Raw genomic sequence first — 102,749 nt, forward strand, 5'->3', positions numbered from 1 at the left:
AGGAGGGGGAGCGGGTCGGAGGCGGTGACCAGGTCCCGCAGCGGGTGGCGGGCCAGGACCTCGTCCACCTCCACCGCCAGCGCCGCCCCCAGCCGCCAGGCGTCGGGACGGTCCGTGTCCCGCAGGGCCGCCACCGCGGCGAGGACGGTGTCCCGCGCCCCGTCCGCCTCGGGGACCCGGGCCGCCGCCCGCTCGTACAGCCGCGCGCCCTCCTCCAGGACCAGTCCGGTGTCCATTCCGGCCGGGATCTTGATCCGTGCGTGCCGCCGCCAAGTGGTGACGGGATCGCTCCAGCCCTCCACGTGGTAGGTCCAGTGGCCCGTCGCGTCCGGGGTGACGTCCGCGCCCCAGCGGTCCGTACCGGGGGCGAGTTCGCGCATCGGCGTCCATGGACCGGGGCGGCCCTGCGGGTCGGTGAGCACCACGTTGGCAGCCACCGCGTCGTGGCCCTCGCGGAACACGGTGGCGGAGACCTCGAAGGTCTCCCCGGTGACCGCCTTGGCGGGCCGCCGTCCGCGCTGGACCACGGGGCGGACGTCGAGGACGGGTATGCGGCCGACGGCGGTGGCCCGGTCCGGGGCGGTCCGCTCCGGTGCGGCCGGCCGGGCGCCGCCGCCGGCGTCGGGGTCGGGGTCCGCGGCGCCGGCCGCACGCTCCGGCGGACCGGCTGCCGTACCGTTTCTGCTGTTGGTCGGTGGTAATGACGAGTCGCGCGTGGTGGGCATGACCGCTCCTGTCCGCGTCAACGAGGGTGTGGGCGGATCGGGTGTGGGAGGTGGGTCGTGCGGGTGTGTCTGTGGTGCGCCGGAGGGGCGTACCGGAGGAGCCTTCCCACCCTATTCGGGTGAGCAATCCGGCACTTTGTTAACTACTCGCGCGTATGTCTGCCTCCATCACCGGCCATTTCCGGCGGGGTGGCTGCGCCCGGTGCCGTGCCGCCGCCACCTGCCGGTACCTGCGGAAGTCCGTCCGGCGGGCCGGCCCGGAGGACGTACGGACCGCTCGCACCGCTGCATGGATATGGCTGATTCTGTCCGGTGCGGGGCCCGGGCGGACTCGGATCTGGACCCGGGCGGCGCGTCGGGAGGACTCGGACGGGCCGTAGGCAGGACCCGGGGCGGGCCCGGGCGGGACTCGGGGTGGGCGCGTTCCGGGGCGGGAACGGGCGCGGTCCGGATTCGTCCGGGGGCCGCACGGCGATGCCTCGGCGGGGCGCGGGCCGACACCGGTACCGTCGTGAGGGACGACGAGCCGCACAGCGATGCGCGGCTCCCGAGCAACCGCGCCGAGGTGGAATGTGAAGGCGATCCGTCGGTTCACCGTCCGTCCCGTTCTCCCCGAGCCCCTCCGCCCGCTGAGCGAACTGGCGCGCAATCTGCGCTGGTCCTGGCACGCCGAAACGCGTGACCTGTTCCAGTCCGTCGACCCCGGCCGCTGGGCCTTTGGCGGCGGTGACCCGGTACGGCTGCTCGGCAGCGTGCACCCCGCGCGCCTCGCCGAGCTGGCCCGGGACCGCCGCTTCCTGCGCCGGCTCGGCGCGGCCGCCGACGACCTCGACGACTACCTCGGCGGGGAGCGCTGGTACCAGGCGCAGCCCGCCGGGCTGCCGTCCGCCGTCGCCTACTTCTCGCCCGAGTTCGGCGTCACCGCCGCCCTGCCCCAGTACTCCGGCGGCCTCGGCATCCTCGCCGGGGACCATCTGAAGGCGGCCAGCGACCTCGGTGTCCCGCTCATCGGGGTCGGCCTGCTCTACCGGCACGGCTACTTCCGGCAGACCCTGTCCCGGGACGGCTGGCAGCAGGAGCACTACCCCGTCCTCGACCCCGACGAGCTGCCGGTGCACCTGCTCAAGGAGGCGGACGGCACCCCCGCCCGGCTCACGCTCGCCCTGCCCGGCGGCCGGCGGCTGCACGCCCGCATCTGGCTGGCGCAGGTAGGCCGGGTGCCGCTGCTGATGCTGGACTCGGACGTCGAGGAGAACGACCTCGGCGAACGCGGCGTCACCGACCGGCTGTACGGCGGCGGCAGCGAACACCGGCTGCTCCAGGAAATGCTCCTCGGCATAGGAGGGGTGCGGGCCGTGCGGACGTACTGCCGGCTGACCGGCCACCCGGAGCCCGAGGTCTTCCACACCAACGAGGGGCACGCGGGCTTCCTCGGCCTGGAACGGATCGCCGAACTCGGCGCGCGGGGAGTCGACTTCGACGCGGCGCTTGAGGCGGTGCGCGCCGGGACCGTCTTCACCACCCACACCCCGGTCCCGGCCGGCATCGACCGCTTCGACCGGGAACTGGTCGCCCGCCACTTCGGCCCCGGCGCCGAACTCCCCGGCATCGACGCCGGACGCATCCTGCACCTGGGCACGGAGACCTATCCCGGCGGTGAGCCCGGCCTGTTCAACATGGCCGTGATGGGCCTGCGGCTGGCCCAGCGCGCCAACGGGGTCTCCCTGCTGCACGGCCGGGTCAGCCGCGAGATGTTCTCCGGGCTGTGGCCGGGATTCGACCCCGACGAGGTGCCCATCACCTCCGTCACCAACGGGGTGCACGCCCCCACCTGGGTCGCCCCCGAGGTGCTGCGGCTCGGCGCCCGGGAGATCGGGGCGCAGCGCGCCGAGGACGCGCTCACCGTCGGCGACGCGGAGCGCTGGGACCGGTTCACGAGTATCCCGGACGAGGACATCTGGGAGCTGCGCCGGGAACTGCGCGAGCACCTGGTGGCGGAGGTGCGCGAGCGGCTGCGCGCCTCCTGGCGGCAGCGCGGGGCCGGCACGGCCGAGCTGGGCTGGATCGACGGCGTGCTGGATCCCGGCGTCCTCACCATCGGGTTCGCGCGGCGCGTCCCGTCGTACAAGCGCCTCACCCTGATGCTGCGCGACCGCGACCGGCTGACGGATCTTCTGCTGCACCCCGAGCGTCCGGTCCAGATCGTGGTCGCGGGCAAGGCGCACCCCGCGGACGACAGCGGCAAACGCCTGGTGCAGGAGCTGGTCCGGTTCGCCGACGACCCGCGCGTGCGCCACCGCATCGTCTTCCTGCCGGACTACGGCATGGCGATGGCGCAGAAGCTCTATCCGGGCTGCGACATCTGGCTGAACAACCCGCTGCGTCCGCTGGAGGCGTGCGGTACGTCCGGGATGAAGGCGGCCCTCAACGGCTGCCTCAATCTCTCCGTGCTCGACGGCTGGTGGGACGAGTGGTTCCAGCCCGACTTCGGCTGGGCCGTCCCGACCGCGGACGGCGTGGGCACGGACCTGGAACGCCGCGACGACATCGAGGCCGCCGCCCTCTACGACCTGCTCGAACAACGGGTGACCCCGCGCTTCTACGAACGGGGCCGCAGCGGGCTGCCCGACCGGTGGATCGAGATGGTCCGCCAGACCCTGGCCCTGCTCGGACCGAAGGTGCTGGCCGGCCGCATGGTCCGGGAGTACGTCGAGCGGCTCTACACCCCCGCCGCCCACGCACACCGCGCCCTGACCCCGCAGGCGGCCCGTGAACTGGCCGCCTGGAAGGCCCGGGTGCGCGCGGCCTGGCACGGCGTGAGCGTCGACCACGTCGACCACGTGGCGACGACCGCCGCGACCGGCACCGCCGAACTAGGTGGCACTCTGGGGCTGCGGGTGCTGGTCACCCTCGGCGAACTGCGTCCCGACGACGTCGAGGTGCAGGCCGTCTCCGGCCGGGTCGACCCGGAGGACCGCATCGGCGACGCGACGGCGGTGCCGTTGAAGCCGACCGGCGGCGCGGATCTGGAGGGCCGCTGGGTGTACGAGGGGCCGCTGGCCCTGGACCGCACCGGTCCCTACGGTTACACGGTCCGGGTCCTGCCCGCGCACCCGTTGCTCGCCTCCGGCGCGGAGCTGGGGCTGGTGACGGTGCCGGCGGGGGATGCCGCGGTGGGGACGGAGGGGGTTTTGCTGCGCTGAGCGGCGGGTGGGGAAAGGTGCGGGGGCGGGAGCGTCGGTTGTTCGCCGGCTGCGGGCCGGCTGTGGTCGATCGCGCAGTTCCCCGCGCCCCTTTCGGGGGTCGGGGTCAGGTGTTCCGGCCGCAGAGCTTGCGCAGGGTGGTGCCGCAGCGGTGGGCGTATGCCTGTTGGACGGCGCGGGCGGCCGGGCCGCCGGCTCGGGTGTACCACTTCTGGGGGCGGCTGAAGGCCGCGACCGTCAGCCAGACGGTGCCGTCGCCGGTGCGGTCGACCACGAAGGCTTCCTCGCCGCTCTCGGGATGGCCCTCCAGGGTGCCGTAGGCCCAGCCGGTCCTGCGGGGCTCGGACAGGGTCCACACGACGCGGCAGGGGGCCTTGAGCAGACCGGCCAGGGTGACCGTGACGTCGACGCCGGTGGCCGCGCGGTCGGCGTCCGTCTCGATGCCCACGCCCATCGCGCGGTGCATCCGCCAGGTGAAGAGGGTCTCGACGGCACTTTGGAACACCTCCTCGCCCTCTCCGATGCGCGAACGCACATGCAGGGAGTGGAAGCCGGGCGGGCACGCGGTGAGGTTCTCGCGGGTCGCACCGACCGGCTCGTAGGTGAAGTGCGGCGAAGACATGGCACCCAAGAGTAGGGCGGCCCCCCGGAATGTCTTCCTCCCGGGGGGCCGCCCTGTCACCTGTCCGAGATCAGGAGACGCTGGGATCAGATGGTGCCGGGGTCAGGAGACGTTGACCGCGGACCAGGCGGCGGCCACCGTGTTGTACTCGGTGGAGCCGGAGCCGTACAGGGCGGTCGCCGCGTTCAGGGTCGCCGTGCGGGCGGCCTTGTAGTTGGTCGTGGACGTCATGTACGTCGTCAGCGCCTTGTACCAGATCTGCAGGGCCTTGGCCCGGCCGATGCCGGTGACGGTGGAGCCGTTGGACGTCGGGGAGTTGTAGGACACCCCGTTGATCGTCTTCGCGCCGCTGCCCTCCGACAGCAGGTAGAAGAAGTGGTTGGCGACGCCGGACGAGTAGTGCACGTCCTTGTTGCCGACGGTGGAGGACCAGTTGTCGGCGGAGGCGCCGTCCTTGCTGGGCTTGTCCATGTAGCGCAGCGGGCTGCCGTCGCCGTTGATGTCGATTTCCTCGCCGATGAGGTAGTCGCCGACGTCGTTCGCGTTGTTGGAGTAGAACTCCACGCCCGTGCCGAAGATGTCGGAGGTGGCCTCGTTCAGGCCGCCGGACTCACCGGAGTAGATGAGGCCCGCGGTGTTGGAGGTGACGCCGTGGCTCATCTCGTGCCCGGCCACGTCCAGCGCGGTCAGCGGGTGGGTGTTGCCGGAGCCGTCGCCGTAGGTCATGCAGAAGCAGCTGTCGTCCCAGAAGGCGTTGACGTAGTTGGAGCTGTAGTGGACGCGGGAGTAGGCGCCCACACCGTCGTTCCTGATGCCGTTGCGGCCGAAGGTGCTCTTGTAGAAGTCCCAGGTCTCCTGGGCGCCGTAGGCGGCGTCGGCGGCGGCCGTCTGGTCCGTGGAGGAGCTGGAGGCGGTGCCGGTGCCCCAGACGTCGTCGGCGTCGGTGAACAGGGTGCCGGTGCCGGAGGTGCCGCGCGCCAGGTTGTTCGTCTTGTGGCCGCCGCGCGTGGGGTCGGTCAGCTGGTACGTCGTGCCCGACTTCGTGGTGCCCAGGGTGACCGTGCCTGAGTAGAGGGTCTTGCCGGTGCCGGTCTCGATGCCCTGGTACTCGTAGAGCTTCTTGCCGGTGGCCGCGTCGGTGATGACGTGCAGCTCGTTGGGGGTGCCGTCCTCCTGGAAGCCGCCGACGACCGTCTCGAAGGCGAGGACGGGCTTGCCGGAGCCGGCCCAGATCACCTTGCGGGCGCCGTCGGCCTCGGTCTTGGCGGAGCCGTCGGCCCTGGCCGCGTTCAGCGCCTGCGTCTCGGCCTTCGCCGCGTCGATCCTGGGCGTGAGCGAGGACACCTTGATGGTGGCGGCGTTGGCCTTGGTGACGCCCTCGGTCTTTCCGGCCTCGGAGGTGTGCACGAGCAGGTCGCCGCCGAGCACCGGGAGGCCCGCGTAGGTGCGCTCGTAGCGGGTGTGGACGGTGCCGTCGACGTCCTTCACGACGTCCTTGACGACCAGCTTCTCCTGGGCGCCGAGACCTATGGTCCGGGCGGTGTCGGCGGCGTCGCTCTGCGCCTGCTTGATCAGCTCGGTGCGGGCCGCGGCCGACAGCACGGTCGGGGCGGCGGCGAGCGGCTTCGCGGCAGCGGCGTCGGCCGGGCTCTGCGCGGAGGCGTTGGTGGTCAGGCCGGTGGCGAGCAGGGCGCCTGCGGCGACAGCGGTGGCGATGGCCAGCGTGGTGCTCTTACGACGCGCGTAGCGGGGGCTCACTCAAGCTCCTTCATGTGGGGGAGTCCGGGCGGCGATGGAGCCACCGGCCCGGATGAATAGGTGAAGTTGCTTTGCTGCGGCGGGTGAAGGAAGGGTGACACCAAGGGCGCGTACATGTCAGGGCCCTTGGGTGACGTTGGCTGAATCACGGTCGTCCGGGGCATGTTGCCGGGATGTGAACTCGCGCCGTACCGGGCGCCGGACCCCTGGTGCCGCGTGCCGTTCCCGTCGTCGCCGGGTGCCGTTTGCGCGAACGCCGGGCGGCTGCCGCCGGGCCCGCGGGTGCGGCCGGGGTGGCAGGCCCGGCCCCCGGCCGCCGGGTTCGGCCGGCCGGCTCGGGCGGGGTGCCTCCGTACCGGAACTGCTTCGCAACGCTGACTGCGTGGCCGCGGCCGGGGGCGGCCAGGGGGCCCGGCGGCCGGGGCGGGCTCTCCGGGCGGAACGGGGTGTGACGCGGAACCGGGCGCGGTTGCGAGTGCGTCGGCCGGCCCGGGGTGTCCCCGGTGCCGCTGCGGGGTGTGGTGGGCCGGTCGTGGGGAAAGGTGGCAGGGGATCGGGCTGACCTGTCAGGGTCGCGTCAATAGTTTGGCCGGAATGGGTTCGTTGACCGGATGTTCATGCCCGGTATGCGGATTATTCGCCAAAGGGTCGGACCTCCCGGACGGGGCTGGCCCGCCCCCCGGACGCGTCCCGCCCGCCCGGCTGTCCGGCTCGCCCTGTTCTCCTGCCCGCCCTGCTCCGCCGCTCGCCCTGTTCTCCCGCTCGCCGTTGTCCCGCTCGCCGTGCGGCTCGGCGCCTCAGGTCGCCGTGTCGTCCCCGTGCCAGGTCCGCCACAGCGCGGCGTACGCGCCGTCGGCGCGCACCAGTTCGTCGTGCGTGCCCAGCTCGGTCAGCCGGCCGTCCTCCATCACGGCCACCCGGTCGGCGTCGTGGGCGGTGTGCAGGCGGTGCGCGACGGCGATGACCGTACGGCCCGACAGGACCGCGGCCAGCGCCCGCTCGGCGTGCCGTGCGGTCGCCGGGTCCAGCAGGGCCGTCGCCTCGTCCAGGATCAGCGTGTGCGGGTCGGCCAGCACCACCCGGGCCAGCGCGAGCTGCTGGGCCTGGGAGCCGTCGGTGGGCTGCCCGCCCGGGCCGAGCCGCGCGTCGAGGCCGCCGGGCAGCTCCCGCACCCAGGTGTCGGCGCCGACCGCGGCCAGCGCCGTCCACAACTCCTCCTGGGTGGCGCCCGGTTCGGCGATCAGCAGATTGTCGCGGACGGTGCCCAGGAAGACATGGTGCTCCTGGGTGACCAGCACCACCTGACGGCGCAGCCGCTCCGGCTCCAGACCCGCGATCGGCACCCCGCCGACCGTCACCGCGCCCGTGCCCGGTGCGTCGACGCCCGCGAGCAGCCTGCTCAGCGTCGTCTTGCCCGCGCCGGACGGCCCGACCAACGCCAGCCGTTCCCCGGGGCGCACCGTCAGATCGACCCCGCGCAGCACCTCGCCGCCCCGCTCGTAGGCGTACCGCACCCCGCTCACGTCGATCCGGTCGTCCGCCGGGGCCGGCGAGCCGCCGGCCGGCACGGACCGCGGCGCCCCGGCCAGCCCCTCCACCCGGGCGAACGAGGCGCCGCTGCTCTGCAACTGCTCGATCCGCGTCAGGATCTGGTCCAGCGGCTCGGTGAGCTGCCGCAGATACAACGCGGCCGAGACCACCGCGCCGAGCCCCACCGCTCCCTGCGCGTGCAGCACCCCGCCGACCAGCAGGACCCCCGCCACCGGGATCATGTACGACACCTCGACGGCCGGGAAGAACACCGTGCGCAGGAACAGCGTGTGCAGCCGGGCCCGCCGCAGCGCATCCAGCGCGTGCCGGCTCGCCGTGATCCGCCGCTCCTGGAGCCGGAACGCCTCCACCGTCCGGGCCCCGGCCGCGGTCGACGCGACGATCTCGGCGACCTGCGAGGTGGCCGAACCCTCGGCGAGATAGCCGTCCCGGGCCCGGCGCAGATACCAGCGCAGCGCGAACCAGATCGGGGTCAGCCCGAGCACCGCGAACGCGCCCAGCAGCGGGTCGAGCGCGAAGACCGCGCCGAGCACGAACAGCGCCTGGACGGAGCCGATCAGCAGTTCGGGACCGACGTCCCTCAGCGTGGCGCCGACCGCGGTCACGTCCGCGGTGCCGCGCGCCGTGAGGTCACCGGTGCCGGCCCGCTCCACCACGGAGGCGGGCAGCGCCAGGGCCCGGTCGACGAACTCCTCGCGGACCCGGGCGAGCGTGCGCTCCCCGAACCGGTACCCCACGTACCGGGCCGACCGCGCCAGCAGCAGCTGGACCAGCGCGCACACCAGGATGACGAACGCCAGCCGGTCCACCGTCCGCACCCCGGCCCCGGCCCGCACCTCGTCCACGATCCGGCCGACCAGCCACGGCCCGGCCAGGCCCGCCGTCGCGGCCAGCGCGTTCAGCAGCAGCACGGCGCCGAAGGCCCGCCGGTCGGCCCGCACCAGCCGTACGGTCGCCCGGCGTACCTCGGCCCGCCCGGCGACCGGCAGCTGCCCCGCGGCCGACGTCATCGCACGACCTCCTCGGTGTCTTCAGTGTCTTCGGTGTCTTTGCCGTCTCTGGTGTCCTTGGCGTCCTCGACAGCCTCGGCATCGTTGTCGCGTGCCACCAGGGCCCGGTAGCCGGGCTCGTACGCCAGCAGCCCGCGATGGCTGCCGCCGGCCGCGACCTTGCCGTCCACCAGGTAGTACACGGTGTCGGCGCGATCCAGCACCAGCGGCGAGGTCGTGGTCACCACGGTCGTACGGCCGGCCCGCGCCGCCCGCAGCCGGTGCGCCACCGTGGCTTCCGTGTGCGCGTCCAGCGCCGAGGTCGGCTCCACCGCGAGCAGCACCTCCGGGTCCGCCAGCAACGCCCGGACCAGCCGCACCCGCTGGCGCTGGCCGCCGGAGAGGCTGCGGCCCTGCGCGGACACCGCCGAGTCCGGGCCGTCCGGCAGGCCCTGCACGATGTCCTCGGCGGCGGCCGCGCGTACCGCCCTCCGGAGTGCGGCGTCGTCGCGCTCCTGGTGCCCGGCCACCGTCTCCCGCAGGGTGCCGGCGAACAGATCCGCCTCGTTGTCGCAGACCAGGATCCGGGCCCGCACCTCGGCCGACGGGACCGCGTCGAGCCGTACCCCGCCCCAGGTGGCGGCGGACGGCGTGAAACGGCCTAGCCGGTCGATCACGGCCGCGGCGTCCGCGGGCAGGGCTCCGGCCAGCGCGGTCAGCCGCCCCGGCGCCACCCGCACCCCCGAGTCGGGGTCGACCAGCGCGGACGGCTGCGCCGGCGCGGGACGGGTGCCCGTGTCCGGCTCCGGTTCCAGGCGCAGCAGCGCCACCACCCGCCGCGCGGCCACCACGCCCCGGCTGAGCTGGTAGCCCATCTCCAGGAAGAAGGCCACCGGGCCGACCAGGACGGCGACATAGCCGTACACCGCCACCAGCTCGCCGACGGTCAGTTCCCCCTGGGCGGCCATCCGGGCCGCGAGCCAGGTCACCACCGCCAAAAACAGCGTCGGCAGGCCGATGCCGAGCGCCTGCACCCAGCTGGCCACCGCGCCCACCCGGTAGCCCTGCGCCCGCAGCCGCTGCGAGTCCTGCCGGAAGGCATCCGCGAACAGGCCCTTGCCGCCGAGGCCGTTGAGGACCCGCAGCCCGCCCGCCAGATCGCCGATGCGCGCGGTCAGCACGCCCTGCCGCTCCCGGTACTCGGTCTCCTCCTTCTGCAGCCGCACCGTCAGCGGACCGGCGACCAGCGCGATCACCGGCATCCCGAGCAGCACCACCGCGGCCAGCAGCGGCGAGATCGACAGCAGCACCACGGCCACCACGACGTACACCACCACCGCACCCACCCCGGGCCCCACCACGGTCAGCGCGTAGGCGATCGTCTGCACGTCGCCCACGCCGACCGTGACGATCTCCCCGGCCCCGGCCCGCCGCTCCAGCGCGGCCCCCAGCCGCACCGCGTGCCCGACGACCACCTTGACGGTGCGGAAGTTGGCGTCCATCCGCACCCGGGTCATGGTGCGGTGACGCATGATGCTCACCCACGCGCCCGCCGCGCCGACCAGGAACAGCACCGCCGTCCACCAGGCCAGCCGGCCCGGATCACCGGCCACCAGACCGTCGTCGACCGCCCGGGCCAGCAGATACGGTGCCGCCGCCATCAGCACCATCCAGGCGCTGCCGAGCAGCGCCCCGGCCAGCGACCGGCCCGGCTGGCGGGCCACCAGCCACCACAGGAACCGCCAGCCGCCCCGGCGGTCGGGCGTCCCGGGATCCTCGTACGCGTCGATCATGGCTGCTCCCGTCCCGTTGCCCAGTACTACGCGAGGCTGTCCCGCCAGGCCCGGTGCAGATCCGCGAACCGGCCCGTCCCGGCGATCAGTTCGCCGGGCTCGCCGTCCTCGACGATCCGGCCGTGCTCCATGACCAGCACCCGGTCGGCGATCTCCACGGTGGACAGCCGGTGCGCGATCACCACGGCGGTACGGCCGCGGAGCACCGTCGACATGGCCCGTTGCACGGCTCGCTCCCCGGGCACGTCCAGCGAACTGGTCGCCTCGTCGAGGATCAGCACCGCCGGGTCGGCGAGCAACGCCCGTGCGAAGCCGACCAGTTGGCGCTGACCGGCCGAGATGCGACCGCCCCGCTTGCGTACGTCCGTGTCGTAGCCGTCCGGCAGCGCCTCGATGAACTCGTGCGCCCCGATCGCCTTCGCCGCCCGCTCGATCTCCTCGCGCGTGGCGTCGCTCCGGCCGATGGCGATGTTCTCGGCCACCGTCCCGGAGAACAGGAACGCCTCCTGGGTCACCATCACCACCCCGCGGCGCAGCTCGTGCGACGGCAGCTCGCGCAGGTCCACGCCGTCGAGCAGGACCCGGCCCTCGGTGGGGTCGTAGAACCGGGCGAGCAGCTTGGCCAGGGTCGACTTGCCCGCGCCCGTCGAACCGACGACCGCGACCGTCTGCCCGGCCGGCAGGGTGAGGTCGAAGCGGGGGAGCACCTCACCGCCGGTGCGGTAGGCGAACCGGACGCCGTCGAAGACGACCGTACGGCCGGGCCGGCCCGCCGACGCGGGCGTCGGCAGCTCCCGCGGCGCGGTCGGCTCCGGCACCGAGGGGGTCTGCGCCAGCAGACCCGCGATCTTCTCCAGCGAGGCACCGGCCGACTGGTAGGAGTTGAGGAACATGCCGAGCCGGTCGATCGGGTCGTACAGCCGGCGCAGATAGAGCACCGCCGCGGCCAGCACACCGAGGGCCAGCGAGCCGGACGCCACCCGGTAGGCGCCCCACAGCACGATCACCGCGACCGCCGTGTTGGCGACCAGCCGCGAACCGACCACATAGCGGGCCATCTCCAGCAGGGCGTCGCCGTTGGTCCGCTCGTGCCGCCGGTTCAGGACGCGGAACTCGCCCTCGTTCGCGCTCTCCCGGCGGAAGGCGCGCACCGGCCGGATGCCGTTCATCGTCTCCACGAACTTCACGATCACCGCGGCGATGGCCGTGGACCGCAGCCGGAACATCCGTCCCGCGCGCCGCTGGTAGAGCCGTACGAGCAGGTAGAGCGGTACGAAGGAGGCCACCGCGACCGCGCCGAGTCCCAGGTCGAGCCAGAGCAGCAGCGCGCAGATGTAGACGAAGGACAGGATGACGGTGACCAGTTCCTGGAGCCCCTCGCTGAGCAGTTCGCGCAGTGACTCCACGTCCGTGGTGGAGCGCGAGATGAGCCGGCCCGAGGTGTAGCGCTCGTGGAAGTCGACGCTCAGCGCCTGTGCGTGTCGGAAGATCCGGCCGCGCAGGTCGAGCAGCACGCCCTGGTTGACCCGCGCGGACGCCTCGATGAACGCGAACTGGAGGACGCCCGAGGCCAGCGCGCACAGCAGACAGCCGACCGCGACCGCGATCAGTGGTCCGTGGTCGGCCCGGCGGAACGCCGGTACGGCGCTGTCGATGGCGTACGCCACCAGCAGCGGGCTGGCCTGCACGGCGGCCTGCTGGAACAGCAGCAGGAGGGTGGTGACGGCGACGCGGGCCTTCATCGGGGCGAGCAGCGAACGCAGCAGGGCGGCCGTGGCCCCGGGCGGTGAGGGCAGCACGTCCCGGTCGAAGTCGTCCTCAAAGTCCTGCGGACGGGGCAGCGGATCGTCCTCGTCCGGCACGGGCACGGAACCGGAGGCGGCGGGCAGGGGCGCCGACGCGGCGGGGGCGGTCATCGTGCGTCCTCCACTTCTTGGGCCGGCACAGCGGTGGGCCGCGGCTCGTCGGCGTGGTGGTCGTCGGCTTCGCCGCCGTGTTCGCCGGTGGTCTTGCCGTCGTGTTCGCCGGACATCAGATGGGCGTACTCCGGATGGGTGCGGAGCAGTTCGTGATGGGTGCCGACCGCGGCGATCCGCCCCTGGGAGAGCAGGGCGACCCGGTCGGCGAGCAGCACCGTGGAGGGGCGGTGGGCCACGATGAGCGCGGTGGTGTCCACGAGGACCCGGCGCAGCGCGGCCTCCACGGCGGCCTCGGTGTGCACGTCCAAGGCGGACAGCGGGTCGTCCAGCACGAGGAAGCGCGGCCGGCCCACCACCGCCCGGGCGAGCGCGAGCCGCTGCCGCTGCCCGCCGGACAGGCTCAGTCCCTGCTCGCCGACCTGGGTGTCCGTGCCCTGCGGCAGCTCCCGCGCGAACTCGGCCTGGGCGACGGCCAGCGCCCGCCCCAGCTCCGCGGGGCCGGCGGCCGCGTCGGCCCCCATGAGGACGTTCTCGGCGACGGACGCGGAGAACAGCGTCGGTTCCTCGAACGCGACGGCCACCTGGGTGCGCAGGTCCTCGCGGGAGATCGAGGCGATGTCCTGGCCGTCCAGCGTGATCCGCCCGGAGGTCACCTCGTGCAGCCGGGGGACGAGCGCGGTGAGCGTGGTCTTCCCGCTGCCGGTCGACCCGACCAGGGCCATGGACTCGCCGGGGCGGATGTGCAGGTCGATGCCGTCGAGGGTGGGCGGGGAGCCGGGCGGGGCGTCGGGATACCGGAACCGCACGCCGTGGAAGCGCAGTCCCCCCTCGGCCGCCGTCGACGGCGACTGCGGCCCGTCGGCACCCCCCGCGTCCTCCACCTCGGCGTCCCGCACCTCGAAGTATCGTTCCGTCGCGGTCGCCGCCTCCTGCGTCATCGCGAGCATGAAGCCGATCGAGTCCACCGGCCAGCGCAGCGCCAGCGCCGTGCTCAGGAAGGCGACCAGCGTCCCCGCGGACAGCTCCCCGTCCGCCACCCGGATGGCCCCCAGCACCAGCGCCGCCCCGATCGCGACCTCAGGCAGCGTCACGATGACGGCCCAGATCGTCGCCAGCAGCCGCGCCTTGCGCAGCTCCGTGCCGCGCAGGGTCCCCGACAGCTCCCCGAACGCCCGGGCCTGGCTGCGGTGTCGGCCGAACCCCTTGATGATGCGGATGCCGAGCACGCTCTCCTCGACGACCGTCGTCAGGTCGCCGACCTGGTCCTGGGCGAGCCGCGCCACTTCGGCGTACCGCTTCTCGAAGAGGACACAGGTCCACATCACCGGCACCGCGGGCCCGAGGACGACCAGCCCGAGAAGCCAGTCCTGGGACAGCATGATCGCCACGCCGACCAGGATGGTGACCCCGTTGACCAGCAAGAACGTCAACGGGAAGGCGAGGAACAGACGCAGCAGCATCAGGTCGGTGGTGCCCCGGGAGAGCAGCTGGCCCGAGGGCCAGCGGTCGTGGAAGGCCACCGGCAGCCGCTGCAGATGCCGGTACAGCTCCGCCCGCATCTCGGCCTCGACGCGCGACAGCGGCCGGGCCACCAGCCAGCGCCGCAGCCCGAACAGCGCCGCCTCCGCGATCCCGAGCAGCAGCAGGTACAGCGCGCCCAGCCACACGCCCGCCGGATCCCGGTCGGCCACCGGGCCGTCCACCATCCACTTCAGGACGAGCGGGATCACCAGCCCCACGCAGGAGGCGACGATCGCGATGAACGCGGCGGTGAACAGCCGTGCCCGCACGGGGCGTACATAGGGCCACAGCCGCAGCAGGGTGCGTATGGCGGAGCGGTCGGGGCGGTCCTTGGTGGGTGCATGTGTCGTGGGCATCACAGGGAGCCTACGGTTCGGCACCGACAACGCCCAGTGGGTTTCGACCGGACCCGGATCCGCCGCAGGTCCTACGACCAGCGCATTCACGGTCCGCGCCGCCGGTCGCACGCGAGGTCGCACGGAGGCGTCCCGAGGTCGTACGCCCGCGCCCGAGCGGGGGCGGCGCCGCCTCGGCCACCGGCCGAGCTGTCGGCCAGGCGGTCCCGGCGGAAATGAGGTCGGGTGTTTCCGGCGGCAGTGGCCCAGGGTGGAGCCGGGTGAACCGTGGGGCTCTTGGAGCCGTTTCTGACAAGCGCGGTCGCCAGTTCGAGGAGGGATTTTTATGCCGAATAATAGTGAAATTGCCAAGCATGCAGCCATATTACTGCGCATGGAAAAGCTGCCTGTGAGGAATAATGGCGGGCCGGGGGCGGAGAATCCCACCGCGCTTTTCCTGCATCAAATGCGGCATCATGGGATCGAGGTGTCTCAACTCGCGACGCCCGCAGGCAAGAACCTGATTACGGCGCTGAAAAAACATGGCCAGGAGCTGATCACCGATCACACCGGACAGCGAAAGATTCTGCCGCCCGCTGGCCCCCAGCCGAGTAGAAAGGATGCCCATTATGCAGAAAAACTGAATGCCGAAGAACCAGGTGACGTGCTTCGAGGGGCGGGCAGGCGGAGGAGGGCTGACCGGAAAAAGAAACATGCCGATCCTCGCCTCGTGGAATACCTGAGTCGTCTGAAGTGCCGGGGCCGCACGACTGCTCCCGAACCGGTATTGGCTGCTGCGTTGGCACGGCACGATCTGAAACTGGAGGAACGACTCCTGGAAGGCTCCAAGGGCAATGTGAGAAAGTGGTTTCTAGTGGAGGCGCCGGGTGAGGCGGATAAGTGGGCCGCCGGTGTTGGTGCTGGTGTTGAGGAGGGGTTGGGCCATGGGCGGAATGTGGTTCCTGCCGGGAGGGTCGGGGCGGGTGCCGGACTTTCGTCGGGGTCTGCGGGCGAGAGCGAGGTTTTCCGTGCCATGCAGGACGGGGGACAGACGGTGGCCGAAATGTCGATGCCCCACGCCGTAAAGCCGTTCGGCGGCGTGGGCTTGGACGTGGGTCCGCCCTCCGGGGACAACGGCTGGTTCGGCGGCGTGAACTTGGACGATCTTGTGGACTATGCGGTCGACAACGGCTTGCTCGACCACGTGGACTTTGGCGAGTTGGGCGAGGCCGCCGACAATGGCGGCGTGGGCTTGGACGAGCGCTCTGTGGCCATGCAGGGGGAGCTGAGTTCAGGGCCTGTTGCACCGGGATGGCCTGGCACCTGGTCTGCTGCTCCGGTCAATCCCGTCGCGTCCTACTTGGGCGAGTTCTCGAATTCAGGGGTGGACGCACAGCCGTGGGGGACGGGCGGGTCGGGAGGGGTGGCTTCCGGGTTTCCCCTGGTGGGGCCTTCGGGCGATTTCCCGGCGGGGCCTTTGGTTGCGCAGTACGCGGTGGCGGGTGTGGACGCACGGTCGTGCGGGACGGGCGGGTCGGAGGGTGTGGTTTCCGCGTATCCCCCGGTGGCGCCCTCAAGCTCTCCCCCGCCGGGGCGTTCGGCTGGGCATACCCGGTAGGGGTGAGGTCGGTCAAGCGCATTCGCTGTTCGCGGCGCCGGTCGCACGCGAGGTCGCACGGAGGCGTCCCGAGGTCGTACGCCCGCGCCCGAGCCGGGGCGCCGCCACCCCGGCCACCGGCCGAGCAGGCAGCGAGGCGGTCCCGGTGGAAATGAGGTCGGGTGTTTCCGGCGGCAGTGGCCCAGAGCGGAGCCGGGTGAACCGCGGGGCCCTGGGAACCGTTTCTGACAAGCGTGGTCACCAGTTCGAGGAGGCATTTTTGTGCAGACATTAGCTGAAATCGCCAAGCAGGTAGCCGTATTGAATAGCATGGAACATTCGCCCAGGAGGAAAGATGGCTCTAAGAATGTGGAGCCGGGGCGGGAGGATGAGCAGTCCGCCGCCGTTTTCCTGAGCGGTCTGCAGAAGTACGGGATCTTGACAACTCTACTCGACACGCCTACCGGGCAGAATCTTGTTTGGGCGCTGAGGCGGCATCGCCTGGAGCTGATTCCCAAGGGAGACAATGATACGCGGATGGTTCTCGCTCCGCGTGGCAAGCCGAGTGACGAGGATGCCAAATATGCGGAAGCGTTGAATGCACTACAAAGAGGTGATCTGTTTCGAAAGCCGGGCAAGAGGCTGACGGAGGGCCAGAACCCTGTCCCACGCATTCTTGGCGCGGCCGTGAGTCGATGGACGCGCCATGGGCGCACGACTGCTCCCGAAAGGGCACTGGAGGCTGCGCTGGCGCGGCACGGTCTGAAACTGACTGAACGCGCGGAGGAACGCCCGAAGGAGGGCCGCCTGGAAAAAGGCTCGAAGGAAAAAGGCTCTAAGGGAAAGAGTTCGAACGTAAAAAAGAGAAAGTGGTATCTGGTGGAGGCGTCGGGTAAGGAGGAGAAGCGGGCCGCCGGTGTTGGTGTTGGTGTTGAGGAGGGGCGGGGGCATGGTCAGGATGTGGTTCCTGTCCGGGCATTCGGGGCGGATGCCGGACCTTCGTCGTGGTCTGCGGGCGAGGGCCCGAATGTCCATGCCATGCAGGCCGGAGAGCACGCGGCGGCCGTGATGTTGATGCACCATGCCGAGGAGCAGTTCGGCGGCGCGGACTTGGAAGAGCTTGCGAGCTCTGCGGCCTACACAGGCTGGTCGGACGAGGCTCTGCACTCTGCGGTCATGCGGGGGGAGCTGAGTTCAGGGACTGATGCGTCGGAATGGTATGACTCCTGGTCTGCTGCTCCGGTCAATTCCGTCGCGCCCCACTTGAGCGGGTTCCCGGAGTCCGGGGTGGGCGCGCTGCCGTGGGGGGCGGGCGGGTCGGGGGGTGAAGCTTTCGGGTTTCCCGCGGTGGGGGTTTCGGGGGATTACTCGGCGGGGTCTTTGGTTGCGCAGTACGCGGGGGCGGGCATGGCCGCGCTGCCGTGGGGGCCGGGCGGGTCGGCGGGGGAGGCTTCCGTGTATCCCCGGGTGGCGCCCTCAAGCTTTCCCCCGCCGGGGCGTTCGGCCGGGCATTCCCGGTAGTGGTGAGGCCGGGCAGGGGTTCCCTGGTCCGGGGCCCCCGCACGCGGGGTTCACGGGAGCGGTGGCACCCCTGCGGGACGACCTCACCTTGTGCGAAGCCGTACGGGTCAGCGGCGGGAGACGTCCCACTCGTCGAGTCGTTCCGCGATCCAGGCGTGGCCGGCCTGGACGGCGTGGGCGAGGGACGCGGTGGACTCGCCGTCCTGGTAGCGGGTGATCACGTCGGTACGGCTGTGGATGAACTCGGCCTGTGCCGCCTGTGCTTCGACCCGCGTCCGGTGGGTCATGCGCCCGCGGAAGACACGTGGGGTGGGACGGCGGTGCGGGTGCGCCTCGTAGCGCTGGCGGCGCGGCACCCCCCATTCGTCGAACCGGAGGGCCAGCCGCTCGGGGTCACGCCGTACGCCTCGGGATCGGGGCCACCGGCTCACCGGCCCGGTAGCGCTCGGTGACCGTGTCCTTGCCGGCTCGCGCCGCGGCGTCACCGCACCCGCAGCAGCAGCACCGCCCGTTCCGGCACCGTGATCGCCGTGCCCGCCCGGTGCACCGTGCCCGGTGCCGTCGCCTGGTCCTCCCGGGTGGTGTCGACGACCACCTCGTACCGCTCCGCCCACGGCGGGCCGGGCAGGACGAACCGTGCCGGGCGGTCCCCGGCGTGCAGCACGGTGAGGAAACTGTCGTCGAGGACCGGCGCCCCCCGCTCGTCACGGTCAGGTATGCCCCGTCCTGAGAGGTACATGCCGAGCGCGGAAGCGGGCGCGTACCAGTCGGCCTCGGTCATCTCCTCGCCCCGCGCGGTGAACCAGGCCAGATCGCGCAGCCCGTCCGCCGAGTGCGCCTGCCCGGAGAAGAACGCGCGGCGGCGCAGCACCGGATGGCGCCGGCGCAGGGCGATGAGCCGGGACGTCAGCTCGGACAGCGCCCGCCAGCCGGGCTCCGCCGGCAGCGACCAGTCCAGCCAGCCGACCTCGTTGTCCTGGCAGTAGGCGTTGTTGTTGCCGCGCTGGGTGCGGCCCAGTTCGTCACCGGCGACCAGCATCGGCACGCCCGTGGACAACAGCAGGGTGCTCAGCAGGTTGCGCAACTGGCGGCGCCGCAGCGCCCGGATCCGTTCGTCGTCGGTCTCGCCCTCGGCGCCGCAGTTCCACGAACGGTTGTCGTCGGAGCCGTCCCGGCCCTGCTCGCCGTTCGCCTCGTTGTGCTTGCGTTCGTAGGACACCAGGTCGCGGAGGGTGAAGCCGTCGTGCGCGGTGACGAAGTTGACGGAGGCGTAGGGGCGGCGGCCGCTTCGGTCGTACAGGTCGCTGGAGCCGGACAGCCGGTAGCCGAGGTCGCGCAGGTCGGGCAGCGCACCGCGCCAGAAGTCGCGCACCGCGTCCCGGTAGCGGTCGTTCCACTCCGTCCACTGCGGCGGGAAGGCGCCCACCTGGTAGCCGCCCGGGCCGACGTCCCACGGCTCGGCGACGAGCTTCACCCGGCGCAGCACCGGGTCCTGGGCGAGCACCGCGAGGAACGGCGCGAGCATGTCGACGTCGTGCGCGGAGCGGGCCAGCGCCGCCGCCAGGTCGAACCGGAAGCCGTCCACGCCCATCTCGGTCACCCAGTACCGCAGCGAGTCGGTGATCAGCCGCAGCACCTGCGGCTGGACGACGTGCAGGGTGTTGCCGCAGCCCGTGTAGTCGGCGTACCGGCGGGCGTCGTCCTGGAGGCGGTAGTAGCCCCGGTTGTCGATGCCTTTCAGGGAGAGCGTCGGACCCAGTTCGCCCGCCTCCGCGGTGTGGTTGTAGACCACGTCGAGGATGACCTCGATGCCGGCCGCGTGCAGGGCGCGGACCATCCGCTTGAACTCGCCGACCTGGCTGCCCGCCGGGCCGGCGGCGGCGTAGGCCGCGTGCGGGGCGAAGTAGCCGATCGAGTTGTAGCCCCAGTAGTTGCGCAGGCCGCGGCCGAGCAGGTGGTCCTCGTGCGCGAACTGGTGCACGGGCAGCAGTTCCACGGCCGTCACGCCCAGCGTCACCAGGTGCTCGACGGCCGCCGGATGGGCCAGCCCCGCATAGGTGCCGCGCAACTCCTCGGGGACGCCGGGGTGCCGCTTGGTGAAGCCCCGCACGTGCAGCTCGTAGACGACCGAGTCCGCCCACGGCGTCCGGGGCGGGCGGTCGTCGGCCCAGTCGTCGTCATCGTGGACGACGACGCCCTTGGGCACGAACGGCGCCGAGTCCCGGTCGTCCCGCACGGTGTCGGCGACATGCTGCTCCGGCCAGTCCCGGACGTGCCCGTAGACCTCGGCCGGCAGGGTGAATTCGCCGTCGACCGCGCGGGCGTACGGGTCCAGCAGCAGCTTGGCCGGGTTCCAGCGGGCGCCGGTCCACGGGTCCCAGCGGCCCGCCACCCGGTAGCCGTAGCGCAGGCCGGGCCGCACGCCGGGGACGAAGCCGTGCCAGATCTCCTGCGTCAGCTCGGTCAGCGGTACCCGGGTCTCCCGGCCGTCGTCGTCGAACAGGCACAGCGTGACCGCCTCCGCCCCGGCCGCCCAGAGCGCGAAGTTGGTCCCGGCCGTCCCGTCGGGTCCGGGCCCGAAGCACGCGCCGAGCGGCGCGGGCGCACCCGGCAGGGCGGTCGCGGTGAGCGGCGCGGGCCGCCGGACACCGCTTCTCGCAGCGGCCGGCCGGGTGTCGCGCCCGCCCCCTTCCCCGGCCGCTGCCCGCTGCTCGGCTGCGCTCGTCACTCTGTCGGCCCCTTAGCGTCGGCTCGTTCGCTGCGGGGCGCACCCGGCCCGCGCCACCCGGCCGGGCACCGCCCCAAACCGCAGGTCCGCGGCGTGCCGGACCACATGACGCGGCACGCCCACGACGGCCCGCGTGGGCGCGGCGGCCCCCATATCGTCGTCCTCCCCACAGTTCTGCCCACCGCTTGGCTCGCACTCACGTTTCCCCGGGGCGGGGACGTCGTTGAGTCACCCGTGAGGCATGCACAAGGGCGCGCACGGCGCGCGACGGCCGCGCTGGTCGCGGTGTTGACATGGGCGGGCCTGCTGGCGGGCGCCGCGGGCTGTTCGGGCGGTGGCCTGGGCATCGACCGGGTGCTCGGCAAGCCGCAGACCCCCGAGGACGGCATCCGGGTCTCCCCGGACGACGGCGTCAAGGACGTGCGGACCGACGAGCCGCTGCGGGTGAGGGTGGCGAGCGGACGCCTGGAGTCGGTGCGCGTGGTCAGGCACCAGGACGCCCAGGAGACGCCCGTCGCCGGACACATCACCGGCGACGGCCTGGCCTGGGAACCGGACCGGCCGGAGCTGGCGCGAGCCGCCGAGTACACGGTGGACGCGGTGGCCCTGGACGGGCACGGGCGCCGGTCGGCCCGGCACACCACGTTCACGACCCAGGTCCCGGCACAGCGGTTCATCGCGTACGTCACTCCGGAGAACCGCTCCACCGTGGGCACCGGCATGATCGTCTCGCTGGCCTTCAACCGGGAGATCACGAACCGCGCGGCCGTCGAACGGGCCGTCCGGGTCACGGCGAAGCCCGCCGTCGAGATCCGCCCGCACTGGTTCGGCAAGGACCGGCTCGACTTCCGTCCCGAGCGCTACTGGACGCCCGGCACCAAGGTCACCGTCGACATCGGGCTGCGTGACGTCGAGGGCGTGCGCGGCGTGTACGGGATGCAGCACAAGACCGTCGAGTTCACCGTGGGCCGCAGTCAGGTCTCGCTGGTCGACGCGGAGGCGCACACCATGGAGGTGCGGCGCGACGGCAGGCTGCTGTCCACCGTGCCCATCACGGCCGGGGCCCCGGAGACCACCACGTACAACGGGAAGATGGTGGTCATGGAGATGTACGAGGTCACCCGCATGAACGGCCAGACGGTCGGGTTCGGCGGCGAGTACGACATCCCCGACGTGCCGCACGCCATGAGGCTGACCGACTCCGGCACCTATCTGCACGGCAACTACTGGTCGCCCAACTCGCCCGGGGTGGAGAACGTCAGCCACGGCTGCGTGGGCCTGCGGGACGTGCAGGGCGGTAGTTCGAGCACCCCCGCGGGCTGGTTCTTCGACCGCAGCCTCATCGGTGACGTCGTCGAGGTCGTCAACAGCAACGACAAGACGGTCTCCCCCGACAACGGCCTGAGCGGCTGGAACATGGGCTGGAAGGAATGGAAGGCGGGCGGCGCGGTCAAATAACAAAGAGGGGAGCTTCGTCGGCGACGCGGCTCGCCGCCGGAAGTTGCGACAAAACGGTGACATGGTGATCGGCACGGAGGGTGAAATTCTGCGGTTAATATGCGCCAGTGTGCGCGCGGGACGCACCGGGGCGGGGGCCTGACCAGGCCCGCGGAGGGGAGAAGAGTTGAACGTGCGGCCGATATCGGGGGCCTCGGTTGACGCGCGGCGACGGGGCACCAGACCCGTCGGGCGCAGGGGACTGCCGGTGCTCATAGCCGGCGCCCTGCTCATGGCCGTCACCGCGTGCGGCGGGTCGGGGTCGGAGCCGGGGTCCGGCTCCGCCGACGGCAAGGGCGGGAGTTCCTCGGCACAGCCGAGCAAGCAGTCGGAAGCCGTCGTCACCATCGCGCCCGAGGACGGCGCCAAGGCGGTCGGCACGAGCGGGGCGCTCAAGATCGGTGCGACCAAGGGCAAACTGACCGAGGTCGTGGTCAAGGACGTCAAGGGCGCGAAGGTCGACGGGAAGATCACCGGCGGGGGCACCGGCTGGACGCCCTCGACCCACCTGGCCCTCGCCACCAAGTACACGGTGCACGCGGTCGCCAAGGACTCCGCGGGCCGTGAGGCCGCCGAGACGTCCAGTTTCACCACACTGACGCCGAAGAACACGTTCACCGGCTACTTCACCCCCGAGGACGGCTCCACGGTCGGCGTCGGAATGCCGTTCTCCCTCCGCTTCACCCGGGGCATCACGCACCCCGAGGACGTGGAGAAGGCCATCGGCATCACGACCGAACCGGCCGTCGACGTCCAGGGCCACTGGTTCGGCAACGACCGCCTGGACTTCCGGCCGGAGAAGTACTGGAAGGCCGGCACGAAGGTCACCGTCCGCCTCGCCCTCGACGGCGTCGAGGGCCGGCCCGGTGTCTACGGCAAGCAGACCAGGACGGTGAAGTTCACCATCGGCCGCAACCAGGTCTCCGTCGTGGACGCCAAGAAGCACACGATGAAGGTCACCCAGGACGGCAAGGTCATCAGGACCGTCCCGGTCACCACCGGCAAGCCCGGCTACGACACCTGGAACGGTCAGATGGTCATGAGCGAGAAGCTCACGGTGACCCGGATGAACGGCGAGACCGTCGGCTACGGCGGCGAGTACGACATCAAGGACGTCCCGCACGCCATCCGGCTGACCACCTCGGGCACCTTCATCCACGGCAACTACTGGGGCGGCGGCGCCTTCGGCAACTACAACGCCAGCCACGGCTGCGTGGGCCTGCGTGACGTGCGCGGCGGCCACGACACGAGCACCCCGGCCTCCTGGTTCTTCAACCATTCGCTGATCGGCGACGTGGTGGTGGTCAAGAACTCCGACGACCGCACGGTGGCTCCGGACAACGGGCTCAACGGCTGGAACATGTCCTGGGAGCAGTGGACGGCGTAGCCCGCGGGCGGCGGCCGGGCCCGGTGCTGTGACACACGGCACCGGGCCCGGCGGCGTTAGTGGCCGTTAACCTGCTCTGCATGACCGTACATCTCGAAGTCGCCGACGGCGTCGGCACGCTGCGCCTGGACCGCCCGCCGATGAACGCGCTGGACGTCGCTCTGCAGGACCGGCTCAAGGAACTCGCCGCTGAGGTCACGCGCCGCGACGACGTACGCGCCGTGGTGCTCTACGGCGGCGAGAAGGTGTTCGCCGCGGGCGCGGACATCAAGGAGATGCGGGCGATGGACCACGCCGCGATGGTCCCGCGCGCCCGCGACCTCCAGGAAGCCTTCACCGCCGTGGCCCGCATCCCCAAGCCGGTGGTCGCCGCCGTCACGGGGTACGCGCTCGGCGGGGGCTGCGAGTTGGCGCTGTGCGCGGACTTCCGGATCGCCGCCGACAACGCCAAGCTGGGCCAGCCGGAGATCCTGCTCGGCCTGATCCCGGGCGCCGGCGGCACCCAGCGGCTGCCCCGGCTGGTCGGCCCCGCCAAGGCCAAGGACCTCATCTTCACGGGCCGTCAGGTGCGGGCCGACGAGGCGCTGGCCATCGGCCTGGTGGACCGGGTCGTCCCGGCCGCCGACGTGTACACCGAGGCGCACGCCTGGGCCGCGAAGCTCGCGAAGGGACCGGCGATCGCGCTGCGTGCGGCGAAGGAGGCCGTCGACACCGGTCTGGAGGCGGACATCGACACCGGGCTGACCGTCGAACGGACCTGGTTCGCCGGGCTGTTCGCCACCGAGGACCGCGAGCGGGGCATGCGGAGCTTCGTGGAGGACGGCCCCGGCAAGGCCACGTTCCGCTGAGGATCTGCCGCCGGAAAACGCGTGTAATTGACGCGATGTCTCATTCCGGGTCCCTCGTTGGGGCGAGTTGTGGCAGCCTGGAGGCAGCCTTGCGCCTGCCTGGTCGAGGAGGTCTGTCTCTTGCCCCGGAGTGAACCGTCTCCGCAGGTCAACCGGGATGTCTCCAGCTCTGAAGTGCCTTTGACATATGCCAGAAAGGCGTCGCTCAGGGCCGTTTCCGCGGGAAAGCCTTCCCTCGGAACGGCCGCGGACGGCGACGCGGACGGCCATGATGGGGGCATGGCGGGGCTGGAGGGCATCGAACAGCCGCGGGGACCGGGCCGTGCGACCACGGCGCGCTGGTCGCCTGCGGCCGAGGACGAACAGGCGCTCAGGGCACTGGACTTGTTCGGCAATCCCGCCGAGGCCGAGGTCCCCCTGCCCTCCCGCCCCGAGTCGGCGGCCACCGCCCGCCGGCTCGTCCAGGTCGTGGTCCTGCGCCAGTGGGCGCTCACCCCGAAGCTGACCGAGGACACCGTCCTGCTCGTCTCCGAACTCGTCGGCAACGCGGTGCGCCACACCGGCGCCCGCGTCTTCGGCCTCCGCATGCGCCGCCGCCGCGGCTGGATCCGGGTCGAGATCCGCGATCCGTCCCGCGGACTGCCCTGCCTGATGCCGGTTCAGGAGCTGGACATCAGCGGCCGGGGGCTGTTCCTCGTGGACCGGCTCTCCGACCGGTGGGGCGTGGACCTGCTGCCACGGGGCAAGACGACGTGGTTCGAGATGCGGGTCGCCGACCGCTGACGGCCCGCCCGGCGCCCCTGGGCGTACGGAAGATGTCGCTGACGGTCATCCTGGTCCCGGCCGGTGCGTAGGTGAGGCTGCCGGCGGCCCGGCGCCCCTGGGTGTACGGAAGAAGACGCCGCTGACGGAGTGTCCGCCGCCCTCGGCCCTACGGACGCTACCGCTGACGGGACGTCCGCGCCCCGGGTGTACGGACTGTTTCCGGCGCGACCCGAAAACTGTCCCTCAATGAGCGCAATCGGCGTTTTTCCTACCCTTCGCCTCTTAAATGGTGCGGTGACCACGACCGATCGTCGCGGGGCGCTGCGCGCGGGAGCCGGACTCGTCGCCGGCGGCGCCCTCGCCGCCGGGTGCGCGTCCGCGTCGGGCTCGACCGAGCGGCCCACCCCCACGCACCCCACCGCGACAGCCGCCACCCCCGGCACCGCGCAGGGCACGCCCCGCGCCGCGCCCGCCCCACGCGCCTTCCCCCGGCAGCCCGCCCAGATCAGCCACGGCCCGCGCGACCGCCCCCGCGTCGCCCTCACCTTCCACGGCCAGGGCGATCCCGCGCTCGCCCGTGCCCTGCTCACCGAGGCCGAACGGCACGGCGCCCGCGTCACCGTGCTCGCCGTCGGCAGCTGGCTGGACGAGCACCCGGAGATGGCCCGCCGCGTCCTCGACGGCGGCCACGACCTCGGCAACCACACCCAGCACCACATCGCGGTCAACACCCTGTCCGAGGCCGCGGCCCGCGCCGAGATCACCGACTGCGCGGACCGGCTGGCCCGGCTCACCGGCTCGATCGGCAGCTGGTTCCGACCCTCCCGGGCGCAGACCGCCGCCCCGCTGGTCGAACGGCTGGCCCGGGCCGCGGGCTACCCGCACGTGCTGTCGTACGACGTCGACTCCCTCGACTACACCCGGCCCGGCGCCCCCGCCGTCACCCGCAAGGTCCTCGCCGAGATCACCGGCGGATCGGTGGTCAGCCTGCACTTCGGCTACCCGGACACGGTGGCCGCCCTCCCCGACGTACTCCAAGAACTCGGCCGCCGCGGACTGCGCGCGGTCACCACCACGGAGCTGCTGAGCTGATGCACCTCACCCCTGCCGCCCGCGCCCTGGCCGCCGGCGCCGCCCTGTGCGCCCTGACCCTGCTGTCCGCCTGCGGCGGCGGGTCCGGGCCCCGTACCGACACGGCGGCCAGCAAGGCGCCTGTGCCCGCCCGCTCGGTGCTGAGCGCCGCCCTGCCCGGCATGCCGCCCCTGCTCGACCCGAAGGACGCCTACGCCGCCGACCGCCCCGGCCGGCTCTCGCCGGTGGTCAAGGACTTCCCGTCCCGCGTCTACGTCCCCAACACCAACTCCAACACCGTCACGGTGATCGACCCGGCGACGTACAAGGTCATCGAGACGATCCCGGTCGGTGCCCAGCCCCAGCACGTCGTCCCCTCCTGGGACCTGAAGACGCTGTGGGTCAACAACGACCGGGGCCACTCCCTCACCCCCATCGACCCGCGCACCGGCAAGGCGGGCAAGCCGGTCGCCGTGCACGACCCGTACAACCTCTACTTCACCCCCGACGGCAAGTACGCGATCGTCATGGCCTCCCTCGACCGCCAGCTGGTCTTCCGGGACGCGCACACCATGAAGATCGCCAAAGCCGTTCCGGTCAGCTGCTACGGCGTCAACCACGCCGACTTCTCGCTCGACGGCCGCTACTTCATCGTCTCCTGCGAGTTCAGCGGCGAACTGCTGAAGGTCGACACCGCGCGGATGGAGGTCGTCGCGCAGCAGAGGCTGCCGCTCAAGGGCGCCATGCCGCAGGACGTCAAGATGTCGCCCGACGGCAAGCTGTTCTACGTCGCCGACATGCAGGCCAGCGGTCTGTGGATCCTGGACGGCGACACCTTCGGCAAGCCCCGGTTCCTGGCCACCGGCCGGGGCTGCCACGGCCTCTACGTCAGCCGCGACTCCCGCGTGATGTACATCACCAACCGGGGCGAGGGCACCGTCTCCCTCTTCGACTTCGGGCAGAACCGGCTCACCGGGAAGTGGCGGCTGCCCGGCGGCGGCAGCCCCGACATGGGCGGCGTCTCCGCCGACGGCAAGGTGCTGTGGCTCTCCGGCCGCTACAACTCCGAGGTGTACGCCATCGACACCCGCACCGGCGCCCAGCTCGCCCGGATCAAGGTCGGCAGCGGCCCGCACGGTCTCGCCGTCTATCCGCAGCCGGGCCGCTACTCGCTCGGCCACACCGGCATCTTCCGTTGAAACAAGGCCAGTTGAAACGGCGGACACGCCCCCGATGGAGTGACGGTCCCGGCTCCACGACCGCGGAGGCGGGATCGTGCTCCCCATGACCACTACTCGCCCGCGGCGCCGCGCCACCGCCGCCGCGCTCTCCCTCGCGGCCGTCCTCGCCACGACGGCCGCCGCCCCCGCCGCCCCCACGACGAAGGCGCCCGCCACGGCCGCGGCCAAGGCCGCCCCGGCCTGCCCCCAGTTCGAGGACCGCGTCAAGGCCGCCGCCGACCGCCGCGTCGACATCGACCGGATCACTCCGCGGCCGGTGTGGCGCACCACCTGCGGCACCTTGTACCGCAGCGACAGCCGGGGGCCGTCCGTCGTCTTCGAGGAAGGCTTCTGGCCCAAGGACGTGGTGAACGGGCAGTACGACGTGGAGAAGTACGTCCTCGTCAACCAGCCCTCGCCGTACGTCTCGACCACCTACGACCACGACCTGTACAAGACCTGGTACAAGTCCGGCTACAACTACTACATCGACGCCCCCGGCGGCGTCGACGTCAACAGGACCATCGGCGACACCCACAAGTGGGCCGACCAGGTGGAGGTCGCCTTCCCCGGCGGTATCCAGCGGCAGTACGTCATCGGCGTCTGCCCGGTCGACAAGTCGACCAAGACCGAGATCATGAGCGACTGCCAGAGCAACCCGCACTACGTGCCGTGGCACTGAGCAGCGCCTCCGCGCCCACCGGGCGGTAGCCGGCCGCCAGGAACGCCCGCAGACTGCGGGCGTTCCCCGGCGACACCTGCGCCCACACCGGCTCGCCCGCCAACTGCCTGGCCGCCGTCACGAGGTCCCGGCCGAGCCCCCGGTGCCGGGCCGTCTCGTCCACCTCCACCGACACCTCCAGCCGCCCGGCCACCCCGTGGCCCAGCGTCACCACCCCGCCGTCCGCCGCCCAGGCGCGCACCGCGTCGCGGCGCCCGCGGGCGTAGGCGATCCGGGGATGGCCGGGATCCGTGATCTCCCGGAGCGCGGGCGGCGGACCGCCCGGCAGGGGCGTGCCGACCAGCAGCGCGTCGACGGTGTCGTGGGTCCGCCCCGTGCGCGCCATGAAGGCCGCGAGGAACCGCGGGTGCAGGGCGGCGGCCAGCGGATCGCAGTCGACCGTGCCGAGCGCCCCGCGCACCCACCGCGGGTCCTGGTCGGTGAAGACCACGGCGTGCGCGGTGAAGGCGATCACCCCGGCGTCCCGGTGCTGCTGCTGCGGAACCACGGTGGTACCGCCGTCGTCCGGTGGGAAGCCCCCCCGGGCCGCCGCGTCGAGGATGTCCCGCAAGGACTCCATATCCGTGCCCGCTCCTTGACTCTCCACCCACTGGAGGGGTGAAAGCTGCTACAGATTTTCTAGTCATTCATAGTCACTTATAGTCGTGTATCTCGAATATCTTGGTCTGGTGAAGCTTTCGGAGTGGGCGCGGCAGCAGGGCGTGAGCTACCAGACGGCCTGGCGGTGGGTGAAGGACGGGAAGATGCCCGTCCCTGTTCGTCAGGCGCCGTCCGGGACGTGGCTGGTCGACGAGGTCGCCGTCCAGCCGTCCGGGCGGGTGGTGGCGTACTGCCGCGTGTCGTCCGCCGATCAGAAGACCGACCTCGATCGGCAGGCGGCCCGGGTGGTGGCCGGCGCGAACGGGCTGGGCCTGGCCGTCGCCGAGGTCGTCACCGAGGTCGGCTCGGGACTGGACGGGCGGCGCCGCAAGCTGCACCGCCTGCTGTGCGACCCGGACGCCACGGTGGTCGTGGTCGAGCATCGTGACCGGCTGGCCCGGTTCGGCGTCGAGCACCTCGAAGCCGTCCTGTCCGCTTCCGGGCGGCGCCTGGTCGTCCTCGACCCCACCGAGACCACCGATGACCTGGTGCGGGACATCACCGAGGTACTGACGTCGATGTCCGCCCGCCTGTACGGGCCTCGTGCGGCGAAGAACCGTGCCGCCCGCGCGCTGGCCGTGGCGACCGGCGAGGACGCCGAGTGAAGAAGTTCCGGCCGCAGCCCGGTTTCGTGGTCCAGGCTTACCGGTTCGCCCTGGACCCGAACACCGCCCAGGAGCACGCGCTGCGCTCACACTGCGGCGCCGCGCGTGCCGCGTACAACTGGGCTGTCGGCTGGGTGACCGCCTCCTGGTGGCAGCGCCGCGCGGAGGACAGCTACGGCATCCCTGAGGAGCAGCTGACCCAGTGGCGGCCGTGGTCGCTGCCGTCGCTGCGGAAGGCGTTCAACCAGGCCAAACACACCGACCTGAGGTTCGCCTCCTGGTGGGGAGAGAACTCCAAGGAGGCATACAGCACCGGCCTGGCGAACGCTGCTGCCGCGTTCGACAACTACGCGAAGTCCAGACAGGGCAAGCGGCGCGGCCGTGCGATGGGCATGCCGTGTTTCAAGTCGAAGCGGAAGGCACGCCTGTCCTGCCGGTTCACGACCGGCACGATCCGCCCGGACGCCGACGGCCGGCACGTGACGCTGCCGAGGCTGGGCACGATCCGTACGCACGAGCCCACGGTGAAACTCCTCGCGCGCGTCCAGGCCGGGACGGCCCGGATCCTGTCCGCGACCGTGCGGCACGAGCGGGGGCGCTGGTTCGTGTCGTTGCAGACCGAGGTGAAGCGCGACCTCGAACACGTGGCGCGACCAGACGTGGCGGTCGGCATCGACCTGGGGGTGAAGACCCTCGCGGTGATGGCCGACAGCACCGGCGAGATCCGCACCGTGCCCCATCCCGGGCACTACGACCGGGCGCGTCAGCAGCTGCGCCGCGCGTCCCGCGTTGTCTCCCGCCGCCAGGGCCCCGACCAGCGCACCGGACAGAAGCCCTCGAAGCGGTGGGAGAAGGCCAACGCGACCCGCAACCGGGTTCACCACCGGGTGGCGAACCTCCGCGAAGACGCCCTGCACAAACTCACCACCGCCGTGACCGCCGACTACGGCACCGTTGTGGTCGAGGACCTCAACGTCGCCGGGATACTCCGCAACCGGCGCCTCGCCTGCAGGATCGCCGACGCCGGATTCGGTGAGATCCGCCGCCAGCTCACCTACAAGACCCGCCAGCGCCACGCCACCCGCATCATGGTCGCCGACCGCTGGTACCCCTCCTCCAAGACCTGTTCCGGGTGCGGCGCGGTGAAAGCCAAGCTGCCGCTGCACATCCGGACATACAAATGCGACGCCTGCGGCCTGGTCGCCGACCGGGACGACAACGCCGCGCTCAACCTCGCCGCCCTCGCAGCAGCCGCAGCAGCCGCAGCAGCCGCAGTAACTGGTACCGGAGTGGCCGGAGACCAGGACACCGCCCCGGCGGTGTCGAAGCCTCGTGGAGCCGACCACAAGACCCGCACCACCCGTCCCCGCCGCAAGGCGGAGGCGGGGCGGGCAGGTGGCGCAACCCTGCCGCACCAGCGGCAGACGGAAACGAGAGACCGTACTCAAGCCGAAGCCCTCACGTTTTGGTGATGTGACGGACCTTCCGGGCAGAAACGCCCGGAATACTGAGACCCGACTACGGTCTCGGCAACGGCCCAGACTTCCAGACATGACCAACGACGGCACCGGCCTTTTCAGCATCGGCGAGCTGGCCCGGTCCACCGGACTGACCGTGCGGACGATCCGCTTCTGGTCCGACGAGGGTGTGCTGCCCCCGGCGGGCCGCTCCACCGGCGGCTACCGGCTCTACGACACGGCGTCCGTGACCCGGCTGGAGCTGATCCGCACCCTGCGCGGGCTGGGCCTCGGCCTGGCGCAGGTGCGCGAGGTGCTGTCCGGCGAGCGGACGGTGACGGAGGTCGCGGCCGAGCACGTGGCGGCCCTGGACGCCCGGATCAGGTCTCTGGAGGTGAGCCGCGCGGTGCTGTCGACCGTGGCGCGACGCGGTTCGAGGGCGCAGGACATGGCCCTGGTGCACCAACTGGCGCGGCTGTCGGCGGCGGAGCGGCGCCACAGCCCCGCGCCGCGTACGCGGGGGGCTGCGCCCGGGTGGCCCCGGCTCTCGGGTCTCGCGCGGGCCGTTAATCTGACCTGCGGCACTACGCCGGCACGGTACGAGAGACACGAGCAAGAGGGGCGGATCGGTGGCGGACATCGACGAGGCACGCAAGGACTTCGAGCGGATAGACGCGGACGGCGACGGGTTCATCACCGCCGCCGAGTTCAGGTCCGCCCTGGCCCAGGGGGGCGACTGGAACGTCACCGAGGCGGTGGCCGAGGCCATCATCAGGACCCGCGACCTCAACGGCGACAAGGTGCTGTCGTTCGACGAGTTCTGGGCCTACCTCAACAAGTGAGCTGAGCGGCCGAGCGGGGGCGCCCGGCGGGCGCCCCCGTTCTCATGCCGGGCGGTCCACGCGCACGCTCCAGCGCCCGCCGTGGCGTTCCAGCACCAGCGGCAGGTCGAAGCACTTGCCGACCTGGTCGCCGGTGAGTACGTCCGCCGCCGGCCCCTGGGCCAGGCTGCGGCCGTCGCGCAGCAGCAGGGCGTGCGTGGTGCCGGCCGGCAGCTCCTCCAGATGGTGGGTGACCAGCACCGTCGCCAGCTGCGGATGCTCCCGGCGCAGTGCGTCCAGGGCGCCGAGCAGATGCTCCCGGCCCGGCAGGTCGAGACCGGTGGCCGGTTCGTCCAGGAGTAGCAGCCGGGGCTCGGGCATCAGCGCCCGAGCGATCAGGGTGCGGCCGCGCTGTCCCTGGGAGAGCGTGGGCCAGCGGGCGTCGCGGCGGTCGGCGAGGCCGAGCGTCTCGATGAGCCGCTCGGCCCGCGCCTCCTGCTCGGGCGTCGGCCGCCAGCGGGGCAGCGGGGCCACCGAGTTGGTCAGCCCGGTCAGCACCACGCTCCGGACGGTCAGCGGCTGGGTGAGCGGATGACGCGGATCGACGTGCCCGACGTACGACCTCAGCTCCCGCAGGTCGACCCGGCCGAGTTGGCGGCCGAGCACCTCCACCGTGCCCTGCGTCGGGTGGGTCAGCGCTCCGAGGAGGCTGAGCAGGGTGGACTTCCCGGCTCCGTTGGCGCCGAGCAGTGCCCAGTGCTCGCCCGCCCGCACGGTCAGCGAGACCTCCTGGAGGATCGGCTGTCCGTCGCGTACGACGCGCACGTCCTGCGCGCTCAGGACGATCACCGGCGCACCGCCGGGTCCGTCGTGGACGCCGCTGCGGGCACGGCGGTCCGGTCCGCGTGGGTACGCAGCGGGCGGGGGCCCGTGCCGATCGCGTTCGGGCGGGTTGCGGGGGAGGCGCCGACGCCGACGGAGCCGATCATGGGGTCGGCTCCGTGCGCGTGGCGGTTCGGTACGTGGGTCACCCCATCGACGGTACCTGTGCGCTCGCCGTTTCCGGACGGGCGGCCCTGCGCACCTCCGCCGACGGGACCGCCGGCCGGGTCTCCGACCGGCTTCACCCGGTTGTCGTAGGAGCCGGAATAGTCACCGGCACCCTCGGGGTTGCCCCTTCGGTTCATGTGTCTGCATCTTTCCGGAGGTTCGGCAATGAAGATCGGCATCATCGGCGCGGGCAACATCGGCGGCGCCCTGACCCGGCGGCTCACCGCCCTCGGCCACGACGTGTCCGTGGCCAATTCCCGCGGTCCGCACACCCTCACCGACCTGGCGAAGGAGACGGGGGCCACCGCGGTCCCGGCCGAGGAGGCGGCGCGCGGCGCGCAGGTCGTCGTGGTCACGGTTCCCCTGAAGGCCGTCCCGGATCTGCCGTCCGGCCTGTTCGACGGGGCGGCCGAGGGCGTCGTCGTGATCGACACCGGCAACTACTACCCCCGGGAGCGGGACGGCCGGATCGCGGGGATCGAGGACGAGGGCCGCACCGAGAGCCGCTGGACCGAACAGCAGATCGGCCACCCTGTGATCAAGGCGTTCAACGGCATCTACGCCCAGGACGTCCTGGACCGCCTGCGTCCGGCCGGCGACCCCGAGCGGATGGCGCTCCCGGTGGCCGGTGACGATCCGGCCGCCAAGCGGACCGTGCGCGACCTGATCGAGCAGTTCGGCTTTGACACCGTCGACGCCGGCGGCATCGACGATTCCTGGCGGCAGCAGCCGGGTACCCCGGTGTACGGCCTGCGGGCGGGCGTCGAGGGCGTGCGTGCGGCACTGGCCGAGGCGTCGCCCGAGCGACAGGCGGCGTTCCGCGGATAGCACCGTGCCACGGCAGTCCGTGCCGGTCAGCCGTCCTGCGCCCAGGCGCGCAGGGCGGCTTTGTCCGCGAAGGCCGCCACGTTCGTGTCGTGCGGTTCGCTGGTGTACTGGTGGAAGCGCCACTTCGCCCGGATGCGGGGCTTGCCCGCGGCGACGTAGTCGGCGATCCACAGGCCGTCGCCCGCGTACGAGGTGGTGTCGACGTTCAGCCAGTAGTCGCGGTTCGTGTACAGCACCATCTGGTGGTGCGGCCGCAGGTCCTTCACCTTCCGGATGAACAGGTCCTTGTCGGCGTTGCTGGCGTGCGTCCCCTCGCTCGTGGTCTCCCAGTCGACGGCGAGGATGTCGCCCGCCTCCTCGGGGGCGTGCCGGACGAAGTACTCGGCCTGGGCGCCGACGTTGCCGGGCCACAGGAAGTGGTAGAAGCCGACGACGAGCCCGGCGTCCCGGGCCCGCCCGGTCTGGGCGCCCAGTTTCGGGTTGACGTACGAACGTCCCTCCGTCGCCTTGATGAAGACGAAGGACGCGCCGTCCGTGTCGTAGGACGAGGACTGGTACGCGCTCACATCGATGCCGTGCAGCATGGGGACCCCCTCAAGTGTCACTGGGGTGAGTGAAGTTGACCGGTCTATGCCCCGTCCGGACGTGCCTGACCCCTTGGCCCGTGAGACCTCACCGGACCTTGACCTGCGAGGTGTCAATCCCCTTTTGACCTGTGGGATGTCACTTCACCGCGCCGGCCATCAGCCCCGACTCCACGTGCCTGCGGAACAGGACGTAGAACGCCAGCTGGGGCAGCGACGCGAGGGTCAGACCGGCGAACAGCGCGCCCCAGTCGCCCTTGTAGCCCTGGTGGACGGCCAGCGACGCAAGGCCCTGGGTCAGGACGAACCGGTCCGGGTCGGGGTTGATCATCTGGGGGATCAGGTACTGGTTCCACAGGCCGAGCAGGTTGAACATCGCGACGCTCACGAGGCCGGGCCGGGCCATCGGCACCATCACCTGGAAGAGGATGCGCAGATGTGACGCGCCGTCGATCAGCGCCGCCTCCGCCGCGGACGCGGGCAGCGTCCGGAAGAACGAGGTCAGGAAGAACACCGAGAACGGCAGCGAGTACGCGATGTAGACCAGCACCAGGCCCGGGAACGTGTTCAGCAGGGCCATGCCCTTGAGGACGAAGAACAACGGGACCAGGGCCAGGACCACCGGCGCGCTCATCCCCGACATGAACAGCAGCTGGATGAACAGGTTGCCCGGGAAGACGAACCGGGCGAGCACATACGCGGCCATGGACGCCAGTACGAGCGACCCGGCGACCGAACACCCCACGACCAGCACCGTGTTGACGAAGTCGCGGCCCAGGTCCGCCGTCGTCCAGGCGTCGGCGAAGTTCCGCCAGTGCGGCGACGCCGGCAGCGACCAGGGGCTCTCCAGGATCTGCCCCGAGGGCTTGAACGACGTCATTACGGCCCACACCAGCGGGCCCGCCGCCAGCACTGCCCACAGGATCAAAAAACCGTGCGAGAACGCGCTGAAGCCGGCCCGCCTGCGCCGGCCGGAGCGGCGCCCCGGCCCGGCCGGCGGTGGCGGACCAGCCCTTCCCGTGCCCGCCGTTGAGGTGCCTGCCGTCTTCGCGCCCGCCGGACCGGACCCCGCCGGGTCCGTCGTCCGCGTGCCGGTGGCGGCGGGGTCCTCTCCCGTTCGGTGTATCGCACTCGCGGTCATGGTCTCAGAACTCCAGCCGCTCACGCCGTCCCAGCCGCAGGACCACCGCGGCGAACAGCAGGGTGACGATCAGCAGGGCGACTCCGGCCCCCGAGGCGTAGCCGGCCTGTGCGTCCCGGAACGCCTTGTTGTACAGGTAGACGGGCAGGACCAGGGTGGAGTGGTCCGGGCCGCCCTGGTTCACCGTCATGATGTTGACCACGGTGAACGAGCCGTCCAGCGCCAGGATGCCCAGGTAGATCCAGCCGGTCCGCACGGTGTCCCACAGCAGCGGCAGGACGACCTGCACGAAGGTGCGGGCCGGGCCCGCCCCGTCCAATTGCGCGGCGGCCAGGATGTCGCCCGGTATCGAAGCCGTCGCCGACGACAGGACGATCACGAAGAAGCCCACGTTCGCCCAGGCCATCACGGCGATCACGCACAGCAGGGCGAGATCCGGGTCGCCGAGCCAGTTCTGCTCCCAGGAGGCCGGGCCGAGCGCGTCCAGGACACCGTTGAGCAGACCGCCGCGCGGCGCGAAGACGTACTGCCACAGCACCGCGATCACCGCGACGGACAGCACCTGCGGAAAGAAGAACACGAGCCGGTAGAACCGCGCTCCGCGCACCGCGGTGACCGCGCCGCCCGGTCCGCGGCCACCGGCGAAGCCGAGCAGATAGGTGAGGAACAGGCTCAGCCCGAGCACCAGGACCGGCAGCGTGAGCAGAATGACCAGGTTGTGCCGCAGCGCGGTCCAGAAGACCGGATCCCGAGCCAGACGTTCATAGTTGCGCAACCCGACGAACTCGGTCTCCGGACTGACCCCCGTCCAGTCCGTGAGCGAGTAGAAGAACGCCTGGAGGAAAGGCGAGACGACGAAGACCGCGTAGACCCCCACCGGTGGTGCGAGGAAGCCCACGATCACCCGGTACTTGCGGTACCGCTGGTAGAGCCTGGACGACTTGCGACCCGCGCCCGTGCGCGGTGGTGCGCCGCTCCCGTGCGGACGGCCCGTCCGCGGCCCGTCCACGGGCACCGCCGTGTGGTTGGTCATCCCGCCTGCTCCGTCTTCTGCCACCGCGCCGCGTCGGCGGACGGGGCTCAGGGGTGCCTGTACTTCTTGACCGAGTCGTCCTTGGCCACGGCGTCGGACGCCTTCTGGATCCGGTCGATCGCCTCGGCGGGCTGGAGCCGGTCGGCCATCATCTCGCCGATCAGCCCGGCGATCTCCTCGCGGTTCAGCGTCTGGTACCAGTCCGTGCGGGGCGAGACGATGTGCGACCCGGCCTCGCTGACCAGGCGGCTGGCGGACGCCAGCCCCGAGGGCAGGTCCATCCCTTCCACGGCGCCGCGCACACAGCTGAGCGACGAGGTGAGCCGGGAGAAGTTCTGCGCCGACTTCCTGCCGAGCATGATGCGCAGCAATTCCAGGCCGCCCTGCGGGTTCCTGGCGTCCTTGGGGACGACGAACGCCTCGCCCGCCTGGGCCCAGATGGTCTCGAAGGGCATCGCGTCCGAGGAGTCCAGACCGGACGGCGGCGAGACGGTCATCTCGAAGCCGGCCGGGGTGATGTCCTCGGTCTCGTTCTCCACCCAGGTGCCGTTCGGGACGAACAGCGCCTTGCCCTTGATCCACTCGGCCTGCGACTGCGTGTGGTCCAGGCCCGGCGTGCCCTTGAGGACATAGCCCTTGGCGACGAGTTCGTGGTATGCCTCGAACGCCTGCCGTACCGCGGGGTGCTTCCAGGCGTTCGGTTCGAGGTTGTCGATCGACTTCAGGACGTCCCAGCCGCCGATCTTGGCGATGAAGGGGTAGAGCGTCCACTGGAGGTAGTAGGGGAACTTGCCGGCGTAGGTCCAGCCGGCGATGCCCTCCTTGCGCGCCGCCGCGCAGAGCGTGAGCATCTCGTCCCAGGTCCGCGGGTAGGTCCAGCCGTACTTCTCCAGCAGGGACTGGGAGTACCACACCCCGAAGGCCGTGTAGGCGTAGTTCAGCGCCCAGACCTCCTCGCCGCCGTACTGCCCCTTCGACACGACGCCGGGGATCAGCGTCTCCTGGACGGTCTTGCCCGGGATGTCGTAGGACGGGGCCTTGAGCAGGGTCCGCAGGTCGGTCAGCTGGCCGTTGTCCGCCAGGGTGGCGGTGGGGAGGGAGTCCGCGCCCGTGTTGTCCACCAGGTCCGGCGGGTCGCCGCCCAGGAACCGGGGCTGCAACTGGGTGCGGATGTCCTGGGTGGTGGTGTGTTTGACCTTCGTCTTCGGGAAGGCCTTCCGGTAGACGGCCTCGGCGTCCGTCACGTATTCGACGCCGAGTCCGCCGTCGAAGACGACGACCTCCAGGGCTGCCGACTCATCGGCGCCGAACGGGTTCTTCTCGCTCATCTTTCCCTTTCCGACGGTGTTCTGCCTGCCTCCTGCCGTGGCACAGCCGGTGAGGAGGGCGGATGCGGGCCAGGCGGCCAGCGCGGCGACGGCGGTGCGCTTGATCAGGTCGCGTCGACCCAGGTCCGAAGGGGATCCCATGCTGGGTTTCTCGCCTTCTGCGGGGAGGAGCGGCACGGTCCTTCCGGAGCGGCCGGGCTGTCACGATCTCGTGGGCGGTGGTCCGTTCTGTGCGCATCGGGCTGTCAGTGCTGTCAGGGTTGCGGGGGTTCCGCCTCGTAGGCGAGCCACTGCGCGAAGGAGCGCAGACCCTCGGCGAAGGGGACGGCCGGGCGCCAGCCGAGTTCGGCGGCGGCCCGCTCGGCGGTCATCGGCGGGCGCCCGTACGACGGCGCGGGCCGCCCCGCCGCGGCCCCGTCCGGGCCATCGACGGGCACGGGGCGTACGGCCGCGCAGATCGCGTCCGCCAGGTCGGGCGCGCTCAGGTGGTCGTCGTTGCAGATCTCGAACACGCCGGGGCGCCTGAGCAGCAGCGCCTGTTCCACAGCGCGGCAGACATCGGTGGCGTGCACGTAGTGGACCGGTTCGGGCAGCGGCTCGGTGAGCGTGATGGGCCGGCGCAGCAGCGACTTCTCGACGAAGTCCGGCAGCGGCGAGTCGTCCGGCACGACACCCGGCCCGTACGGCGTGCCGATGTGCAGCACGGTCAGCACGGCGTTGCCCGGCACGGGAGCCGGCGCGGGACCCTCCGCTGCCGCTCCTTCGGTGCTGACCGACACCACTTGGCCGATCCCCGCGCGTTCCGCCGCGGCGGCCACCGACCGTCCCCGGGCGAGGGGGCCGACGTGGACGACCGCGTCGGCCCCCGCCAGGTCGTGGACGGCGGCCGTGGTGTCCGGGTCGAGCAGGACCGTGTCGTAGCCCTGGTGTTCGAGGTCCTGGCCGATGAACCGGCCCAGCCCGCGGGAGGCACCGACGACCGTGATCCGGCCCTTGCTCGCGGCCGGTCCGGCTTGGCCGAGGCGTGCCACGGTGGTCTGCTCGTCGTGCGCCAGGGCGCCCAACTCGACGGCTTTGGCGGCCAGTTCGGCGAGCACGTCGTAGAGGGCGGTGAGGCGCAGCGCACCGATCTCCCCGCACAGTCCGCCGGGTCCCATGGTGGCGACGGCCGGACCGCGGAGCCCGCCGGCGGTGTCCGGCGCATCCAGCGGTCCGAGACCGGTGCCGGCCCGGCGGCTGAGGAAACCGGTCAGCCCCGCCGTGACCCACAGCGCTTCCAGTGCCCTGGGGCGGACCGGGGCGAGGGCGTCCAGCGTGGGCGCCGACTCCATGGCCGCCGCGGTCAGCTGCTTGCGGAACCACTCCAGGGGAAACCCGAGCCGGCCGCAGAACCGCTCGCTGTCGACGGTCGTCCACGGCCCGTCCGCACCCCGCCGGACCGCGCACTGGGCCACCCCGTGCTTGAAGAACGGGATGACGTCGGCCTCGGACAGGCCCGCCCGGAGATCCCAGTCGGTCCCCTCCGGCACCGTCCCGTGACAGGCCGCGCGCCGCAGCCCGTGGTGGTCGTTGCGCGCCACGCTGGGGAAGTCGTCGTGCTCGACGAGGTTCGGAACGGTGAGGTACGACGGGACGCGGCGCGCGCGGAGGTAGCGCTGCATGATCACGTCGTCCGGCCAGCCGTCACCGTGCCGCCGGGCGAACTCGGCGAAGCCGAGCGCGACGGGCGTGGGCAGCACCAGCGCCACCGTCGGCGTGTACTCCTGTGCCGCCACGGCCCACCGCGCGCCGCGCAGCGCCGCCATCCGGACCGCGGCGCCGTTGCGGGAGTTCCAGGAGGTGAAGAAGGCGATGGCCGCGCCGGGTGCGGCGCGCACGGCGTCCTGGACGCGGTCGAAGAAGTCCGGGCCGGGCAGCGCGTCGTCCTGGAGCACCAGGTGGTGCGTGGCCGCCGGGTCGGCGGCGGACCAGGCGCTCAGGGCGGTCCGCAGCGCGGTGGGCGGGCCGTCGGGCTCGGGGTCGAGCACCAGTCGCAGAAAGCCTTCCGGTGCCTTTTCGATGAGATCCTGCGCCGTCCGGCTGCGGCGCGGATGGCTCATGACGGCACCGCTGATTCTGGGCCCTGTGCTAGTGATTCCGGTCGGTGCCGGGTCCGTTCTCCCCATATTCCATCACCGCTCCCCCGCAAGCTCGGCCTTCGAATCGCTGCGAAGAAATACTAGCGACCGTGTGCTGGTATTCAGCCATAAAAATACTGGAGCTTGCTTGAGCGCTCTGTTATTGAGAACTTCCTCTCCGAAAGGCCGTTGAGCTGCGGATATGGAGATCCGCACACCTGCTGTCCACCGGGAGCGGCAGTTCCTGCAATTGTTCTGAGGAAGTTCCGTTTCCGGGGTGCCTCCGGCCGGTCGGCGGATGCGTTGACACGAACGGATCTCGGCGGGATCCTGTGTTTCCAAAACTGGTGAATTCTCTAGTCGAGGCGGGTATCGGTGACCTCATCTCTGCAATTCGACACGTTCGCTGTCGATGACACCGGAAATAGTCTCCCGTATGCTCTCCATTTGCCGAGCGGCTATCACCTCGACGAATCGGAGAAGTGGCCCCTGCTGCTCTTTCTGCACGGTGCCTCCGAGCGCGGGGACGATCCGACGATGCTCACCGCGCACGGGCCGGTGAAGCAGGCGGCACAGGGCGCCGACCTGCCCTTCGTGATGGTGGCCCCGCAGTGTCCGGGGTACAGCACCTGGGCCTGCGAACTCGACGGTCTGTACGCCCTGCTCGACGAGATCCAGGCACGCCACCGGATCGACGCGGACCGGGTGTACTGCACCGGTCTCAGCATGGGCGGGGCGGGCACCTGGGCGCTGGCGGCGCGGTTCCCGAACCGGTTCGCGGCCGTCGTGCCCATCTGCGGGGCCTGGATGCCCGAGGCCGCCCCCCGGATCATCGACCTGCCGGTGTGGACCTTCCACGGGGAGGACGACTTCAACATCCTCATCAAGCACACCGAGCAGGTCGTCGAGGCGCTCAAGGACCTGGGCAGCAACGCCAGGTTCACCCGGTACCCGGGCGTGGGACACGACTCCTGGACCCAGACGTACGACAACCCCGACGTCTACACCTGGCTCCTGGAGCAGCGCCGCGGCAGCTGAGACACGACGGCGACGGGGACGCCGGGGGCCCGCCTGCTCCAGCAGGCGGGCCCCCGGCGTCCCCCGGCAGCGGACCTTCGGCAGGCGCCCCCCTGGCGCCCCTGCCGCGGCCGGCTCAGCCGCCGCGCAGCGCCTCCAACTCCGCGCGCAGCGCTTCGTTCTCCTGCTCCAGCAGCGTGAGACGCTCACGGATCGGGGCGAGCGCCCCGGCGAGTTCGCTCTCGCTGAAGCGCGGCGTGATGTGCCGGTTGCAGTTCCAGTCGAACGCCTCGACGCGCACGGTGATCAGCCGCTCCACCCGCCCGTCGGTCCGGGGGCCGGCCAGCCGCTCGACGAGCGGGGGATCGTCCTGCGCGGGCGTCGCCGTGGCGTGGCCGTACAGCTTCAGCCGCGCCTGCCGCGCGTGATCCAGGAGGAACAGGGCGACCCGGTCGTCGCCGCGCAGATTGCCGGTGGTGATGTACTGCCGGTTGCCCCGGACGTCGGCGAAGGCCAGGGTCCGGTCGTCCAGCACATGCAGGAACCCGGGCGGCCCGCCGCGGAACTGGATGTACGGCCAGCCGGTTTCGCCGACCGTGGCCATCAGGAAGCCGTCCAGACTGTGGATGAACGCGGCCTCGACGGGGGTGAGGCGTTCGACGGCGTCGGCCGGCGTCGCCAGCCGCCGGGCGGCGGCGTCCCCGCTGCCCATCTCGTACTGGACCTGCCGGACGTTCTGGGTGTAGGCGAGATGCGCGTAACGGCTCATGCGGAACTCCTCGCGCTGTGCGGACGGTCGGCGGCGGACCCGAGCAGCCCGGTCCGCGCGGCCAGCACCCCGGCCTGGAAACGGCTGCCGGCCGTGAGGTCCTGCATGATAGCGGCGACGTGCCGGCGGAAGGACCGTTCGGACATTCCGAGCCGACGGGCGATCACCTCGTCCTTGATGCCGGAGGCGAGCAGTTCCAGGATGGTCGCCCGCAGGTCGTCCATGGCTGCGGCGTAGCCCGAGGTACCGGACTCGTAGTCCAGCGCCGATTCCCACATCCGGTCGTGGATGCCGCCCAGGAACGCCGCGACGGACGCGTCGTAGACCACGGCCAGCCGCTGTCCGTCGGCGCTGTCGTCGGCCGGTACGAAGGCGACCCGGCGGTCGATGACGATGAACCGGCCGTGGATCTCCCGGGACGTGCGGACCTGCCCGTCGGCCCTCGCCAGGTCCCGGACGTGGGAGCGGGTGCCGGCGTCGCCGCGGGCGGTGTGCGGGTACAGCACCAGGGCGCGGACGCCTCGCTGGAGGGCCTCCAGGACGAGCGGGCGCGCATGGCGCAACTCCGGTGTCTGCTGCGCCACACAGGGCTGCATGACCAGGATCTCCGAGGTGCAGCGCTGGACCGCCTCCATCAGCCGCAGTTCGATCTCGGCCGGATCGCTGGTGACCACCACGGTCTCCGGCCGGCGCTGCGGCCGCTGGGTCTTGTTGAACGCGTCCTCGAAGGACAGCAGTTGCCCCTTGACGTCGTTCAGCCGGCGGCGCTCGGAGTAGATGGCCCGCTCCAGCGGCACCAGGAGTTCCATCTGGGCCTCCTCGGGGCTCACGGCGACCAGCTCGCCCTGGCTCCGGGCGGCGTCCTTGACCAGCCGCAACTCCCGCAGCACCCGTACCGCTTCCACGACCTGCCGCAGGGAGACGCCGAGCCCTGCGGCGAGCACGGCCACAGTGGCGCGACGGCCGGCGAGCAGGCGTTCGTAGACGCGGACGACGAACTCGTCCACCTCCCCGGAAAGGGGCAGCTCCGATGTCCCGGTCGAGGTCGCGATCTCCATGTCAGCTCCTCCGTTCAGGTCCCGAGCGCTTCGGCGTCCGGGGTCACGGCGCGCAGCCGCCGGATTCCGGGCACGGCCAGCAGCACACCGCTGCAGCACAGTCCGAGCAGGGTCGCCGCGACCATCAGGGGACGGGCCCCGGCCACCGAGGCGAGCGGTCCGGCCAGGGACCGGCCCAGGGCCATGGACAGCAGCGATCCGGTCACGTCGTAGGCGTAGACCCGGTTGAGCAGTTCGGGCGGGATCTGCGTCTGCACGGTGGTCGCCCAGATCACCGCCCAGAAGGCCAGCCCCGCACCGGCGACGGCCCAGCCGAGGCAGAGCGGTACAACCCCCGGCCGCAGCGCCGGGACCAGCGGGTACAGCGCGTACAGTGCCCAGCCGATCGAGCCGGTGGCGAGCGGACGGCGCGGCCGGATCCGGATGGCCAGGGCGCCGCCGATGACGCCGCCGGCGCCGAACGCGCCCAGGGCGATGCCCAGTGCCGTCGAGCCGTGCTGGGTGGTGACCAGGTCCGCGCCGACGGGCAGGGACAGACCCGCGACGAAGCAGCCGTAGATCAGGAAGCAGGAGATCACCCCCCACAGCCAGGTACGGGACCGGAACTCCTGCCAGCCCTCGGTCAGCTGCCGCCAGAAGGACTCCGCCTCGTCGTCCTGCTTCGTCTGCTGCAACCGCAGTCCGAACAGGCAGGCGGCGCTGACCGCGTACGTGGCCGCGTAGATGGCGAAGACGGTGGCCGGTCCGGAAACGCTGATCAGCACGCCGGCCAGGGCCGGACCGAGCACACCGGCCACCGACTCGGAGACCCGCAGCACCCCGTTGGCCCGCTGCACGTCGGTGGAGACCTGGGGCACCATGCTGGCCACCCCCGGCTGGAACAGCGCGGTGGCCACACCGCTGAAGAACTGCAGCGCCACGATCATCAACAGGGGCGGCGTGCCGAGGGCGAAGGCGACCGCCAGGCCGCCCTGCAGCACCAGCCGCAGCAGGTCGGCCAGCACCATCATGCGCCGCGGGGTGAACCGGTCGGCGAGCACCCCGCCGAACAGCATGCACAGGGCGAGCGCGGCCATCCAGGCACCGAGGGCGTAGCCGACGCCCGAGGTGCCGTACCCGGCGTCGAGGACGCCGACGGTGAGGGCGACGGGCAGCATGGCGTCCCCGAGCAGGGAGCCGGTGCGGGCGCCGAAGTACAGGCGGAAGTTGGCCGTCCACAGGGTCGGCTGCGGGGTGGGCCCCTCGGCGGACGGTGTGTCCGTCCGCAGACCGGCGTCCTGGCTCACGCCCGCTCACCCCCTTCGCCGCGGCCGTCGGCCTGGGCACGGACCGGCAGTGCGGCCCACGCGTCCGGGTCGGCGGCGGCCGGACCCGCGGGCGCGGTGTCGTGCACGACGTAGTGCTGCGGGGCGATGGCGGTGACGCGCCCGGGCAGGACGGCGAGCGTCCGCTCGTGCACCGCCGCGGGGGAGTCAGGACCGGCCAGGTGGCAGACGATCCGGTGGCCCAGCTCCTCGTCCGGCTCGGCCGTCACCAGATGCGGCACCTCGCCCAGGACGTCGTCCAGCAGCCCCCGTACGGCGTCGAGTTCGACCAGCGAGTGGTCGCTGACATACCAGCCCTCGCCGCGCGGCACCGGTTCCAGCGTGGTCAGCGACTTCAGCTCCCCGAGCGGCAGATCGGCGTCGCCCGCGGCGCGCAGCAGGCGCAGCAGCGCCCGGCCGAACTCCTCGGCCTCGTCCTCGGGGAGGATCTGCGGGTCGACCCACAGGGTCATCTCGAACTCCCCGTCCAGCCGGTACAGGCAGACGAAGAAGCGGCAGGGGATGTCCTCCTTCGGCAGCCAGGAGACGCTGCCGCCGATCCCGGGGTCCTCGTCGGGCGCCGGCTGGTGCCCGGGTATCCACACGGCGGGCAGCCTGCTCAGCGCGGACTGGTCGGGGGAGCCGGCCGTGGTGGCGAGCGTGCTCATGTCGTTGAAGACGAGGTCACGGGCGAACGAGATGCCGCGCGCGCCGTTGACCTCGTTGATGACCTGCTGCCACAGGGCGATGGGGTCGAACCAGGCGTGCCGGTAGGCCGGCAGCCCCGCGGAGCGCACCTTGCGCACCGCGTCGTCGAAGCCCGCGGCGTCCGAGAGGTCGACGGACAGCAGCGCGTCCTGGGCCAGCGAGCCGAAGAAGCCACGGAGCTTGCGGACCACCCGGTTGTCCGACAGCGAGACCGTCGCCACCGTGGAGTGCCCGGTCCGGTGTCCGACGAGGACGGCCAGCGCGGCGAGCACGACGGCCGAGGGGCTGGCGCCGGTCCGTTCCGCGATCGACTCCAGCCGGGCCGGTACGGTCGTGGAGCGGATGTTCAGACCGGCGTGCAGCCAGTCGGCCTTGGCCGGGGTCGTACGGGCCGAGGGCGTGAACATCGCCTGCGGCACCCGGCGCAGCCGGGACTCCCAGTAGCGCAGCGCGCTCTCGCCGAGCCGCCGGATGGTCGGGGACCGCTCCAGCTCCACGACGTCGACGGGCTCCAGGGCGGCCGGGACCGGCAGCGGGCGGCCGGCGCACAGCGCGGCCCACTCGGTGTGCAGCACCTCGCAGGCGGCGACGTCCATGGCGGCATGGGTGACCACCCAGACCAGATGGCGGGGAACGCCGCCGGCCGTCACCACGGCCACCCGGACCGGCAGTTCCCGCTCCAGGTCGAACACCTGGGAACGCAGTCGGCGGGCGGTGCGCTCGGCGACCCCGAGCGGGTCGTCCGCCGCCTCGACCACGGTCACGGCGAGTTCGCCCTCCGCGGCGACCACCTGGGTGGCGGGGGCGCCGAGCCGGTAGGTCGTGCGCAGCGCCTCATGCCGCTCGACCAGTGTCCGCAGCTGGTCCGCGATCCGGTCCAGTCCGCCGTCGGCCGGGGTGTCGAAGACCATGGCCAGGTTGAGGCGGGTCGGGTCCTCGTCGACGGCTATCGAACGCACGATGTTGGCGTGTCCGAAGGAGAGCGGCCCTGAGCGGTGCGACTGGCCGGCGAAGGGCACTGTGAGTTGCGGCAACGGGTCACCTCATGAAGGAGCGGGCCTGTCCTGCGGCCCGGGGTGCGGGTTCGGGGATGGCGCACGGAGTGATGGCGGCGGGCGGCCTCCGGTGGGCCGGCGGGCACGCCGGGCCCGCCCGAGGGTGACGCCGTCCGGCTCAGACCGTGCCGGTCGCGCCGCCCATCAGGCACAGGGCGACGGACGCGTCGTCGTGGTGCTTTCCGGGAAATGCCCCGGCCGGTGTGCGTTCCTCGGCGGTCCGGGTCCGCGCGATGAGCGCGTGGGCTCCCTCGCGGCTCACGCAGTCCAGCAGGTCCTGCCAGCTCCACTCGTACCGCTCGACCAGCCGGTAGGCGCCGTCGGTCAGCAGACAGGCACGCTCGACGCGTTCGGCGGGCCAGGTACCGGTCAGCGCGTGCGCGGCCGCCTCGGGACGGTTCCCGGCGACCCAGAAGCCGCCCTCCTTGTTGCGCAGATGCCTGAGGTCGGCCCAGGACCGGTCGGGGAACTGGTGGATGCGGTTGTCGACGACGCAGTCGACCGTGCCGTCGGTGAACCGGGCCACCACCGCGGAGTCCCCGAGGACGAGGTGGTCCACCTGGTCCTCGCGCTGTCTGAGGACGGCGACGGTGGCGGACGGACTTCTGGGGTTCGCCAGGTCGCACTGCGTGCCGTGCCGGGTCATGACGTCGGCGACGGCCGCGGCGACCACCTGGGGCAGTGCGGCCGCCGGGGTCTCGATCAGACCGGCCACCAGCCGGCTGCCGAGCTGGGTGACCAGCCACCGCACGCCGTGCCGGCATCCGTTGTCCACCCCCGGTTCGGCCGTCGCCCCGTCGAGCACCACCGCGAAGTGTCCGGCCGCGGCGACGAAGTCCTCGTTCAGGGTGTCGCCGGGACGTGTGGCACAAGTGATCTCCACCGCTCCTCCAAAGAGGCGTGCAGGCTGGAACTCCGGGTACCTGAGGTGCAGACCCTTTGGTCTGTACCTCTCGGCGATCACTCTACGGAGGAGGCATATCCGCGGAACTACAGTCCGGCCATAGGGACGGCTGCCGCCCGGGCAGCCCGGGTGGCGGCGGCGCCAACAGGCTGACCTGCGGTGCAGCGGCACGTCTCGGCCAGGGGGCGCCGGACGCGGCAGAAATCGCAAACCTTTCCCCGGCAGGTCGTCACAGACCCGGCACCGGCCCGCGCGCGGGGCCCGTCAGCCGGCCGCGCCGGGCCGCGGGCGGAGGCCGCCGAAGCCGGGCATGCCCATCCCCTGGAACAGCAGCAGCGACGTACGCCAGTGGCCGAAGGCCCGCGTGTCCTCGCCCAGCATCTCCGCCGCGCCCCCGAGCACCAGATGGCTCCGCGCCTCCCCGGCACGGTGCCCGGTCTCGTGATGCAGGGCGAGCGCCTGCCGCGCGGTGCGCATCGCCTGCTCGCCCTCCTTCAGACGCAGCCGGACAGCGGCGAGCACGTTCAGCGCGTTGCCCTCCAGCATCCGGAACTCCGCCTGACGGGCCAGGCCGATGGCCTGTTCCACCGTGGCGAGCACCTCGCCCGGCCCGTCCTGGCGCAGCCGTGTCGCGGCCAGATTGATCAGCGCGTAGACCTGCGGATAGCGGTCGTCCATCGACTCGGCGAGGTGCAGCGCCCGCCGGTAGCACTCCGCCGCCTCCCCGAGACTCGCGGCGCTCTCGTACGCGGCCCCCATGGAGAAGAACGCGTTCGCCTCCAGCCTCCTGTTGCGCATGGACTGCGCGGACTCCAGGGCGAGCCGGGCCACGGCCATACCCTCGGTGTGGTCGCCGAGATCGGAGTGCGCTGCCGACAGACAGCTCAGCGCCACCGTGACGCTGGTCTTGTTGCCGTTCTGCTCATGCACCCGCAACGCCTCGCCGATCACCCGGATGACGTCCTGGGGCCGCCCCAGGGCCCGGTAGGTGATGCCGAGGTTCGTCTGTGCGATGGCCTCACCACTGGCCGAGCCCATGCGCCGGAACAGCCGGGCGGCGTGCGCGTGGTGGTCGGCGGCCTCCGTGAGCCGGCCCAGCTTCCAGCAGATCAGGCCCAGGTTCGTCACGTCGTCGGGGGAGACCGTGCCCTGGGACTGCTTGGCGAGGTCCCAGGCCTGCGAGAGGAACTGCGCGGCCTGCCGCGTGGCGCCGTTCTCCTGGTGCGCGGCACCGATCCGACGCAGCGCCATGGCCTGCCCGTTGAGCCAGCCGGCCGCCCTGGCCAGCGCCAGCGCGCCCTTGAACAGCTCCTGGGCCTGAAGGTTGTCCCCCTTGACCCAGTAGCAGTCGCCGCGCCGCAGCTGCGCGGCGGACCGGGCCCGCAGATTGCCGTCGGCGGTCGCCGCGGACAGACCCGCGGTCGCCACCGACAGGCAGTCCGCCGTGTACGCCCGCAGCGACAGGAATCCGTGCAGCACCTCGGCGAGCCGCCAGGCGACCCGGTGGCAGCCGGAGTCCGCCGCGGCCAGCACCGCACCGACCAGGCTCTCCCGCTCGTTCTCCAGCCAGTCCAGGGCCCGGCGGTGGTCGCCGAACACCACCCGCTGGTCCCCGGGATCCGTCTGCGATGTCGCGTCCTGCCCCGACAGCTCCTCCGGATACAGCATCCGGGCCGCGGTCTCCGCGTTGACCAGGTACCAGTCGAGCAGCCTGTCGCGCGCCGCGTCCAGTTCGCCGCCGCCGGCCAGGTCGCGGGCGTAGGCGCGCAGCAGGTCGTGCGTCGCGAAGCGGCCGGGCACCGGTTCCTGCACCAGGTGGGCGTCGGCGAGACCGCGCAGCACCCGGTCGGCCTCGTCCGCGCCGGTCCCGGTGAGCGCGGCGGCCCCGTGCGGGGTGGTGTCCGGCCCGGGCAACAGGCTGAGCAGCCGGAACGTACGCCGGGCCGGTTCGGGCAGCGCGAGGTAGGAGAGGTCGAACGCGACGCGGATCGTGGCGCGTTCGTCGCCGTCCACCTGGAGGCCGCTGAGCAGGTTCCCGCCGCGCAGCTTGGCGCAGTACTCGGGGATGGTGGTGTTCCGGTTCGCGATCAGGTTGGCCGCGGCGATCCGCAGGGCCAGCGGCAGCCGCCCGCAGAGCCGGGCCAGCTCCGCCACGGCCTCGGGTTCGGCGCGGACCCGGTCGTCGCCGAGGACCCGCCCCAGCAGCGACCGCGCCTCCTGCCGGCTGAGCACGTCGAGCCCGAGGACATGGGCGCCTTCGGTGGCGACCAGGCCGGCCAGCTTGCCGCGGCTGGTGATGACGACCCGGCAGTTGCCCTCGCCGGGGATGAGGGGCCGCACCTGGTCCACGTCGGCGGCGTTGTCCAGGACGATCAGCATGCGCTTGTCGGCCAGCAGCGTACGGTACGTCGCCGCCGCCTCCTCAAGGCTCGGTGCCACCTGGTCCGGTGGCACCCCGAGCGCACGCAGGAAGCGGGCGAGGACGTCCTCGGGGCGCAGCGCCGGCAGCGCCGAGTGCCCCTGGAGATTCACGAACAGCTGCCCGTCGGCGAACCGGGACCGGTGCGTGTGCGCCCAGCGCAGGGCGAGAGCGGTCTTCCCCACTCCCGGCGGGCCGATGACGGTGACGACGGGGACCGCTTTGGTGCTCTCGCAGGACAGCAGCCGGTCCAGCTCCAGCAACTCCGTCTCGCGCCCCACGTAGGCGGGGGTGTCGGCGGGCAGCTGCGCGGGCCTGCCCGTCATGGACGCGGCGGAGCGGGCCGCGTCGAAGCCCGAGCGTTCGGTCCGCGGGATCTGCTGCCGCAGCACCCGCATGTGGGCGTGCCGGATCTCCTCGCTCGGCGCGATGCCCAACTGCTCGTCGAGGCGTTCCCGCAGGGTGGTGAAGACGTTCAGGGCGGCCGCCTGTTCACCGCAGCCGGCCAGGGCGAGCATGAGGCGCGCATGGATGCCCTCGTGCAGCGGATCTTCGTGGGCGAGGTCCCACAGGACGCGCAGCGAATGCTCGGGCCGTCGCATCCTGAGGGCCAGATCGGCGTGCAGCAGCGCGGCTTCACTACGGCGCTCGCAGCCGGCCACGACCATCGGGTGCTGCCGCAGCGCCGAGTCCAGGTCGGCGAGGGCGGGGCCGCGCCAGCACTCCAGCGCGGCGGTCAGCGACTCGAAGGCCAGCGACTCGTGTCCGGTGCCGTGCGCACGCCGCGCACGGGACACGAGTTCGTCGAAGCGCCCGATGTCGGTCTGGCCGGCGTCCACCCGGAGCCGGTAGCCACTGGGGACCCGTTCCACGGTGGCCGCCGCGCCGGACGCCTGCGGCAGCTCGGGTTCGAGGAGGCGGCGCACCTGGCTCACATAGGTGTGGATCAGGCTCTGGTACGAACCGGGCGGTCCGGCCGGCCACAGGACCTCGACGATCTCCTGGTGGGTGGCGGGCGCGGGGCACTTGAGGACGAGCAGCCCGAGCAGGTGGCGGAGCATGGGCCGGGTGATGGGGACCGGAGTGTCCCCGCGGTGCACGGCGAGCGGTCCGAGGATCAGGAAGCGGAGCCGGCCGCTGGTCCGGGGCGCGGCGTCCCGGGCGGCGTCATGCAGCTCACCCGCTTCGGCATCGGAGAGTTCCAGCGCCGCGACGAGCCGCTGGACGGTGCGTAACTGGGGCCGCTGGACCCGGCCGCGCTCTATGTCGCGCAGCGCGCGGGTGCTCATACCGGTCTTTCCCGAGAGTTCCTGCTGACTCAGGTGGGCGCGTCTGCGAAACGACCGTATGCGCTGGCCCAGTGCCGCCGGGCCGCTGTCGGATCCGGGATCCGGGCGTGAGCTGTCCGCTGCGTTGCTGTCCACGGGTGGGGGCCCCATCTTAGGTGACGTGCACGGTGTCGGGTGGGCTTCGCGGGCGTGGTGCACCTGAACTCTCCCCGAGCCGCGCGCGTTTGGGAACCACACCCCGGCGCCCCCGTCGCGGGGCCGGCCGCGCGGCCGTTCGGGCCGGTCCGCCGGATGCCGCGCACTGACCGGTCGCGGCCAGGCCGCTTTCTGGCATTGAGGCGCTTTCCTTTCCCAGCCTACCGTCTGGATCGACCGAACCTCGCGGTGAAAGGAGGTCAAGATCCCATGGTCAGCGACGTAATCGAACGCGACGCCCGTTTCCAGGGAATACTTGAACGCCTCAGCGCCAAGTCGATCGACGACTACTACAACCCGTACCGGATCTTCGAATGGCCGGACCGGCTTCCGGACGAGATGTGGTGGATGAGCCCCGAACTCACCACCACCCACGGCACCGAACTGGCCGGGAGTCTCCCTCCCGAGCAGTTGTACGCGCTCTCCCGATTCGAGAGCGTCAACTTCTACAGCCTCAATGTGCACGGCATCCGTGAACTGCTCATCGAGGTCGTCAACCGCATTCACACCGCGGGTTTCGAAGCGCCCTCGGAGTTCTTCCACCACTTCATCGGTGAGGAGAACGAGCACATGTGGTTCTTCGCGGAGTTCTGTCTGCGCTACGGCGGAAAGATCTACCGCCAGCCGGCCGGCGCGGCGGCGACCGTGCCCTCCTCGAAGGTGGAGAGCCTGCTGGTCTTCGCCCGCATCATGATCTTCGAGGAGCTGGTCGACCACTACAACTCCGCCATGGCGGCGGACGAGCGGCTGCACGAGACGATCCGGGGGATCAACCGCATCCACCACCAGGACGAGTCCCGGCACATCGCCTTCGGCCGCGAACTGGTGCAGCTCCTCTTCGAGGACGTGAAGCGCACGGCGTCGGAGCAGGAACTCGAAGAGATCTCCGCCTACCTGCGCCGCTACATGACGCACAGCTTCGAGTCTCTCTACCACCCCCAGGTGTACCGCGACGCCGGCTTCGAGCGCCCGCACGAGATCCGCCGGACCCTGCTGGAATCCCCGGCCAGGGTGCTGGCCGAGGAGCGCACGTTCCGCAAGACCAGCAAGTACCTCAAGAAGGTGGGGCTCGTGCGATGACCCGCCTCACGGGAAGTGCAGGTGCACCGGCCCTGGCCATCCTCGGACCGGACGAGACCCGGCTGATCAGGGAACTCGACGCCGTCTTCGCCGGCTGGGGACAGGCGGCGGGTGCCGACGAGATCAGCCCGCCGCCGCTGTTCCCGGTGAGCGACCTGGAGAAGTTCGACGTCTACACGAACTTCCCCCACCTCGCCTGGGTCGCCGGCAACCTCGACCTGACCAGCGGTCAGATCAAACCGCAGGACGGCGTGTTCGGCCCGTCCGACGTCTCCGGGGCCCGCTACGGCCTGCCGCACGCCACCTGCTACGGCGCCTACCTCTACCACGAGGGCGGCCAGGTGGCGGACGACACCCTCGTCACCCTGGTCAACCGCTGCTTCCGCAACGAGGACCACTACGGCGGACTGCGCCGGCTGGCCAGTTTCCAGATGCGCGAGATCGTCGCCCTCGGCTCCTACGAGCACACGCAGGACGTGCTCACCCGCTTCACCGACCGCATCCTGGCCTTCGCCGACGCGCTCGACCTCGGACTGGGGAAGACCGCGGCCTCCGACCCGTTCTTCCAGAACGACGGTGCCCGCGCGCTCATGCAGAAACTCAGCCCGGTCAAGTACGAGTTCCAGCGGGGCGACCTGGCCATCGCGTCGGTCAACACCCACCGCAACTTCTTCGGCGAGCGCTGCGGGATCCGTCTCGCGAGCGGTGAGCACGCTTTCACCTCCTGTGTCGCCTTCGGCCTGGAGCGCTGGCTCGCCGTGCTGATCGAACGTTACGAGGACGACCCGGTGGCCGCACTCGCGGCTGTCCGCGCCGCGGCCCAGAACACCGCGGCATGACCCTGCCGAGCGGTGTCGTGACGCCCCGGGTCGGTATCGACCTGGTACCGCTCGCGCGCGTCGCGGAACTGCTGAACCCGGACACCAAAGAGGCCCTGCACCGCATGCTCTCGCCCGGGGAGCTGGCCGCGTCCCGCACTCCGGACGGAGCGGCCGACCCGGAGAGCATCGCGGGCCGGCTCGCCGCCAAGGAAGCCGTGTTCAAGGTGTTCTCCGCCACCGGCCAGACCCTGCCCTGGCTCGGCATCGAGATCCTGCCCGGTCCGGGCGGCCGCCCGGACCTCAGGCTCAGCGGCCGGGCCGCCGAACTGGCCGAGCAGGTCGGACTCGGTCCGATCGACGTGAGCATCAGCCACAGCGGGGGCTTCGCCGTCGCCGTGGCCGCCGCGGCGGTCGCCGATCCGCCGGTCCCAGCCCCCGCACCACGCCACCCCTGAAGGGAATCCCATGAGTTCCACAGGAATCGAGAAGGTCCGGGACTGGATCCTCGGACGCCACGCCGACCGCACCGAACTCGCGGCTGACGTCAACATCATCGAGAACCGGCTGGTCGACTCGCTGTCCTTCGTCGAACTCGTCTACGTGATCGAGGACGCCAGCGGCGCCGAGATCGACTTCGACAACATCGACATCGAGGACTTCCAGTCGCTGGCGACCATCGAGAAGGCGTTCTTCGCCTGACGCCGAGAGAGGCCCGAACCATGCACGCAGTGTCGTACACGGCCCAGTGGATGGCCGCCGCCCGCGCCCTGGAGTCCGAGCGGGAGGACGCGCTCTACATCGACCCGCTCGCCCGCGAACTGGCGGCCCCCAAGGGCTTCGAACTGATCGACCGCTACGAAGGCGGCGGCCTGCTGCCGTTCATCTCGATCCGCACCAGATTCCTGGACGACGCCATCACCTCCGTGCTCGCCGACACCGACGTCCGGCAGGTGGTGCTGATCGCCGCGGGAATGGACACCCGCGCCTTCCGCCTCGACTGGCCCGAGGACACCGCGGTCTACGAGGTCGACCACGGGCCGCTGATCGAGGAGAAGCGCCGCCGTCTCGACCGGCTCGGCGCCCGGTCGGGTGCCGACCGGCGCGAGGTCTCCGCGGACCTCACCGGGGAGTGGCTGCCCGACCTGGAGAAGGCCGGGTTCGACCGCACGCGGCCCACCCTGTGGATCGCCGAGGCGCTGACCTTCTTCCTCACCGAGGAGCAGACCGCCCAACTGCTCCGGCTGCTGGCCTCGGCCTCGGCGCCCGGCAGCCGGCTCGCCTTCGACATCCTCGGCCGGACCCTGCTGCGCAGCCCCTTCTCGAAGCCGTTCCTGGACAAGCTGGCCGCCGACGGCACGCCGTGGATCTTCGGCACGGACGAGCCGGAGGGGTTCGTCAGCGCCCACGGCTGGAAGATCACTGACCTCAAGGAACCCGGTCAGGCGGGCGTGGGCGAGGGCCGCTGGCCCTACAAGGTGCAGCCGAGGAACCGGCGGGGGGCCAACCGCCTCTGGCTGATCCAGGCCGAGGTCGCCGGCTGATGGGCGGACACACCACGCTGGAGCGCATCGAGTCGTACCTGCCCGAGCGCAGCATCCGCATCGAGGAGCTGGGCGACCACCTGGGGCTGCGCCGTGCGGAGCTGGGGGTCTTCCGCAAGTTCTACGGCCTCGACACGCTGCGCTTCGACCCGGACACCCACCTGTTCGACCTGCTGCGGCCGGCCGCCAGGCGGGCGCTCTCGGCACTGCCCGAGGGCGCCCGGGTGGCGTACCTGGTCTACGCCCACACCACGCAGGCGGTGGCGCCCGCCGACGTCGACGTGGCCCAGGTGGTCCGGGACGACCTCGGACTGCCGGGCACGGAGGCGTTCGGCCTCAGCCATCAGGCCTGTGTGAGCAGCCTGGGCGGGATCGACGTGGTGGGCGAGCTGCTGCGCGCGGAGGCCGAGGAAGGCGCGTACGCATTGATGATCACCGGCGAGCGCGCGTACTCGCCGATCGTCCAGCACGTGCCCAACACCGCGATCATGGCCGACGCGGCGGCGGCCTGCCTCGTCACCCTGGACGGCGCGGGGGACCGGGTACGTTCCTTCGTCACCCGCACCCTGGGCGAGTACGCGAAGTGGCTGGAGCTCACGCCGGAGCAGAACACCCAGTTCGGCGAGCGCTACGGGGAGCGGATCGCCGAGGTCATCCACGAGGCGGTGGACCAGGCGGGCCTGTCCTTCGAGGACATCGAGCTGGTCATCCCGCACAACGTCAACATGCTGGCGTGGCGGCAGACCATCAAGGTGCTCGACGTCCCGCGCGAGAAGGTCTTCCTGGACAACGTGCCCCGCTACAGCCACACCTTCGCCTCGGACGTCTTCGTCAACTACACGACGCTGCGCGACGAGGGCCGGCTGGTCGACGGCGCGCACTACGTCATGGTCTCGGTCGGTCTGGGGGCCACCTTCGGGGCCATGGTGATCACACACCGGAAGAGGGCGACTGCATGACGGACCGTCAGGTAGTCGTACGGGCCATCGAGAAGGCCCTGGGCGAGGTGCTGGAACGGGAGATCGCCGAACTGACCGAGGACACCCGGTTGTTCGACGACCTGCGCCTCGACTCCTCCTCCGTCCTCGAACTGCTGCTGCTGGTCGAGGACTCCACCGAGATCGCCGTCGATCCCGAGGATCTCGACATCGACCACCTGCGTACGGTGCGCTCCTTCGCCGACTACGTGGAATCCCTGCTGGACAGAGCGGAGGCAGACGCATGACGGGCCTTGTCGTCCAGGCCGCCGCGGCGGTCCGCGCACCGAAGGGGCGCGAGCCCGCCGACGACCCGGCCGTACTGGGTTACTTCCAGGACCTGCTGCGGCCCTTCGGCGCCGAGCCGGACAAGGAACTGCTCCAGCGCGGCGCCCAGGTCTTCCACGAGGACCTGGCCGATCTGCTGGTCGAGGCGGACGGCGTCCGCGAGAGCCGTCCGCAGTTGCTCGTCGTCGCCCACGCCCTGCCGGACGTCGTACCGTTCACCGCGGTCGCGCCCTACCTCACGTCACGGCTGGGCGGCGAGGCCACCTGTTTCTCCATCGGGCAGCAGGGCCTGGCCGCGCCGTTCACCGGGCTGCGGATCGCCTCGGCGTACCGGCGTGCCGGACGGGTGCGCGAGGTGGTGGTGGCGATCCTGGAGCAGACGACGATGCCGACCCCGTTCCCGCTGATGGAGGACGTAGCGCTGACGGACTCGGCGGCGGCGCTGGTGCTCGGCCCCGGACCGGCGGACGGAGCCGGTCCGGCCGGTCCGGAGCTGGCCGGGGTGGCCGCGGACATCCCGCTGGACGTGCTGCTGACCGACGGGCCCGGGCACGCCAGTACCACGGACACGCTCGTGGTACTGGGCTCCTGGGCGACCCAGGAGCCGCCGAAGGAGGTGGACGTGCACCGGGCGGCGCCCGGCACCTACTGCACCGGTGTCTGGCTGGAACTGGCCGAGAACTGGGTGAGCTGGCGGGAGCGGTACGGGCGGATCGTGCTCAGCGACACCGATCCCCGCACGGGCCGCAGCCACCACGCGGTGTTCACCACCGGGCTCGCACCCGAGCCCGCCGCGGACGGGGGGCGCTGACCCGTGTGGATCGGGGTGGACCTCCTGCGGGCGGGCGAGCTGGACCGGTTGCTCGGCCGACGCTGGTTCCGTGAATTCACCTACGACCCGGCCGAGTTGGCCCAGGCGGAGGAATTCGGTCCGGAACGCGCCCGCGAGTACCTGGTCGGGCGTTTCGCCGGAAAGGAATCGGTGCTGAAGGTACTCGGCACGGGTTTCACCTCCGGCGTGAAACCCCGGCAGGTCGCGATCCTGCGGACACCGCTGGGGGCGCCGGAGGTCCACCTCACCGGAAGGGCGGCGGCCCGGGCGCGCGAGCTGGGCGTCGCCGAGATCCGGGTGTCGATCACGCACAAGTCCGATCTGGCCATGGCGGTGGCCCTCGGCCTGCCCGCGGCCCGGCCCGAATGCTCCTGCACCGGCACTCCTTCCGGCATCCCGTCCGGCGTCCCGGCAGCGCGGTGGGCCGAGGCGCCGCAAGGGCCACCGTGAACGGGTGAGGGCCGAGTGAGGGCGTGGCCGGGGCCGACCGCTCGCAGCCGGGCCGGCTCGCTTGGCACCCGGTAGACCAGCATCAGCCGCTGCCGCGGCCGGCCCTCCACGTCGCCGCCGACAGGTTCCCCTTCCTGCGTCGAAGCCGTCGGCACCACCGTGCACCTCCCGCTCGACCCACCCGACGCAGCCACCCGACGGGGGCCGCGCCGGCGCCGCCGAACGCGGACTTCCGGCCGTCGGCAAGACGCCGGCCTCGGGCCATCGGTGCAGCTCCAGGCGGCGGAGGCGGGCCGTGCGCAGCCCGGGACGCCGCCCGAGGTGCCGGTCTCGCAGGGCGGGGCTAGGCTGGGGATCGAGCCGCAAAACAGGGCACGCCCCGGGCCGTTGAAGTTCCCGTGACGAGGAACTCCGGCCGTTGACCCGGGCCATGTGCAACCGAGTGGCCCGACCGGGCGGCTTAGGTTCCGAGACGTGCTTTGACAATCAATGCGGTGAGGCCAGAGACCGCCCCGTACGTTCATCGTCATGCGGTGGCGGCCATCCACTCGCCCCCTCAACGGGTGGGCGACACGATGGAGAGAAAGGCATTCCCATGCGAGCACAACGCGCGAGGCGTCTCCTCGCGGTGTCCGCTGCCGGTGTTCTGATGGCCGGTGGCGCCGCGTTCGGCGCGGCAGGCACTGCCTCGGCAGCCCCGTCACACGTCGGCTCCGGCTATTCGCACTCTCTGAGCGGATTCGGTGACCACGGCGGTGGCGGCGGCGGTGGCGGCGGCGGCCACGGTGGCGGCGGCGGTCACGGTGGTGGCGGTCACGGTGGCGGTGGCCACGGTGGCGGTGGCCACGGTGGTGGCGGTCATGGCGGTGGCGGTCATGGCGGTGGCGGTCACGGTGGTGGCGGTCACGGTGGTGGCGGTCACGGTGGCGGTGGCCACGGTGGTGGCGGTCACGGTGGCGGCGGACGCTGACCCGACGCAGCACCGGACACACACATAGGTTGCGACGTGCGGCTCCTTCACCGGAGCCGCACCTCGCGACGCGACGGGACCGGCCGATCAGGCCGGTCCCGTCAGCACTCGATGATGTTCACCGCCAGCCCGCCCCGCGCCGTCTCCTTGTACTTCACGGACATGTCCGCGCCCGTGTCCTTCATGGTCTTGATGACCTTGTCGAGGGAGACCAGGTGGGAGCCGTCGCCGCGCATGGACATGCGGGCCGCGGTGACCGCCTTGACGGCGGCCATGCCGTTGCGTTCGATGCAGGGGATCTGGACCAGGCCGCCGACCGGGTCGCAGGTGAGGCCGAGATTGTGCTCCATGCCGATCTCGGCGGCGTTCTCGACCTGTTCGGGGCTGCCGCCCAGTACCTCCGCGAGGGCGCCCGCGGCCATGGCGCAGGCGGAGCCGACCTCTCCCTGGCAGCCGACCTCGGCGCCGGAGATGGAGGCGTTCTCCTTGAACAGCATGCCGATCGCGCCGGCCGCGAGGAGGAAGCGGACCACGCCGTCCTCGTCGGCGCCAGGCACGAAGTCGAGGTAGTAGCGCAGGACCGCCGGGATGATGCCGGCCGCGCCGTTCGTCGGGGCGGTCACCACCCGTCCGCCGGCCGCGTTCTCCTCGTTCACCGCCATCGCGTAGAGCGTGATCCACTCCATCGCGTGCGCGAGCGGGTCGCCCTCGGCGCGCAGTTGACGGGCCGACACGGCGGCTCTGCGGCGCACCTTCAGGCCGCCCGGCAGGATGCCCTCGCGGGACAGGCCGCGTGCCACGCACTCCCGCATCACCTGCCAGATCTCCAGCAGGCCCGCGCGGATCTCCTCCTCGGTGCGCCAGGCGCGCTCGTTCTCCAGCATCAGCGAGGAGATGGACAGGCCGGTCTCCTTCGTCAGGCGCAGCAGTTCGTCGCCCGTGCGGAAGGGGTACTTGAGGATCGTGTCGTCCAGCTTGATCCGGTCCGCGCCGACCGCGTCCTCGTCGACGACGAAGCCGCCGCCCACCGAGTAGTAGGTCTTGGTGAGCACTTCGCCGCCCTGCGCGTCGTACGCCCACAGGGTCATGCCGTTGGCGTGGTACGGCAGGGCCTTGCGGCGGTGCAGGACCAGGTCCGCGTCGGCGTCGAACGCGATCTCGTGCTCACCGAGCAGCAGCAGCCGGCCCGACTCCCGGATGTCGGCCACCCGCTGGTCGGCGCCGGAGACGTCCACCGTCCGGGGCGCGGCGCCCTCCAGTCCGAGCAGCACCGCCTTCGGTGTGCCGTGCCCGTGGCCCGTCGCGCCCAGTGAGCCGTACAACTCGGCGCGTACCGACGCCACGGCGTCCAGCACACCTTCGTTGCGCAGTCGCGCGGCGAACATGCGTGCCGCGCGCATCGGGCCGACCGTGTGGGAGCTGGACGGGCCGATGCCGATCGAGAACAGGTCGAAGACGGAGATGGCCACGGTGACTCCTCCAAGCGGGGTGGTGCTTGACGGGGTGCCGCGTGTGCGCGGCACCCCGTACGGCGGGACTACTTGCCCAGGCCGGGGTAGAGCGGGTGCTTCTCGGCCAGGGCCTGCACGCGTGCCGCCAGGGCGGACGCGTCGTACGACGGCTTCAGCGCCTGGGCGATGACGTCCGCGACCTCGGCGAAGTCCTCGGCCGTGAAGCCGCGGGTGGCGAGGGCGGGCGTGCCGATGCGCAGGCCCGAGGTGACCATCGGCGGGCGCGGGTCGTTCGGGACGGCGTTGCGGTTGACCGTGATGCCGATCTCGTGGAGGCGGTCCTCCGCCTGCTGTCCGTCCAGGTCGGACGCGCGCAGGTCGACCAGGATCAGGTGGACGTCCGTGCCGCCGGACAGCACGTTCACGCCGGCCTCGCGGGCGTCCGGTGCGGTCAGCCGCTCGGCGAGGATCCGGGCGCCGTCCACGGTACGGCGCTGGCGCTCCGCGAACTCCGCCGAGGCCGCGATCTTGAAGGAGACCGCCTTGGCCGCGATCACATGCTCCAGCGGGCCGCCCTGGAAGCCCGGGAACACGGACGAGTTCAGCTTCTTCGCGAAGTCCTTCTTCGCGAGGATGATCCCGCCGCGCGGGCCGCCCAGCGTCTTGTGGGTGGTGGAGGTGACGACGTCGGCGTACGGGACCGGGCTCGGGTGCAGGCCCGCGGCGACCAGCCCGGCGAAGTGGGCCATGTCCACCCACAGGTACGCCTCGACCTCGTCGGCGATCCGCCGGAACTCGGCGAAGTCGAGCCGGCGCGGGTACGCCGACCAGCCCGCGATGATCACCTTCGGGCGGTGTTCCTTGGCGAGCCGCTCCACCTCGGCCATGTCGACCAGCCCGGCCTCGTCCACGTGGTAGGCGACCACGTCGAACTGCTTGCCGGAGAAGTTCAGCCGCATGCCGTGGGTGAGGTGACCGCCGTGCGCCAGGTCCAGGCCGAGGATCGTGTCGCCGGGCTGGGCCAGCGCGAACAGCGCGGCCTGGTTGGCGGAGGCGCCCGAGTGGGGCTGCACATTGGCGTACTCGGCGCCGAACAGCTCCTTGACCCGGTCGATGGCGATCTGCTCGGTGACGTCGACGTGCTCGCAGCCGCCGTAGTAACGGCGGCCCGGGTAGCCCTCGGCGTACTTGTTGGTGAGGACCGAACCCTGCGCCTCCATCACCGCGAGGGGCGCGAAGTTCTCGGAGGCGATCATTTCGAGGGTGGACTGCTGGCGGTGCAGCTCGGCGTCGACCGCGGCGGCCACGTCCGGGTCCAGCTCGTGCAGGGAAGTGTTCATCAGCGACATGGGGCCAGAACTCCTCAGCCGCTGGTGGTGAAGGCGACGTACTCGTCGGCCGAGAGCAGGTCGTCCGGCTCCCCGGTGACGCGCACCCGGAACAGCCAGCCACCCTCGAAGGGGGCCGAGTTCACCAGTGACGGGTCGTCGACGACGTCCTGGTTGATCTCGGTGACCTCGCCGGTGACGGGGGAGTACAGGTCGGACACCGACTTGGTCGACTCCAGTTCGCCGCAGGTCTCGCCCGTGGTCACGCCGGCACCGACCTCCGGGAGCTGCACGAACACGACATCACCGAGAGAGTTCGCCGCGAACTCCGTGATGCCGACCGTCGAGACGCCGTCCGCGGCGGCCGACAGCCACTCGTGTTCCTTGCTGTAGCGCAGTTGCTGGGGGTTGCTCATGGCTTGAATTCTCCTGTACGCGGGGGAGTGCTGATGACGTGGGAAAGGGGGAGGGCGCTGGTGGACGGGGCGGTGTGCCCGGCGTCACAGCGGGTCGGGCCCGCGGTGGCCGCCCGCCGCACGGGTCCGGTCCCGGATTCCGGCCGCGGCTCGCGGCCCCGGGTTCCGGTGCGTGGCGGGCGGTGGCGGTGGCACACGTCCCGTGGTTCCAGTGTCTACTTCTGCCGCCGGTAGAACGGCAGCGCCACGACCTCGTACGGCTCGTGGCTGCCGCGGATGTCCACGCCGACGCCCGCCGTGCCCGGCGCGGAGTGCGCCGCGTCGACGTACGCCATGGCGATGGGCCGGCCCAGGGTGGGGGAGGGGGCACCGGAGGTGACCTCGCCGATCACCGCGCCGCCCGCGACCACCGGGTACCCGGCGCGCGGCACCCGGCGGCCCTCGGCGGCCAGGCCGACCAGCACCCGCGGCGGGTTCTGCTCGGCCCGCCCGGCGGCGGCCAGCAGCGCCTCGCGGCCGACGAAGTCGCCCTCCTTGCCGAACTTCACCACCCGGCCGAGCCCGGCGTCGAACGGCGTGAGCGAGGTCGACAGCTCGTGCCCGTACAGCGGCATGCCCGCCTCAAGGCGCAGCGTGTCCCGGCAGGACAGCCCGCACGGGACCAGTCCGGCCGCGGCGCCCGCCTCGGTCAGCGCCTGCCAGAGCTTCTCCGCGTCGCCCGGCGCCACGAACAGCTCGAAGCCGTCCTCGCCGGTGTAGCCGGTACGGGCGATCAGCGCGGGCACGCCGGCGACGGTGCCGGGCAGACCCGCGTAGTACTTCAGGCCGTCCAGGTCGGCATCGGTCAGGGAGCGCAGGATGCCGGGGGATTCGGGGCCCTGTACGGCGAGCAGGGCGTAGGCGTCGCGGTCGTCGCGGACCTGCGCGTCGAAGCCGGCGGAGCGCTCCACCAGGGCGTCGAGCACCACCTCGGCGTTGGACGCGTTCGCGACGACCATGTACTCGTGCTCGGCCAACCGGTAGACGATCAGGTCGTCCAGGATGCCGCCGTCGGCCCGGCAGATCATGGTGTACCGGGCCCGGCCGGTCCTGACGCCGCCGATGTCGCCGACCAGCGCGTGATCCAGCAGCGCGGCGGCCTGCGGGCCGGTCACGGTGATCTCACCCATGTGCGAGAGGTCGAAAAGCCCGGCCCGGGTCCGTACGGCGAGGTGCTCGTCGCGCTCGGAGCCGTAGCGCAGCGGCATGTCCCAGCCGGCGAAGTCGGTCATCGTCGCGCCGAGCGAGCGGTGCAGGGCGTCCAGCGCGGTACGCCGCGGACGCGGGGATTCGGTGCTGCTCATCGGTCGGTCGTCTCCCAGGGCGATGGGGGTCGCCCGCGCGGGCGGGGCCGAGCGCGGGCAGGGCGGGGAAGGTCCTCCCCATCTGTCATCGGAACCTGAGAGGTTCGCCATGACCGGCGGCGTACGCAGCGTCGTACGGCGGTCACGGCTTGCACCTTGGGTGGAGCCACCGGACAGCGGCCCGCTTTTCAGATGTGCCTCGCCCGCGCGGTGACTGGGGCCTGAGAGATTCAAGGGAGGGACTTGCTCCTTCGGCGTCCCAGCAGGACTGCTGGGAACTCTCCCGCGCGGATTCAAGCGGCCGGTATGCAGTTGGCGCGCTCATCATTGCACGCCTCGCCGCCGCACGGCAGACCTGATCCGTGACCGGGCTGTGGCAGAACGCGCACGGCACAGTGAGACACCGCGCATTACCTTCTCTTTACACTCGACGGGCATGGGGATGTCCAGACCCCAAGGGGAGGACGATCACGGTGAACAGGACCACGGCGTACGCCGCGAACACGGGTCTCGCGCTACCCGACAAGCCCGCCTGCCGGGCCGCCGGGCGGTGCGCGGAGCGACCCGCGCCGGTCGTCCGCGACCTGCGTGAACGAGCCGGCCACAGCCCGCGCGCCCTGCACTTCGGCCGCCACGACCTGGCCGTGGTCACGGGCCTGCCCGGCAGCGGCAAGTCGACCCTGATGGACCGGGCGGTGCAGGGCGCCGGGGCCGCCAGGATCGATTCCCAGGACACCCGGGACCGCTGGGAGGCCCGGATCCCCCGTTTCCTTCCGTACGTGCTCTACCGCCCCCTGGTCCGCCTCGCCCACTACGCCGCGCTGCGCCGCGCCCTGCGCACCGGTGAGGGCGTCGTGGTGCACGACTGCGGCACCCAGTCCTGGGTGCGCCGCTGGCTGGCCCGCGAGGCCCGGCGCCGCGGCGGCACGCTGCACCTGATCCTGCTCGACGTCCCGTCCGCCACGGCCCGCGACGGGCAGCGCGAGCGCGGCCGGGGCGTCTCCCGCTACGCCTTTCTGCGCCACCGCAGGGCGGCCGCCCGGCTGCTGCGCGCGGTGGAGCGGGGGGACCTGCCCGCCGGCTGCGGTTCTGCGGTGCTGCTCGACCGGGACGCCGCGGACGTGCTGCACCGGATCGGCTTCGCAGGGTGAGGGGCTGTCACCGGTACCCGTTAGCCTTTCCAGCCACAGCAGTGTTTTCCAGCAGGCGGTAGGCACATGGACTTCCCGGCGGACTTTCCAGCGGATTTTCCGGCACAGGCGCATCCCCATCCGCACGGCGGATGGCCCGGCAACGAGCTGGAGGAGGTGCTCTCCGCCTCCCTCGGCGTCCCTTCGGCCGGCGGCCGGATCGTCGAGGTCCTGGGCCGCAGCTTCTTCTGGATCCCGCTGCCGGAGGGCGGCGGCCCGGACAGCGGCTCCCTCGACCTGCCGACCGTGGACATCGAGGGCCAGGCGTACGTCCCGGTCTTCAGCTCCGAGGAGCAGTTCCGCCAGGTCGTCGGCGCCCACATGTCGTACACCATCGCGCCCGCCGTGGAGTTCGCCCGCGGTCTGCCCCCGCAGGTCGGCATCGCCGTCAACGCGGGCGGGGTGGTCGGCATCCCGCTCCCGCCGGAAGCGGTGGCCGAACTGTGCCGGGCGGACCGCACCGCGCTGGGCGCCCCGACGGGCGGCGGCCGGGTCCGGCTGTTCGAACCGGACTGGCAGGACGATCCGGTGGACTTCCTGTCCGCCGCCTCCGCCGAGTTCGCGGCGATCGGCGTGATCCGCACCGCCCGCCGGTGCCTCGCGGCCGTCGAGACGGCGGACCCGGCGCTGTTCGTCGGCGTCGAGCTCTCCCAGTGGGAGGGCGATCTGCGGGAGCTGCCGCTGGCGGCCCTGGGCCGGGCGCTGGCCCAGGTCCCGGTGCGGTGGCCGGTCAACCTGGTCCTGCTGGACGTCGCCGAGGATCCGGTGGGCGACTGGCTCAGGGACCACGTGCGGCCCTTCTACCAGCAGGGCGAGTAGGGGGCGCCGCGCAGGGCCGGGCGGGATGTCCGCCGGCCGGCCGCTCGGCGGTCGTCGGTCGCCGAGTACCGGCCGCCGGTTGCCGCGGCACCCGTGGCTCGGTGTCGCAGGCCGGGCTTCGGCCGGTGGTCCGAGGCGGTGCCGGACGGCCGGCTTCGGCCGGTCGTCCGCGGCGCCGCCGGACCTCGTCCGGCAGCGGTCGTCCGCGGCGGCCTCGTGGCCGGGCGGCCCCCGTGGCGGGGCCGCGGGTGCCTCCGTGCGACGGACCCGCACACCGGCCCGGCCCCGCGCCCCCTGGGAGCGCTGTCCGACCCACCACGCACCCGCCGGCGAACAAGGATCCCCGGGCCACCGGACGCATAAGCTGTCTCCCGAACGCGGGGTAGTCGAAGAAGAGGCGGTAAGTCAGGTGAGCGCGAGCCTCAGCGGCAGCGTCGAACACACGCTGCGCCAGGTCACGCCCGGGCGTTACGACGCCTACGAGGCGCTTCTGCGCGCGCTCGCGACCCCCGGATCCGGCCAGGTCTGGATGCTCCTGTGGCACGGTCAGGCGGGCTCCCCCGACGCCCAGTACGGAACCATGGAGGTCGACGGCTACGGCTACGCCCCGTGCGTGACCTCCGCCCAGGAACTCTCCGCCAGCGGCTGGAACCGCTCGTACGAGGTGGTCGACGGGCTCGACGTGGCCCGCACCCTCTATCCGGACCACTACGGGATCTGGCTCAATCCGCATGCCCCGGGCGGCGGCGTCGGCATCCCCTGGCTCGATCTGCGCCGCATCGCCACGGGCCTGGACCGCCAGCCGGCCGGCCCGCTCCGGCTGTCGGAACCCGGCATCGAGATTCCGCAGTTCTACGCCCTGCTCGCGCAGAACGCCCATCGCACCTCGGTGGTCCGCTCGCTGCGCCGCGCCTGGGTGCAGCCGGCCCTCGGGGCGCCCTACCTGGCCATCGGCCTGGACGTGTACGACACCTCGCCGCCCGCGGTGGACTCGGTGCGGGCGATGATGCAGCAGTCGATGGGTGCGGTGCCGGACGGCCTGCCGGTGTCGACCGTGGCGATGACCGACGAGCACGATCCGGTCGTCATGTGGATGCGGGCCGGCGCCCGCCCCTTCTACGACCGTGAGGCGCACGCCGCCCCTGGGCAGGCCCCGGCGGCCGGGTACGGCTATCCGCCGGTCCAGGGTCGGTACTGACCCCGTTCCGTCGCCGGCGGACGCGACCGGCAGTGAAACCGAGCGGTTACAGACGGTACACACGAGAATAGCTGACGAGATGTCAGCAAGAGATCTTCGCGTGTAGAGCGGGCCATAAAGGCCTCATCTGTCCGTTTAGTAAAACTTCTCCTCGTCCGACCCCCGTTACCCACTGTCCGGATAACGGAAGCTTGCAGACAGCATCACGTTTGCGCATCCTTTCGCCGCCAAGTCTGGCAACAGATCGCCGATGCGTTGAAGACTCCGGCACCAAGGGGCCTGTCGCCCCAGTTGTACGACGGACTGAATCATGCCGCCACCGCGGCAAGTGCGGCCCGGCTGTCGCCGGTTGAGAGGGGTCCCTGCCAGATGACGGCACCATTGCACGAGCCGACCGCGGAAGCGGCCCCCAGTGCGGCCGAGGAAGCGGCGGTTGTCAGCGCTGACGCGAAGGCCGTACAGGGACGCTCCTTGGGGCGGATCGCCTGGGAACGCCTGAAGCGGGACAAGCTCGCCCTGACGGGTGGCATCGTTGTCCTGGCGCTCATCGTGATCGCCCTGCTCGCGCCTGTGATCTCGAATCTCGTCGGGCAGGACCCCGACGTGTACCACGAGAACCTGATCGACCCGCTGTTCGGCACACCCACCGGTTCGCTGGGTGGCATCAGCGGCGACCACCTGCTGGGCGTCGAGCCGGTCAACGGCCGTGACATCTTCGCCCGCATCCTCTACGGCGCCCGGATCTCGCTGCTGGTCGGCTTCCTGTCGGCGGTCGTGGCCGTGGTCCTGGGCACCGTCCTGGGCATCCTGGCGGGCTTCTTCGGCGGCTGGGTCGACTCCGTCATCAGCCGGATCATGGACGGCCTGCTGGCCTTCCCGCAGCTGCTGTTCATCATCGCCCTCGTCTCCGTCATGCCGAGCAACATGCTGGGGCTGACCGGTACGAACGTGCGCGTGTTCGTGATGATCCTGGTCATCGGCTTCTTCGGCTGGCCCTACATCGGACGTGTGGTGCGCGGCCAGACGCTGTCCCTGCGCGAGCGGGAGTACGTCGAGGCCGCCCGATCGCTGGGCGCCGGGCGGCTGTACATCCTCTTCAAGGAACTGCTGCCCAACCTCGTGGCGCCCATCATCGTGTACACGACGATGATGATCCCCACCAACATCCTGACCGAGGCGGCACTGAGCTTCCTGGGCGTGGGCGTCAAGCCGCCCACGGCTTCCTGGGGGCAGATGCTGTCGAGCGCGATCGACTACTACGACTCGGACCCCATGTACATGGTGGTCCCGGGTGTGGCGATCTTCATCACCGTTCTTGCCTTCAACCTCTTCGGCGACGGCGTGCGTGACGCGCTGGACCCGAAGGGCTCCCGCTGACCTGCCGTACCCCCAAGCGACCCGTGGCTCCAACACGGGATCTCTCATCAAATCCGGAGGATCCGAGATCGTGACTACCCAACGCGCCTCAGGGCGGCGCAAGCAGGCCCTGGCCGCGGTTGCCGCGGCCGCCGCGCTGCTGACCACGGCGGCGTGCGGCGGCGGCAGCGGTGACAAAGGCTCGAAGGACGGGGCCGCGGGCTTCGACGCCGCGAACAACAAGGTCGCCCAGGCATCCCTGGCCAAGAAGGGCGGCACGCTGAAGTTCGGCGCCGCCCAGGACGCCGACTCGTGGGACACCACCCGCGGCTACTACGGCTTCATGTGGAACTTCTCCCGCTACTACAGCCGTCAGCTCGTCACGAACTCGCCGGCCGCGGGCAAGGAAGGCGCCAAGCTGACCCCGGACCTCGCCACGGGTCTCGCCAAGATCAGCGCTGACGGCAAGACGTACACGTACACGCTGCGCGACGGCAGCACGTGGGAAGACGGCAAGCCGATCACCTCGAAGGACGTCAAGTACGGCATCGAGCGGGTGTGGGCACAGGACGTGCTCTCCGGCGGTCCGACGTACCTGCAGGAGGTGCTCGACCCCAAGGGTGAGTACAAGGGTCCCTACAAGGACACGTCCGCGGACAAGCTGGGCCTGAAGGCGATAGACACCCCGGACGACAAGACCATCGTCTTCCACCTGCCGAAGGCCAACTCGGACTTCGAGGAGATGCTGGGTCTGACCTCGGCCTCCCCGGTCCGCCAGGACAAGGACACCAAGTCCAAGTACCAACTGCACCCCTTCTCCTCGGGCCCGTACAAGTTCGAGTCCTACAACCCGGGCAAGGACCTCACCCTGGTCCGCAACACCGAGTGGAAGCAGGCGTCGGACCCGGTCCGCAAGGCGTACCCGGACAAGATCACGATGCAGTTCTTCTCCAACGCCAACGACCTCGACCAGCGCCTGATCAGCGGTGACCTGGACCTGGACGCGAACCAGACCGGCATGTCGCCGCAGGGCCGCACCGAGGCCCTGAAGCAGCACAAGGAGAACCTGGACAACCCGGTCTCCGGTTACATCCGCTACGCGGTCTTCCCGCAGAGCGTGAAGCCGTTCGACGACATCCACTGCCGCAAGGCCGTCATCTACGGCGCCGACCACGTGTCGCTGCAGACCGCCCGTGGCGGCCCGGTCGCCGGTGGTGACATCGGCACCAACATGCTGCCCCCGTCGGTGGCCGGTGCCGAGGGCCAGAAGTACGACCCGTACCAGCTGGCCGGTGCGGGCAAGAGCGGCAACGTCGCCAAGGCCAAGGAAGAGCTGAAGGCCTGCGGCAAGCCGAACGGCTTCAAGACCACCATCGCCGTCCGCAACAACAAGCCGGTCGAGGTGGCCACCGCCCAGTCCCTGCAGGCGTCGCTGAAGAAGATCGGCATCACCGTCGAGATCGACCAGTTCGACGGCTCGCAGACCACCGGCATCATCGGCAGCCCCTCGAATGTGCAGAAGAAGGGCTACGGCATCATCATCATGGGCTGGGGCCCGGACTTCCCGTCCGTCCAGGGCTTCGGTCGGCCGCTGTGGGACGGCAGCTACATCCACGAGAGCGGCAACAACAACTACGCCCTGATCGACGACAAGGCCATCAACGGCCTGTTCGACCAGTACACCACCACGCTGGACGACGCGGGCAAGGCCCAGATCTCCACGCAGATCAACCACAAGGTCATGGAAGGCGGGTACTACCTGCCCTTCGTGTTCGAGAAGTTCATCAACTGGCGCTCCAGCAACCTGGCGAACGTCTACACGTCGGACGGCTACAGCGGCATGTACGACTTCGTCAACCTCGGTCTGAAGAACCCGAAGTAAACCGGCACACCCGCCGAACGGCACGAAAGGCAGGTGAAGGCCGGCGACGCGTGATCGCGGGTCACCCGGGACACCTCCCCCGCCCCTGAGGCGGTGGGGGCCCCGGGTGCCCGCGGCCCGCGGCGGGCCGAGAGCTGTGCTCGCTTACCTCATCAGGCGGTTGTTCGCCGCCGTAGTGATGCTAGTGGTCATCATCGTGGTGGTCTTCGGCATCTTCTTCCTCGTCCCCAAGTGGGCGGGCGTCGACATCGCATCGAGTTTCGTGGGCAAGCAGGCCGACCCCGCTGCCGTCGAGGCCGTGCGGGTGAAGCTGGGCCTGAACGACCCGATCTACGCCCAGGTCTGGGAGTTCTTCAAGGGCATCTTCGCAGGCCGTACCTATTCGGCCGGCGGCGACGTCACCCACTGCTCGGCGCCGTGCTTCGGCTACTCCTTCCGCAGCGAGCAGGCCATCTGGCCGGTGCTCACCGACCGCTTCCCGGTGACCCTGGAACTCGCGCTCGGTGCCGCCGTACTGTGGCTGGTCTTCGGTGTCGCGGCGGGAGTGCTCTCCGCGCTCAAGCGGGGCAGCATCTGGGACCGCGGCGCGATGGTCGTCGCGCTGGCGGGCGTCTCGCTGCCCATCTACTTCACCGGCCTGCTCGTCCTGGCGGTCTTCTCCTACGGGCTCGGCTGGATCGACGCGGAGTACGTGCCGCTCTCGGACAGCTTCACCGGCTGGTTCGGCGGCATGATCCTGCCCTGGGTCAGCCTCGCCTTCCTCTACGCGGCGATGTACGCCCGTATCACGCGGGCCACCATGCTGGAGATCCTCGGCGAGGACTACATCCGTACGGCCCGCGCCAAGGGCCTGCGGGAGCAGACCGTCATCGGCAAGCACGCCATGCGCTCCACGATGACGCCCATCATGACCATGCTCGGCATGGACCTCGGAGCCCTCATCGGCGGCGCGATCCTCACCGAGACCACGTTCAACCTGCCCGGCCTCGGCCAGGCCGTGCTGAACGCGATCAAGAACCAGGACCTGCCCATCATTCTGGGCGTCGTCCTGATCACCTCGCTCGCCGTGCTCATTGCCAACCTGGTCGTGGACATCCTCTACGCCGTGATCGACCCCCGAGTGAGGCTCGCATGACCGAACTCAGCAAGACCGGATCGGCCGTGGGCGAGCCCACCAGCGACTCGCCCGCGCCGACCGGCTTCCTGGAAGTACGCGACCTGAAGGTGCACTTCCCGACCGACGACGGCCTGGTCAAGTCGGTCGACGGGCTCAGCTTCAAGCTGGAGAAGGGCAAGACCCTCGGCATCGTGGGCGAGTCGGGCTCCGGCAAGTCGGTGACCTCGCTCGGCATCATGGGCCTGCACACCGCCGGCCAGTACGGCAGGCGCAAGGCCCAGATCTCCGGCGAGATCTGGCTGGACGGCACCGAACTGCTCTCCGCCGACGCCGACCACGTGCGTAAGCTGCGCGGCCGGCAGATGGCGATGATCTTCCAGGATCCGCTGTCCGCTCTGCACCCGTACTACACGATCGGCCAGCAGATCGTGGAGGCGTACCGGATCCACCACAACGTCGACAAGAAGACCGCCAAGCGGCGTGCGGTCGAGATGCTCGACCGGGTGGGCATCCCGCAGCCGGACAAGCGGGTCGACAGCTACCCGCACGAGTTCTCCGGCGGTATGCGCCAGCGCGCGATGATCGCGATGTCGCTGGTCAACAACCCCGAACTGCTGATCGCGGACGAGCCGACCACCGCCCTCGACGTGACCGTCCAGGCGCAGATCCTCGACCTGATCCGCGATCTGCAGAAGGAGTTCGGCTCCGCGGTCATCATCATCACCCACGACCTGGGCGTCGTCGCCGAACTGGCCGACGACATCCTGGTGATGTACGGCGGCCGCTGCGTGGAGCGCGGACCGGCCGAGAAGGTGTTCTACGAACCCCGCCACCCCTACACCTGGGGCCTGCTGGGTTCGATGCCGCGGCTCGACCGCGACCAGCAGGACCGCCTGATCCCGGTCAAGGGCTCCCCGCCCTCCCTGATCAACGTCCCGTCCGGCTGCGCCTTCAACCCGCGCTGCCCGTACGCCGATCTGCCGAAGGACAACGTCACCCGCACGGTCCGCCCCGAACTGACCGAGATCGGCAGCCGCCACTGGGCCGCCTGCCATCTGTCGCAGGAGCAGCGGGAGCGGATCTGGACCGAAGAGATTGCGCCGAAGCTGTGAGTGAGAACGCAGAGGACAACGCAGTGAGCATCCCTGCACAGAGCGACGGCGCCGCGGCGAAGTCCGCGGGGACGGCGACCCTGAACCAGGACGCCGCTCCCGGCGAGGTCCTGCTGAAGGTGACCGGGCTCCAGAAGCACTTCCCGATCCGCAAGGGCCTGCTCCAGCGGCAGGCCGGCGCGGTGCGCGCGGTCGACGGCCTCGACTTCGAGGTGCGGTCCGGGGAGACCCTCGGCGTGGTCGGCGAGTCGGGCTGCGGCAAGTCGACGATGGGCCGGCTGATCACCCGGCTGCTCGAACCGACCGCGGGCAAGGTGGAGTTCGAGGGCAAGGACATCACGCACCTCGGTGTCGGTGGGATGCGCCCGCTGCGCCGCGACGTGCAGATGATCTTCCAGGACCCGTACTCGTCGCTGAACCCGCGGCACACCATCGGCACCATCATCGGCGCTCCCTTCCGGCTCCAGGGCGTCACGCCCGAGGGCGGTATCAAGAAGGAAGTGCAGCGGCTGCTGTCGGTCGTGGGTCTCAACCCCGAGCACTACAACCGCTATCCGCACGAGTTCTCCGGCGGCCAGCGCCAGCGCATCGGCATCGCCCGCGCGCTCGCGCTCAATCCGAAGCTGGTCGTGGCGGACGAGCCGGTGTCGGCCCTCGACGTGTCGATCCAGGCGCAGGTCGTCAACCTCCTCGACGACCTCCAGCAAGAGCTGGGCCTGACGTACGTGATCATCGCGCACGACCTCTCCGTCGTCCGGCACGTCTCGGACCGGATCGCCGTGATGTACCTCGGCAAGATCGTGGAGCTGGCCGACCGCGAGGCGCTGTACAAGGCGCCGATGCACCCGTACACCAAGGCGCTGATGTCGGCGGTCCCGATCCCGGACCCCAGGCGGAAGAACGCCAAGAGCGAGCGCATCCTGCTGAAGGGCGACGTCCCCTCGCCGATCGCGCCGCCGAGCGGCTGCCGGTTCCACACCCGTTGCTGGAAGGCGACGGAGATCTGCCGGACGACCGAGCCGCAGCTCCTGGAGTTGCAGCCCGGCCAGCGGGTGGCCTGCCACCACCCGGAGAACTTCGCCGACCAGGCGCCGCAGGACACGGTCCTGCTGTCCGCCGCGAAGGAAGCCGGGGAACTGGTTCCGGACGCCGTCCTGGAGGAGTCGGCGGAGACGTCGGCCGCGGTGGCGGCGGCGGTCTCGGCCGAGGGTGCGGAGGAAGCTGCCGAGCCGGCTGCCGAAGAGGCGGCTCGGACCGCGGAGCCGGCGGCGGAGTCCGAGGCGGATGCTTCCGCTTCCGAGGACGCGGCGCAGGAGACCGCCGCCGAAGCCTCCGACGAGGGCGAGGCGGGCGGCACGGCGGGGCCGAAGAACTCCTAGCGGAGGCGGCCGACCGAGGCCGTCCACGGCTGCGAACGGGAGAGTGCGCGGGGCGCGCTCTCCCGTTCTGTCTGTGCCGGGACGAGGCAATCGCCTTGCTTTACAAGGTGCGCACCGTTCTCTGGGTGAGAATGGTGGGGTGTTCCAGCAATTCTTCGGCCCTTCCGTCCAGCACGCCATCGATGTCGTCGGCATCTTCGTCTTCGCGATCTCCGGTGCGCTGCTGGCCGTCCGCAAGAACTTCGACGTCTTCGGCATCGCCGTGCTCGCCGAGGTCACCGCGCTCGGCGGCGGCCTGTTCCGTGACGTGATCATCGGAGCCGTGCCGCCGGCCGCCTTCACCGACCTGGGCTACTTCATCACCCCGCTGTTCGCCGCCCTGCTGGTCGTCTTCCTGCACCCCCAGGTGGAGCGCATCCAGGTCGGGGTCAACGTCTTCGACGCGGCGGGCCTCGGCCTGTTCTGCGTGGCGGGCACGACGAAGGCGTACGCCTACGGGCTCGGCCTGACCGCGTCCGCTGCCCTGGGTGTCGCCACCGCGGTCGGCGGCGGTGTGCTGCGCGACGTACTCGCCAACGAGGTTCCCTCCCTGCTGCGCTGGGACCGCGACCTGTACGCGGTCCCGGCGATCGTCGGCGCCGCCCTGGTGGCGCTGTGCCTGCACTACGCCGCGCTGACCCCGCTCACCAGCGCCCTCGCGGCCGTCACCGCCTTCGTCCTACGCCTGCTCGCGATGCGTTTCCACTGGCGAGCGCCGCGTGCGTGGAACCGGCGGTCGACTGTGACGGAGGAGTAGTGCCGCGGCCGGCGCGGCCCTGGCCCGTCTGCAGCGTCAGCCAGCGGAACGCCTCCGGCACCTGCGGCCGCCACAGCGCCATGGTGTGCCCGCCCGCACTGCGCGGCAGATACACCACGTGCACGGTCGTCGGAGCCTTGGCCGCCGCTTCGAGGGCCACGCCCGCCTGATAGCCGTCGCCGGACTCGCCGGAGAGGTAGAGCGCGATCCGCGGCGGTACCGGGGACTTCTTCAGCAGCAGATAGGGGTTGTTCGCGGCGCGCACGGCCGGGCTCTGGGACGCCAGCGAATTGCGTTCACCGATCGGGTCGTTGTAGCCGGAGAGGCTCACCGCGGCCCGGTAGCGGTCGGGGTGGGCCACGGCCAGCTTGACCGCGCAGTGGGCGCCCGCCGAGTACCCGGCGACCGCCCAGCCCGACGGCGCGGGCTCGGCGCGGAAGTTGTCCATGACCATCCTGGGCACGTCGATGCTCAGCCAGCTGTCGGCGTTCACCGTGCCGGGGATGTTCGCACAGCCCGTGTCCACCCCGGCCAGCAGGTTGGTGCGCGGCGCCACCAGGATGAACGGGGCGACCCGGCCGCTCTCCATCAGCGGCAGCAACTGCTCGTGCGCCTTCATCGAGCCGAACCACGCCTTCGCCGAGCCGGGGTAGCCCGGCAGCAGCTCCACCACGGGGAACTTCCGGTTCCGGTAGGCGGGCCGGCCGTACTGGGGCGGGAGCCAGACGTAGACCTCGGCGTTCACCCCGGACACCCGGCCCTTGAGCTGGGTGACGCGCACCCCGCCTGCCGCGTGCATACCGGGTCCGTCGGCCGCCTGGAACCTCTGCTCCACCCGGGGCAGCCGCGCCAGCGCCAGGCCGCCGGTGCCGTCCCGGCCGAGGTCGGCGGCCTGCTGCACATGGCTGCCGGTGCCGAACAGGTCGGCCCAGTTGTCGTACAGGTTGTTGGAGTTGTTGACCAGTACGAAGACCAGGGTCACGGCGGTGCCCTGGGCGAACAGCAGCATCAGCACCCGGGTGACGACGCGCAGGGCCTTGGGCCCCCGCATCCGCGACCACAGGACGAGCGGCAGAATGAGGGCGACGACACTCAGCACGAGGGTCGTGTAGAGGAACGCGGTCCCGGTGAGGCTCATGTCCGGATAGAGGGGGGAGCGGGCCTCCGGGTTTCGGGCGTGTCCGGACACTTACCGAGATATTGCCGGAACCTCACTCGGCGGACGGATCATCGGCTGATCGGACTGAGGGGGCGGGCCGGAGGGCTGGTTGCGTCCGTGGGTGGCGTGGGTGGCGTGGGTGGCGTCGGGCACGGGGCTGGCGGGCTGGGTCGGAGCCGGGTGACCGGGATAACAAAAGCTACCGCTTAGTAGTTTTGTGTTCTATGGTTCGGGTATGCGAGACGTGACCACCGCTTCCGACCGCCGGGCCGTGTCCGACGGCAGCGAGTTCGACCGTGACACGGCCGTCACCCGGCGCCTGCCCGGGGTCTACGACATCGACCTCTCGGCCGGCTGGACGGTCGCCGGCGCGGTCAACGGCGGCTATCTGCTGGCCGTCCTCGGCCGTGCCCTCGGGGACACCCTTCCGCATCCGGACCCCTTCACGATCTCCGCGCACTACCTGACCGCGTCCCAGCCCGGCCCGGCCGTCGTCCGCACCGAGGCCGTGCGCACCGGCCGCACCCTCTCCACCGGCCAGGCATCCCTCTTCCAGCGCGACGAACGCGGCGACGAGGTCGAACGCATCCGTGTCCTCGCCTCCTACGGCGACCTCGACTCGCTCCCGGACGACGTCCGTACGTCCGCGACGCCGCCCCCGCTGCCGCCCATGGACCAGTGCTTCGGCCCCGGGGACCGCCCGGCCGCCGGCCCGGGCGTGGGGTCGGCCATCATGGACCGGCTGGTGCTGAAGCTCGACCCGGCCACCGTCGGCTGGGCGGTGGGTGCGCCCTCCGGGAAGGGGGAGATGCGTTCCTGGTTCGCCCTGGCGGACGGCCGGGACGCCGACCCGCTCTCGCTGCTGCTCGCGGTGGACGCCCTGCCGCCCACCGCCTTCGAACTCGGTCTGTCCGGCTGGGTCCCCACGGTCGAGCTGACCGTGCATGTGCGCCACCGTCCGGCGCCGGGCCCGCTGCGGGTGTCGATCACCACGCGCAATCTGGCGGGCGGCTACCTGGAGGAGGACGCCGAGGTCTGGGACGGTAAGGACCGGCTGGTGGCCCAGTCCCGGCAGCTGGCGCGGGTCAGGCTCGGCTGATCCGGCTCCGGTCGGGTCCGGCCGGGGTTGAGGCGGGCCTCGGCCGAGGGGTGCGCCCCGGCCGAGGGGTCTGCGCCGGCCGAGGCGTGTCCCGGCCCGAAATGTGCGCCGGCCGAGCGCGGGCCTGCTCAGTCCCGCCAGTGCCGGCACCCCAGGCTGATGAGCCGGAGTCGGCGGACCGCGACCTGCGTGACGCGTTCGCGCTCCGCCTCCGACGCGTCCGGCTCCTCCAGGGCCTCCAGGAACAGCGAGGCGGTGGCGATCATCTGGTCGACGTACAGATGGGCCAGCATCAGCAGGTCGTCGTCGCCCCAGCCCGTGTTCTCCGGGTCCTTGGCCAGTTCGGTCCGCACCTCCGCGGCGAACCGGGCCAACTGGTCCCGGATGGCCGTGCGCACCGGCTGCACGCCGCCGTGCCGCTCGCGGGCGATGAAGCGGATGTGTGCGGGGTGCGCCCGTACATGGTGCTCGATCAACTGCACGGCGCGCGCGATGCGTTCGTCGCTGCCGCCGGCCGCGGACACCGTCGGGCCCACCATCGGGTGCAGGCTGCCGAGTGCCTCGTCGACCAGCGCCACACCCAGGTCCGCGGTCGAGTGGAAGTGCCGGTAGAAGGCGGTCGGGGCGACGCCGACGGCCCGGGTGACCTCGCGCAGGCCCAGGCTGCTCAGGCTCTGCTCCTCCAGCAGCTCCAGCGCCGCGTCCAGGAACGCCTGCCGGGTCTTCTGCTTCTGGGCCTGGCGCACGCCGACGGTGTGACTCATGTCATCCAGTCAACAGATGTTCTCCGGAATTGGAAAGCGGGTCGAGGGCTAGACTCATGTTCAGTGAACAAGTGTTACTACAACCGTTCACCGATGTGGTCGTACGCACGTTTTCCGGAGGGGAACGCATCCCATGCTGTTCATCGTCGCCGCACTCCTGCTGCTGGGCGTCGTGATAGGCACCGTCGCCCATGCGTCGCTGCACCTCACCGCCGCCGCGGCCGTCGTCGTCGCCGTCTGGCTCGGTGTCTTCGCGCTCCGCGAGTGCCACGCCCGCCGTCACGGACGCTCGGCCGGCTGACCCCGGCGCGCGGCGCACGGCGCCGCGCTCCCCGACCGGCACCTTCACCCCTGCCCGCCGCCGATGCCGCAGCGCACCGCCGACACCCACCTCGGGAGCTGACCACCATGGACCTCACCGCACCGGCCATCCGCCGCCCCGGTACGCGCGACGCCGACGGCATGGCCGTCGCGTCCTTCATCCTGGGCCTGCTCGGCCTTCTCGTCCTCAACCTCGTCCTCGGCCCCATGGCCATCGTGCTGGCCGGCGTCGCCCTGTGGCGCGGCACCGCCCGCCGGGGCCGCGCCGTGCTCGGTCTCACACTGGGCATCGCCGACCTGCTGGTCCTGCTCGCGTTCGTGCAGGCGGACAGCACGGTGTCCTGGAACTTCTGAGGCCCTGTGACTTCGGCGGTCCGCGCCGGCGTCACCGCGGTCCCCGAGCCGTCGGCCGAATGGCACCCGCACCCCCTGAGCCCGCCCGGAGAGGCCCCGTAGAATCGGCCTCACCATGGCTTACCTCGACCACGCCGCGACCACTCCGATGCTGCCGCAGGCGGCGGAGGCACTCGCCGCCCACCTGAGCGTCACCGGCAACGCCTCCTCGCTGCACGCCTCCGGCCGCAAGGCCCGCCGTACGGTCGAGGAGTCCCGCGAAGCCCTCGCGGACGCGCTGGGTGCCCGTCCGAGCGAAGTCGTCTTCACCTCCGGCGGCACCGAGGCCGACAACCTCGCCGTCAAGGGCCTGTACTGGGCGCGCAGGGCCGCCGACCCGGGCCGTACCCGCGTGCTGTCCAGCCCCGTCGAGCACCACGCGGTCCTCGACGCCGTCCACTGGCTCGGCGAACACGAGGGCGCCACCATCGAGTACCTCCCCGTCGACCGGTACGGCCGGGTCCATCCGCAGGCCCTGCGCGAGGCCATCGCCCGCAACCCCGACGACGTCGCCGTGGCCACGGTCATGTGGGCCAACAACGAGATCGGCACCGTCCTGCCGGTCCGTGAACTGGCCGAAGTGGCAGGGGAGTTCGGTGTCCCGCTGCATTCCGACGCGGTGCAGGCGTTCGGTCAGGTTCCGCTCGACTTCGCCGCCTCCGGGCTCGCCGCGATGACCGTGTCCGGTCACAAGATCGGCGGCCCGTACGGCGTCGGGGCGCTGCTCCTCGGCCGGGAATACACCCCCGTACCCGTCCTGCACGGCGGCGGCCAGGAACGGCATGTCCGGTCCGGCACCCTGGACGTCCCGGTCATCGTCTCCTTCGCGGTCGCCGCGCGGCACGCGCACGATCAGCGCGAGTGGTTCGCCCGTGAGATCGGCGCCCTGCGCGACGAACTCGTCGCGGCCGTCCGCTCGGCGGTGCCGGACGCGATCCTCGGCGGCGACCCCGTGGACCGGCTGCCGGCCAACGCGCACTTCACCTTCCCCGGCTGCGAGGGCGACTCCCTGCTGCTCCTGCTGGACGCCCAGGGCATCGAGTGCTCCACCGGCTCCGCCTGCACCGCGGGCGTAGCCCAGCCCAGCCATGTGGTGCTCGCCACCGGCACCGACCCGGACCTGGCCCGCGGCACCCTGCGCTTCTCCCTGGGCCACACCTCGACCCAGGCCGACGTGGACGCGGTCGCCAAGGCCATCGGCCCGGCGGTGGAGCGCGCCCGCGCCGCCGGTCTGGTCTAGCCGTCGCCGACAGAGACACCGCGCGTGCGACCCGGGTGGCTTCGGCGGCACCGGCGTGACCGTTCGCCGGGCCGCCGCGGCGAGCCCGGCCGCCCCGGACCTACGCGTGCAGGATCTGCGCGGGGCGCACCGCGCCGACCGGTCTGCCGTGTCCGAGGACGGGTGCGGTGGCCAGTTCGGTGAGGGTCTCGTCGGCGTCCGTCAGGACCCCGAGGCGGCGCAGTGCGGCGACCATGACGACGGGCCGGGCCCGGGCGGAACCGTCGGCGATCTTCAGGGCGACGGACGAACCGTCGGGCAGCGCCAGCGCATAGACCCCCTCCGCGCCGTCCTTGGCTACCGATCCGGGAAGCGCGCGCAGGAGCCGGGTCACGTCCCGGCCGGTTCCGCCCACGTACTCGGCGTGCTCGTGCATCGCCCGGGCGACCCGCCGCTCCGCAGAACCGGCCTCACCCGTCGCCAGTTTGGCGAAGGCCCGCGCCAAGCCCTGGTAGCCGAGGGCGAACAGCGGTGCACCGCATCCGTCCACCCCGGTCGCCGCGATCTTCTCCCCGGCCAGGTCCTCGACGGTCTCGCGCAGGGTGCGTTGCAGCGGGTGGCGGGGATCCAGGTACGTCGCCGGGTCCCAGCCGTTGGCCACGCAGGTGGCGAGCATCGCGGCGTGCTTGCCGGAGCAGTTCATCGTCAGTGGGGTGGGCACGCCGCCGTCCGCGAGGTGCGCGCGCAGCGCGGCTTCGCCGATGGGCAGCCCGGCCGTGCACTGGAGGGCACCGGCGTCCAGCCCGGCGCCACGGAGGATCCTTCGTACGCCGTCGAGGTGGAAGGCTTCGCCGGAGTGGCTGGCGCAGGCCAGCGCGAGCAGTTCGCCGTCCAGGCCGAGGCCCGCGCGCAGCATGCCGAGCGCCTGGAGCGGCTTGTTGGCCGATCTGGGGAACATCGGGCGGTCCGGCTCACCGACACTCAGCACGGTCTGCCCCCGAGGGCCCGCCGCGTGGACCGTCCCGTGGTGCACCGACTCCAGGAAGCCGCCGCGCCAGACCTCCGCCACCACTGCGTGCACAGCGCGCTCCTTTCTGCCCGGCCGTCTCGGCGCCAGGCCGTGTCTCTGCCCGGTCGTGCCGCTCACCGGCCGTCTCAGCCGTGTCCCGGTACGGACTTCTCTGCCGGATCCCTGTCCGGTCGCCGCCCGGGCGAGTGTCCTCGGCGCCGGTCTCACGCGGTCGGGGGCGACACCGGTCTCACCTGCTCGGGGTCGGCGAAGGCGTCTTCTTCCGGGCGGCCGACGCCTCGCGCACCAGCTTCATGTACCGCCCCCAGTCCCAGTACCGCCCCGGATCCGTGTGGTCCGTGCCGGGCACCTCCGAGTGCCCGATCACATGCGTCCGGTCGACGGGTATCCCGTACCGCCCGCATATCGCCGCCGTCAGCCGCGCGGAAGCCGCGTACATCTCCTCCGTGAAGGAGGAGGGGTCGTCCACGAACCCCTCGTGCTCTATGCCGACGCTGCGCTCGTTGTACTTCCGGTTGCCCGCGTGGAACGCCACGTCCAGCTCGCGCACCAACTGGGTCACCTGACCGTCCTGGCGCACGATGTAGTGCGACGTCGCCCCGTGCCCCGGGTCCTGGAAGGCATGCACCGCGCTGCCGTAGCCGCCCTGCGTGACATGGATCACCACCCGGTCGATCCGGTAGTCGGCGGGCCGGTCGGCATGCCGGAAGTTCGCCGTGGACGCGGCCGCCCACTGCGCGCCCCGGAAGTCCACCACGCCCGCCGCCCGCGGCCGGTCCACCCCCGGCAGCCGCCACCACAGCCGGGTCAACTCGTCGCGGGCCAGCGCCGCCGTGCCCACCGCCGCCACCGCGCCGCCGATCAGCAGAGCACGCCTGCCGAGGCGCCGGTCGCTGTCGTTCTTCTGTACCCCCATGTGATCGTCAACGGATACTCGCGGGCCGCGGTTCCCGCCTCCCCGTACTCTGGAGGAGCTATGACTGACACCCCGCAGCGTTCCCGTCCCCTCCGCGTCCTCGCCGCCATGTCCGGCGGCGTCGACTCCGCCGTCGCCGCGGCCCGCGCGGCCGAGGCGGGTCACGACGTGACCGGCGTCCACCTCGCGCTCTCCGCGAACCCGCAGTCGTTCCGCACCGGCGCGCGCGGCTGCTGCACCATCGAGGACTCGCGCGACGCCCGCCGCGCCGCCGACGTCATCGGCATCCCGTTCTACGTCTGGGACCTCGCCGACCGCTTCCGGGAGGACGTGGTCGAGGACTTCGTCGCCGAGTACGAGGCCGGCCGCACCCCCAACCCGTGCCTGCGCTGCAACGAGAAGATCAAGTTCGCCGCGCTCCTGGACAAGGCGCTGGCACTGGGCTTCGACGCGGTCTGCACCGGCCACTACGCGAAGGTCGTGACGCACGCGGACGGCAGCCGGGAACTGCACCGCGCCTCCGACCTCGCCAAGGACCAGTCGTACGTGCTCGGCGTGCTGGACGACCGGCAGCTGGCGCACGCGCTGTTCCCGCTGGGCGACACGGTGACCACCAAGGACGAGATCCGCGCCGAGGCCGAGCGCCGCGGCCTGGCCGTCGCCCGCAAGCCCGACTCGCACGACATCTGCTTCATCGCCGACGGCGACACCCAGGGCTTTCTCGCCGCCCGTCTCGGCCGCGCCGAGGGCGACATCGTCGACGAGTCGGGCACCAAGGTGGGCACGCACGAGGGCGCGTACGGCTTCACCATCGGCCAGCGCAAGGGGCTGCGCATCGGCACCCCGGCTCAGGACGGCAAGCCCCGCTACGTCCTCGACATCTCCCCGGTGACCAACACCGTGACGGTCGGCCCGGCCGCCGCCCTGGACGTGACCGCGCTGACCGCGGTCAAGCCCCGCTGGTGCGGCACGGCCCCGGCCGGTCCCGGCACCTACTCGGCCCAGCTGCGCGCGCACGGGGACGAGACCGAGGTGACCGCGGAACTGGTGGCCGGCGAACTGCGGGTGACCTTCAGGGAGCCGGTCCGCGGGATCGCCCCCGGCCAGGCGGTGGTGCTGTACGACGGCACACGCGTGGTGGGCTCGGCGACGATCGCGACGACCACGCGCGCGAGGCCCGCGACGGTGTAGCCGATCACGGCGCGCACTACAGGGCCACCACTACAGGGCAACCACTGCAGGGCTGGCAACCACTACAGCGTGAAGAACTCGGCCAGTACGGGCGCCAGCACGTCCGGGTCCACCCGGTGGGTCTGGTCCTCCAGGGTGAGACAGGTCCCCTTGGGGGCCGCGTCCGCGACCTCCGCGACCGCCGTCAGCAGCCAGCCGGGGCTCGCCCCGCCCGCCACCGCCAGCACCGGCACGCCGATCGACGAGATCCGCTCCCGCGGCAGCAGACCGTCGCCCATCACGGTGTCGTCGTACGCCAGGGTCGGCGCGATGGCCTCCATGTCGGCCCACATCGGGGACTGCCGGGCGCCCTGGATCATCTGCTCGGCCAGCCCGGTCAGCCGCAGGAACAGCTCGACCGCGTCCCCGCGCCGGCCCTCGGCGAGGGCCTCGGTGAGCCGCTCGGTGTACTCGGTGCGCTCCTTCTTCCCGCCGGGCGCGGCGAACGGCGGTTCGTACACCGCCACCTGACGGACCGGCAGCCCGCACGCCGCGGCCTCCAGGGCCAGCGCACCGCCCGACGAGACGCCGTAGAGCGCCGCCTCGCCGCCCACCGCCTCGATCAGGGCCGCCAGGTCCTCGATCTCGCGGGCGACGGCGTACGGCGCCCTGTCGCCGCTCGCGCCCCGGCCCCGGCGGTCGTACGGGACGACGGTGAAGCGGTCCGCCAGCCGGGCGGCCAGCGGCGCCACCGTCGCACCCGTCGACATCGCGCCGCTCACGAGGACGACCGCGGGACCCCGTCCGGAGTGCTGGTACGCGATGGCCGTGCCGTCAGGCGAAATGATCTGCTTGTCCATGCCAGTGCAGACTGCCACCCGGCAGGCGCGTCACCGGTCACGACACTTCGGCGTCACGCCGTTTCGGCGGGCGACACCTCCGCCTCGTAGAAGCACAGGTGGTCCTTGATCCGAACCACGTCGTCCTTGGGCTGCGGATAGCTCCAGACGAGGTCCGGCGCGTCCGGCAGCGACCAGTAGGACGCCGTGCCCTTGAAGGGGCAGTAGCTGTGGCTGTCGGAGGGGGTGAGGAGGTCGAGGCGCACGTCCTCGGGCGGGATGTAGTACCGCACGGGACAACCGGTCTCGCGCAGCACCAGGGGGCGGTCCGTCTCGGCGAGCACCTGGTCCCCGTGCACCACGCGCACGTGCTGCTCGCCCTGTTCGATGGTGATGGTGTGTCCTTCGGTCATATCCGGACAGCGCGCGCGGGCGCCGGGTTCTTCCCGCATACGGTGGAGCCCATGAACATCTGCGTCTTCCTCTCCGCCGCCGACCTCGACGACCGCTACACGCGCCCCGCGCGCGACTTCGCGAGGCTGCTCGGCAAGGGCGGTCACACACTGGTGTGGGGCGGCTCCGACGTCGGTCTGATGAAGGTGGTCGCGGACGGCGTGCAGGAGGCGGGCGGCAGGCTGCTCGGCGTCTCCGTGGAGTTCCTGGCGGCGAAGGCGCGGCCCGGCGCGGACGAGATGGTGACCGCCAAGGACCTCGGCGAGCGCAAGCGGCTGCTGCTGGAGAAGGCCGACGCGGTGGTGATCATGGTGGGCGGCACCGGGACGCTCGACGAGGCCACCGAGATCCTGGAGCTGAAGAAGCACGGGCACACCGACAAGCCGGTCGTGCTGCTCAACACGGCGGGTTTCTACGACGGCCTGAAGGAACAGTTCCGCCGGATGGAGGCCGAGGGTTTCCTGCCCCGTCCGCTGAGTGACCTGGTGTTCTTCGCCGAGGAGCCGGTCGGGGCGCTGGCCTACCTGGAGGAGAGCCGGGGCACGGCATGACGCGTCGCTGATGCGACCATGGCCCGCATGTCTACTCATGTGATCACCGGGGCCGGCTCCGGCATCGGCGCGGCCGTGACGCGCCGCCTCCACGCGCGCGGGGACGATCTCGTCCTGCACGCGCGCGACGCGGGCCGTGCCAAGGACCTCGCGGCGCGGTTCCCCGGGGCGCGCACGCTGGTCGGTGACCTCGCCGAGCCGGAAAAGCTGTCCTGGGCCTTCTCGCACCAGACGCTCCCGGACCGGGTGGACACGCTGCTGCACGTCGCCGGTGTGGTCGACCTCGGCCGGGTGGACGAGCTGACCCCCAAGTCCTGGCGGCACCAGCTCGGCGTGAACCTGGTCGCGCCCGCCGAGCTGACCCGGCACTTCCTGCCCCAGCTGCGCGCGGCACGCGGTCACGTGGTGTTCGTCAACTCCGGGGCGGGTCTGAGCGCCCACGCAGGCTGGTCCGCGTACGCCGCCTCCAAGCACGGCCTGAAGGCGCTCGCCGACTCCCTGCGCGAGGAGGAGCACGGCAACGGCGTCCGGGTCACCTCCGTCTACCCCGGCCGCACCAGCAGCCCCATGCAGGCCAAGGTCCACCAGCAGGAGGGCAAGGAGTACGACCCGGCCCGGTGGATCGACCCCGAGTCGGTCGCCACGGCGGTCCTGATGGCCCTGGACCTGCCCCGGGACGCGGAGGTCAACGACCTGACGGTGCGGCCGGGCCTGTGACGGTGCGGTGACCGGCGGGAGGGATCCCGCCGCCCCTGCCCGCCCGTTCCTGGGCCGGGCGGTGCGCGGGCGGAGGGGGCCGCGGCCAGGGGGCGCAAGCCCCCGGTGTCCCGTACCGCATACGCTTCCGGCGTGAGCGAGAACAGCGAGTTGAGGTTCCCGGGCGCCACCGGCGTCGGGTCCATGCCCGGTGCGGACGCGCGGGAGGCGGCCAAGACGGTCACCGGAAGTTTCGAGGACTTCCCGTATCTGCCCGAGCTGCCCGCCCGCGGGCCCGGTGCCGACATGATCGGGCGGACCGCGGGCCTGCTCGTCGAGCTGTACGCGCGCGTGGAGCCCAGCGGCTGGCGGATCGGCGACCGGCCGGGCCGGGACACCAAGCGGGCGCGGTCCTGGCTGGGGGAGGACCTCGACGCGCTGGAGGAGCTGACCCAGGGCTACGAGGGCGACCTCAAGGTGCAGGCCGTCGGGCCGTGGACGCTGGCCGCCGCCCTGGAGCTGAGGAACGGCGAGGCCGCCCTCTCCGACCCCGGCGCCTGCCGCGACCTCGCCGCCTCGCTCGCCGAAGGACTGCGTCTGCATCTCGCCGCGGTGCGCCGCCGGGTGCCCGGCGCCCGGCTCGTCCTCCAGCTCGACGAGCCGTCCCTCACCTCCGTACTGCGCGGACAGGTCCGCACGGCCAGCGGCTACCGCACCCACCGCGCCGTGGACCGGCAGATCGTGGAGGCCACCCTGCGGGACATCGTCGCCGTGCACGGCGGCGGACCCGTCGTGGTCCACTCCTGCGCGCCGGACGTGCCCTTCGCGCTGCTGCGCCGCGCGGGCGCCGCCGCGGTCTCCTTTGACTTCTCGCTGCTCACCGAGCGTGATGACGAGGTGATCGGTGAGGCCGTGGAGGGCGGCACGCGGCTGTTCGCCGGTGTCGTGCCGTCCGCGGACGGCCCGTTGTCAGACCCTGCCGGTAGCGTCATGGGTGTCAGGACGTTGTGGCGCAGGCTGGGGCTGCGACCGGGGCTGCTGGCGGATGCGGTCACGGTCACCCCGACGTGCGGTCTCGCGGGCGCGTCACCCGCGTACGCCCGCGCGGCGCTCGCCCACTGCGTCCGGGCGGCGAGATCCCTCGCGGACAACCCAGAGTAACGGGAGGACAACACGGTGGCCGGCGACAAGCAAGCGGAGACGACAGTGCCCGCCGAGGCACGCGACCAGCACGCGCGCCTCGCTGAGCAGATCGAGGAGCACCGCTTCCGGTACTACGTGAAGGATGCCCCCGTCGTCAGCGACGCGGAGTTCGACCGGCTCCTGCATTCCCTTCAGGCGCTGGAGGAGGAGTATCCGGAACTGCGCACACCCGACTCGCCGACCCAGAAGGTCTCGGGGTCGTACGCGACGGAGTTCACCGCGGTCGAGCACCGCGAGCGCATGCTCTCCCTCGACAACACCTTCAACGACGAGGAACTCACCGCCTGGGCCGACCGCATCCACCGTGAACTCGGCGACCAGGACTACCACTTCCTGTGCGAACTGAAGGTCGACGGACTCGCGGTCAACCTCACCTACGAGCGCGGCCGGCTCACCCGCGCGGCGACCCGCGGCGACGGCCGCACCGGCGAGGACATCACGCCCAACGTCCGTACGATCGCCGAGATCCCCGACCGGCTGCACGGCGACCGGGTACCCGACCTCGTGGAGATCCGCGGCGAGGTCTTCTTCCCGATGGAGAAGTTCCTGGAACTCAACGAACGCCTGGTCGCGGCCGGCGACAAGCCGTTCGCCAACCCGCGCAACGCGGCCGCCGGTTCACTGCGCCAGAAGGACCCGCGCGTCACCGCGAGCCGCCCCCTGCACATGGTCGTCCACGGCATCGGCGCCCTGGAGGGCTATTCGGGCTTCAACCGCCTCTCCCACGCCTACGACCTGCTGGGGGGCTGGGGCCTGCCCACGTCCCCGCACAACCGGGTGGTCGACGACCTCGACGGGGTGAAGGAGTTCATCGCCTACTTCGGCGAGAACCGCCACTCCGTGGCGCACGAGATCGACGGCGTGGTCGTCAAGCTCGACGAGATCCGCCTCCAGGGGCGCCTCGGCTCCACCGCCCGCGCCCCGCGCTGGGCGATCGCGTACAAGTACGCGCCGGAGGAGGTCAACACCAAGCTCGTCGACATCAAGGTGGGCGTCGGACGCACCGGCCGGGTCACGCCTTACGCCCAGGTCGAGCCGGTCAAGGTCGCGGGCTCCGAGGTCGAGTTCGCCACCCTGCACAACCAGGACGTGGTCAAGGCCAAGGGCGTCCTCATCGGCGACACGGTGGTGCTCCGCAAGGCCGGTGACGTCATCCCGGAGATCCTCGGCCCGGTCGTCGACCTGCGCGACGGCAGCGAGCGGGAGTTCGTGATGCCCGCCGAGTGCCCGGAGTGCGGCACGCCGCTGCGCCCCATGAAAGAGGGCGACATCGACCTCCGCTGCCCCAACGCGCGCGCGTGCCCGGCCCAGTTGCGGGAGCGCGTCTCCTATCTCGCCGGCCGGGAATGCCTGGACATCGAGCACTTCGGCGCAGTGGCCGCGGCGGCGCTCACCCACCCGCTGGAGCCCGCCGAGCCGCCACTGAAGGACGAGGGCGACCTGTTCGACCTCACGGTGGACAAGCTGCTGCCCATCACGGCGTACGTCCTCGACCCGGACAGCGGACTGCCCAAGCGGGACCCCAGGACCGGCCAGGAGAAGGTCGTCACGGTCTTCGCCAACCAGAAGGGCGAGCCGAAGAAGAACACCCTCGCGCTGCTGGAGAACATCGAGGCGGCCAAGGCCCGCCCACTCGCCCGCTTCCTGAACGGGCTCTCCATCCGGCACGTCGGACCGGTCGCCGCCCAGGCGCTGGCCCGCGAGTTCCGTTCCGTCGACCGCATCGAGCAGGCGTCCGAGGTGGAACTGGCGAACACCGAGGGCGTCGGCCCGATCATCGCCGCCGCGGTCAAGGAATGGTTCACCGAGGACTGGCACCGCGAGATCGTCCGCAAGTGGAAGGCGGCCGGAGTCCCGCTGGAGGACGAGGCGTCGGGCGAGGAGGAGGGCCCGCGCCCGCTGGAGGGCCTCACCGTCGTTGTGACCGGCACCCTGGAGAACTTCACCCGGGACGGCGCCAAGGACGCCCTGCAGAGCCGCGGGGCCAAGGTGACCGGATCGGTGTCGAAGAAGACCGCGTTCGTCGTCGTGGGTGACAACCCGGGTTCGAAGTACGACAAGGCCATGCAGCTGAAGGTGCCGGTCCTGAACGAGGACGGTTTCGGCGTCCTGTTGGAACAGGGGCCCGAGGCCGCGGCCGAAGTCGCCCTTCCGACCGGCGAGTAGCGGTTGAAGGCCACCCGATCGGCGCATATCAGATGCATACGGGTGGCCTGGGCGCATTCGGGCAACCGTTGACGACCGCTGCCCGTGAAAGCCTTCTGCGGCCTACTGTTGAGGTGTGCGCCTGCCGTGCCCAGCTGCGGTCGGGGCATCCCCGTGCCCTCGAACGGCACGGGGACGGGTTGTTCCAACGCGGAGCCGTCGACGGATCTCGGGCGCCTGCCGCGTGGCGTGGGCACCGCCGGCTGTGAGAGGGACGGGAATGGAACCGACCGAGAGCGCCGCCCCGGACGTGCGGCTGTGGCTGCGCAGGGCGGTCGCGTGGCGGGGGAGCCGGTGGCCGGGACGGGCCCCGGAGCGGGCGGGCGTCGTCGCACGCGCCGCCGCCCCCCACATGGTGCCCCGGGCCGGCACCGTTCCCCTGGTCGTCGCCGGCGCACCCGGGGCGGCCGGATCCGACCACGAGCGCCAGCCGGCCTGGCCCGCGCTGCCCGCCGCGGTCGTCGCGGCGGCCGCGTTCCTGCTGGGCGCCGGGTTCTACCGGGCGTTCACCGACAACCACGCCCTCTTCCCGTCCGGCACCGTCGGCTGGTCACTGGCGGTGCTCACCGGCATCATCGTCGGCCACCTCGTCATGCTCGGCCGCGCCCGCTGGTGGGGCGGCACCGGCTCCGGCGCCGCCCTCACGCTCGCCGTGCTGCTGCTCTACGGCTGGCTGCCCGCCGGCATGGTCAGCCTCACCGTCGTCGTCCTGGTCGGCATCGCCCGCCGGCACCGCTGGCGCCAGGGCGTACTGCACGGCGCGGTCGACATCCTCGGCATCGGGGCCGCCGCCCTGCTGCTCGGTTCCTGCGGCCGGGTGCCGACCGTCGAGGACCCGTGGAGCCCCGACCACTGGAGCGTCACCACCGTCCCCGAGGTGGTGCTCGTCGCGGCGGCCTACCTGGCCGTCAGCCGTGTCCTGCTGTGGTACCTGAGCGCCCCGCGCGGCGGCGGCCTGCCCACCGTCGCCCGCACCGCCCTGGTCAGACAGGGCCTGGTCGCGGTCGCGCTGCTCGGTATCGCACCGCTGATCTGCGTGGTGGCGTTCGCCAGACCGGTGCTGCTCCCGCTGTTCGCCATCCCGCTGATCGCCCTCGACTCCACCCTGTGGATCGCCCGGGCCCGGGCGGAGGAACAACTGCGCGACCCGCTGACCGGACTGCCCAACCGGCAGTGGCTCCTGGAACGCATCTGGACGGCCCTCGACGACGCCGAACGCATCGGTGCCCGGTCCGCGCTCATGCTGATCGACCTCGACCGGTTCCGATCGGTGAACGACACTCTCGGGCACCTCGCCGGAGACCGGCTGTTGCTCCAGATAGCCGAACGACTGCGCCTCGCGCTGCCGCGCGGCGCCGAGGCCGCACGCCTCGGCGGCGACGAGTTCGCCGTTCTGCTGCCGGTCGCCGACTCCACGACGTCCGCGACCCGGGTCGCCCGCAACCTCGTCACCGCGCTCAGCTCGCCGCTCGACCTCGACGGGCTCACCCTCGTCCTGGAGGCCAGCGCGGGCGTCGCCGTCTTCCCGGACCACGCACTGGACGCCGAAGGCATGCTGCGCCGCGCGGACGTGGCGATGTACCAGGCGAAGCGGGACCGCACCGGCGTCGAGGTCTACGAGTCCAAACGGGACTCCAACACCCCCGACCGGCTCGGGCTGCTCGGCGATCTGCGCCGGGCCCTGGACGCGCACGAGGTCCAGCTGCACTACCAGCCCAAGGTCCGCTTCGACGGGCAGGTCGCCGGTCTGGAGGCGCTGGTGCGCTGGGTGCACCCGGAACGCGGGAAGGTACCGCCGGACGAGTTCATAGCGATCGCCGAGTCCTCCGGGCTGATGCCCCTGCTGACGGAGTACGTGCTGGAGACCGCGCTCGGGCAGGTCGCCAAGTGGCGGGCCCAGGGGCTGCGGGTGCCGGTGGCCGTGAACGTCTCCCCCCGGGACGTCCACACGCCCGGCTTCGCCGGCTCGGTCGCCGCCCGGCTGGCCCGGCACGGAGTGCCCGCGGGAGCGCTCCAACTGGAGATCACCGAGCACGTCCTGCTGGAGGATCCGCAGCGCGCCGCGGACACGCTCGCCGGGCTGACCGGGCACGGCGTGAAGATGTCCCTGGACGACTTCGGCACCGGGTACTCCTCGCTGGTGCATCTGCGTCGACTGCCGGTCAGCGAGCTGAAGATCGACCGGTCGTTCGTCGCCCGGCTGGCCGTCGACACCGAGGACGCCGAGATCGTGCGCTGCACCGTGGACCTGGCGCATTCGCTGGGCCTGCTGGTGGTCGCCGAGGGCGTGGAGGACGACGAGACCTGGGAACGGCTGCGGGACCTCGGCTGCGACGCGGTGCAGGGCTGGCTGGTCGCCGCGGCGATGCCGCCCGACGAGACCACGGCCTGGCTGCTGGCGCGCGGATCGCGGGGATGGCAGCGGCCCCGGGCCGCGCTGCCGGCGGCAGCGGCCGACGACTGAACGCTCCGCAAGGACTCCGTCCTGGCTCGCCGGTCGCCCGCGTCCGCGCCGTGGCCGGTCGCTCACCCGAGTTCTCGGTTTCGCCAGGTCGGTTCGTGCCTTGATTCGGCAAGTGGCAAGGTCGCGGCGTGGCCGTGTCCCGGTTTCGCCGGCTCTCGGTTCGCTCGACCAGGGGACCCTCGGTTCTTCGCGTCCCCTCGGGCCGGCGGCCGGTGCCGGGAGACCCCCCGCCCCTCACCCACGGAGGATGCACGGATGTCACTGTTCGTTCCCAGGTTCGACGACTCGGTGGTCGTGTGCGACGCCGCGGCCGAGGTGGCCGGCGGTGACCCCGTCGCCGTGCGGCTGCTGGCCGACAGCAGCGCCACCGGCGGGGCGCTGTCCACCGTACGGGTCACCCTGGCCCGCGGCGCCGACGGCGCCCGCCCGCATCTGCACCGCAACTCCGCCGAGCTGTTCTACGTCCTCGACGGCGCCGCCGACCTGCTGTCCGGCGACGACGTCGTCACCGCCGGGCGCGGCGACCTGGTCGTCGTCCCGCCGGACAAGCCGCACGCCTTCGCCGCCGTCCCCGGGAGCACCGCGGACATCCTCATCGTGATCACGCCGGGTGTCGAACGCTTCGAGTACTTCCGCCACCTCCAGCGCATCCGGCTCGGCGAGGCCACCCCGGACAGCCTGCTGGAGGTGCAGGAGCTGTACGACAACCACTTCCTGCCGAGCGCGGCCTGGGACGGACGCCGCTGAGCCGCACCCCCCGGCCCGGGGCCCGCCGAGCGAGCCGCGGGGAGCCCGGCCCGGGAATCCGTTTCACAGTCAGTGCGGCGGGCCCCATAGGATTGACCCCAAAACTCACACACTCACCCCAGAGGATCGCTGCATGCCTGGCATCACGCGCGAGGAGGTCGCCCACCTCGCCCGGCTGGCGCGTCTGGAGCTGAAGCCCGAAGAACTCGATCACTTCGCCGGCCAGCTCGACGACATCATCGGCGCGGTCGCCCGCGTCAGCGAGGTCGCCGACCAAGACGTACCGCCGACCTCGCACCCGCTCCCGCTGACGAACGTCATGCGCGCGGACGAGGTCCGTCCCTCGCTCACCCCCGTGCAGGCGCTCTCCGGCGCCCCGGCCCAGGAGCAGCAGCGTTTCAAGGTGCCGCAGATCCTGGGGGAGGAGTGACCATGACGGACATCATCAAGCTCACGGCCGCCGAGACCGCCGCGAAGATCGCCTCCGGCGAGCTGACCGCGGTCCAGGTCACCGAGGCCCACCTCGCCCGGATCGACGCCGTGGACGAGAAGGTGCACGCCTTCCTGCACGTCGACCGCGAGGGCGCCCTGGCCCAGGCCAGGGCCGTCGACGAGAAGCGGGAGCGCGGCGAGAAGCTGGGCCCGCTGGCCGGCGTCCCGCTCGCCCTCAAGGACATCTTCACCACCGAGGGCGTACCGACGACCGTCGGATCGAAGATCCTCGAAGGCTGGATCCCGCCGTACGACGCGACGCTCACCAAACGGCTGAAGGCCGCCGACGTCGTCATCCTCGGCAAGACCAACATGGACGAGTTCGCCATGGGGTCCTCCACCGAGAACAGCGCCTACGGCCCGACCGGCAACCCCTGGGACCTCACCAGGATCCCCGGGGGCTCCGGCGGCGGCTCCAGCGCCGCGCTGGCCTCCTACCAGGCCCCGCTGGCCATCGGCACCGACACCGGCGGCTCCATCCGCCAGCCGGCCGCCGTCACCGGCACGGTCGGCGTGAAACCGACGTACGGCGCGGTCTCCCGGTACGGCATGGTCGCCTTCTCGTCCTCCCTCGACCAGGGCGGCCCCTGCGCCCGTACGGTCCTGGACGCGGCCCTGCTGCACGAGGTCATCGCCGGGCACGACCCGATGGACTCCACCTCCGTCGACGCCCCCGTCCCGCCGGTCGTGGAGGCTGCCCGCAACGGCAGCGTCGCGGGCATGCGCATCGGCGTGGTCAAGCAGTTCCGTGGCGAGGGCTACCAGGCCGGTGTCGTCCAGCGCTTCGAGGAGTCCGTCGAGCTCCTGAAGGAACTGGGCGCCGAGATCGTCGAGCTGGACTGCCCGTCCTTCGACCTCGCCCTGTCGGCGTACTACCTGATCGCGCCGTCCGAGTGCTCCTCCAACCTGGCCCGCTTCGACGGCCTGCGCTACGGCCGCAGGACCGGCGACGACGGCAGCCACTCGGCCGAAGAGGTCACCTCCCTCACCCGTGAGGCGGGGTTCGGTGCCGAGGTCAAGCGCCGCATCATGCTCGGCACGTACGCCCTGTCGAGCGGCTACTACGACGCGTACTACGGCTCCGCGCAGAAGGTCCGCACGCTCATCACGCGCGACTTCGAGAAGGCGTTCGAGCAGGTCGAGGTGATCGTCTCCCCGACGACCCCGACCACCGCCTTCCCGATCGGCGAGCGCGCCGACGACCCGATGGCCATGTACCTCGCCGACCTGTGCACCATCCCGACCAACATGGCGGGCAACGCGGCCATGTCGCTGCCCTGCGGTCTCGCCCCCGAGGACAACCTCCCGGTCGGCCTGCAGATCATCGCCCCGGCGCTGAAGGACGACAGGCTGTACAAGGTCGGCGCCGCCGTCGAGGCCGCCTTCGTGGAAAAGTGGGGGCACCCGCTGCTGGAGGAGGCTCCGTCGCTGTGAGCAAGGCACTGTCCAAGGCCAAGGGCTTCAAGAACACCAAGCCCGGTACGTACATGTCCATGGCCACCACCGCGTTCGGCGCGGTCGGTGTCGCCAAGCAGATCAAGAAGGCCCGCGCCGAGCACGACACGCTGCGCCTGATCGACGCCACCGTGTCCGCCGTCGCGATCGTCACCGGCCTCGCCCTCCTCTACCGCGAGCTGAAGCGGCTGGGCGACGACGACGTCCTGCTGGGCTGAGAGGGAAGTTTCACCGTGACCACCACGACCGACCTGGTGTCGTACGAAGACGCGCTGGCGTCGTACGACCCCGTCATGGGCCTCGAAGTCCATGTCGAACTCGGCACCAAGACGAAGATGTTCTGCGGGTGCTCCACCGAGCTGGGCGCCGAGCCCAACTCGCAGACCTGCCCCACCTGCCTCGGCCTGCCCGGCGCGCTCCCGGTCGTCAACGCGACCGGCGTCGAGTCCGCGATCAAGATCGGTCTCGCGCTGAACTGCTCGATCGCCGACTGGTGCCGCTTCGCCCGGAAGAACTACTTCTATCCGGACATGCCGAAGAACTTCCAGACCTCCCAGTACGACGAGCCGATCGCCTACGGCGGTTACCTCGACGTACAGATGGAGGACGGCGAGACCTTCCGCGTGGAGATCGAACGCGCCCACATGGAGGAGGACACCGGCAAGTCGACGCACGTCGGCGGCGCCACGGGCCGTATCCACGGCGCGTCCCACTCCCTGCTGGACTACAACCGCGCGGGCATCCCGCTCATCGAGATCGTCACCAAGCCGATCGTCGGGGCGGGCGAGCGCGCCCCCGAGGTCGCCCGGGCGTACGTCCGTGAGCTGCGCGAGGTCATCCGGGCGCTCGGCGTCTCGGAGGCCCGCATGGAGATGGGCCAGATGCGCTGCGACGTCAACCTGTCGCTGATGCCCAAGGACGCCGACAAGTTCGGCACCCGCTCCGAGACGAAGAACGTCAACTCGCTCAGGTCCGTCGAGCGCGCCGCCCGTTTCGAGATCCAGCGGCACGCGGCCGTGCTGTCGTCCGGCGGCACGATCGTGCAGGAGACCCGGCACTTCCACGAGGACACCGGGTCGACGACCTCGGGCCGGGTGAAGGAGGAAGCCGAGGACTACCGGTACTTCCCGGAGCCCGACCTGGTCCCGGTGGCCCCCGCGCGCGCATGGGTCGAGGAGATCCGCACCGCGCTGCCCGAGCTGCCGCTGGTCCGCCGCACCCGCCTCCTCGCGGACTGGGGCATCTCGGTCACCGACATGCAGGCGATCCTCAACGCCGGTGCGCTGGACCTGATCGTCGCCACCATCGACGCGGGTGCCGACGCGGCCTCGGCCCGCAAGTGGTGGATGGGCGAGCTGGCGCGCAGCGCCAACGAGTCCGGGACCGCTCTCGACGAGCTGGCCATCACGCCCGAGCAGGTCGCCCGCGTCACCCAGCTGGTCTCCTCCGGCGACCTGAACGACAAACTGGCCCGCCAGGTCATCGAGGGCGTCCTCGCGGGCGAGGGCACTCCCGACGAGGTCGTCGACCAGCGCGGTCTGAAGGTCGTCTCCGACGACTCGGCGCTCGGCACCGCCGTCGACGAGGCCATCGCCGGCAACCAGGCCATCGCGGACAAGATCCGCGGCGGCAAGGTGGCCGCGGCCGGCGCCCTGGTCGGCGCGGTCATGAAGGCCACCCGGGGCCAGGCCGACGCGGCCCGCGTCAAGGAACTGATCCTGGAGAAGCTGGGCGTCAGCGAAGGCTGATCCGCACCACGCATTAATCGCCCCGGGGGAACGCGGCACCACCGCGACCATCCCCCGGGGCATTCTCTTTTGTCAGGGGTGCGGGCTGTCATCACCCTCCACGGGCCGGACCGCGACCGGCCGGGCCACCCCTGACGGGCCGGCCGCCGACCGGCCGCCGGGCTACCCCTGACCGGCCGGACCCCGATCGGCGGCCGGGCACCCCCGGCGCCCCACAACCCGCACAAACCCAAGCGCCCGCCCCCGGTCGACCCGCATCAGCTCCACCGACTCCCGGGCCATGCCCGCCATGAACTCGCTCGGGCTCTCCTGCGCGCACACCTCGCTCCACAGCAGCCGTTCGCGCCAGCAGCCACAGCGCGTGCGGCCCCATCTGGTTCTCGGGGATCCTGCGGACGTCGTAGCGGTTGCTGCGCGAATGCGGGTGGGTCAGGCGCTCAGTCAGGTCGCCGGACGAAGCGTGGGTGGTGATGTTGATGTCGGACATCGGTGAACGGGCTCCTTGTGCCGTAGGGACGGGAATTCATCCGGGAATCGGATGCGGAGGAGCTCGGTCGGACCGTCAAACAATGCACCTGCTTCGGTCTGCGGCGCTGGGCCGGTTGTCCTGTCGATACCAAGGCCCGGGACGGTAGCTGCCGCCCCCGCTCGCCGCATTCGGATTCCGTGCGTGCCGCAGCCGGGATTACGTGCGGAAGTTCCCGGTTTTCGGCGCTTGTGAGTAAGCCCACGAACCCGACAAAGGATCACTTTCGACTGTCAGAGTGTCCCTCGATTGCTCAGGTTTTCCTGGCTATTCATCTTATCGAGGATTTATCCCGGTCAAAGATATTGAAATACCCCCTGGGAGCAGGTCCGTGGCTGCACTTGCGCGTTGGTGTGTCCGGCACCGTCTGGTCGCCGTCCTGCTCTGGCTGGCCGCCTTCGGCGGCGTCACCGCCGCCACCGCCGTCATCGGCTCCGCGTACAGCGACGACTACACCGTCCCCGGCACCGAATCCGGCCGTGCCACCCAGCTGTTGGCCGAGGGATTCCCGGGCCTGGGCGGCGACAGCGACACCGTCGTCTGGCAGGCGCCCGGCGGCGTCCGCACGGCCGCCGTCGAGCAGACGATGAACGACACCCTCCACAAGATCGCGGACCTGCCCGGGGTGTCCTCCGTGACCAGCCCCTACGAGGGCCAGGGCAACGGACAGATCAGCCGCGACGGCCGGATCGCGTACGCCGCCGTCACCTTCGCCCAACCGGTCGAGAAGATCAGCAAGGCCGAGGCCGAGGCGGTCGTCCGCACCGCCAAGTCGGCCGACGCGGACGGACTGCGGGTCGAGTTGGGCGGCAGTGCCATCGGGCTCACCGAGTCGTCCGACGAGCACTACGCCGAGGCGATCGGCATCGCCGTCGCCGCCGTCGTGCTGTTCCTCGCCTTCGGTTCGCCGGCCGCCTCCCTGCTGCCCATCGCCACCGCCCTGGTCGGCGTGGGCACCGCGTACGCCGCCATCGGACTGCTCGGCCACGCCATGACCGTCGCCGCGTTCGCCCCGATGCTCGGCCTGCTCATCGGGCTCGGCGTGGGCATCGACTACGCGCTGTTCATCGTCACCCGGCACCGCCGCGGACTGAAACGCGGCCTCAGCGTCACCGAGGCCGCCACCAGCGCCGTCACCACCACCGGACGCGCGGTCCTGTTCGCGGGCGCCACCGTGTGCATCGCCCTGCTGGGCCTGCTGAGCCTGCGGCTGAATTTCCTCAACGGCGTAGCCGTCGCGGCCTCGATGACCGTCGTCCTCACCGTCGCGGCGTCCGTGACCCTGCTTCCCGCCCTGCTGTCCCTCATCGGTGACCGCGCGCTGAGCCGCCGCGAGCGGCAGCGCCTCGCCGAACAAGGACCGCAACCGGAGCTGCCCACCGGCCTCGCCGCCCGCTGGTCCGTGTTCGTCGAACGCCGGCCCAGGCTGCTCGGCTCGGTCGCGCTGGCCGTCATCGCCCTGGTCGCACTGCCCACCTTCGCCCTCCACCTCGGCACCTCCGACCAGGGGAACGACCGCAGGTCCTCGACCACCCGGCAGGCGTACGACCTGCTCGCCGAGGGCTTCGGACCCGGCGTCAACGGACCGCTGACCCTGGTGGCACACGTCGACAGCGCCGAGGACAAGCTCGCGCTGGACAACCTCGACACCACCCTGCGCACCACCCCGGGCGTCGCCTCCGCGACTCCCGCGCACTACGACACCGGCGGCGACACCGCGTACCTCACCGTCGTTCCCGACTCCGCGCCGCAGTCGCGCCAGACCAGCGACCTCGTGGACCGGCTGCGCGACGACGTCCTCCCGCGCGCGCAGACGGGCACCTCGCTCGACGTGTACGTCGGCGGGGTGACCGCGAGCTACGACGACTTCGCCAAGGTGATCGTCGGCAAGCTGCCGCTGTTCGTCGGTGTCGTCATCGGACTGGGTTTTGTGCTGTTGATGCTCGCCTTCCGGTCGGTCGGCATTCCGCTGAAGGCGGCCGTGATGAATGTCGCCGCCGTCGCGGGCGCCTTCGGCGTCGTCGTCGCGGTCTTCCAGTGGGGCTGGGGCAGCGAACCGCTCGGGCTCGGCCGGGCCGGACCGATCGAACCCTTCCTCCCCGTGATCATGGTGTCCGTGCTGTTCGGGCTCTCCATGGACTACCAGGTGTTCCTGGTCAGCCGGATCTACGAGGAGTGGCTTGAGACGGGCGACAACCGGCGTGCCGTCCGGGTCGGCCTGGCCGAGACCAGCCGCGTGATCAATTCCGCGGCCGTCATCATGATCTCCGTCTTCCTCGCGTTCGTGCTCAGCGGGGACCGGGTGATCGCCATGTGCGGCCTGGGGCTGGCCGCCGCCGTCGCGCTCGACGCGTTCGTTCTGCGGACCCTGCTGGTACCGGCCCTGATGCACCTTCTCGGCGACGCCAACTGGTGGCTGCCGGGCTGGCTCGACCGGCGCCTGCCCCGGATCAGCATCGAACCGCCCGAATGCCGTGCCGCGCACGACCGGCTCCGCGACGTCGTGGTGGAACTGGCGGAGCACCGACAGGACGTACGGGACAACCCTGGGTGAGGACGGCACGGCGCCGCGGTCCCCGGGAACCCGTTACCGCCGGGGTGGTGCGCCGCACGCGCGCGTACCCTCCGGGACGATCGAGTCCCCGGGAACCCGCTACCCCGGAGGTGGACCACCGCACGCGCGCGTACCGTTCGGGACGATCTTTAAGGGACTTCTCATACAGCATCCGTAGCGTGCGGGGCATGGGAACAAAGACAGGCGACGAGACCGTGGCCGGCACCGAGGCCAAGAACGACGAGGCCGAGCAGAACGAGGCCAGGAACGGGGAAGGGAAGGACACCGGGGCCGCTGCCGCTGACCGGGCCGACGAGACGGCCGGCGGGACCTCCCCGCAGGACGCCGGGCAGCCCGCGGGCGCAGCGCCGGCGGACACGGTGGACGACACGGCTGACGACGATGGCGATGACGCTGTCGACGGGCCGGTCGAGGAGACGGCGCAGGACGACACTCCGTCCGGCGTCGGCCAGGGCGCCGGAGCCGTCGTCTCCGCCGTACTGGGCGTCGTCTCGCTGACCGGCGGCTGGATCGGCACCGTGGCCTCCGCCCGCGAGACGCTGATCGGCCAGTTGCAGACCTCGTCCTCCGCGAGCGTCGCCACCCAGGTCAAGGAGGTCTACGGCGATGCCTGGCAGACCACCGCCCTGTGGGCCGGCGCGTTCGCGCTGGCCGCGCTGATCGTCGGCGTCTTCGTGCTGGCCCGGCCCGCGTTCGGCGCCCCGGGCAAGCCCCAGGCCGGCTGGATCAAGTCGGTCGCCTGGGCCGGTGTCTCGCTCGGCGTCATCGGCCTGCTGCTGGCCGTCCTCAAGTACTCCGACGTGATACTCGGACTGCCCTCGACCAGCTGAACCGCCCCATCCGACAGGGGCCTTGGGAACCCGTAAGCACCTCGACGGGACGCCTGAGGCCCCTTACGCGTGTCCGGAGCCCGCCGCCCGCCGCGAGATGCGGAACTCTCCCGATGCGACGCACCCCCCTGGCAGCCGAGTGTGGAGGCATCGCCACGAGCGATCCCGAAACCCGACTTGCGAGGGACGCGCCATGATCCAGTACGAACTCCAGTTGCTCCGCTCCGCCGAACTGCGCCGCCGGGCCGCGGACGCACGCCTCGCCCGCGCGGTGCGGGGCCGACGCCGCCGACCGCGCCGGGAGGCCACGGCCCGCGAGCGCACCGACGGCCGCCAGGCTCCTTCCGATAGTTCTTCCGATACCGGGAGCCCAGACCGACACCGGCTGTCCCGCGCCGCGTGAACGCCCCGGCGGGGGAGGACGGGGGGCGGCCGGAGCCTCGGCGTGGCCGCCCTCCCGGCGCGGGCGGCCCTCCCTCTCCCCCCATTACCTGCTTCGTGGCCCCGCAATGGGCCTCCCGGCCCGCGGCAACGCTCCTGCCACATGCCCGTCCGCCGTACGAGACCGCGACCCGGGCCGGACCGGGGCCGGCTGGGGAACCGGGGGCGCAGAAGTTTCCTCCCGATATTCCTCCCTGCAGAGACCGGATGCCGTGGATGCCATGGACGCCGTGCCGTCAGACCGCCGTGCGATGCTCGAACCCGTGGAGTCCAGGTCCGTCAGTCCCGTCTTCGTCGGACGGGCCGAAGAACTGCAGACGTTGAACGGCGCCCTCGCCCGTGCCGCCGCGGGCGAGCCCCAGGCGCTGCTGGTCGGCGGCGAGGCAGGGGTCGGCAAGACCCGGCTGATCGAGGAGTTCGCCGCCGCCGCGGGCCGCCGGGGCGCCGTCGTCGCGCTCGGCGGCTGCGTCGAGATCGGCGCCGACGGACTGCCGTTCGCCCCGTTCTCCACCGCGCTGCGCGCACTGCGCCGCGCCCTGCCCGGCGAACTCGACGAGGCCGCCGCGGGCCAGGAGGAGGACCTGGCGCGGCTCCTGCCCGAACTGGGCGGGGCCGCTCCCGCCCATGCCTTCGGACGGCCCGACGAGGAGGGCCTGGCCCGCCTCTTCGAACTCACCGCCCGTCTGCTGGAACGGATCGCCGCCGACCGTACGGTCGTCCTCGTCCTGGAGGACCTGCACTGGGCCGACGCCTCCACCCGCCATCTGCTGTCCTACCTGCTGCGCACCCTGCGTGCCGGCCGGCTCGTCGTCCTCGCCACCTACCGCTGCGACGACATCCACCGCCGCCACCCGCTGCGCCCCCTGCTCGCCGAACTGGACCGGCTGCGCACCCTGCGCCGTATCGAACTCGACCGTTTCAACCGCGAGGAGGTCGGCCGTCAGATCGCCGGCATCCTCGCCGCCCAACCGGATCCCGCCCGGGTCGACGGGATCTTCGAACGCTCCGACGGCAACGCCTTCTTCGTCGAGGAACTCGCGGTCGCCGCCCGCGCGGGCCGCCGCACCGGTCTCACCGACACCCTGCGCGACCTGCTCCTGGTCCGTGTGGAGGCGTTGTCCGAGACCGCCCAGCGGGTGGTCCGGATGGTCGCCGAGGGCGGCTCCACGGTCGAGTACCCGCTCCTCGCCGCCGCCACCGGGCTCGCCGAGGACGATCTCATCGAGGCCCTGCGCGCCGCCGTGAACGCCGGCATCCTGCTCGCCGTCCCCGGCGGCGACGGCTTCCGCTTCCGCCACTCCCTGGTCCGCGAAGCCGTCGCCGACGACCTGTTGCCCGGCGAGCGCTCCCGCCTCAACCGCCGCTACGCCGAGGCCATGGAGAGTGACCCGGCGCTCGTCCCCGCCGACGAACGCGCCATGCGGCTGGCCAGTCACTGGTACCACGCCCATGACCCCGCCAAGGCCCTGCCCGCCGTCCTGGACGCCTCCGTCGCCGCCCGCTGCCGGTACGCCTATACCGAGCAACTGCGCCTCCTGGAGCGGGCGATGGAACTCTGGGACACCGCCCCCGCGCCGGTCCGGGCCGCGCTGCGCCCCGTGGACTGCGTGGCGGTGTACCCGTCCTGCGACCCCGCCACCCCGCTGCGCTATCTCGACCTGATGGCGGAGGCCGTCCTCGCCGGACGGATGTGCGGGGAGCGCGAGCGCGCCCTGAAGATCACCCGACGGGCGCTGCACCTCCTGGAGGACGAGGACGACCCGCTGCGCGCCGCCTGGTTCTGGAATCAGCGCTCCACCCTCGTCCAGGCCCTGGGACGCGGCGACGGATGGCATGAACTGGCCACCGCCCAGGAACTGGTACGCGGGCTGCCACCCTCGGAGGTGCATGCCGATGTGCTGGCCGGCGTCGCCAACTGGTGGACGATGCACGAGCCGGGCCCGCAGGCCCTCGCCGCCGCCGAACGGGCCGTCGAGTACGCCCGCATGATCGACGCCCGCGAGACCGAACTGGACGCCCGCATCACCCTCGGCGTCCTCAGGGTCGACGCGGGCGATGTCGAGGCGGGTCTCGCCGACATGCACCGGGTCATGGACCGGTCCGTCCAGGAGGGATACCCCCATGTCGCGGCCCGTGCCTATGTGAACCTGCCCTCCGGACTCGAAGCGGTCGGCCGCTCCCGGGAAGCCGCTCCCATCCTGGACGAGGGGAGCGAGTACACCCGGAAGTTCGGCCTGCTCGGCTCCGAAGCCCGGGTGTGGGCCAACCTCGCCGAAACCCTGTACGCCCTCGGCAACTGGTCCGAGGCAGCCACCGCCGCCGCGAACGCGGCCCGCCGCGGCCCCAGCACCAAGCCCCTGGGCTCGGCCGCGCTGTCCCTGGCCCGTCTCGCCCTGGGCCGTGGCGACCTGGCCGAGGCGGCCCGCCGGCTCGCCGCCGCCCGCGACTGCTTCGGCAGCCACGACACCACGCCGCAGCAGTGGCTGCCGCTCGCCCGTATCGCCGTCGGCGTCGCCGTCGCGGAGGGCCGCCTGCTCGACGCCCGCGACGAACTGCACCGAGCCCTGGACGCCGGAGTTCCACCGGGCACCCAGCGCTATGCCTGGCCGCTGCTCCTGGCCGCCGCCACCGCGGAGGCCGATGCCCGCACCCTGCCCGCGGCACAGCCCGGCCGGGCCGAGGCGCTCGACCGCATCGCCGCGGCGGCCAAGAAACTCACCACGGGCGCACCCGTGTGGCTCGCGCACGATTCATGGGTCCGTGCCGAACTACGGCGTGCCGCCGGCGAGGACACCCCCGGCCTCTGGACCGAGGTGATCACCGCCTTCGAGTCCCTGGACCGCCCCTACGACCTGGCCCGTGTCCGCCGTCGCCTCGCCGCCGCCCTGCTGTCCTCCGGCACCGGACGCCCGGGCCACACCACCGCGGGCGGAGACGACGAGCGGGCCCGCGCCACGGAACTGCTCCGGCTGGCCGGAGCCGTCGCCGATCACCTCGGCGCCCGCCCGCTCGCCGACTCGGTCGCACTCCTCGCCCAGCGCGCCCGTCTCACCCTGACCTGTGCCTCGCAGCGGACGCCGGCCGATCCCGTCGAGGCGCTCGGCCTCACCAGCCGGGAACGCGACGTGCTCCGCCTGGTCACTGCCGGCCGCACCAACCGGCAGATAGCCGAGGAACTGTTCATCTCCCCGAAGACCGCGAGCGTCCACGTCTCCAACATCCTGGGAAAGCTCGGTGTCTCGGGCCGTGGGGAGGCCGCGGCGGTGGCGCATCGGCTGGGTCTGTTCCCCACCGGGACGCTCACGGCCGGACCGGAGAGCTGAGATTTACGCTGGAGAAAGTCATACGGGGGAGAAAGCGGGGAGAGTCCATGTTCAACGCCTTCGAGGAACTGTTTGCGCCCGGCCGCAAGCACACCCGGGACGAAGAGAACCGGCTTGAACTGACCCGCGAGGACGTCGGCGACAACGATCCCGGACGGGGCGCCATCGACCTGTCGTCCGGAAAGGCGGTCATACGCCTGCCGGCAACAGCACCGGCCCCCTCGGAGGACGAGGCCGAGCCGCCCGTCGACGACGCCTGACCCCCCACTGACACCCCCCACTGACACCCCCCACTGATACCGCCCGCTCAGGTGACCTCCAACTCCAGGATCCGGTCGTCCCCCGGCTTCGGCGTCCCTCTGCCGTCCGTGTTGCTCGTCACCAGCCACAGCTTGTCGCCGCCGGCCGCCACCACCGTGCGCAGGCGGCCGTAGGTTTCGGTGAGGAACGCCGCGGGCTTGGCCGCTGCCTCGGTGCCCTTCAGCGGGATGCGCCACAGACGCCGGCCTCTGAGCCCGGCCATCCAGATGACGCCGTTCACAGAGGCGATGCCACTGGGGGAGGCGACATCCGTGTGCCACTGGGCTATCGGGTTGTGGAACCGCTTGTCGGACGACGTGCCCTCGGCATCCGGCCAGCCGTAGTTGTCACCGGGCTTGATCGCGTTCAGCTCGTCCCAGGTGTCCTGACCGAACTCCGAGGCGAACAGGCGCTGTTTGTCGTCCCAGGCGAGGCCCTGCACATTGCGGTGGCCGTAGGTGTACACGACGGAGCCCGGGAGCGGGTTGCCCGGGGCCGGCTCACCCTCCGGCGTCATGCGCAGGATCTTGCCGCCCAGGGACTTCTTGTCCTGGGACAGGCCCTTCGTGCCGCTCTCGCCCGTGCCCGCGTAGAGCATGCCGTCGGGACCGAAGGCGATACGGCCGCCGTTGTGGATGACGCCCTTGGGAATGCCCTTGAAGATCGTGTCCGGTGCGCCGAGTTGTTCACCGGCCGGCTTTCCCGCGTCGTAGAGCATCCGGACGATCCGGTTGTCCGAGGCCGAGGTGAAGTACGCGTAGACCGTGTGGTCGGCGCCGTAGCCGGGGGAGAGGGCGATGCCCAGGAGGCCGCCCTCGCCGTCCGGGGAGACTCCGGAGATCTTGCCCAGCTGGGTCTGCTTGCCTGTCTTCTCGTCGACTCTGGTGATCGTCCCCTCGTCCCGCGAGGAAACGAGCAGCCCGCCGTCGGGCAGGGGCGCCAGGCCCCACGGTGACTTCAGTCCCTCCGCGACGGTCCGCACCACCCTCACCGAGCCCTTCGCGGGTGGCGTCGGCTCGGCGGAGTTCGCGGACGGGGATGTAGGGGACGCCGTCCCCCGCGCCGTCGTACTCACGGCCGCGCCCGGCGGGCCGCTCCACTCGGAGGAGCAGCCGGCCGTCAGTAAGAGTGCGGTGGCGGCCAGCACGGCTGGCACAGCTCGACGTTGCACGATCAAGGTCCCTTCGACGCGGCGGTTGCGGCGGCGGCTTCTGTATCTCATACACCGCTCACGCCCGCCGGGTTCCCATCCCGGCGCACGAACCCCATGATCCCCGCCGGGAGCCGGGAGCCGGGAGCCGGGAGCCGGGAGCCGGGAGCCGGGAGCCGGGAGCCGGGAGCCGGGAGCCGGGAGCCGGGAGCCGGGAGCCG

88 protein-coding genes, 1 pseudogene and 1 riboswitch are annotated in these 102,749 nt (G+C 71.6%); of the genes and pseudogenes, 54 read left to right on the plus strand and 35 right to left on the minus strand.

Features of this window, described 5'->3' with window-relative positions; translation table 11 throughout:
• Nucleotides 1-725, minus strand: a 725-nt coding sequence (locus ACFYPJ_RS33550) for a maltotransferase domain-containing protein (protein WP_389025307.1), incomplete at its 3' end; no start/stop codon positions are given.
• Between the two features lie 572 nt (nt 726-1,297).
• On the opposite strand from ACFYPJ_RS33550, the gene glgP reads away from it, so the two are divergent.
• The gene (gene glgP / locus ACFYPJ_RS33555) at nt 1,298-3,928 is read left to right on the plus strand and encodes an alpha-glucan family phosphorylase (protein WP_389025309.1); all 2,631 of its coding nucleotides are present in this window, start codon (nt 1,298-1,300) and stop codon (nt 3,926-3,928) included.
• Nucleotides 3,929-4,034: 106 nt separating this feature from the next.
• Here glgP and ACFYPJ_RS33560 read toward each other — a convergent pair whose 3' ends face one another.
• The 6 genes from ACFYPJ_RS33560 to ACFYPJ_RS33585 all read right to left on the minus strand — a co-directional run bounded on the left by ACFYPJ_RS33560 (nt 4,035) and on the right by ACFYPJ_RS33585 (nt 14,437).
• The gene (locus ACFYPJ_RS33560) at nt 4,035-4,550 is read right to left on the minus strand and encodes a DUF1990 domain-containing protein (protein ID WP_389025311.1); all 516 of its coding nucleotides are present in this window, start codon (nt 4,548-4,550) and stop codon (nt 4,035-4,037) included.
• A 102-nt stretch (nt 4,551-4,652) separates the two neighbouring features.
• Nucleotides 4,653-6,308, minus strand: coding sequence for a M4 family metallopeptidase (locus ACFYPJ_RS33565; protein WP_389025313.1), 1,656 nt, complete (start codon nt 6,306-6,308; stop codon nt 4,653-4,655).
• A gap of 797 nt (nt 6,309-7,105) precedes the next feature.
• A complete protein-coding gene (locus tag ACFYPJ_RS33570) occupies nt 7,106-8,869 on the minus strand; it encodes an ABC transporter ATP-binding protein (protein ID WP_389025315.1) in 1,764 nt (587 codons plus the stop codon).
• The gene (locus ACFYPJ_RS33575; protein ID WP_389025317.1) at nt 8,866-10,641 is read right to left on the minus strand and encodes an ABC transporter transmembrane domain-containing protein; all 1,776 of its coding nucleotides are present in this window, start codon (nt 10,639-10,641) and stop codon (nt 8,866-8,868) included. Before ACFYPJ_RS33575 ends, ACFYPJ_RS33570 begins: the two co-directional genes overlap by 4 nt.
• 26 nt (nt 10,642-10,667) lie before the next feature.
• Nucleotides 10,668-12,557 carry an ABC transporter ATP-binding protein gene (locus ACFYPJ_RS33580; protein WP_389025319.1) on the minus strand — a complete coding sequence of 630 codons (1,890 nt, stop codon included), beginning with the start codon at nt 12,555-12,557 and terminating at the stop codon, nt 10,668-10,670.
• On the minus strand, nt 12,554-14,437 hold the full coding sequence (locus tag ACFYPJ_RS33585; protein ID WP_389025321.1) for an ABC transporter ATP-binding protein: 1,884 nt from the start codon (nt 14,435-14,437) through the stop codon (nt 12,554-12,556). The genes ACFYPJ_RS33580 and ACFYPJ_RS33585 overlap by 4 nt, the downstream gene beginning before the upstream one ends.
• Nucleotides 14,438-14,762: 325 nt before the next feature.
• Here ACFYPJ_RS33585 and ACFYPJ_RS33590 point away from each other — a divergent pair, with 325 nt between their 5' ends.
• Both ACFYPJ_RS33590 and ACFYPJ_RS33595 read left to right on the plus strand, forming a co-directional pair.
• The gene (locus tag ACFYPJ_RS33590) at nt 14,763-16,034 is read left to right on the plus strand and encodes a hypothetical protein (RefSeq protein ID WP_389025323.1); all 1,272 of its coding nucleotides are present in this window, start codon (nt 14,763-14,765) and stop codon (nt 16,032-16,034) included.
• 261 nt (nt 16,035-16,295) lie between these two features.
• The gene (locus ACFYPJ_RS33595; RefSeq protein ID WP_389025325.1) at nt 16,296-17,534 is read left to right on the plus strand and encodes a hypothetical protein; all 1,239 of its coding nucleotides are present in this window, start codon (nt 16,296-16,298) and stop codon (nt 17,532-17,534) included.
• 107 nt (nt 17,535-17,641) lie between these two features.
• Here ACFYPJ_RS33595 and ACFYPJ_RS33600 read toward each other — a convergent pair whose 3' ends face one another.
• Together ACFYPJ_RS33600 and glgX are read right to left on the minus strand one after the other, a co-directional pair.
• Entirely contained in the window at nt 17,642-17,821 is a 180-nt protein-coding gene (locus ACFYPJ_RS33600; protein WP_389025327.1) for a hypothetical protein, read from the minus strand.
• Nucleotides 17,822-18,015: 194 nt separating this feature from the next.
• On the minus strand, nt 18,016-20,262 hold the full coding sequence (glgX, locus tag ACFYPJ_RS33605) for a glycogen debranching protein GlgX (protein WP_389025329.1): 2,247 nt from the start codon (nt 20,260-20,262) through the stop codon (nt 18,016-18,018).
• Between the two features lie 234 nt (nt 20,263-20,496).
• Here glgX and ACFYPJ_RS33610 point away from each other — a divergent pair, with 234 nt between their 5' ends.
• From ACFYPJ_RS33610 to ACFYPJ_RS33640, 7 genes are all read left to right on the plus strand, one after another.
• Nucleotides 20,497-21,720 (plus strand): Ig-like domain-containing protein, encoded by a 1,224-nt coding sequence (locus ACFYPJ_RS33610; protein WP_389025331.1) that lies wholly within the window; start codon nt 20,497-20,499, stop codon nt 21,718-21,720.
• Between the two features lie 166 nt (nt 21,721-21,886).
• A complete protein-coding gene (locus ACFYPJ_RS33615) occupies nt 21,887-23,146 on the plus strand; it encodes an Ig-like domain-containing protein (RefSeq protein ID WP_389025333.1) in 1,260 nt (419 codons plus the stop codon).
• An 80-nt stretch (nt 23,147-23,226) separates the two neighbouring features.
• On the plus strand, nt 23,227-23,994 hold the full coding sequence (locus tag ACFYPJ_RS33620) for an enoyl-CoA hydratase/isomerase family protein (protein ID WP_389025335.1): 768 nt from the start codon (nt 23,227-23,229) through the stop codon (nt 23,992-23,994).
• A 279-nt stretch (nt 23,995-24,273) separates the two neighbouring features.
• The gene (locus ACFYPJ_RS33625; RefSeq protein WP_389025337.1) at nt 24,274-24,777 is read left to right on the plus strand and encodes an ATP-binding protein; all 504 of its coding nucleotides are present in this window, start codon (nt 24,274-24,276) and stop codon (nt 24,775-24,777) included.
• Nucleotides 24,778-25,053: 276 nt separating this feature from the next.
• Entirely contained in the window at nt 25,054-25,851 is a 798-nt protein-coding gene (locus ACFYPJ_RS33630; RefSeq protein ID WP_389025339.1) for a polysaccharide deacetylase family protein, read from the plus strand.
• On the plus strand, nt 25,851-27,029 hold the full coding sequence (locus ACFYPJ_RS33635; RefSeq protein ID WP_389025341.1) for a hypothetical protein: 1,179 nt from the start codon (nt 25,851-25,853) through the stop codon (nt 27,027-27,029). The genes ACFYPJ_RS33630 and ACFYPJ_RS33635 overlap by 1 nt, the downstream gene beginning before the upstream one ends.
• A gap of 85 nt (nt 27,030-27,114) precedes the next feature.
• Nucleotides 27,115-27,732 carry an ADP-ribosyltransferase gene (locus ACFYPJ_RS33640; RefSeq protein WP_389025343.1) on the plus strand — a complete coding sequence of 206 codons (618 nt, stop codon included), beginning with the start codon at nt 27,115-27,117 and terminating at the stop codon, nt 27,730-27,732.
• On the opposite strand, the gene ACFYPJ_RS33645 is transcribed toward ACFYPJ_RS33640, so the two are convergent.
• Complete coding sequence (locus tag ACFYPJ_RS33645; RefSeq protein ID WP_389025345.1) at nt 27,686-28,351, minus strand: GNAT family N-acetyltransferase; 666 nt, start codon at nt 28,349-28,351, stop codon at nt 27,686-27,688. The two genes, ACFYPJ_RS33640 and ACFYPJ_RS33645, sit on opposite strands and share 47 nt — an antisense overlap.
• A gap of 109 nt (nt 28,352-28,460) precedes the next feature.
• Here ACFYPJ_RS33645 and ACFYPJ_RS33650 point away from each other — a divergent pair, with 109 nt between their 5' ends.
• The 4 genes and pseudogenes from ACFYPJ_RS33650 (at nt 28,461) to ACFYPJ_RS33665 (ending at nt 31,335) form a co-directional block, all read left to right on the plus strand.
• Entirely contained in the window at nt 28,461-29,036 is a 576-nt protein-coding gene (locus tag ACFYPJ_RS33650; RefSeq protein WP_389025347.1) for an IS607 family transposase, read from the plus strand.
• Nucleotides 29,033-30,508 carry an IS607 family element RNA-guided endonuclease TnpB gene (gene tnpB, locus ACFYPJ_RS33655; RefSeq protein ID WP_389025349.1) on the plus strand — a complete coding sequence of 492 codons (1,476 nt, stop codon included), beginning with the start codon at nt 29,033-29,035 and terminating at the stop codon, nt 30,506-30,508. Before ACFYPJ_RS33650 ends, tnpB begins: the two co-directional genes overlap by 4 nt.
• Before the next feature lie 79 nt (nt 30,509-30,587).
• Nucleotides 30,588-30,989 (plus strand): annotated as a pseudogene (locus ACFYPJ_RS33660) (MerR family transcriptional regulator); the annotation flags it as partial.
• Nucleotides 30,990-31,122: 133 nt separating this feature from the next.
• Nucleotides 31,123-31,335 carry an EF-hand domain-containing protein gene (locus ACFYPJ_RS33665; protein WP_389025351.1) on the plus strand — a complete coding sequence of 71 codons (213 nt, stop codon included), beginning with the start codon at nt 31,123-31,125 and terminating at the stop codon, nt 31,333-31,335.
• A 42-nt stretch (nt 31,336-31,377) separates the two neighbouring features.
• Here the strand turns inward: ACFYPJ_RS33665 and ACFYPJ_RS33670 are convergent, their stop codons facing one another.
• Nucleotides 31,378-32,163 (minus strand): ABC transporter ATP-binding protein, encoded by a 786-nt coding sequence (locus ACFYPJ_RS33670; protein ID WP_389025353.1) that lies wholly within the window; start codon nt 32,161-32,163, stop codon nt 31,378-31,380.
• A complete protein-coding gene (locus tag ACFYPJ_RS33675; RefSeq protein WP_389025355.1) occupies nt 32,160-32,501 on the minus strand; it encodes a hypothetical protein in 342 nt (113 codons plus the stop codon). The genes ACFYPJ_RS33670 and ACFYPJ_RS33675 overlap by 4 nt, the downstream gene beginning before the upstream one ends.
• Nucleotides 32,502-32,529: 28 nt before the next feature.
• Between ACFYPJ_RS33675 and ACFYPJ_RS33680 the strand changes: the two genes are divergently transcribed.
• The gene (locus tag ACFYPJ_RS33680; protein ID WP_389025357.1) at nt 32,530-33,192 is read left to right on the plus strand and encodes an NADPH-dependent F420 reductase; all 663 of its coding nucleotides are present in this window, start codon (nt 32,530-32,532) and stop codon (nt 33,190-33,192) included.
• A 26-nt stretch (nt 33,193-33,218) separates the two neighbouring features.
• Here ACFYPJ_RS33680 and ACFYPJ_RS33685 read toward each other — a convergent pair whose 3' ends face one another.
• The 5 genes from ACFYPJ_RS33685 to ACFYPJ_RS33705 form a co-directional block, all read right to left on the minus strand.
• Complete coding sequence (locus ACFYPJ_RS33685) at nt 33,219-33,776, minus strand: GH25 family lysozyme (protein ID WP_389025451.1); 558 nt, start codon at nt 33,774-33,776, stop codon at nt 33,219-33,221.
• 139 nt (nt 33,777-33,915) lie between these two features.
• Nucleotides 33,916-34,917: a carbohydrate ABC transporter permease gene (locus tag ACFYPJ_RS33690; RefSeq protein WP_389025359.1), complete on the minus strand. Its 1,002-nt coding sequence runs from the start codon at nt 34,915-34,917 to the stop codon at nt 33,916-33,918.
• Between the two features lie 4 nt (nt 34,918-34,921).
• On the minus strand, nt 34,922-35,950 hold the full coding sequence (locus ACFYPJ_RS33695) for a carbohydrate ABC transporter permease (protein ID WP_389025361.1): 1,029 nt from the start codon (nt 35,948-35,950) through the stop codon (nt 34,922-34,924).
• Between the two features lie 47 nt (nt 35,951-35,997).
• Nucleotides 35,998-37,419 carry an N-acetylglucosamine/diacetylchitobiose ABC transporter substrate-binding protein gene (ngcE, locus tag ACFYPJ_RS33700; RefSeq protein ID WP_389025363.1) on the minus strand — a complete coding sequence of 474 codons (1,422 nt, stop codon included), beginning with the start codon at nt 37,417-37,419 and terminating at the stop codon, nt 35,998-36,000.
• A 113-nt stretch (nt 37,420-37,532) separates the two neighbouring features.
• Entirely contained in the window at nt 37,533-39,377 is a 1,845-nt protein-coding gene (locus ACFYPJ_RS33705) for a hypothetical protein (RefSeq protein WP_389025365.1), read from the minus strand.
• Between the two features lie 465 nt (nt 39,378-39,842).
• Between ACFYPJ_RS33705 and ACFYPJ_RS33710 the strand changes: the two genes are divergently transcribed.
• Nucleotides 39,843-40,433, plus strand: a complete 591-nt coding sequence (locus ACFYPJ_RS33710; protein WP_389025366.1) for an alpha/beta fold hydrolase — start codon at nt 39,843-39,845, stop codon at nt 40,431-40,433.
• Nucleotides 40,434-40,548: 115 nt separating this feature from the next.
• Here ACFYPJ_RS33710 and ACFYPJ_RS33715 read toward each other — a convergent pair whose 3' ends face one another.
• From ACFYPJ_RS33715 to ACFYPJ_RS33740, 6 genes are all read right to left on the minus strand, one after another.
• Nucleotides 40,549-41,181, minus strand: coding sequence for a pyridoxamine 5'-phosphate oxidase family protein (locus ACFYPJ_RS33715; protein WP_389025368.1), 633 nt, complete (start codon nt 41,179-41,181; stop codon nt 40,549-40,551).
• Nucleotides 41,178-42,239, minus strand: a complete 1,062-nt coding sequence (locus tag ACFYPJ_RS33720; protein ID WP_389025370.1) for a LuxR C-terminal-related transcriptional regulator — start codon at nt 42,237-42,239, stop codon at nt 41,178-41,180. Before ACFYPJ_RS33720 ends, ACFYPJ_RS33715 begins: the two co-directional genes overlap by 4 nt.
• Before the next feature lie 14 nt (nt 42,240-42,253).
• Nucleotides 42,254-43,525, minus strand: a complete 1,272-nt coding sequence (locus tag ACFYPJ_RS33725) for an MFS transporter (protein ID WP_389025372.1) — start codon at nt 43,523-43,525, stop codon at nt 42,254-42,256.
• Nucleotides 43,522-45,285 carry a condensation domain-containing protein gene (locus ACFYPJ_RS33730; protein ID WP_389025373.1) on the minus strand — a complete coding sequence of 588 codons (1,764 nt, stop codon included), beginning with the start codon at nt 45,283-45,285 and terminating at the stop codon, nt 43,522-43,524. The genes ACFYPJ_RS33725 and ACFYPJ_RS33730 overlap by 4 nt, the downstream gene beginning before the upstream one ends.
• A gap of 139 nt (nt 45,286-45,424) precedes the next feature.
• Complete coding sequence (locus ACFYPJ_RS33735; protein WP_389025375.1) at nt 45,425-46,189, minus strand: protein phosphatase 2C domain-containing protein; 765 nt, start codon at nt 46,187-46,189, stop codon at nt 45,425-45,427.
• Nucleotides 46,190-46,474: 285 nt separating this feature from the next.
• On the minus strand, nt 46,475-50,068 hold the full coding sequence (locus tag ACFYPJ_RS33740; RefSeq protein ID WP_389025377.1) for a BTAD domain-containing putative transcriptional regulator: 3,594 nt from the start codon (nt 50,066-50,068) through the stop codon (nt 46,475-46,477).
• Nucleotides 50,069-50,323: 255 nt separating this feature from the next.
• Here ACFYPJ_RS33740 and ACFYPJ_RS33745 point away from each other — a divergent pair, with 255 nt between their 5' ends.
• Genes ACFYPJ_RS33745 through ACFYPJ_RS33785 form a run of 9 tightly spaced genes read left to right on the plus strand, consistent with a single transcriptional unit; the run spans nt 50,324 to nt 56,102 of the window.
• Complete coding sequence (locus ACFYPJ_RS33745; RefSeq protein ID WP_389025378.1) at nt 50,324-51,193, plus strand: diiron oxygenase; 870 nt, start codon at nt 50,324-50,326, stop codon at nt 51,191-51,193.
• Entirely contained in the window at nt 51,190-52,032 is an 843-nt protein-coding gene (locus ACFYPJ_RS33750; protein WP_389025379.1) for a hypothetical protein, read from the plus strand. The genes ACFYPJ_RS33745 and ACFYPJ_RS33750 overlap by 4 nt, the downstream gene beginning before the upstream one ends.
• On the plus strand, nt 52,029-52,469 hold the full coding sequence (locus ACFYPJ_RS33755; protein ID WP_389025381.1) for a holo-ACP synthase: 441 nt from the start codon (nt 52,029-52,031) through the stop codon (nt 52,467-52,469). The genes ACFYPJ_RS33750 and ACFYPJ_RS33755 overlap by 4 nt, the downstream gene beginning before the upstream one ends.
• A gap of 10 nt (nt 52,470-52,479) precedes the next feature.
• Nucleotides 52,480-52,713, plus strand: a complete 234-nt coding sequence (locus tag ACFYPJ_RS33760; protein ID WP_389025383.1) for an acyl carrier protein — start codon at nt 52,480-52,482, stop codon at nt 52,711-52,713.
• A 20-nt stretch (nt 52,714-52,733) separates the two neighbouring features.
• Nucleotides 52,734-53,555, plus strand: coding sequence for a class I SAM-dependent methyltransferase (locus tag ACFYPJ_RS33765; RefSeq protein ID WP_389025385.1), 822 nt, complete (start codon nt 52,734-52,736; stop codon nt 53,553-53,555).
• On the plus strand, nt 53,555-54,514 hold the full coding sequence (locus ACFYPJ_RS33770) for a 3-oxoacyl-[acyl-carrier-protein] synthase III C-terminal domain-containing protein (protein ID WP_389025387.1): 960 nt from the start codon (nt 53,555-53,557) through the stop codon (nt 54,512-54,514). Before ACFYPJ_RS33765 ends, ACFYPJ_RS33770 begins: the two co-directional genes overlap by 1 nt.
• A complete protein-coding gene (locus ACFYPJ_RS33775; protein WP_389025388.1) occupies nt 54,511-54,780 on the plus strand; it encodes a phosphopantetheine-binding protein in 270 nt (89 codons plus the stop codon). The genes ACFYPJ_RS33770 and ACFYPJ_RS33775 overlap by 4 nt, the downstream gene beginning before the upstream one ends.
• Complete coding sequence (locus tag ACFYPJ_RS33780; RefSeq protein ID WP_389025390.1) at nt 54,777-55,631, plus strand: hypothetical protein; 855 nt, start codon at nt 54,777-54,779, stop codon at nt 55,629-55,631. The genes ACFYPJ_RS33775 and ACFYPJ_RS33780 overlap by 4 nt, the downstream gene beginning before the upstream one ends.
• 3 nt (nt 55,632-55,634) lie before the next feature.
• Nucleotides 55,635-56,102, plus strand: a complete 468-nt coding sequence (locus ACFYPJ_RS33785; RefSeq protein ID WP_389025392.1) for a holo-ACP synthase — start codon at nt 55,635-55,637, stop codon at nt 56,100-56,102.
• A gap of 700 nt (nt 56,103-56,802) precedes the next feature.
• Here ACFYPJ_RS33785 and ACFYPJ_RS33790 read toward each other — a convergent pair.
• The 5 genes from ACFYPJ_RS33790 to gcvT form a co-directional block, all read right to left on the minus strand.
• Complete coding sequence (locus ACFYPJ_RS33790; protein ID WP_389025394.1) at nt 56,803-57,054, minus strand: hypothetical protein; 252 nt, start codon at nt 57,052-57,054, stop codon at nt 56,803-56,805.
• A gap of 119 nt (nt 57,055-57,173) precedes the next feature.
• A complete protein-coding gene (locus tag ACFYPJ_RS33795) occupies nt 57,174-58,541 on the minus strand; it encodes an L-serine ammonia-lyase (protein WP_389025396.1) in 1,368 nt (455 codons plus the stop codon).
• 68 nt (nt 58,542-58,609) lie between these two features.
• Nucleotides 58,610-59,872 (minus strand): serine hydroxymethyltransferase, encoded by a 1,263-nt coding sequence (gene glyA / locus ACFYPJ_RS33800; RefSeq protein ID WP_389025398.1) that lies wholly within the window; start codon nt 59,870-59,872, stop codon nt 58,610-58,612.
• A 14-nt stretch (nt 59,873-59,886) separates the two neighbouring features.
• A complete protein-coding gene (gene gcvH, locus ACFYPJ_RS33805) occupies nt 59,887-60,267 on the minus strand; it encodes a glycine cleavage system protein GcvH (protein ID WP_389025400.1) in 381 nt (126 codons plus the stop codon).
• Between the two features lie 215 nt (nt 60,268-60,482).
• On the minus strand, nt 60,483-61,610 hold the full coding sequence (gene gcvT, locus ACFYPJ_RS33810) for a glycine cleavage system aminomethyltransferase GcvT (RefSeq protein WP_389025402.1): 1,128 nt from the start codon (nt 61,608-61,610) through the stop codon (nt 60,483-60,485).
• A gap of 198 nt (nt 61,611-61,808) precedes the next feature.
• Nucleotides 61,809-61,906: riboswitch (glycine riboswitch) on the minus strand.
• A gap of 177 nt (nt 61,907-62,083) precedes the next feature.
• On the opposite strand from gcvT, the gene ACFYPJ_RS33815 reads away from it, so the two are divergent.
• From ACFYPJ_RS33815 to ACFYPJ_RS33855, 9 genes are all read left to right on the plus strand, one after another.
• The gene (locus tag ACFYPJ_RS33815; protein ID WP_389025403.1) at nt 62,084-62,761 is read left to right on the plus strand and encodes an AAA family ATPase; all 678 of its coding nucleotides are present in this window, start codon (nt 62,084-62,086) and stop codon (nt 62,759-62,761) included.
• Nucleotides 62,762-62,827: 66 nt separating this feature from the next.
• Nucleotides 62,828-63,619 (plus strand): enhanced serine sensitivity protein SseB, encoded by a 792-nt coding sequence (locus tag ACFYPJ_RS33820; RefSeq protein ID WP_389025405.1) that lies wholly within the window; start codon nt 62,828-62,830, stop codon nt 63,617-63,619.
• Nucleotides 63,620-64,028: 409 nt separating this feature from the next.
• A complete protein-coding gene (locus tag ACFYPJ_RS33825) occupies nt 64,029-64,817 on the plus strand; it encodes an enhanced serine sensitivity protein SseB C-terminal domain-containing protein (RefSeq protein ID WP_389025407.1) in 789 nt (262 codons plus the stop codon).
• Nucleotides 64,818-65,186: 369 nt separating this feature from the next.
• Nucleotides 65,187-66,194, plus strand: coding sequence for an ABC transporter permease (locus ACFYPJ_RS33830; RefSeq protein ID WP_389025409.1), 1,008 nt, complete (start codon nt 65,187-65,189; stop codon nt 66,192-66,194).
• Nucleotides 66,195-66,264: 70 nt separating this feature from the next.
• The gene (locus ACFYPJ_RS33835) at nt 66,265-68,055 is read left to right on the plus strand and encodes an ABC transporter substrate-binding protein (protein WP_389025411.1); all 1,791 of its coding nucleotides are present in this window, start codon (nt 66,265-66,267) and stop codon (nt 68,053-68,055) included.
• A 136-nt stretch (nt 68,056-68,191) separates the two neighbouring features.
• Nucleotides 68,192-69,190, plus strand: coding sequence for an ABC transporter permease (locus ACFYPJ_RS33840; protein WP_389025413.1), 999 nt, complete (start codon nt 68,192-68,194; stop codon nt 69,188-69,190).
• On the plus strand, nt 69,187-70,284 hold the full coding sequence (locus tag ACFYPJ_RS33845) for an ABC transporter ATP-binding protein (RefSeq protein WP_389025414.1): 1,098 nt from the start codon (nt 69,187-69,189) through the stop codon (nt 70,282-70,284). Before ACFYPJ_RS33840 ends, ACFYPJ_RS33845 begins: the two co-directional genes overlap by 4 nt.
• A 23-nt stretch (nt 70,285-70,307) precedes the next feature.
• Nucleotides 70,308-71,663, plus strand: coding sequence for an ABC transporter ATP-binding protein (locus tag ACFYPJ_RS33850; protein WP_389025416.1), 1,356 nt, complete (start codon nt 70,308-70,310; stop codon nt 71,661-71,663).
• 139 nt (nt 71,664-71,802) lie between these two features.
• Entirely contained in the window at nt 71,803-72,459 is a 657-nt protein-coding gene (locus ACFYPJ_RS33855; protein WP_389025418.1) for a trimeric intracellular cation channel family protein, read from the plus strand.
• Here the strand turns inward: ACFYPJ_RS33855 and ACFYPJ_RS33860 are convergent.
• A complete protein-coding gene (locus tag ACFYPJ_RS33860) occupies nt 72,368-73,597 on the minus strand; it encodes an alpha/beta hydrolase (RefSeq protein ID WP_389025420.1) in 1,230 nt (409 codons plus the stop codon). The genes ACFYPJ_RS33855 and ACFYPJ_RS33860 overlap by 92 nt on opposite strands.
• Nucleotides 73,598-73,853: 256 nt before the next feature.
• Between ACFYPJ_RS33860 and ACFYPJ_RS33865 the strand changes: the two genes are divergently transcribed.
• Nucleotides 73,854-74,717 carry a thioesterase family protein gene (locus tag ACFYPJ_RS33865; protein ID WP_389025422.1) on the plus strand — a complete coding sequence of 288 codons (864 nt, stop codon included), beginning with the start codon at nt 73,854-73,856 and terminating at the stop codon, nt 74,715-74,717.
• A gap of 128 nt (nt 74,718-74,845) precedes the next feature.
• Here the strand turns inward: ACFYPJ_RS33865 and ACFYPJ_RS33870 are convergent, their stop codons facing one another.
• A complete protein-coding gene (locus ACFYPJ_RS33870) occupies nt 74,846-75,481 on the minus strand; it encodes a TetR family transcriptional regulator (protein WP_389025424.1) in 636 nt (211 codons plus the stop codon).
• 133 nt (nt 75,482-75,614) lie between these two features.
• Here ACFYPJ_RS33870 and ACFYPJ_RS33875 point away from each other — a divergent pair, with 133 nt between their 5' ends.
• From ACFYPJ_RS33875 to ACFYPJ_RS33885, 3 genes are all read left to right on the plus strand, one after another.
• Nucleotides 75,615-75,782: a hypothetical protein gene (locus tag ACFYPJ_RS33875; protein WP_389025426.1), complete on the plus strand. Its 168-nt coding sequence runs from the start codon at nt 75,615-75,617 to the stop codon at nt 75,780-75,782.
• Nucleotides 75,783-75,889: 107 nt separating this feature from the next.
• Nucleotides 75,890-76,156, plus strand: coding sequence for a DUF4190 domain-containing protein (locus ACFYPJ_RS33880; protein WP_389025428.1), 267 nt, complete (start codon nt 75,890-75,892; stop codon nt 76,154-76,156).
• Between the two features lie 115 nt (nt 76,157-76,271).
• Entirely contained in the window at nt 76,272-77,435 is a 1,164-nt protein-coding gene (locus ACFYPJ_RS33885) for a cysteine desulfurase family protein (RefSeq protein ID WP_389025430.1), read from the plus strand.
• A gap of 100 nt (nt 77,436-77,535) precedes the next feature.
• Here ACFYPJ_RS33885 and ACFYPJ_RS33890 read toward each other — a convergent pair whose 3' ends face one another.
• Together ACFYPJ_RS33890 and ACFYPJ_RS33895 are read right to left on the minus strand one after the other, a co-directional pair.
• Nucleotides 77,536-78,495, minus strand: a complete 960-nt coding sequence (locus ACFYPJ_RS33890; protein WP_389025432.1) for an asparaginase — start codon at nt 78,493-78,495, stop codon at nt 77,536-77,538.
• Nucleotides 78,496-78,673: 178 nt separating this feature from the next.
• Complete coding sequence (locus ACFYPJ_RS33895) at nt 78,674-79,360, minus strand: N-acetylmuramoyl-L-alanine amidase (protein ID WP_389025433.1); 687 nt, start codon at nt 79,358-79,360, stop codon at nt 78,674-78,676.
• A gap of 60 nt (nt 79,361-79,420) precedes the next feature.
• Between ACFYPJ_RS33895 and mnmA the strand changes: the two genes are divergently transcribed.
• A complete protein-coding gene (mnmA, locus tag ACFYPJ_RS33900; protein ID WP_389025434.1) occupies nt 79,421-80,551 on the plus strand; it encodes a tRNA 2-thiouridine(34) synthase MnmA in 1,131 nt (376 codons plus the stop codon).
• Between the two features lie 62 nt (nt 80,552-80,613).
• On the opposite strand, the gene ACFYPJ_RS33905 is transcribed toward mnmA, so the two are convergent.
• Nucleotides 80,614-81,390 (minus strand): alpha/beta fold hydrolase, encoded by a 777-nt coding sequence (locus ACFYPJ_RS33905; protein WP_389025435.1) that lies wholly within the window; start codon nt 81,388-81,390, stop codon nt 80,614-80,616.
• 53 nt (nt 81,391-81,443) lie between these two features.
• Entirely contained in the window at nt 81,444-81,782 is a 339-nt protein-coding gene (locus tag ACFYPJ_RS33910; RefSeq protein WP_389025436.1) for a DUF427 domain-containing protein, read from the minus strand.
• Between the two features lie 51 nt (nt 81,783-81,833).
• Between ACFYPJ_RS33910 and ACFYPJ_RS33915 the strand changes: the two genes are divergently transcribed.
• From ACFYPJ_RS33915 to ACFYPJ_RS33985, 15 genes are all read left to right on the plus strand, one after another.
• On the plus strand, nt 81,834-82,373 hold the full coding sequence (locus ACFYPJ_RS33915; RefSeq protein WP_389025437.1) for a TIGR00730 family Rossman fold protein: 540 nt from the start codon (nt 81,834-81,836) through the stop codon (nt 82,371-82,373).
• 27 nt (nt 82,374-82,400) lie between these two features.
• Entirely contained in the window at nt 82,401-83,090 is a 690-nt protein-coding gene (locus tag ACFYPJ_RS33920; RefSeq protein ID WP_389025438.1) for an SDR family oxidoreductase, read from the plus strand.
• Between the two features lie 132 nt (nt 83,091-83,222).
• Nucleotides 83,223-84,230, plus strand: a complete 1,008-nt coding sequence (locus tag ACFYPJ_RS33925) for a methionine synthase (RefSeq protein WP_389025439.1) — start codon at nt 83,223-83,225, stop codon at nt 84,228-84,230.
• A 15-nt stretch (nt 84,231-84,245) separates the two neighbouring features.
• Nucleotides 84,246-86,438, plus strand: a complete 2,193-nt coding sequence (gene ligA / locus ACFYPJ_RS33930; protein WP_389025440.1) for an NAD-dependent DNA ligase LigA — start codon at nt 84,246-84,248, stop codon at nt 86,436-86,438.
• Between the two features lie 259 nt (nt 86,439-86,697).
• Entirely contained in the window at nt 86,698-88,941 is a 2,244-nt protein-coding gene (locus tag ACFYPJ_RS33935; RefSeq protein WP_389025441.1) for a putative bifunctional diguanylate cyclase/phosphodiesterase, read from the plus strand.
• A 255-nt stretch (nt 88,942-89,196) separates the two neighbouring features.
• Nucleotides 89,197-89,688, plus strand: coding sequence for a cupin domain-containing protein (locus tag ACFYPJ_RS33940; protein ID WP_389025442.1), 492 nt, complete (start codon nt 89,197-89,199; stop codon nt 89,686-89,688).
• Nucleotides 89,689-89,821: 133 nt separating this feature from the next.
• On the plus strand, nt 89,822-90,118 hold the full coding sequence (gatC, locus tag ACFYPJ_RS33945) for an Asp-tRNA(Asn)/Glu-tRNA(Gln) amidotransferase subunit GatC (RefSeq protein WP_389025443.1): 297 nt from the start codon (nt 89,822-89,824) through the stop codon (nt 90,116-90,118).
• Between the two features lie 2 nt (nt 90,119-90,120).
• A complete protein-coding gene (gene gatA / locus ACFYPJ_RS33950) occupies nt 90,121-91,614 on the plus strand; it encodes an Asp-tRNA(Asn)/Glu-tRNA(Gln) amidotransferase subunit GatA (protein WP_389025444.1) in 1,494 nt (497 codons plus the stop codon).
• Nucleotides 91,611-91,853: a hypothetical protein gene (locus tag ACFYPJ_RS33955; RefSeq protein WP_376532782.1), complete on the plus strand. Its 243-nt coding sequence runs from the start codon at nt 91,611-91,613 to the stop codon at nt 91,851-91,853. Before gatA ends, ACFYPJ_RS33955 begins: the two co-directional genes overlap by 4 nt.
• A 15-nt stretch (nt 91,854-91,868) precedes the next feature.
• Nucleotides 91,869-93,383, plus strand: coding sequence for an Asp-tRNA(Asn)/Glu-tRNA(Gln) amidotransferase subunit GatB (gatB, locus tag ACFYPJ_RS33960; protein ID WP_389025445.1), 1,515 nt, complete (start codon nt 91,869-91,871; stop codon nt 93,381-93,383).
• A gap of 857 nt (nt 93,384-94,240) precedes the next feature.
• Nucleotides 94,241-96,463 (plus strand): MMPL family transporter, encoded by a 2,223-nt coding sequence (locus ACFYPJ_RS33965; protein WP_389025446.1) that lies wholly within the window; start codon nt 94,241-94,243, stop codon nt 96,461-96,463.
• 188 nt (nt 96,464-96,651) lie between these two features.
• Nucleotides 96,652-97,314 carry a hypothetical protein gene (locus tag ACFYPJ_RS33970; RefSeq protein WP_389025447.1) on the plus strand — a complete coding sequence of 221 codons (663 nt, stop codon included), beginning with the start codon at nt 96,652-96,654 and terminating at the stop codon, nt 97,312-97,314.
• Nucleotides 97,315-97,507: 193 nt separating this feature from the next.
• Nucleotides 97,508-97,717, plus strand: coding sequence for a hypothetical protein (locus ACFYPJ_RS33975; RefSeq protein ID WP_389025448.1), 210 nt, complete (start codon nt 97,508-97,510; stop codon nt 97,715-97,717).
• Between the two features lie 289 nt (nt 97,718-98,006).
• Nucleotides 98,007-101,078, plus strand: a complete 3,072-nt coding sequence (locus ACFYPJ_RS33980) for an AAA family ATPase (protein WP_389025452.1) — start codon at nt 98,007-98,009, stop codon at nt 101,076-101,078.
• A 47-nt stretch (nt 101,079-101,125) separates the two neighbouring features.
• Nucleotides 101,126-101,338: a DUF6191 domain-containing protein gene (locus ACFYPJ_RS33985; RefSeq protein ID WP_389025449.1), complete on the plus strand. Its 213-nt coding sequence runs from the start codon at nt 101,126-101,128 to the stop codon at nt 101,336-101,338.
• Between the two features lie 47 nt (nt 101,339-101,385).
• Here ACFYPJ_RS33985 and ACFYPJ_RS33990 read toward each other — a convergent pair whose 3' ends face one another.
• Nucleotides 101,386-102,600: a PQQ-dependent sugar dehydrogenase gene (locus ACFYPJ_RS33990; RefSeq protein ID WP_389025450.1), complete on the minus strand. Its 1,215-nt coding sequence runs from the start codon at nt 102,598-102,600 to the stop codon at nt 101,386-101,388.
• Between the last annotated feature and the right edge of the window lie 149 nt (nt 102,601-102,749).

The sequence above is a fragment of the Streptomyces sp. NPDC006012 genome (assembly GCF_042871185.1).
Taxonomy (GTDB): domain Bacteria; phylum Actinomycetota; class Actinomycetes; order Streptomycetales; family Streptomycetaceae; genus Streptomyces.

Excerpts from the sequence above, each read along its gene's own strand:
- ACFYPJ_RS33575 (WP_389025317.1), bottom strand. The coding sequence starts at position 10,641 with ATGATCGACGCGTACGAGGATCCCGGGACGCCCGACCGCCGGGGCGGC.
- ACFYPJ_RS33680 (WP_389025357.1), top strand. The coding sequence starts at position 32,530 with ATGAAGATCGGCATCATCGGCGCGGGCAACATCGGCGGCGCCCTGACC.
- ACFYPJ_RS33920 (WP_389025438.1), top strand. The coding sequence starts at position 82,401 with ATGTCTACTCATGTGATCACCGGGGCCGGCTCCGGCATCGGCGCGGCC.
- ACFYPJ_RS33690 (WP_389025359.1), bottom strand. The coding sequence starts at position 34,917 with ATGACCGCGAGTGCGATACACCGAACGGGAGAGGACCCCGCCGCCACC.
- ACFYPJ_RS33770 (WP_389025387.1), top strand. The coding sequence starts at position 53,555 with ATGGGCGGACACACCACGCTGGAGCGCATCGAGTCGTACCTGCCCGAG.
- ACFYPJ_RS33895 (WP_389025433.1), bottom strand. The coding sequence starts at position 79,360 with ATGGGGGTACAGAAGAACGACAGCGACCGGCGCCTCGGCAGGCGTGCT.
- ACFYPJ_RS33875 (WP_389025426.1), top strand. The coding sequence starts at position 75,615 with ATGCTGTTCATCGTCGCCGCACTCCTGCTGCTGGGCGTCGTGATAGGC.
- ngcE (WP_389025363.1), bottom strand. The coding sequence starts at position 37,419 with ATGGGATCCCCTTCGGACCTGGGTCGACGCGACCTGATCAAGCGCACC.
- ACFYPJ_RS33620 (WP_389025335.1), top strand. The coding sequence starts at position 23,227 with ATGACCGTACATCTCGAAGTCGCCGACGGCGTCGGCACGCTGCGCCTG.
- ACFYPJ_RS33745 (WP_389025378.1), top strand. The coding sequence starts at position 50,324 with ATGGTCAGCGACGTAATCGAACGCGACGCCCGTTTCCAGGGAATACTT.
- ACFYPJ_RS33970 (WP_389025447.1), top strand. The coding sequence starts at position 96,652 with ATGGGAACAAAGACAGGCGACGAGACCGTGGCCGGCACCGAGGCCAAG.
- ACFYPJ_RS33820 (WP_389025405.1), top strand. The coding sequence starts at position 62,828 with ATGGACTTCCCGGCGGACTTTCCAGCGGATTTTCCGGCACAGGCGCAT.
- gatC (WP_389025443.1), top strand. The coding sequence starts at position 89,822 with ATGCCTGGCATCACGCGCGAGGAGGTCGCCCACCTCGCCCGGCTGGCG.
- ACFYPJ_RS33755 (WP_389025381.1), top strand. The coding sequence starts at position 52,029 with ATGACCCTGCCGAGCGGTGTCGTGACGCCCCGGGTCGGTATCGACCTG.
- ACFYPJ_RS33760 (WP_389025383.1), top strand. The coding sequence starts at position 52,480 with ATGAGTTCCACAGGAATCGAGAAGGTCCGGGACTGGATCCTCGGACGC.
- ACFYPJ_RS33600 (WP_389025327.1), bottom strand. The coding sequence starts at position 17,821 with ATGACCCACCGGACGCGGGTCGAAGCACAGGCGGCACAGGCCGAGTTC.
- ACFYPJ_RS33645 (WP_389025345.1), bottom strand. The coding sequence starts at position 28,351 with ATGGAGTCCTTGCGGGACATCCTCGACGCGGCGGCCCGGGGGGGCTTC.
- ACFYPJ_RS33935 (WP_389025441.1), top strand. The coding sequence starts at position 86,698 with ATGGAACCGACCGAGAGCGCCGCCCCGGACGTGCGGCTGTGGCTGCGC.
- ACFYPJ_RS33780 (WP_389025390.1), top strand. The coding sequence starts at position 54,777 with ATGACGGGCCTTGTCGTCCAGGCCGCCGCGGCGGTCCGCGCACCGAAG.
- ACFYPJ_RS33685 (WP_389025451.1), bottom strand. The coding sequence starts at position 33,776 with ATGCTGCACGGCATCGATGTGAGCGCGTACCAGTCCTCGTCCTACGAC.
- ACFYPJ_RS33765 (WP_389025385.1), top strand. The coding sequence starts at position 52,734 with ATGCACGCAGTGTCGTACACGGCCCAGTGGATGGCCGCCGCCCGCGCC.
- ACFYPJ_RS33635 (WP_389025341.1), top strand. The coding sequence starts at position 25,851 with ATGCACCTCACCCCTGCCGCCCGCGCCCTGGCCGCCGGCGCCGCCCTG.
- ACFYPJ_RS33905 (WP_389025435.1), bottom strand. The coding sequence starts at position 81,390 with ATGGACAAGCAGATCATTTCGCCTGACGGCACGGCCATCGCGTACCAG.
- ACFYPJ_RS33705 (WP_389025365.1), bottom strand. The coding sequence starts at position 39,377 with ATGAGCCATCCGCGCCGCAGCCGGACGGCGCAGGATCTCATCGAAAAG.
- ACFYPJ_RS33865 (WP_389025422.1), top strand. The coding sequence starts at position 73,854 with ATGCGAGACGTGACCACCGCTTCCGACCGCCGGGCCGTGTCCGACGGC.
- ACFYPJ_RS33940 (WP_389025442.1), top strand. The coding sequence starts at position 89,197 with ATGTCACTGTTCGTTCCCAGGTTCGACGACTCGGTGGTCGTGTGCGAC.
- ACFYPJ_RS33990 (WP_389025450.1), bottom strand. The coding sequence starts at position 102,600 with ATGAGATACAGAAGCCGCCGCCGCAACCGCCGCGTCGAAGGGACCTTG.
- glyA (WP_389025398.1), bottom strand. The coding sequence starts at position 59,872 with ATGTCGCTGATGAACACTTCCCTGCACGAGCTGGACCCGGACGTGGCC.
- gcvH (WP_389025400.1), bottom strand. The coding sequence starts at position 60,267 with ATGAGCAACCCCCAGCAACTGCGCTACAGCAAGGAACACGAGTGGCTG.
- ACFYPJ_RS33590 (WP_389025323.1), top strand. The coding sequence starts at position 14,763 with ATGCCGAATAATAGTGAAATTGCCAAGCATGCAGCCATATTACTGCGC.
- ACFYPJ_RS33910 (WP_389025436.1), bottom strand. The coding sequence starts at position 81,782 with ATGACCGAAGGACACACCATCACCATCGAACAGGGCGAGCAGCACGTG.
- ACFYPJ_RS33640 (WP_389025343.1), top strand. The coding sequence starts at position 27,115 with ATGACCACTACTCGCCCGCGGCGCCGCGCCACCGCCGCCGCGCTCTCC.
- gatA (WP_389025444.1), top strand. The coding sequence starts at position 90,121 with ATGACGGACATCATCAAGCTCACGGCCGCCGAGACCGCCGCGAAGATC.
- ACFYPJ_RS33695 (WP_389025361.1), bottom strand. The coding sequence starts at position 35,950 with ATGACCAACCACACGGCGGTGCCCGTGGACGGGCCGCGGACGGGCCGT.
- ACFYPJ_RS33845 (WP_389025414.1), top strand. The coding sequence starts at position 69,187 with ATGACCGAACTCAGCAAGACCGGATCGGCCGTGGGCGAGCCCACCAGC.
- ACFYPJ_RS33975 (WP_389025448.1), top strand. The coding sequence starts at position 97,508 with ATGATCCAGTACGAACTCCAGTTGCTCCGCTCCGCCGAACTGCGCCGC.
- ACFYPJ_RS33880 (WP_389025428.1), top strand. The coding sequence starts at position 75,890 with ATGGACCTCACCGCACCGGCCATCCGCCGCCCCGGTACGCGCGACGCC.
- ACFYPJ_RS33740 (WP_389025377.1), bottom strand. The coding sequence starts at position 50,068 with ATGGGGCCCCCACCCGTGGACAGCAACGCAGCGGACAGCTCACGCCCG.
- ACFYPJ_RS33985 (WP_389025449.1), top strand. The coding sequence starts at position 101,126 with ATGTTCAACGCCTTCGAGGAACTGTTTGCGCCCGGCCGCAAGCACACC.
- ACFYPJ_RS33580 (WP_389025319.1), bottom strand. The coding sequence starts at position 12,557 with ATGACCGCCCCCGCCGCGTCGGCGCCCCTGCCCGCCGCCTCCGGTTCC.
- ACFYPJ_RS33775 (WP_389025388.1), top strand. The coding sequence starts at position 54,511 with ATGACGGACCGTCAGGTAGTCGTACGGGCCATCGAGAAGGCCCTGGGC.
- gcvT (WP_389025402.1), bottom strand. The coding sequence starts at position 61,610 with ATGAGCAGCACCGAATCCCCGCGTCCGCGGCGTACCGCGCTGGACGCC.
- ACFYPJ_RS33560 (WP_389025311.1), bottom strand. The coding sequence starts at position 4,550 with ATGTCTTCGCCGCACTTCACCTACGAGCCGGTCGGTGCGACCCGCGAG.
- mnmA (WP_389025434.1), top strand. The coding sequence starts at position 79,421 with ATGACTGACACCCCGCAGCGTTCCCGTCCCCTCCGCGTCCTCGCCGCC.
- ACFYPJ_RS33720 (WP_389025370.1), bottom strand. The coding sequence starts at position 42,239 with ATGGAGATCGCGACCTCGACCGGGACATCGGAGCTGCCCCTTTCCGGG.
- ACFYPJ_RS33585 (WP_389025321.1), bottom strand. The coding sequence starts at position 14,437 with ATGCCCACGACACATGCACCCACCAAGGACCGCCCCGACCGCTCCGCC.
- ACFYPJ_RS33870 (WP_389025424.1), bottom strand. The coding sequence starts at position 75,481 with ATGAGTCACACCGTCGGCGTGCGCCAGGCCCAGAAGCAGAAGACCCGG.
- ACFYPJ_RS33980 (WP_389025452.1), top strand. The coding sequence starts at position 98,007 with ATGCTCGAACCCGTGGAGTCCAGGTCCGTCAGTCCCGTCTTCGTCGGA.
- ACFYPJ_RS33830 (WP_389025409.1), top strand. The coding sequence starts at position 65,187 with ATGACGGCACCATTGCACGAGCCGACCGCGGAAGCGGCCCCCAGTGCG.
- ACFYPJ_RS33675 (WP_389025355.1), bottom strand. The coding sequence starts at position 32,501 with ATGAACCGAAGGGGCAACCCCGAGGGTGCCGGTGACTATTCCGGCTCC.
- ACFYPJ_RS33715 (WP_389025368.1), bottom strand. The coding sequence starts at position 41,181 with ATGAGCCGTTACGCGCATCTCGCCTACACCCAGAACGTCCGGCAGGTC.
- ACFYPJ_RS33860 (WP_389025420.1), bottom strand. The coding sequence starts at position 73,597 with ATGAGCCTCACCGGGACCGCGTTCCTCTACACGACCCTCGTGCTGAGT.
- ACFYPJ_RS33885 (WP_389025430.1), top strand. The coding sequence starts at position 76,272 with ATGGCTTACCTCGACCACGCCGCGACCACTCCGATGCTGCCGCAGGCG.
- ACFYPJ_RS33625 (WP_389025337.1), top strand. The coding sequence starts at position 24,274 with ATGGCGGGGCTGGAGGGCATCGAACAGCCGCGGGGACCGGGCCGTGCG.
- ACFYPJ_RS33570 (WP_389025315.1), bottom strand. The coding sequence starts at position 8,869 with ATGACGTCGGCCGCGGGGCAGCTGCCGGTCGCCGGGCGGGCCGAGGTA.
- ACFYPJ_RS33915 (WP_389025437.1), top strand. The coding sequence starts at position 81,834 with ATGAACATCTGCGTCTTCCTCTCCGCCGCCGACCTCGACGACCGCTAC.
- ACFYPJ_RS33750 (WP_389025379.1), top strand. The coding sequence starts at position 51,190 with ATGACCCGCCTCACGGGAAGTGCAGGTGCACCGGCCCTGGCCATCCTC.